The 113,794-nt window shown below is 74.5% G+C and carries 98 protein-coding genes and 1 tRNA gene (2 of these 99 cut by a window edge); 65 read left to right on the top strand and 34 right to left on the bottom strand.

The annotated features are described in order from the left end of the window. Positions 1-325, bottom strand: partial view of a sensor histidine kinase gene (locus tag HWY08_RS02245; protein ID WP_176062485.1) — the 5' portion only. 1,226 nt of this gene lie to the left of the window's left edge; 325 of the gene's 1,551 nt are visible here — the first part of the coding sequence; it begins with the start codon at positions 323-325; the stop codon falls past the left edge of the window. A 323-nt stretch (positions 326-648) separates the two neighbouring features. On the opposite strand from HWY08_RS02245, the gene HWY08_RS02240 reads away from it, so the two are divergent. Continuing rightward, positions 649-1,491 carry a coiled-coil domain-containing protein gene (locus tag HWY08_RS02240; protein WP_176062484.1) on the top strand — a complete coding sequence of 281 codons (843 nt, stop codon included), beginning with the start codon at positions 649-651 and terminating at the stop codon, positions 1,489-1,491. Between the two features lie 13 nt (positions 1,492-1,504). Here the strand turns inward: HWY08_RS02240 and HWY08_RS02235 are convergent, their stop codons facing one another. Beyond that, on the bottom strand, positions 1,505-2,200 hold the full coding sequence (locus HWY08_RS02235; protein WP_235969408.1) for a DUF1054 family protein: 696 nt from the start codon (positions 2,198-2,200) through the stop codon (positions 1,505-1,507). A 47-nt stretch (positions 2,201-2,247) separates the two neighbouring features. Here HWY08_RS02235 and HWY08_RS02230 point away from each other — a divergent pair, with 47 nt between their 5' ends. The 4 genes from HWY08_RS02230 (at position 2,248) to HWY08_RS02215 (ending at position 6,067) form a co-directional block, all read left to right on the top strand. Beyond that, positions 2,248-3,267: a helix-turn-helix transcriptional regulator gene (locus HWY08_RS02230; RefSeq protein WP_176062483.1), complete on the top strand. Its 1,020-nt coding sequence runs from the start codon at positions 2,248-2,250 to the stop codon at positions 3,265-3,267. Then, positions 3,264-4,250 carry a helix-turn-helix transcriptional regulator gene (locus tag HWY08_RS02225; protein WP_176062482.1) on the top strand — a complete coding sequence of 329 codons (987 nt, stop codon included), beginning with the start codon at positions 3,264-3,266 and terminating at the stop codon, positions 4,248-4,250. Before HWY08_RS02230 ends, HWY08_RS02225 begins: the two co-directional genes overlap by 4 nt. Before the next feature lie 158 nt (positions 4,251-4,408). After that, positions 4,409-4,780: a response regulator gene (locus tag HWY08_RS02220; RefSeq protein ID WP_176062481.1), complete on the top strand. Its 372-nt coding sequence runs from the start codon at positions 4,409-4,411 to the stop codon at positions 4,778-4,780. Positions 4,781-4,855: 75 nt separating this feature from the next. Continuing rightward, positions 4,856-6,067: a protoporphyrinogen/coproporphyrinogen oxidase gene (locus tag HWY08_RS02215; RefSeq protein ID WP_176062480.1), complete on the top strand. Its 1,212-nt coding sequence runs from the start codon at positions 4,856-4,858 to the stop codon at positions 6,065-6,067. Here HWY08_RS02215 and HWY08_RS02210 read toward each other — a convergent pair. From HWY08_RS02210 to HWY08_RS02175, 8 genes are all read right to left on the bottom strand, one after another. Then, positions 6,003-8,570 carry a methyl-accepting chemotaxis protein gene (locus HWY08_RS02210; RefSeq protein WP_176062479.1) on the bottom strand — a complete coding sequence of 856 codons (2,568 nt, stop codon included), beginning with the start codon at positions 8,568-8,570 and terminating at the stop codon, positions 6,003-6,005. The two genes, HWY08_RS02215 and HWY08_RS02210, sit on opposite strands and share 65 nt — an antisense overlap. A gap of 200 nt (positions 8,571-8,770) precedes the next feature. Then, positions 8,771-9,250 (bottom strand): arginine repressor, encoded by a 480-nt coding sequence (locus HWY08_RS02205; protein ID WP_176062478.1) that lies wholly within the window; start codon positions 9,248-9,250, stop codon positions 8,771-8,773. Positions 9,251-9,264: 14 nt separating this feature from the next. Continuing rightward, on the bottom strand, positions 9,265-11,382 hold the full coding sequence (gene argJ, locus HWY08_RS02200; RefSeq protein ID WP_176062477.1) for a bifunctional glutamate N-acetyltransferase/amino-acid acetyltransferase ArgJ: 2,118 nt from the start codon (positions 11,380-11,382) through the stop codon (positions 9,265-9,267). Position 11,383: 1 nt separating this feature from the next. Continuing rightward, positions 11,384-12,415 carry an N-acetyl-gamma-glutamyl-phosphate reductase gene (gene argC / locus HWY08_RS02195; protein WP_176062476.1) on the bottom strand — a complete coding sequence of 344 codons (1,032 nt, stop codon included), beginning with the start codon at positions 12,413-12,415 and terminating at the stop codon, positions 11,384-11,386. A 96-nt stretch (positions 12,416-12,511) separates the two neighbouring features. Further along, positions 12,512-12,598: transfer RNA gene (locus HWY08_RS02190), tRNA-Leu, on the bottom strand. Between the two features lie 56 nt (positions 12,599-12,654). After that, entirely contained in the window at positions 12,655-13,875 is a 1,221-nt protein-coding gene (locus HWY08_RS02185) for an HDOD domain-containing protein (protein ID WP_176062475.1), read from the bottom strand. Between the two features lie 92 nt (positions 13,876-13,967). Beyond that, positions 13,968-14,621, bottom strand: coding sequence for a hypothetical protein (locus tag HWY08_RS02180; protein ID WP_176062474.1), 654 nt, complete (start codon positions 14,619-14,621; stop codon positions 13,968-13,970). A 25-nt stretch (positions 14,622-14,646) separates the two neighbouring features. After that, positions 14,647-16,050: a protein-disulfide reductase DsbD family protein gene (locus HWY08_RS02175; RefSeq protein WP_176062473.1), complete on the bottom strand. Its 1,404-nt coding sequence runs from the start codon at positions 16,048-16,050 to the stop codon at positions 14,647-14,649. 128 nt (positions 16,051-16,178) lie between these two features. On the opposite strand from HWY08_RS02175, the gene HWY08_RS02170 reads away from it, so the two are divergent. Genes HWY08_RS02170 through HWY08_RS02155 form a run of 4 tightly spaced genes read left to right on the top strand, consistent with a single transcriptional unit; the run spans position 16,179 to position 20,603 of the window. After that, entirely contained in the window at positions 16,179-17,387 is a 1,209-nt protein-coding gene (locus HWY08_RS02170; protein ID WP_176062472.1) for an IscS subfamily cysteine desulfurase, read from the top strand. 58 nt (positions 17,388-17,445) lie between these two features. Continuing rightward, complete coding sequence (iscU, locus tag HWY08_RS02165) at positions 17,446-17,871, top strand: Fe-S cluster assembly scaffold IscU (protein WP_176062471.1); 426 nt, start codon at positions 17,446-17,448, stop codon at positions 17,869-17,871. An 8-nt stretch (positions 17,872-17,879) separates the two neighbouring features. Next, positions 17,880-18,476: an iron-sulfur cluster co-chaperone HscB C-terminal domain-containing protein gene (locus tag HWY08_RS02160; RefSeq protein ID WP_176062470.1), complete on the top strand. Its 597-nt coding sequence runs from the start codon at positions 17,880-17,882 to the stop codon at positions 18,474-18,476. Positions 18,477-18,536: 60 nt separating this feature from the next. Then, positions 18,537-20,603 carry a TonB-dependent receptor gene (locus tag HWY08_RS02155; RefSeq protein ID WP_176062469.1) on the top strand — a complete coding sequence of 689 codons (2,067 nt, stop codon included), beginning with the start codon at positions 18,537-18,539 and terminating at the stop codon, positions 20,601-20,603. Between the two features lie 12 nt (positions 20,604-20,615). Here the strand turns inward: HWY08_RS02155 and hpnR are convergent, their stop codons facing one another. The 4 genes from hpnR to HWY08_RS02135 form a co-directional block, all read right to left on the bottom strand. Beyond that, positions 20,616-22,121 carry a hopanoid C-3 methylase HpnR gene (gene hpnR, locus HWY08_RS02150; RefSeq protein ID WP_176062468.1) on the bottom strand — a complete coding sequence of 502 codons (1,506 nt, stop codon included), beginning with the start codon at positions 22,119-22,121 and terminating at the stop codon, positions 20,616-20,618. A 114-nt stretch (positions 22,122-22,235) separates the two neighbouring features. Continuing rightward, a complete protein-coding gene (locus HWY08_RS02145; protein ID WP_176062467.1) occupies positions 22,236-22,988 on the bottom strand; it encodes an energy-coupling factor ABC transporter ATP-binding protein in 753 nt (250 codons plus the stop codon). A gap of 6 nt (positions 22,989-22,994) precedes the next feature. After that, entirely contained in the window at positions 22,995-23,792 is a 798-nt protein-coding gene (gene cbiQ, locus HWY08_RS02140; RefSeq protein ID WP_176062466.1) for a cobalt ECF transporter T component CbiQ, read from the bottom strand. Next, positions 23,789-24,781: an energy-coupling factor ABC transporter permease gene (locus tag HWY08_RS02135; protein ID WP_209005102.1), complete on the bottom strand. Its 993-nt coding sequence runs from the start codon at positions 24,779-24,781 to the stop codon at positions 23,789-23,791. Before HWY08_RS02135 ends, cbiQ begins: the two co-directional genes overlap by 4 nt. 157 nt (positions 24,782-24,938) lie before the next feature. Here HWY08_RS02135 and hscA point away from each other — a divergent pair, with 157 nt between their 5' ends. From hscA to HWY08_RS02120, 3 genes are all read left to right on the top strand, one after another. After that, positions 24,939-26,744: a Fe-S protein assembly chaperone HscA gene (gene hscA, locus HWY08_RS02130; protein WP_176062465.1), complete on the top strand. Its 1,806-nt coding sequence runs from the start codon at positions 24,939-24,941 to the stop codon at positions 26,742-26,744. Between the two features lie 114 nt (positions 26,745-26,858). Further along, a complete protein-coding gene (locus HWY08_RS02125; RefSeq protein ID WP_176062464.1) occupies positions 26,859-27,479 on the top strand; it encodes a hypothetical protein in 621 nt (206 codons plus the stop codon). Continuing rightward, positions 27,476-29,083 (top strand): lamin tail domain-containing protein, encoded by a 1,608-nt coding sequence (locus tag HWY08_RS02120; protein WP_176062463.1) that lies wholly within the window; start codon positions 27,476-27,478, stop codon positions 29,081-29,083. The genes HWY08_RS02125 and HWY08_RS02120 overlap by 4 nt, the downstream gene beginning before the upstream one ends. Positions 29,084-29,128: 45 nt before the next feature. On the opposite strand, the gene HWY08_RS02115 is transcribed toward HWY08_RS02120, so the two are convergent. After that, a complete protein-coding gene (locus HWY08_RS02115) occupies positions 29,129-29,818 on the bottom strand; it encodes a response regulator (RefSeq protein WP_176062462.1) in 690 nt (229 codons plus the stop codon). A gap of 74 nt (positions 29,819-29,892) precedes the next feature. Between HWY08_RS02115 and HWY08_RS02110 the strand changes: the two genes are divergently transcribed. The 16 genes from HWY08_RS02110 to HWY08_RS02035 all read left to right on the top strand — a co-directional run bounded on the left by HWY08_RS02110 (position 29,893) and on the right by HWY08_RS02035 (position 48,087). Beyond that, positions 29,893-30,378, top strand: coding sequence for a chemotaxis protein CheW (locus HWY08_RS02110; protein WP_176062461.1), 486 nt, complete (start codon positions 29,893-29,895; stop codon positions 30,376-30,378). Continuing rightward, on the top strand, positions 30,375-30,779 hold the full coding sequence (locus HWY08_RS02105) for a chemotaxis protein CheW (protein WP_235969407.1): 405 nt from the start codon (positions 30,375-30,377) through the stop codon (positions 30,777-30,779). Before HWY08_RS02110 ends, HWY08_RS02105 begins: the two co-directional genes overlap by 4 nt. After that, positions 30,772-32,010 carry a methyl-accepting chemotaxis protein gene (locus HWY08_RS02100; RefSeq protein ID WP_176062460.1) on the top strand — a complete coding sequence of 413 codons (1,239 nt, stop codon included), beginning with the start codon at positions 30,772-30,774 and terminating at the stop codon, positions 32,008-32,010. Before HWY08_RS02105 ends, HWY08_RS02100 begins: the two co-directional genes overlap by 8 nt. A 15-nt stretch (positions 32,011-32,025) precedes the next feature. Next, positions 32,026-34,299 (top strand): hybrid sensor histidine kinase/response regulator, encoded by a 2,274-nt coding sequence (locus HWY08_RS02095; protein ID WP_176062459.1) that lies wholly within the window; start codon positions 32,026-32,028, stop codon positions 34,297-34,299. Beyond that, on the top strand, positions 34,296-35,321 hold the full coding sequence (gene cheB, locus HWY08_RS02090; RefSeq protein ID WP_176062458.1) for a chemotaxis-specific protein-glutamate methyltransferase CheB: 1,026 nt from the start codon (positions 34,296-34,298) through the stop codon (positions 35,319-35,321). Before HWY08_RS02095 ends, cheB begins: the two co-directional genes overlap by 4 nt. Continuing rightward, positions 35,318-36,796: a CheR family methyltransferase gene (locus HWY08_RS22075; RefSeq protein WP_176062457.1), complete on the top strand. Its 1,479-nt coding sequence runs from the start codon at positions 35,318-35,320 to the stop codon at positions 36,794-36,796. Before cheB ends, HWY08_RS22075 begins: the two co-directional genes overlap by 4 nt. 60 nt (positions 36,797-36,856) lie before the next feature. Then, the gene (locus tag HWY08_RS02080) at positions 36,857-38,176 is read left to right on the top strand and encodes a thymidine phosphorylase (RefSeq protein ID WP_176062814.1); all 1,320 of its coding nucleotides are present in this window, start codon (positions 36,857-36,859) and stop codon (positions 38,174-38,176) included. Then, the gene (locus HWY08_RS02075) at positions 38,173-39,018 is read left to right on the top strand and encodes a purine-nucleoside phosphorylase (protein ID WP_176062456.1); all 846 of its coding nucleotides are present in this window, start codon (positions 38,173-38,175) and stop codon (positions 39,016-39,018) included. The genes HWY08_RS02080 and HWY08_RS02075 overlap by 4 nt, the downstream gene beginning before the upstream one ends. A gap of 41 nt (positions 39,019-39,059) precedes the next feature. Then, positions 39,060-39,416, top strand: a complete 357-nt coding sequence (locus HWY08_RS02070) for a PilZ domain-containing protein (RefSeq protein WP_176062455.1) — start codon at positions 39,060-39,062, stop codon at positions 39,414-39,416. Further along, on the top strand, positions 39,413-39,808 hold the full coding sequence (gene cdd / locus HWY08_RS02065) for a cytidine deaminase (protein WP_176062454.1): 396 nt from the start codon (positions 39,413-39,415) through the stop codon (positions 39,806-39,808). Before HWY08_RS02070 ends, cdd begins: the two co-directional genes overlap by 4 nt. A gap of 59 nt (positions 39,809-39,867) precedes the next feature. Next, the gene (gene ribF, locus HWY08_RS02060; RefSeq protein WP_176062453.1) at positions 39,868-40,800 is read left to right on the top strand and encodes a riboflavin biosynthesis protein RibF; all 933 of its coding nucleotides are present in this window, start codon (positions 39,868-39,870) and stop codon (positions 40,798-40,800) included. A gap of 123 nt (positions 40,801-40,923) precedes the next feature. Further along, positions 40,924-42,633 (top strand): type IV-A pilus assembly ATPase PilB, encoded by a 1,710-nt coding sequence (gene pilB, locus HWY08_RS02055; protein WP_176062452.1) that lies wholly within the window; start codon positions 40,924-40,926, stop codon positions 42,631-42,633. 13 nt (positions 42,634-42,646) lie between these two features. Further along, positions 42,647-43,744, top strand: a complete 1,098-nt coding sequence (locus tag HWY08_RS02050) for a type IV pilus twitching motility protein PilT (protein WP_176062451.1) — start codon at positions 42,647-42,649, stop codon at positions 43,742-43,744. A gap of 82 nt (positions 43,745-43,826) precedes the next feature. After that, entirely contained in the window at positions 43,827-45,086 is a 1,260-nt protein-coding gene (pilC, locus tag HWY08_RS02045) for a type IV pilus assembly protein PilC (RefSeq protein ID WP_176062450.1), read from the top strand. A 2-nt stretch (positions 45,087-45,088) separates the two neighbouring features. Continuing rightward, complete coding sequence (locus HWY08_RS02040; RefSeq protein WP_235969406.1) at positions 45,089-46,696, top strand: ATP-binding protein; 1,608 nt, start codon at positions 45,089-45,091, stop codon at positions 46,694-46,696. Positions 46,697-46,704: 8 nt separating this feature from the next. Continuing rightward, positions 46,705-48,087 (top strand): sigma-54-dependent transcriptional regulator, encoded by a 1,383-nt coding sequence (locus HWY08_RS02035; protein ID WP_176062449.1) that lies wholly within the window; start codon positions 46,705-46,707, stop codon positions 48,085-48,087. A gap of 17 nt (positions 48,088-48,104) precedes the next feature. On the opposite strand, the gene HWY08_RS02030 is transcribed toward HWY08_RS02035, so the two are convergent. The 8 genes from HWY08_RS02030 to HWY08_RS22215 form a co-directional block, all read right to left on the bottom strand. After that, positions 48,105-53,441 carry a pilus assembly protein gene (locus HWY08_RS02030; RefSeq protein ID WP_176062448.1) on the bottom strand — a complete coding sequence of 1,779 codons (5,337 nt, stop codon included), beginning with the start codon at positions 53,439-53,441 and terminating at the stop codon, positions 48,105-48,107. Positions 53,442-53,454: 13 nt separating this feature from the next. Further along, positions 53,455-53,934, bottom strand: coding sequence for a hypothetical protein (locus HWY08_RS02025; RefSeq protein WP_176062447.1), 480 nt, complete (start codon positions 53,932-53,934; stop codon positions 53,455-53,457). 13 nt (positions 53,935-53,947) lie between these two features. Next, positions 53,948-55,186, bottom strand: a complete 1,239-nt coding sequence (locus HWY08_RS02020; protein WP_176062446.1) for a PilW family protein — start codon at positions 55,184-55,186, stop codon at positions 53,948-53,950. Further along, positions 55,183-55,716, bottom strand: coding sequence for a prepilin-type N-terminal cleavage/methylation domain-containing protein (locus HWY08_RS02015; RefSeq protein WP_176062445.1), 534 nt, complete (start codon positions 55,714-55,716; stop codon positions 55,183-55,185). The genes HWY08_RS02020 and HWY08_RS02015 overlap by 4 nt, the downstream gene beginning before the upstream one ends. Next, complete coding sequence (locus HWY08_RS02010; RefSeq protein ID WP_176062444.1) at positions 55,716-56,387, bottom strand: pilus assembly FimT family protein; 672 nt, start codon at positions 56,385-56,387, stop codon at positions 55,716-55,718. The genes HWY08_RS02015 and HWY08_RS02010 overlap by 1 nt, the downstream gene beginning before the upstream one ends. 172 nt (positions 56,388-56,559) lie before the next feature. Further along, positions 56,560-57,318: an ABC transporter permease gene (locus tag HWY08_RS02005; RefSeq protein ID WP_176062443.1), complete on the bottom strand. Its 759-nt coding sequence runs from the start codon at positions 57,316-57,318 to the stop codon at positions 56,560-56,562. After that, positions 57,315-58,223 (bottom strand): tetratricopeptide repeat protein, encoded by a 909-nt coding sequence (locus HWY08_RS02000; protein ID WP_176062442.1) that lies wholly within the window; start codon positions 58,221-58,223, stop codon positions 57,315-57,317. The genes HWY08_RS02005 and HWY08_RS02000 overlap by 4 nt, the downstream gene beginning before the upstream one ends. A gap of 73 nt (positions 58,224-58,296) precedes the next feature. Further along, positions 58,297-58,911, bottom strand: coding sequence for a type IV pilin protein (locus HWY08_RS22215; protein ID WP_176062441.1), 615 nt, complete (start codon positions 58,909-58,911; stop codon positions 58,297-58,299). A 247-nt stretch (positions 58,912-59,158) separates the two neighbouring features. Here HWY08_RS22215 and HWY08_RS01990 point away from each other — a divergent pair, with 247 nt between their 5' ends. The 3 genes from HWY08_RS01990 to HWY08_RS01980 are packed head-to-tail and all read left to right on the top strand — an operon-like array spanning position 59,159 to position 63,347. Continuing rightward, positions 59,159-60,115, top strand: coding sequence for an ABC transporter ATP-binding protein (locus tag HWY08_RS01990; RefSeq protein WP_176062440.1), 957 nt, complete (start codon positions 59,159-59,161; stop codon positions 60,113-60,115). Next, positions 60,112-61,095, top strand: coding sequence for a prepilin peptidase (locus HWY08_RS01985; protein ID WP_176062439.1), 984 nt, complete (start codon positions 60,112-60,114; stop codon positions 61,093-61,095). The genes HWY08_RS01990 and HWY08_RS01985 overlap by 4 nt, the downstream gene beginning before the upstream one ends. Before the next feature lie 56 nt (positions 61,096-61,151). Beyond that, complete coding sequence (locus HWY08_RS01980; protein WP_176062438.1) at positions 61,152-63,347, top strand: hypothetical protein; 2,196 nt, start codon at positions 61,152-61,154, stop codon at positions 63,345-63,347. A 12-nt stretch (positions 63,348-63,359) separates the two neighbouring features. Here the strand turns inward: HWY08_RS01980 and HWY08_RS01975 are convergent, their stop codons facing one another. Then, the gene (locus HWY08_RS01975; protein ID WP_176062437.1) at positions 63,360-65,144 is read right to left on the bottom strand and encodes a hypothetical protein; all 1,785 of its coding nucleotides are present in this window, start codon (positions 65,142-65,144) and stop codon (positions 63,360-63,362) included. Between the two features lie 132 nt (positions 65,145-65,276). Between HWY08_RS01975 and HWY08_RS01970 the strand changes: the two genes are divergently transcribed. Together HWY08_RS01970 and HWY08_RS01965 are read left to right on the top strand one after the other, a co-directional pair. Further along, the gene (locus HWY08_RS01970; protein WP_176062436.1) at positions 65,277-66,773 is read left to right on the top strand and encodes a glycosyltransferase 87 family protein; all 1,497 of its coding nucleotides are present in this window, start codon (positions 65,277-65,279) and stop codon (positions 66,771-66,773) included. Further along, on the top strand, positions 66,770-67,810 hold the full coding sequence (locus HWY08_RS01965) for a glycosyltransferase (protein ID WP_176062435.1): 1,041 nt from the start codon (positions 66,770-66,772) through the stop codon (positions 67,808-67,810). Before HWY08_RS01970 ends, HWY08_RS01965 begins: the two co-directional genes overlap by 4 nt. Before the next feature lie 33 nt (positions 67,811-67,843). Here the strand turns inward: HWY08_RS01965 and HWY08_RS01960 are convergent, their stop codons facing one another. Next, positions 67,844-68,488, bottom strand: coding sequence for a class I SAM-dependent methyltransferase (locus tag HWY08_RS01960; RefSeq protein ID WP_176062434.1), 645 nt, complete (start codon positions 68,486-68,488; stop codon positions 67,844-67,846). 64 nt (positions 68,489-68,552) lie between these two features. Here HWY08_RS01960 and HWY08_RS01955 point away from each other — a divergent pair, with 64 nt between their 5' ends. The 24 genes from HWY08_RS01955 (at position 68,553) to HWY08_RS01840 (ending at position 98,500) form a co-directional block, all read left to right on the top strand. Continuing rightward, positions 68,553-69,560, top strand: a complete 1,008-nt coding sequence (locus HWY08_RS01955) for a glycosyltransferase family protein (RefSeq protein WP_176062433.1) — start codon at positions 68,553-68,555, stop codon at positions 69,558-69,560. Beyond that, the gene (locus HWY08_RS01950; protein WP_176062432.1) at positions 69,557-70,279 is read left to right on the top strand and encodes an FkbM family methyltransferase; all 723 of its coding nucleotides are present in this window, start codon (positions 69,557-69,559) and stop codon (positions 70,277-70,279) included. The genes HWY08_RS01955 and HWY08_RS01950 overlap by 4 nt, the downstream gene beginning before the upstream one ends. A 2-nt stretch (positions 70,280-70,281) precedes the next feature. After that, positions 70,282-71,307 carry a lysylphosphatidylglycerol synthase transmembrane domain-containing protein gene (locus tag HWY08_RS01945; RefSeq protein ID WP_176062431.1) on the top strand — a complete coding sequence of 342 codons (1,026 nt, stop codon included), beginning with the start codon at positions 70,282-70,284 and terminating at the stop codon, positions 71,305-71,307. Positions 71,308-71,398: 91 nt separating this feature from the next. After that, the gene (locus HWY08_RS01940; RefSeq protein ID WP_176062430.1) at positions 71,399-72,898 is read left to right on the top strand and encodes a glycosyltransferase; all 1,500 of its coding nucleotides are present in this window, start codon (positions 71,399-71,401) and stop codon (positions 72,896-72,898) included. Positions 72,899-72,901: 3 nt separating this feature from the next. Beyond that, positions 72,902-74,017 (top strand): sensor histidine kinase, encoded by a 1,116-nt coding sequence (locus HWY08_RS01935; RefSeq protein WP_176062429.1) that lies wholly within the window; start codon positions 72,902-72,904, stop codon positions 74,015-74,017. Then, positions 74,014-74,952, top strand: a complete 939-nt coding sequence (locus tag HWY08_RS01930) for a UbiA family prenyltransferase (RefSeq protein ID WP_255499438.1) — start codon at positions 74,014-74,016, stop codon at positions 74,950-74,952. The genes HWY08_RS01935 and HWY08_RS01930 overlap by 4 nt, the downstream gene beginning before the upstream one ends. Before the next feature lie 12 nt (positions 74,953-74,964). Next, positions 74,965-76,269, top strand: a complete 1,305-nt coding sequence (locus tag HWY08_RS01925; protein ID WP_176062427.1) for an FAD-binding oxidoreductase — start codon at positions 74,965-74,967, stop codon at positions 76,267-76,269. Next, positions 76,266-77,000 (top strand): SDR family oxidoreductase, encoded by a 735-nt coding sequence (locus HWY08_RS01920; protein WP_176062426.1) that lies wholly within the window; start codon positions 76,266-76,268, stop codon positions 76,998-77,000. The genes HWY08_RS01925 and HWY08_RS01920 overlap by 4 nt, the downstream gene beginning before the upstream one ends. Before the next feature lie 18 nt (positions 77,001-77,018). Continuing rightward, positions 77,019-78,395, top strand: a complete 1,377-nt coding sequence (locus tag HWY08_RS01915; RefSeq protein ID WP_176062425.1) for a sigma-54-dependent transcriptional regulator — start codon at positions 77,019-77,021, stop codon at positions 78,393-78,395. Between the two features lie 240 nt (positions 78,396-78,635). After that, positions 78,636-78,851: a helix-turn-helix transcriptional regulator gene (locus tag HWY08_RS01910; protein ID WP_176062424.1), complete on the top strand. Its 216-nt coding sequence runs from the start codon at positions 78,636-78,638 to the stop codon at positions 78,849-78,851. A 6-nt stretch (positions 78,852-78,857) separates the two neighbouring features. Then, positions 78,858-79,916: a type IV pilus assembly protein PilM gene (gene pilM, locus HWY08_RS01905; protein ID WP_176062423.1), complete on the top strand. Its 1,059-nt coding sequence runs from the start codon at positions 78,858-78,860 to the stop codon at positions 79,914-79,916. Between the two features lie 2 nt (positions 79,917-79,918). After that, on the top strand, positions 79,919-80,500 hold the full coding sequence (locus HWY08_RS01900; RefSeq protein ID WP_176062422.1) for a PilN domain-containing protein: 582 nt from the start codon (positions 79,919-79,921) through the stop codon (positions 80,498-80,500). Positions 80,501-80,507: 7 nt separating this feature from the next. Beyond that, positions 80,508-81,137 (top strand): type IV pilus inner membrane component PilO, encoded by a 630-nt coding sequence (locus HWY08_RS01895; RefSeq protein WP_176062421.1) that lies wholly within the window; start codon positions 80,508-80,510, stop codon positions 81,135-81,137. After that, positions 81,134-81,679 (top strand): pilus assembly protein PilP, encoded by a 546-nt coding sequence (locus tag HWY08_RS01890; RefSeq protein ID WP_176062420.1) that lies wholly within the window; start codon positions 81,134-81,136, stop codon positions 81,677-81,679. The genes HWY08_RS01895 and HWY08_RS01890 overlap by 4 nt, the downstream gene beginning before the upstream one ends. A gap of 3 nt (positions 81,680-81,682) precedes the next feature. After that, entirely contained in the window at positions 81,683-83,995 is a 2,313-nt protein-coding gene (locus HWY08_RS01885; protein WP_176062419.1) for a type IV pilus secretin PilQ, read from the top strand. After that, a complete protein-coding gene (locus HWY08_RS01880) occupies positions 83,992-84,663 on the top strand; it encodes a hypothetical protein (protein ID WP_176062418.1) in 672 nt (223 codons plus the stop codon). Before HWY08_RS01885 ends, HWY08_RS01880 begins: the two co-directional genes overlap by 4 nt. Before the next feature lie 113 nt (positions 84,664-84,776). After that, complete coding sequence (locus HWY08_RS01875; RefSeq protein ID WP_176062417.1) at positions 84,777-85,136, top strand: roadblock/LC7 domain-containing protein; 360 nt, start codon at positions 84,777-84,779, stop codon at positions 85,134-85,136. Between the two features lie 91 nt (positions 85,137-85,227). Beyond that, positions 85,228-85,800 (top strand): elongation factor P, encoded by a 573-nt coding sequence (efp, locus tag HWY08_RS01870; protein WP_176062416.1) that lies wholly within the window; start codon positions 85,228-85,230, stop codon positions 85,798-85,800. Between the two features lie 24 nt (positions 85,801-85,824). Further along, complete coding sequence (gene accB / locus HWY08_RS01865; protein ID WP_176062415.1) at positions 85,825-86,376, top strand: acetyl-CoA carboxylase biotin carboxyl carrier protein; 552 nt, start codon at positions 85,825-85,827, stop codon at positions 86,374-86,376. A 34-nt stretch (positions 86,377-86,410) separates the two neighbouring features. Continuing rightward, the gene (accC, locus tag HWY08_RS01860; RefSeq protein ID WP_176062414.1) at positions 86,411-87,787 is read left to right on the top strand and encodes an acetyl-CoA carboxylase biotin carboxylase subunit; all 1,377 of its coding nucleotides are present in this window, start codon (positions 86,411-86,413) and stop codon (positions 87,785-87,787) included. Between the two features lie 189 nt (positions 87,788-87,976). After that, positions 87,977-90,475: a tetratricopeptide repeat protein gene (locus tag HWY08_RS01855; protein WP_176062413.1), complete on the top strand. Its 2,499-nt coding sequence runs from the start codon at positions 87,977-87,979 to the stop codon at positions 90,473-90,475. Positions 90,476-90,481: 6 nt separating this feature from the next. Then, positions 90,482-91,396 (top strand): ExeA family protein, encoded by a 915-nt coding sequence (locus tag HWY08_RS01850; RefSeq protein ID WP_176062412.1) that lies wholly within the window; start codon positions 90,482-90,484, stop codon positions 91,394-91,396. Between the two features lie 43 nt (positions 91,397-91,439). Next, the gene (locus HWY08_RS01845; protein WP_235969405.1) at positions 91,440-95,375 is read left to right on the top strand and encodes a translocation/assembly module TamB domain-containing protein; all 3,936 of its coding nucleotides are present in this window, start codon (positions 91,440-91,442) and stop codon (positions 95,373-95,375) included. Positions 95,376-95,527: 152 nt separating this feature from the next. Beyond that, positions 95,528-98,500, top strand: coding sequence for an outer membrane protein assembly factor (locus HWY08_RS01840; protein ID WP_235969404.1), 2,973 nt, complete (start codon positions 95,528-95,530; stop codon positions 98,498-98,500). Here HWY08_RS01840 and HWY08_RS01835 read toward each other — a convergent pair. The 6 genes from HWY08_RS01835 to tolQ are packed head-to-tail and all read right to left on the bottom strand — an operon-like array spanning position 98,497 to position 103,352. Continuing rightward, positions 98,497-99,147, bottom strand: a complete 651-nt coding sequence (locus tag HWY08_RS01835) for an MtnX-like HAD-IB family phosphatase (RefSeq protein ID WP_176062410.1) — start codon at positions 99,145-99,147, stop codon at positions 98,497-98,499. The two genes, HWY08_RS01840 and HWY08_RS01835, sit on opposite strands and share 4 nt — an antisense overlap. Continuing rightward, positions 99,140-100,066, bottom strand: a complete 927-nt coding sequence (locus HWY08_RS01830; RefSeq protein ID WP_176062409.1) for a Ppx/GppA phosphatase family protein — start codon at positions 100,064-100,066, stop codon at positions 99,140-99,142. Before HWY08_RS01830 ends, HWY08_RS01835 begins: the two co-directional genes overlap by 8 nt. A gap of 9 nt (positions 100,067-100,075) precedes the next feature. Beyond that, on the bottom strand, positions 100,076-101,377 hold the full coding sequence (locus HWY08_RS01825; RefSeq protein ID WP_176062408.1) for a beta-propeller domain-containing protein: 1,302 nt from the start codon (positions 101,375-101,377) through the stop codon (positions 100,076-100,078). Beyond that, positions 101,374-102,144: an energy transducer TonB gene (locus tag HWY08_RS01820; protein ID WP_235969403.1), complete on the bottom strand. Its 771-nt coding sequence runs from the start codon at positions 102,142-102,144 to the stop codon at positions 101,374-101,376. The genes HWY08_RS01825 and HWY08_RS01820 overlap by 4 nt, the downstream gene beginning before the upstream one ends. Further along, entirely contained in the window at positions 102,141-102,596 is a 456-nt protein-coding gene (tolR, locus tag HWY08_RS01815) for a protein TolR (RefSeq protein ID WP_176062407.1), read from the bottom strand. The genes HWY08_RS01820 and tolR overlap by 4 nt, the downstream gene beginning before the upstream one ends. A 12-nt stretch (positions 102,597-102,608) precedes the next feature. Continuing rightward, a complete protein-coding gene (gene tolQ / locus HWY08_RS01810; protein WP_176062406.1) occupies positions 102,609-103,352 on the bottom strand; it encodes a protein TolQ in 744 nt (247 codons plus the stop codon). A gap of 250 nt (positions 103,353-103,602) precedes the next feature. Between tolQ and HWY08_RS01805 the strand changes: the two genes are divergently transcribed. The 8 genes from HWY08_RS01805 to HWY08_RS01770 all read left to right on the top strand — a co-directional run bounded on the left by HWY08_RS01805 (position 103,603) and on the right by HWY08_RS01770 (position 111,667). After that, positions 103,603-104,340 (top strand): hypothetical protein, encoded by a 738-nt coding sequence (locus HWY08_RS01805; protein WP_176062405.1) that lies wholly within the window; start codon positions 103,603-103,605, stop codon positions 104,338-104,340. Between the two features lie 50 nt (positions 104,341-104,390). After that, positions 104,391-105,167: a glutamate racemase gene (murI, locus tag HWY08_RS01800; protein WP_176062404.1), complete on the top strand. Its 777-nt coding sequence runs from the start codon at positions 104,391-104,393 to the stop codon at positions 105,165-105,167. A 68-nt stretch (positions 105,168-105,235) separates the two neighbouring features. After that, positions 105,236-105,898, top strand: a complete 663-nt coding sequence (locus HWY08_RS01795; RefSeq protein WP_176062403.1) for a RomY N-terminal domain-containing regulatory protein — start codon at positions 105,236-105,238, stop codon at positions 105,896-105,898. 34 nt (positions 105,899-105,932) lie between these two features. Continuing rightward, the gene (gene ftsE / locus HWY08_RS01790; protein WP_176062402.1) at positions 105,933-106,619 is read left to right on the top strand and encodes a cell division ATP-binding protein FtsE; all 687 of its coding nucleotides are present in this window, start codon (positions 105,933-105,935) and stop codon (positions 106,617-106,619) included. Continuing rightward, a complete protein-coding gene (locus tag HWY08_RS01785; RefSeq protein WP_235969402.1) occupies positions 106,616-107,503 on the top strand; it encodes a cell division protein FtsX in 888 nt (295 codons plus the stop codon). The genes ftsE and HWY08_RS01785 overlap by 4 nt, the downstream gene beginning before the upstream one ends. A gap of 2 nt (positions 107,504-107,505) precedes the next feature. Further along, positions 107,506-108,615: a murein hydrolase activator EnvC family protein gene (locus HWY08_RS01780; RefSeq protein ID WP_235969401.1), complete on the top strand. Its 1,110-nt coding sequence runs from the start codon at positions 107,506-107,508 to the stop codon at positions 108,613-108,615. 21 nt (positions 108,616-108,636) lie between these two features. Further along, on the top strand, positions 108,637-109,947 hold the full coding sequence (locus HWY08_RS01775; RefSeq protein WP_235969400.1) for a S41 family peptidase: 1,311 nt from the start codon (positions 108,637-108,639) through the stop codon (positions 109,945-109,947). Between the two features lie 211 nt (positions 109,948-110,158). Then, entirely contained in the window at positions 110,159-111,667 is a 1,509-nt protein-coding gene (locus tag HWY08_RS01770; protein ID WP_176062399.1) for a glycosyltransferase, read from the top strand. 26 nt (positions 111,668-111,693) lie between these two features. Here HWY08_RS01770 and HWY08_RS01765 read toward each other — a convergent pair whose 3' ends face one another. The 3 genes from HWY08_RS01765 to HWY08_RS01755 all read right to left on the bottom strand — a co-directional run. Then, positions 111,694-112,215 (bottom strand): GNAT family N-acetyltransferase, encoded by a 522-nt coding sequence (locus HWY08_RS01765; protein WP_176062398.1) that lies wholly within the window; start codon positions 112,213-112,215, stop codon positions 111,694-111,696. A gap of 95 nt (positions 112,216-112,310) precedes the next feature. Then, entirely contained in the window at positions 112,311-113,018 is a 708-nt protein-coding gene (locus tag HWY08_RS01760; RefSeq protein WP_176062397.1) for an HAD family hydrolase, read from the bottom strand. A 66-nt stretch (positions 113,019-113,084) separates the two neighbouring features. Then, positions 113,085-113,794, bottom strand: the final stretch of a protein-coding gene (locus tag HWY08_RS01755) for a Na/Pi cotransporter family protein (RefSeq protein WP_176062396.1). 925 nt of this gene lie beyond the right edge of the window; 710 of the gene's 1,635 nt are visible here — the last part of the coding sequence; the start codon falls outside the window, past its right edge — the gene reads right to left on this strand; it ends in the stop codon at positions 113,085-113,087.

Raw genomic sequence — 113,794 nt, 5'->3', positions numbered from 1 at the left:
AGGCGAAGCCGCGGGCGCGGGCGAGCACGGCGCGCGCCTCGGAGAGCTTCTCCTTCACCACCGCCGGGAAGTGCGCCCGCGCCACCGGCAGGAACACCCGCCGCGCGGCCGGGTCCATCGCCTTCACCTCGAGCGCGCGGGCGGTCACCCAGTCCTTCACGTCGATCTGCGCCGCGATGCGGGTGAGGGGCAGGTACCCCTCGCTGAGGAGGCGCAGGTCCGTCCCGAGCGCGTGCATGCGGCCGACGGCGAAGAGCGCCGCCAGGCCGAACGCGGCGAGCGCGACGGCGAAGGCGAGGAACATCCTGGCGGCGAGGCTGCGCATGGGCGGGAAAGCTCGCGCCGCGCGGCGCGAGGGAGAGGCGGATCGTAGTACGGAACCGGCGGCGCGCCGCATCCGATCCCGGCCCGGAGCGGGTGGCGCGCGCCTCGGATGGGCGAAGGGAGCCCATGCCCCCTCGCTCACTCGGGTTTTCGCCGAACCGAGCGGTCGGGCGCCCGCCGGCCCCGCGCTCGTAGGGCGGGGGCTCGTCCCCCGCCGCAGGGGGGCACGGCGGCCGGGGCAGCCCTCGGGTTTCCCCGTTGACGCCCCGGGCCAAAGCGGTGGTAACTTCACGGGTTCCCACCTCTCCCGTGCCGGAGTCCGCCATGATCGGCCTCGCCCTCCTCGCCGCGCTCGTCGCAGCGCTCGCCGCCGTCGCCTTCTTCCTGCAGAACCGCTCCGTCCGGCAGGTCGCCGCCGCCCGCGCGACCGAGGCGGAGCAGCTGCGGCGCGACCTCGAGAAGGTGCAGAAGGAGGTCGGCGCGCTGCGCGCCGAGGCGAAGGAGCGGCGCGAGGAGGCGACCGGGCTCCGCGCCGACCTCGCCTCCACCAAGAAGAGGGCGTTCGAGCAGGCCGAGGCCGCCAAGAAGGCCGGCGGGGCGGCGCTGCTCCGGACCGAGATCGACAAGCTCACCACCCGCCTGGCGGAGGCGCGCGAGGAGGCGGCGCACCAGGGCGAGCGCGTCCGCGCCGCCGAGGCCGCCGCCGAGAAGCAGCGGCAGGAGCTGGAGCGCGTGCGCGCCGAGGTGCAGCGCCGCGCCGCCGAGCCGGCCGCGCCGCCGCCCGCGCCGGCCGCCGCCGCGCCGGTGGCCGCCGCCCCGGCCCCGGCCGGCGCCGACCCTGCCAAGCTCGCCGCCGAGGCGGAGCGGGCCGACAAGGCCGAGGCGAAGCTGCAGGAGGCGCGCAAGCGGGTCGCCGAGCTGGAGAAGGACGTGAAGGCCATCCGCGGCCGGCTCGAGACCGAGAAGCGCGTCTACATGGTCCAGAAGAGCGAGCTCGAGCTCGCGAACGACCGGCACGCCGAGCTGCGGCGCCGCCACGACGCGCTCCGCAAGGACCACGAGGAGCTGCTCGACGCCGTGCGCCAGGCCGCCCGCGAGGAGCGGCGCCTGGCCGAGGCGGCGCCCGCGGCCGCCGCCCCGGCGGAGCCCGGCGCGAAGAGCGCCTAGCGGCCCGGGCCGCTCACCGGGTCAGGTCGGGGGCCGGCACCGCCGCCCCGGCGGCGAGCAGCTTGTAGAGCGGCGCCAGGTCCCGGAAGACGCCCAGCACGTCGCCCACCGCGAGGCTGCGCGCCTCCTCGGCCGGCCACGCCACGCCGACGTCCACGCCGGCGCTCGCCGCGGACGCCAGCGCGTCGGCGAGCTCGCACCAGAAGGCGGCCGAGTGCGCGGGCGCGAGCTCCGGCAGCTCCTCGTGCTCCCAGCCCGCGTAGCTGCGGAGCTTGCGGAAGGGCTTGCCCTTGCGGGCGAGGCTCTGCGCCTCGCGCAGGAGGGCGCGGCGCATGCCGCCGCCGCGGTCGGCGGCGGCGCGCGCCGCCACCCGGGCGTGGAGGTGGGCGCGGCTCACGGCGAGCGCCAGGTGCGGCGCCGCGCGGTAGCCGCGATCGCCGGCGCAGAAGGCGACGAGCACCTCCTCGGGCGGCTCGTCGCGCCGCCGCGCCAGGCGCCCCGGCTCCGGCGCGAGCGGCGTGCCGACCACCCGCGAGAGGCCGGCGGCCAGCTCGGCGCCGAGGCGCGCCAGCGCGGGGACGAGGGTGTCCTCCAGCGCCCGGGCGCGCTGGTCCGGGTCCGCGATGCGGAAGAGCGCGAACTCCTCTGGCCCGATCCCGAGCCCCGCCATGGGCACCCCCAGGCCGCGCGAAAGCAGGCATCTTACCACGTCCGGCTTCTCCGGAGCCGCCGGCTGCTGTTAAGGTGCCACCCCCCATGCAGAAGGCGGAGCGTCTCCTCGATCTGGCCGCGTTCCTCTTGCGCGCGGCGGAACCGGTCTCCTGGCGCGAGATCCAGGAGCAGTTCCCGGGCGATTACGGCGGCTCGGAGGAGGCCGCCATCCGCAAGTTCGAGCGCGACAAGGCCGAGCTGCTCGAGCTCGGCATCCCGGTCCGGTGGGACGCGCAGGACGAGGACCGGCCGGCCGGCTACCTCATCGACCGCGACGAGTTCTACCTCCCCAACCTGGAGCTCCCGCCGGAGGACCTGGTCCTGCTCTACCTGGCGGGCTCGGCGGCGCTGGCGCAGGGTGCGTTCCCGTACGCGAAGGACCTGGCCCACGCGCTCAACAAGCTCTCCTTCGCCGCCCGTGCGCCGGGCGCCTCCGAGACGGCGGCGCTGGCGGCCCGCCACCTCTCCAGCGACGACGCCGCCCCGGCGCGGCCCGGCGGCGGCGGCCCGCTGGCGCAGCAGCTCGAGGAGCTGTCGGCGGCGGTGATGGCGAAGAAGCGGGTGCACCTCGCCTACCAGGGCGCCGAGCGGCGGGCGCGCACCGAGCGCGACGTGGACCCGTACGGCCTCTACCAGTCGGGCTCCGCCTGGTTCCTGGTCGGCTGGTGCCACCTGCGCCGCGACGTCCGCACCTTCCACCTGGCGCGCATCCTGGAGCTGTCGGTGAACGCGGCCGCGCCGCGCACCCCCGACTTCGCGGTGCCGGCCGGGTTCGACCTGCACGCGCTCGCCACCCGCGAGACCTGGGAGTACGCCATCCACGCGCCGGAGCGGTGCACGGTGCGGCTGGAGGGGCCGGTCTCGCCGGAGGCGCGCGCCTCGTTCGGCCCCCGGGCGCAGCTCCGGGAGGAGGACGGGGCGGTGGTGGTCGAGCTCGTGGCCACCAACGCCGAGGCGCTCCTGCGGCACGTGCTGGCGCTGGAGCGCGCGCAGGTGGTGGCGCCGGCCCGGCTCCGGCAGCAGGCGAGGGCCGTGCTCGACCGCCTCGCGGAGCGGCTCGCGTGAGCGCCCCCCGCAAGGCGGCGGCGAAGCGCGAGGCGCCCGCCGCCAAGGCCGACCCGCGCGAGCGGCTGCGCCGCGTGCTCTTCCTCGTCCCCTACGCCGTTCAGCACCGCGGCATCCCGGTGAAGGAGCTGGCGGCCAAGTGCGGCATCACCGAGAAGGAGCTGCTCGAGGACCTCGACTTCCTGCTCGGCGTCGGCTGCCCACCCTTCGCGCCCGACGACTTCCTCGACCTGTACGTCGAGGGCGACCGCGTGTACGTGGCGCTGCACCAGAGCTTCTCGCGCCCGCCGCGCTTCACCGAGAGCGAGGCGGCGGCGCTCGGGGCCGCGGCCCAGGCGCTGGGCGGCGAGGGCAAGGACCGCGCGCTGGCGGCGCTGCGGCAGTCGGTGCCGCGCGACCGGCGCAAGAGCTTCGACGAGCTCATGGGGCGGCTCTACGCCGGCTCGCCGCCCGCGCCGGGCTCGGTGCTGGGCCGGCTGCAGCGCGCCATCGGCGAGCGGCGCGAGGTGCGGCTGCGCTACTACACCGCCACGCGCGAGGCGGAGAGCGAGCGCACCGTCCGCCCCTGGACGCTCGCCCAGCGCTTCGGGCACTGGTACCTGTACGGCTTCGACCTCTCGCGTGACCGGCCGCTGCCGTTCCGGCTCGACCGGATCCGCGAGTGCGCGCTCACGGACGCGCGCTTCGAGGCCCCCGGCGCGGCGCAGCTGTCGAAGGCGCGGCTCTTCTCCGAGGCGCAGGGCGAGGCGGTCCGCGTCCGGCTGGCGCCGCGCGCCGCCGCCTGGGCGGTGTCGAGGCCCGGCGTGGTGCTCGTCGCGCGCGACGAGGACGGCGGCGCGGTGGTGGAGGTGCCGGGCGCCAACGAGGACTGGGCCACCCGCTTCGCGCTCTCCTTCGGAGGCGACGCCGAGGTGATCGCGCCCCCGGCCGCCCGCAGGCACTTCGCGGAGACGGTCAGGCGCTCGCTCGCCCGCTACCGCTGATCGGGGCGGGGTGGGAGATCCTCCGCACCCCGGGGTGTCCCACACCCTCGGCTCGGCAGGAACGGCCGGGCGCGAAATCGCGAGGTTGCGCGGGCTGGCTGCGGCACGCCGGACGCATTCGACGCCGCCGGGGCTCGAGACGAAAGGCAGCCGCACCCATGGCGCGCGTCCTCATCGTGGATGACACCGACATCGTGAGAAAGGCGCTCGAGCTCGCCGTCCGCAAGATGGGACACGAGGCGGAGAGCACCTCGGACGCCCTCTGCGCGCTCGAGCTGGCCCGGGTGCGTCCCCCCGACCTGGCGCTGGTGGACTACCGGATGCCGGGCATGGACGGCGTGACGCTCCTCGGCGAGCTGGTGCGGTCGCTCGGAGAGCGCTGCCCCAAGGTGCTGTTCGTCTCGGCCAGCCCCCCCGAAGAGGTGAAGGCGCGCCTGGTCGAGGGGGCGGGGCGGCCGGTCGGCTACGTGAAGAAGCCGTTCCACCTCGACGACCTGTCACGGGTGGTGGCGGAGGCGCTCGCGGCGTAGCGCGCAGTCGCCCCAGCGCTGCGACCGCGGCGCCCCTGGCGCGCCGCGGCGCGTCGTGCGAGGCTCCCCGCCCGCATGGGAACGCACGACGTCCTCGTCATCGGCGGCGGCATCAGCGGCCTCACCTTCGCGCACGAGGCGGCCCGCGCCGGCCGCTCGGTGCTGGTGCTCGAGCAGGCGCCGCGGGTCGGCGGCTGCCTCGCCACCCACCGCGGCGCGAGCGGCTTCTGGTACGAGCTCGGGGCGCACACCTGCTACAACTCCTACGTCGGGCTGACCGAGGTGCTCGACGCCTGCGGCCTGGCGAAGGCGGTGCTCCCCCGCGCCAGGACCCACATGCGGATGGTCGAGGGCGACCGGGTCCTGCCGGGCTCGAACCTCGCCATGCTGCTGCGCCAGTTCTCCTGGCCCGAGCTCGCCGTCCACGCGCCGCGCATGTTCACGGCCAAGAAGGACGGCCAGACCGTCTACTCGTACTACGCGAGCATCGTGGGCCGGCGGAACTACGGCAAGGTGCTCGGGCCGATGCTCTCGGCGGTGCCCTCGCAGCCGGCGGACGCCTTCCCGGCGGCGATGCTCTTCAAGACGCGCAGCACGCGCCGGCAGGAGTACCCGCGCAGCTTCACCCTGCAGGGCGGGCTCGCCAGCGCGGCCGAGGCGCTGGCGCGGCAGCCCCGGGTGGAGGTGCGGCTCGGCCAGCCGGCGACCTCGCTCGAGGCGACCGCCGGCGGGTACGCCGCCGTCACCGCCGACGGCGCGCGCCACGAGGCCCGGGTGGTGGCGCTGGCCGTCACGCCCGGCGCGGCCGCCCGCGTCCTGGCGGCCGCCGCGCCGGAGCTGGCGCAGGTGGTGGCGCGGGTCAAGGAGGCGCAGGTGGAGAGCCTCGGGTTCGCGGTGGCGGCGGCGAAGGTGGCGCACCTGCCCGTCTCGACCTTCCTCGTCCCGCAGGACGACGTCTTCCACTCGGTGGTGTCGCGCGACCCGGTGCCGGACGCCGCCTGGCGCGGCTTCGCCTTCCACTTCAAGCCTGGGCTCGACCGCGCCGCGAAGCTCGCCCGCGCCGCGCGCCTCCTGCGCGTCGCCCCGGCGGACCTCGAGGACGTGGCCGAGCAGCGCAGCGTGCTGCCGTCCCCGGTGCTCGGTCACGAGCAGGTGGTGGCCGAGGTCGACCGCCTGACCAGCGCCGGACGGCTCTGCGTCACCGGCAACTGGTTCGCCGGGCTCAGCATCGAGGACTGCGTCGATCGCTCGCGGCGGGAGTGGGCCCGGGTGGCAGCGCTCGGGTGAGCGGGATGGGCCGGGGGGCCGGCGCCTCCTCGGCCGCCTCGCCCTCCAGCCGGAACTGCCCGATCAGCGCCGCCAGCTCGGCCGCCTGCTGTGAGAGCGCCTGGGCGGCGGCGGAGGACTCGTCCGACCCGGCCGCGTTCTGCTGCGTGATGTCGCCCACGCCGGCGATGGCGCGGTGGACGCCCTCGATGCCGCTCGACTGCTCGCGCGCGGCGCCGGCGATCTCGGCCACGATGGCCGACACCTTGTCCACCGCCCCGGCGATCTCGGAGAGCCGCCCCGCCACCTGGCGCGCCTGCGCCTCGCCGGCCTCGGCCTGCGCCACCGACTGCTGGATGAGCTTCTCGGTCTTGGCCGCCGCCTCGCGGGCGCGCAGCGCCAGCGAGCGCACCTCGTCCGCCACCACCGCGAACCCGCGCCCGGCCTCGCCGGCGCGGGCCGCCTCGACCGCCGCGTTGAGCGCGAGCAGGTTCGTCTGCAGCGCGATCTCGCTCACGTCCTTGATGATCTGCGAGGTGCTCTCGGCCGAGCCCCGGATGCCGGCCACCGCCCCGTCCATCGCCTCGACCGCCCGCTGGCCCTGCTCGGCCGCCTGGCGGGCCTCGCCCGCCAGCGCGGTCGCCTGCTGCGCGCTGTCGGCGGTGCGGCGGGTGAGGTCCGAGACGCTCTCCAGCGCCGCGCTCGTCTCCTGGAGGACGCTCGCCTGGCTCTGCGCCCCGCTCGCCACCTGCTGGCTCGAGGTGGCGATCTGCTCGGAGGCGGACGCCACCTCGCGCGAGGCGGCCGACGCCTGCGCCAGCGCGGCCGAGAGCGCCCCGCTGGTCGCGTCGAGGGCCTCCTTGAGGCGGGCGTGGTCCCCGGGGTAGGTGGCCTTCACCCGCGCGGTGAGGTCGCGCGCGCCCAGCCGCGCCAGCACCGCCGTGGCGTCCGCCACCGGCGCGCAGAGCGCGTCCACGGTGCGGTTCAACCCGGCCAGCACCTCGGCGTAGGCGCCGCGGACCTTGCCCGGATCGGCGCGGACGGCGAGCTGGCCCTCCAGGGCGGCCCGGGTGAGGCGCTCGGTCTCGGAGATCAGGTCGGTGAGCGCGCGCTGCGCCTCGACGAAGCGCTGGGTGAGCCGATCCGCCTCGGACCGCGGCGTCAGCGTCACGCCCAGATCGCCGCCGGCGAGCGCGTGCGCGCCGCCCGCCACCTCCCGCAGGTAGGCCACCGTCTCCCGCAGCGCCTCGGCCAGCCGGCCCACCTCGTCGTCGCCCTGGTGCGTCACGGCCTGCTCGAGGTCGCCGCGCGCCAGGCGCTCCGCCGAGGCCGCCATCGCCTCGACCGGCGCCGCGACGCGCGCCGCCGCGCGGCGGGCGTACACGGCGGCCCCGGCCAGCGCCGCCGCGGACAGCAGGAGCAGCGCCGCCGCCATGCGCCAGAGCGAGCCGCGCACCGAGCGGGCGGCCGCGTCGGCCTCGTCGTCGTCCAGCCCGGCCGCGATGATCCAGTCCCAGGGGGCGAAGTAGGTGTACGCGGCGAGCCGCGCGGTGGCCGCGCGGCCCTGCGCCGCCGGCCGCACCCAGCGGTCCTGCGCGACCGCGCCGGCCGGGAGCCCGGGCGCGCGCTCCACCGCCTCGGCGAAGAAGCGCCGTCCGGCGCCGTCCTGGAGGGCGGTGAGGTCCTCGCCCTCCGGCCAGAGCCCGCCGCCGCCCAGGAGGAGCCGCCCGCGCTGGCTGCCCTTGGCGCCCAGCACCAGCAGCCGGCCGCTCTCGCCCACCCGCAGCCGCTCGGCGGCCGCGCGGAGGCCCTCGAGCGCGTCCTGGCGCACGCCGACGAAGAGCATGCCCTCGACGCGCCCGTCCGGCCCGCGCAGCGGCGCGTAGACCGTGACGTACCAGGCGTCGACCACGTAGGCGCGGCCCTGGTAGCGCTCGCCGCGGAGCACCGCCGCCACCACCGGGCTCGGGCCCTCGGGGCCCGCCGCCGGGATGAAGGTGCCCACCGCGCGCGCGCCGGCCTTGGTCTTCACGCTGGTCGCGATGCGGAGCATGTCGCCCGCCTCGTCCATGCGCTGGAAGAGGGTGGCGGCGGCGCCGGTGAGGCGGGTCACGTCGTCGACGAGGGGGGTCGGGCGGGCGAAGTCGGTGTTCCGCTCGAGCGGCGCCGCGCCGAGCAGGGCGCGCTTGAGCGTCACCTCGCGCGTCGCGCCGTCGACCTGGTTCACGGCGCGCCAGCTCACCGGGACGTCGGCCAGGCCGAACCCGCCCCCGCGCGCCAGCGCGTCCTCGGCCACCGCCAGGCTGGCGGCGAGCCGGCGGTCGAGGTCGGCCTGCGCCGTCTCGCAGGTGAGCCGGAAGTCCGAGACCGCCCGCTCCAGCCCGCCGCGGGCCAGCTCGCCCACCGTGCGGTTCACCTCCGACCCGACCCGCCACGCCTCCACGGCGAGGACCACCAGGAACGCGGCCGCCAGCACCGCCACCGGCGTCAGCCCGACCTTGCGGATCTCTTGGCGCAGCGACATGGAGCCTCCGGCGCGCGCGGCGCCGGGAGGGGCGGATCGCAAGCCACGTGCCGCGGTCGCGGGACGCCGGAACGCGGGGGTACGGGTTCGAGCGGCCAGTCGCCGCCGACCCGGGGGCTCGCGCCACCCTCGCCCGCCGGGGCTTGCGGCGCCGGGCGGGAGGCCTCGAGCTCGACGGCGGCGGGGGACGAGCCCCCGCCCTACGGACTGGCCGCGCCGGCGGCGGCGGGGCCGCCCTGGAACAGCCGCCGCACGCGCTCCGCCAGCGCGCGGGCGCGCGCCTCCTTCACCGGGGCGATGAAGACGGTGTCGTCCCCGGCGATGGTGCCGAGCAGCTCGGGGAGCCGCGCCAGGTCCACCGCGCGTGCCACCGCCGGCGCGCTGCCGGGGTGCGTCCTGATGACGACCATGGAGCCGTTGCTGGACACCGACGCGACGAGCAGCCCGAGCGCGTCCAGCCCGTCGCGGCGCTCCTCCGCCGGGAGCTCGTAGCGCGTGCCGCCGCCGGGCGCGGACACCCGGCGGGCGCCGAGCCGGGCCAGGTCGCGCGAGAGGGTGGCCTGGGTGGCCTCGAAGCCCTCGCGGCGCACGGCCGCGAGCAGGTCGTCCTGCGTGGCGATGCGCCGGGCGCCGAGGAGGCGCGCCACGGCCTGGCGGCGGAGATCGGCCTTGGTGGGCATGGCGTCCTCCCTGGCTACGCGGCCGGCGCGGCGGGCTGCGGCTGGACGAGCGTCCCCACCCCGCGATCGGTGAAGAGCTCGGCGATGACCGTGTGCGGCTGGCGCCCGTCGAGGATGTGCACGCGCTCGACCCCGCCCGAGAGCGCCTCCAGGATCGAGTAGGCCTTGATCTTCATCCCGCCGGTGATGGACCCGGCGGCGAGGCGCCGGCGGAGGTCCTCGTCGGTGACCTGCCGCACCAGCTCACCGTCCGGCGCCGACTCGAGCAGGCCGGGGACGTCGGTGAGGTAGATGAGCTTCTTCGCGCCGAGCGCCGCGGCGACGTGCGCCGCCACGTCGTCGGCGTTGATGCTGAGGCTCTCGCCGCCTGGCCCGAGCCCGATGGGCGAGATGACCGGGACGTAGTCCTTGTCGAGCAGCATGCGCAGGAACTCGGTGTTCACGGCGGTGACCTCGCCCACCTGCCCCAGGTCGCGTCCGCTCTCGTGCACGAGCCGCCGCGCCTCGAGCAGCCGGCCGTCCTTGCCGGACAGGCCGACCGCGCCCGAGTCGCGCGCGTTGAGGAGCGCCACCAGCTCCTGGTTCACCTTGCCGGTGAGCACCATCTCGATGATGGGCAGGGCGGCCGCGTCGGTGACGCGCAGGCCGTCCACGAACTCGCTCCGCTCGCCCAGGCGCTCCAGGGTGCGGTTGATCTCGAGCGCGCCGCCGTGGACCACCACCGGCTTCAGGCCGACGCGCTTGAGCAGCGCCACGTCCTCGGCGAACGCCTCCTTGAGGCTCTCCTTCACCATGGCGGCGCCGCCGTACTTCACCACCGCGATCTGGCCGGAGAAGGCGGAGATGTACTTGAGCGCCTCGACCAGCAGGGTGCGCTTGAAGGCGGGGCTGTAGTTCGCGACCCGCTCCTCCTTCGCCAGCATGCCGTCCGGCTTCTGGACGATCATCGAGCTGTAGTCGGCGTTGATGCGGACGTAGTCGTAGGAGAGGTCGCAGCCCCAGGCGGTGGCGCTCGCCTCGCCGTCGGCGAGCGCGACGGCGAGGTCGACGCGCGTCTCGCGCAGGCGCGCCTTGAGCGCCTCGCGCTCGAACTCGACTGGCGCGCCCTTGTCGAAGACGGTGACGCCCTGCAGCGCCACCCGGGCGCGGTACGGGTCGATGGGCCAGCCGCGCGATCCGGCGCGCGCGCCGACGGTGGCGAGCACCCGGCCCCAGTTCGGATCGGCGCCGAAGAGCGCCGCCTTGACGAGCGGCGAGCCGGCGATGGAGGTGGCGCAGTCGCGGGCCGCCTCCTCGGAGGGGGCGCCGGTGACCACCACCTCCACCATGCGGGTGGCGCCCTCGCCGTCGGCCGCCACCGCGCGCGCCAGCTCCCCGCACAGGTCGGTGACCGCCGCCTCCAGCACGTCGAGGTCGGGGCCGGGGTCGGCGATGCGCGGGTTGCCGGCGAGGCCGTTGGCGAGCGCCAGCACGGTGTCGTTGGTCGACATGTCGCCGTCGACGTTCACCATGTTGAAGGTCTTCGTCACCGCGCGGGCGAGCAGCTCCTGCAGCGCGCGCGGCGTCACCGCCGCGTCGGTGACGACGAGGCACATGACGGTGGCGAGCTGCGGCGCCACCATCCCGGAGCCCTTGCAGATGGCGCTCACGGTGGCGGCCTTCCCGCCCAGCACCACCTCGCGGGCGGTCATCTTGGCGCGGGTGTCGGTGGTGATGATGGCCTCGGCCGCCAGCTCGGCGTGGTCGCCCAGCCCGTCCACCAGCCCCGGCAGCGCGGCCAGGATCTTCATGGCCGGCAGCCGCTGCCCGATGACGCCGGTGGAGGCGGTGAGCACCGCGCGCTTCTGGATGCCGAGCGCGTCGGCGACCGCGCTGCGCAGCACGCTCACGTCGTCGAGGCCGCCCGGGCCGGTGAGGGCGTTGGCGTTGCCGGAGTTGGCGAGCACCGCCCGCATGCCCTCGGCCGGCACGCGCGGGCGGGCGTCCAGCACCGGCGCGGCCGCGGCGCGGTTCCGGGTGAAGACGCCGGCGGCCGCGGCCGGCACGTCGGAGACGACGAGCGCCACGTCGCGCCGCTGCGGCTTCAGCCCGGCGGCCGCGCCGGCGAAGCGGAAGCCCTTCGGGATCTTCACGCTAGCCTCCCAGGAGGTCGAGGCCGAGCGCCTCGTCCCAGCCCATGACCGCGTTGAGCGCCTGCACGGCCTGCCCGGCGGCGCCCTTCACCAGGTTGTCGATGGCGGAGACCGCCACCGCCACCCCGGCCCGGGCGTCCACCGCCACCCCGAGGTGCACCCGGTTCGTCCGCGCCACGTCCTTCACCGCCACCTTGTCGGCGGGCAGCACGCGCAGGAACGGCTCGCCGGCGTAGACGTCGTAGGCGCGGGCGAGCGCGGCCGGCTCGGCGCCGGGCGCGAGCCGGAGCGTGCAGCTCGCGAGGATGCCGCGCCGGATCGGCACGAGGTGGGGCGTGAAGGAGATGGGCCCGCAGCGGCCGGCGAAGCGGGCCACCGTCTGCTCGATCTCGGGCACGTGCTGGTGGCGCCCGAGGCGGTAGGCGCGCAGGTCCTCGTCCACCTCGCAGAAGCTGTAGTCCTCGCTCGCCTTGCGGCCGGCGCCGGTGACGCCGCTCATGGCGGCGACCGCGACGCCCTCCGCCAGGACGAGGCCGGAGCGCAGGAGCGGCGCCAGCGCGAGCGCGATGGCGGTGGCGTAGCAGCCGGGGTTCGCGACCAGGCGCGCGCCCGGGAGCGCCGCGCGGCCGAGCTCGGGGAGCCCGTAGCGCGCCTCGGCCAGCAGCTCCGGCGCCGCGTGGGTGAAGCCGTACCAGCCGGGGTAGAGCCCGGGGTCCGCGAGCCGGAAGGCGCCGGAGAGGTCCACCACGCGCAGCCCGCGGGCCAGCAGCTGGGGCGCGAGCGCCAGCGAGACCTCGGCCGGCGTGGCCAGGAAGGCGACCTCGGCCTCGGCCTGGGCCGCCTCGCCGAGCGGGAGGTAGCGGAGCGCCGCCGCCGCCCCGCCGAGCGGCAGGCGGGCGCCGGCGGTCTCGCCGGACCAGCGGTCGGAGTACAGCGCCACCGGCCGGAGCCGCGGGTGGCGCGCCAGGTAGCGGGTCAGCTCGAGGCCGGCGTAGCCGGAGGCGCCCACCACCGCGGTCGAGAGTTCATGCATGCATCTGCATGAATATGCGACCGGGCGCGGATGTCAACCGCCGGCGCCGGAAAGCGAAGAGGCCGGCCGCTCGCGCGCGCCGGCCTCCGGTGAAGATGGTGCCCAGGAGAGGACTCGAACCTCCACGGCCTTGCGACCGCCAGACCCTGAATCTGGTGCGTCTACCAATTCCGCCACCTGGGCGAGGGCGCCCTCTTTTATGAGGGTGGGCGGAGGGTGTCAAGGACGCCGGCCGGTCCTCAGGTCGTGGTGGAGCGGAGGAGCTCCTTCCAGATCGCCTGCGTGGGGCCGTTGAGCGCGAACGGCTGCAGGAGCACGGTGTGGCCCTCGCCCTCGGGCCAGGAGAGCTTGGCGGTGGCCCAGCAGGTGAACGGGGGCGTCGACCCGACCTTCAGCTCCATGAGCACGTTCTCCGGGAGGGCGCCCTTCCCGGTGACCATGAGGTTGCTGGTGGCGATGCCCATCGCCTGGTACTCGCGCACCTCGCGGTTCACCGTGACCGTGACCGGGAAGCTCACCGGGGTGGGGCCGCTCAGGAAGTGGTCGGCCGGCTCGGGCTCGATGGCGCTGGGGCCCGCGTCCGTACCGCTCCCCGTCTCGAAGGAGGCGATGAAGGCGGGGAGCTTCTCCAGCACGCGCGTGACCACCTCGCACTCCGGCGCGGTGAGCGCCGAGAGGGCGCCCAGCTCGTCGGCGCCGACGCTGGCGCGGTCGGCGAGGAGGTGCACCACCTCGTCGGTGGCCTGCACCAGCTCCACCATGCGCGGGTCGGCGGCGCCCGCCAGGTCCTCCTGGTGGTGCAGCGACACGACGTCCGAGACGAGCTGCGGCAGCTCCCACTGCGCGGCGAGGACGAGCCCGAGCTCGACGTGATAGCGGTCCACGACCGCCAGCCACTCCTCGAGCGGCTTGCGCTGCACCTCGTCGTGCGCGGCGAGGAGCTCCTCCACGCAGGCGACGGCGATCATCTTCCCGAAGTCGTGCAGGAGGGCGCACACGAACGCCTCCTCCGCGCCCAGCCGGCGCGCGCGCGCCAGCTCCTGCGCCAGCGCCGCCGAGGCGAGCGCCTCGAGCCACACGCGCCGCTTGAGCGCCGAGAGCGGGCCGGGCTTCCGCGCGTGGGCGCCGAGGCCGGAGGCGAGCGCGAGGCGGACCACCTCCTTGGCGCCGATGCGCGTGATGGCGCCGTTGAGGGACGCCACCGCGTTGCCGCGGTTGTAGAAGGCGGAGTTCGCGCAGCGGAGCGCGTCGGCCGCCAGCGCCTGGTCGGACGCGACCAGCTTCGTGAGCTCGTCGAGCCCGAAGTCCTCCTTGCGGACGAGCTCCTCGACCTTCAGCGCCACCGCCGGGTAGGGCGGCACCTTGACGGCGCCGCGCGAGACCAGGTCGACGATGGCGGCGTCGAGGTCGAAGGAGGTGGGGGTGGCGACGACATCCGGGCGCGGCTCGGCGGGCGACATGCCCCCCGGCGCTTCAAGCCGCGTGCCGCCCCCAGGTGCGCGAACCCGCAGCGGTCGACCCCGGGGGTGGCGGCACCCGGGTCCCGGCCGCGTCAGAACAGGCGGTAGGTGAGCAGCGCCGACAGGTCGAGCAGCGTGCGCGGCGAGTCGCCGGCGAACGGCGCGCCGGCGTAGGACCAGAGCCCGCCCACCCCCACCCGCGCCCCGGCCAGGAGGTCGCCCCAGAGCGGCGTCTCGCAGGCGACCGTGCCCTTCACCCCGACCGCGCGCCCGCCCTGGTTCGAGAGGGTGAGGTCGATGCGGCCGTCGAGCGCCGCGGAGAGCGTGACGCGGGCGAAGCGCCGCGACAGCGCCAGGCCCGGCACGGCCTGGATGCCGGTGGCCGAGTGGTTGCTGGAGACCGCCCAGGTGGCGCCCCCGTCCACGTAGAGGCCGGCCCGCGCCCGCCAGGAGACGAACGTCTCGCCGAAGCGCCAGGTGAGCTGCCGGTAGAGGCCGCCCGCGAAGAGCTCGCCGGTGAGCCAGTCGAGCTCGACCTGGGCGCCGAGGTCGTTCGCCTCGTTGAGCCCCTGGGCGTAGGTGCCGGACAGCGTCGAGAAGCCGGCCGTCAGCAAGAGCTCGGTGCCGCCGGCGCCGAGCGTCTCGCCGCCCTGCAGCGACGCGAAGCGCGGCCCCTCCGGGATGAGGCGCGCTTCGGGCACGACGGCCGCGGAGAGCGCCGCGGCGGCGAGGAGGGAGGCGAGCATGGTGCGCGGATGATAGGCGAAGACCTCACCAGCGCGCGAGGCACGCCACGGCGGGCTGCGCGCAGGCGCGGTCCACCGCCTTCATCCGCTTCAGCATGTCGTCCGCGCCGATCACCGCGGTGACGCGCGCCGGGGCGGGCAGCTCCTGGCCGCGGGCGTCGATGAAGAGCACCGTCGGCTGGCCGAGGATGCCGTACTTCTCGAAGACGCGATCCACGGCGGCGCTCACCTTCGGGTCGGCGAGCCGGTCGGCGGAGTTGTCGATCTTGATGGTCACGAACCGCGCCGCCTCCTCGCGGACGCGCGGGTCGCTCCAGGCGGTGCGGTCGAGCTCCTTGCAGGCCGCGCACCAGTCGCCCCAGAAGTCGATGAGGACCGGCTTGCCCTCGGCGCGGGCGCGCGCCAGCCCCGCCTCCTCCTGGTTCACGAGCCAGGCGATGCCCTCGCCGGCCGCCGAGGCCCGGGCGCGCGCGTCGGCCACGCCGCCGGCGTAGAACGCGCTCGCCACCACCAGCGCCACCCCGGCCACCTTGGCGAGGCGCGCGCCGGCGCCGGGGCCGGCCGCGGAGAGCCCGCCGAGCAGCACCCCGGCCGCCGCCGCGCCCGCCGCCACCGCCAGCGCCGCCGGGGCGGGCGAGGCGAGGCCGCGCAGCGCCGGGAAGAGGTCCCGGAGGTAGGCGAGCGCCATGGCGAGCAGCACCACGCCGAAGACGCTCTTCACCGTCTCCATCCACGGGCCGCTCTTCGGCAGCGCGAGCGAGAAGGCCCCGATGAGGAAGAAGAGGAGCCCGATGCCGAGCGCGTACGCGAACATGATGCCGACGCCGTACGCGACCGACCCCTGCGTCGCGACGAACGCGAGCGCCGCCGCCAGCACCGGCCCGGTGCAGGGGGCGGCGATGAGGCCGGCCACGAGGCCCATGGCGAAGGCGCCGGCGCGGCCCGCGCCGCCCACCGAGGAGAGCCGCGCCTGGAGGGAGGCGGGCAGCTGCAGCTCGAAGGCGCCGAACATGGAGGCCGCCATCGCGACGAAGACCGCCGCCACCAGCGCGAGCACCCACGGGCTCTGCATGGCGGACCCGAACGCCTTGCCGGTGAGCGCCGCGGTGGCGCCGAGCGCCGAGTAGGTGACCGCGATGCCGAGCACGTAGAGGCCGGACAGCCCCATGGCCTGCGCCCGCGAGCCGGAGCGGCGCGCGCCGAAGATGGAGACGGTGATGGGGATGAGCGGGTAGACGCAGGGCGTGAGGCTGGTCAGCACCCCGCCGGCGAAGGCGATCGCGAAGGCGAGGAGGGAGCCCTGGGCGAGCTGGTGGCCGAGCCCCAGGTCGGTGGCCGCGCCGGTGGCGCCCGAGGCGGACAGGCTGGGGAGCGCCAGCACGGCGGCGGCGGCGAGGGCGGCCAGGAGGAGTCGGGTCGAGGTGCGCATGCGAGGTCTGGGACGATGGATAGCGCGAAAACCGCCGTGGGGCCGCTCCCTTGTAGAGCAGGGGCGCTTGACCGCCCGGGACGGGGCCGGTAGGACCAGCGTCCTAGGATAGGAGCCGCCCAGGGGCCGTGAAGATTCCCATCTACATGGACTACCACGCCACCACGCCGCTGGACCCGCGGGTGCTGGACGCGATGCTGCCCTTCTTCCGCGAGGACTTCGGCAACGCCGCGTCCAAGAGCCACGCGTTCGGCTGGCGGGCCGAGGAGGCGGTGGAGGCGGCCCGCGCCGAGGTGGCCGGGCTCATCGGGGCCGAGCCGCGCGAGATCGTCTTCACGAGCGGGGCGACCGAGTCGGACAACCTGGCGGTGAAGGGCGCGGCGCACTTCTACCGCGAGAAGGGGCGCCACCTCGTCACCGTGGCCACCGAGCACAAGGCGGTGCTCGACCCCATGCACCGGCTCGAGCGCGAGGGCTTCGAGGTCACGTTCCTGCCGGTGGGCCCGGACGGGCGCGTCGATCCCGACCAGGTGGCGAGGGCGCTCCGGCCCGACACCATCCTCGTGTCGGTGATGGCGGCGAACAACGAGACCGGCACGATCCAGCCGGTGGCCGAGATCGGGCGCCTGACGCGCGCCCGGGGCGTGGTGTTCCACTGCGACGCCGTGCAGGCGGTGGGCAAGATCCCGTTCGACGTGCAGGCGCTCGACGTCGACCTCGCGTCCATCTCGGCGCACAAGGTGTACGGCCCGAAGGGCGTGGGCGCGCTCTACGTCCGGCGCAAGCCGCGGGTCCGGCTCATCGCGGAGATGGACGGCGGCGGCCACGAGCGGGGGCACCGCTCGGGCACGCTCAACGTGCCGGGCATCGTCGGCCTCGGCGCGGCCTGCCGGCTGGCCGCGGCCGAGCTCCAGACGGAGGGCGCGCGCGTGCTCGCCCTGCGCGAGCGGCTCCGCCGCGGGCTGGAGGCGGGCGTCGAGCTCATGACCGTGAACGGCGGCCTCGAGCACCGGCTGCCCGGCAACCTCAACGTCTCCTTCGCCTACGTCGAGGGCGAGGCGCTCATGATGGCGGTGAAGGACGTGGCGGTCTCGTCCGGCTCGGCCTGCACCTCCGCCTCGCTCGAGCCCTCCTACGTGCTGCGGGCCATGGGCGTGCCCGACGAGCTCGCGCACAGCTCGATCCGCTTCGGCCTGGGGCGCTTCACGACCGCGGAGGAGGTCGACTACGCCGTCGCCCTCTTCGCCGCCAAGGTGAAGAAGCTGCGCGAGATGTCGCCCCTGTACGAGATGGCGAAGGAGGGCGTCGATCTCTCGAAGGTGGAGTGGTCGCGCTAGCGCCGTGCACGGGTCGCAGGGCGGGGGCTCGTCCTCCGCCGCTGCGCCGGAGGAGCGGATGAGCGGGTATTCCGAGAAGCTCGTCGACCACTGCGAGAACCCGCGCAACGTGGGCTCGCTCGACAAGGACGACCCGTCGGTCGGGACCGGCCTCGTCGGCGCGCCCTCCTGCGGCGACGTGATGAAGCTGCAGATCCGGGTCGACGAGGCGGGAGTCATCGCCGAGGCGAAGTTCAAGACCTTCGGCTGCGGCTCCGCCATCGCCTCCTCCTCGCTCGTCACCGAGTGGGTGAAGGGGCGGACGCTCGACCAGGCGCTCGCCATCAAGAACACCGCGGTGGCCGAGGAGCTCGCGCTGCCGCCGGTGAAGCTCCACTGCTCGGTGCTGGCGGAGGACGCCATCAAGGCGGCCGTCGCCGACTACCAGCGCAAGCGCGCCGCGGGGGCCGAGGCGCCGCCCCCCGCCGTCGCCGCGAAGTCCTGAGCCGCGCGGTGGCGTGCTGGAGCTGCGGCGCGGAGCTCCCGGGCGGCGAGCGCTGCGCGTCGTGCCAGTCGCTCCAGCCCGCCCCTCCGGGCGAGGACCTGTTCGCGGCGCTGGGCCTGCCGCGTCGCTTCGCGCTCGCCCCGGCCGAGCTCGAGCGCCGCTTCCACGAGCGGGCGCGCGCCGTGCACCCCGATCGCTTCACCCGCGCCCCCGCGCGCGAGCGGCGCATCGCGCTCGAGCGGTCGGCGCGGCTCAACGAGGCGCACCGCCAGCTCGCCGCGCCGCGCCGCCGCGCCGCCTACCTGGTGGCGCTGCTCGGCGGCCCGGGGCCAGAGGCGGCGCCGCTCGAGCCGGCGTTCCTGGCGGAGCAGCTCGACCTGCGCGAGCGGCTCGCCGCCGCGGTGGCGGAGGGCGACGCGGCCGAGGCGGGGCAGGTGGCGCAGGGCCTCGCCGCCCGGCTCGACGCGATCGAGGCGCGGCTCTCCGAGCTGCTCGCGCCCGAGGCGCCGGCGCCCGCCGCGCTCGCCGCCGCCGCCCGCCTCCTCGGCGAGGCGCGGGTGGTCGAGCGGGCGCTGGCGGCGGCGCGCGGCGATGCGGCGCCTTGACGCGCCCGCGGCCGCTCCCGGCCGGTAGCACGTTCCTGGCGAACGTGCTACACGCCGCCGATGTCCCGGCGGGCGCTCCTCCTCGCGGCTCTCGCGCTCGGCGCGGCCCGCGCCGCCGCGCACGAGCCGGCGCGTCCGGAGTTCGGCGAAGAGCTCGTGGTTGAGGGCCATTACCAGGACCGCGTCGGGACGTCCGACGCGGCCAGCGCCGGGAGCTTCACCCGCCAGCTCGTCGAGGATCGCCCGCTGCTCCGGCCGGGCGAGGTGCTGGAGCTCGTCCCCGGGCTCGTCATCACCCAGCACAGCGGCGCGGGGAAGGCGAACCAGTACTACCTGCGCGGCTTCGACCTGGATCACGGCACCGACTTCCAGACGAACCTCGACGGCGTCCCGCTCAACCTCCGCACCCACGCCCACGGCCAGGGCTACACCGACCTCAACTTCCTCATCCCCGAGCTCGTCTCGCGGGTCGACTACTGGAAGGGGCCCTACGACGCCTCGCGCGGCGACTTCGCCTCCGCCGGTGGCGCCGACCTCCACTACGCCGAGGCGCTGCCCTCGAACGTCCTCGACCTCACCGGCGGCACCTACGGCTACGGCCGCGCGCTCCTCGCCGGGACGCAGCACCTGCTCGGCGGCCACCTCACCTACGCCGGGGAGCTCATGTACGAGGACGGCCCGTGGGTCCGGCCCGACGCCTACCGGCGGTGGAACGGCGTGCTGCGGTATGGCCACGACCTCGGGAGCGGGGAGCTCGCGGTCACGGCCATGGCCTACGACGGGCGCTGGAACGGCACCGACCAGATCCCGCAGGGCGCCGTCGCGCAGGGGCGCGTCGGCCGCTTCGGCAGCCTCGACCCCACCACCGGCGGCAGCTCGCACCGGTACAGCCTCTCGGTGAACCTGGAGCAGGAGGTGGGCCCGGGGCGCCTCCAGGCGGTGGCGTACGCCGTGAGGTACGACCTCGACCTGTTCTCGGACTTCACCTACTTCCTCGAGCATCCCGACACGGGAGACCAGTTCGAGCAGCACGACGACCGCTGGACCTGCGGCGCCTCGGCCTCGTGGCGGGTGGCGGGGGAGGTGGCCGGCCTGCCGGCGGAGGCGCGGCTCGGCGGCGAGGCGCGGCAGGACCGCCTCCGGCCGGTGGGCCTCTACCGCACGGACGCGCGGCGGCGCCTCGCCACGACGCGGCAGGACGACGTGGACGAGACGAGCGGCGGCGTCTACGCCGAGGCGGGGCTCCGGCCGCGGCCGTGGCTCCGCGCGGTCGCCGGCGTGCGCTGGGACGCGTACGGGTTCGACGTGCGCAGCAGCGACCCGCGCAACTCGGGCCAGGCGACGGCGGGCCGCGCGTCGCCCAAGGCGTCGCTGGTGTTCGGGCCGTGGGCGCGGACCGAGCTGTTCCTGAACGGCGGGTTCGGCTTCCACTCGAACGACGCGCGCGGGGTGACGACGCACGTCGACCCGGTCGGCGGCGGCGACGTGCGGCCGGTCACGCCGCTCGTGCGGACGCGCGGCGCCGAGCTGGGCGTGCGCAACGACCTCCTGCCTGGGGTGCAGACCTCGCTGGCGCTGTGGGTCCTCGCGCTCGACTCCGAGCTCGTCTTCACCGGGGACGCCGGCACCACCGAGCCGTCGCGGCCGTCGCGCCGGGAGGGCGTCGAGTGGAGCGCCCGCTGGCAGCCCGTGCGCTGGCTGCTCCTCGACCTCGACGTCGCGCTCTCCAGGGCGCGCTTCACCTCTCCGCCCGGCCCCACCGACGACCACCCCGGCGACCACGTCCCGGGCTCGATCGAGTCCGCGGTGTCGGCCGGCGCCTCGATCCACCAGCTCGGACCCTGGTCGGCGAGCGTCTTCCTGCGCTACTTCGGGCCGCGCCCGCTCGTCGAGGACGACGCGGTTCGCTCGCCGGCCTCGGCGCTCTTGAACGCGCAACTCGGCTACCGGGTGGCGGCGCCGCTCCTCCTCACCCTCGACGTGTTCAACGTCCTCGACGCGCGCGTGGACGACGTCGCCTACTTCTACTCCTCCCGCGTCAGCCCCGGCGCGGCGGCCAGCGGCGACGTCCACTTCCACCCCGCCGAGCCGAGGAGCGCCCGGCTCACCGCGTCGCTCACCTTCTGACGGGGCCCGCGATCAGCCCCCGCCGGCAGGCGGCGGGGCGCCGCTCGCGGGCTGGTGGACGTAGAGGCGGGCCGGATCGACCCGCTCCAGCGGCGGGTGCTCGGGCAGCCGGAGCTCGAAGCGGCACGGCGCGGCGTGGTCGGCGCGCAGCGCCGCCGGGTCGTAGACGCCGTTGAACCTCCACAGCATCCTCACGAAGTTGGTCTGCCCGCGCGCGAGCAGGCGCGCGGAGATCCCGGCGGTGGCGCGCAGCGCCGCCCAGCCGAGGTGCTTGCGGGCGAGCACCTGCTGCGTCCGCACCAGCTCCTCGTAGAACCGGGCGAGGGGCAGGCGCGTGGGGACCACCGCGTGCTGCACGTCGAAGAGCCGGTAGTCGCGGGTGGCGAGCTGCCGCGCCTCGGTGTGCCAGGTCTCGGTGCCGGGGTAGGGCGTCGCCACGGTGAGGTGCACGATCTCGGGCACCGCGAGCGCCCACTCGCGCACCGCCGCGAAGCGCCGCTCGTCCCAGGAGGCGTCGGCGATCACGTTGACCGCCACCGTGACCCCGAGCGACCGCGCCACCTCGAGCGCCTCGAAGCTCTTCCCCAGGGTGGTGCGCTTGCGGAGCGAGCGGAGGTCCGCGTCGTCGATCGCCTCGAGGCCGATGAACATGTACTCGAGCCCGAGCCGCTTCCAGTACCGGAACACCTCCTGGTTGCGGACGAGCACGTCGCCGCGCGTCTCGAGGTAGTACCGCTTGCGGATCCGCCGGCGGTCGATCTCCGCCGCGACGGCGTGGCCGTGGTCCGCGTCCACGAAGGCCACGTCGTCCACGATGAAGACGCCGGGTTCGCGGACGCTGGCCAGGTCCTCGGCCGCCCGCGCCGGGCTCACCTTCCGGTAGCTCCGGCCGTAGAAGGTCCAGCCGCTGCAGAAGACGCAGTCCCACGGGCACCCGCGGGTGAGCTCGATCGACGCGCAGGGGTCGAGCACGCCGATGAAGTAGGCGCGGCGCCGCGCCAGGAGCTCGCGCGCGGGCAGCACCTCGTCGAGGCTCGCCAGCAGCGCCGGGGCGGGGCCTTCGCCGGCCGGGGTGCTCACGCCCGGCAGCGCGTGCAGCGCGGAGCGGTCGCGCGCCGCGGCGGCGAGGAGCTGGGGGGCCGTCCGCTCGCCCTCGCCGCGGACGACGCAGTCGATCGCGCCGCCGGCGTGCGCGAGCAGCTCGCGCGCGATGAACGAGGCGCTGTGGCCCCCCGCGAAGACGAAGCACCCGGGCGCGCGCCGCTTCGTCGCCTCGGCGAGCTCGAGCACCTCCGGGACGTTGGCGAGGTAGTTGAGCGAGAATCCGACCGCGTCGGGGCACCAGCCGTCGAGGAGGCGCAGGTAGTCGTCCGGCCCTCGCGTCTGGAGATCCAGCAGCCGGACGTCGTGTCCGGCTTGCTGGAGCGCCCGGGCGACGAGCTCCAGCCCGAGCGGCTCGAGCCGGAGGAAGATCCGCGAGTACATGAGGCCGCTGGGGTGGACGAGGAGCACTCTCACGGGGACCCTCGAGTGAGCGCGTCGCCCCATCCTGCACGGCCGTCGCGGGGGTTGGAGCGGGACTGCGGGTCGCGCCGAAAGAGGCGATCCGGCTCCGGGGCCCGCGCGCGGGGGTCAACCCGGCCGGCAGCGCGGGCAGGCCTGCAGCCGGAGCGGCCGCTCCAGGCGCGCGCTCGCGAGGAGCGCGTCGTCGGCCAGGAGCTCGTCCGACGGTCCGTCGGCGATCACCCGGCCCCCGGAGAGCACCAGCACCCGCCGGCAGACGTCGAGCACGAGGTCGAGGTCGTGGCTGGCGACGATCTTGGTGTGCTCGAAGGCGCGGAGCTGGCCGATGAGCGCGCGCCGCGCCGCCGGATCCAGGTTCGACGACGGCTCGTCGAGCACGAGCACGCTCGGCCCCATGGCGAGCACGGCGGCGATGGCGGCCGCGCGCTTCTCGCCGCCGGAGAGACGGTGCGGCGGGCGGCGGCGCAGGTGGGCCGCGCCGACGCGCCCCAGCGCGTCCACCACCCGCGCCTCCACCTCCGGCTCGGGCAGCCCCAGCTGCCGCGGCCCGAACGCGACGTCGTCCTCCACCGTCGGCATGAAGAGCTGGTCGTCGGGGTCCTGGAAGACGAGCCCGAGCGAGCGGCGCACCTCGCGCAGCGTGCCGGGCGTGACCGGCCAGTCGCCGACCCGCACCGCGCCGGAGGTGGCGCGCAGGACGCCCGCCAGGTGCAGGAGCAGGGTGGACTTGCCGGCGCCGTTGCCGCCCACGAGGCCCACCGACTCCCCGTGGTGGAGCGTGAAGGTGACGCCGTCGAGCGCCGGCGTGCCGTCGGGGTAGGAGAAGCGGAGGTCGGTCACCGAGACGAGGTGGTGGCTCATGGCGTGCTAGAGGAGGCGCTGGAGGGCGGCCGGCAGGTGCCCGAAGCGGCAGCCGGCGAGGAGCGCCGCGGTGGCGGCGCCGAAGGCGAGGTCGGCGCGGGACAGGCGGGCGCGCCGGACGAGCTTCACGGTCCCGTCGAAGCCGCGGCAACGCATGGCGGCGTGGAGGCGCTCCCCGCGCGCCAGGGTTCGCAGGAGGAGCTGCCCGAGCAGGGTGGCCCCGAGCCGCGCCGTGGGGCGCGGGCGATCGGGCGAGCGCAGCGCGTGGGCCCGCCACAGCCGCGCCGCCTCCTCCGAGAGGACGAAGAGGTAGCGGTAGAGGAGCAGGAGCTGCGCCACCAGCAGCCGCGGGGCGCCGAGCCGCTCCAGGCCGGCGCACATCGCGTCGAAGCCGGTGGTGGCGACGAGCACCAGCGCCCCGGAGAGCGCCAGCGCGAACTTGAGGAGGATGGTCGCGAAGGCCACTGTGCCGGCCGAGACGGTGACGCCCGCCACCGCGAGCGCCGGCGCCCGGTCGAGGAGCGGCTCGAAGGCGGCCACGCCGAGCGCGAAGGGAGACGCCAGCGCCAGGCGCAGCAGCACCGGCCGCCAGGGGACGTCGCCCAGCGCGCCGAGCGCGACCGGCCAGGCGGCGAGCGGCACGAGCCGCAGCGCGTCGCCGCGCCCGAAGCTCGCCACCACCGCCACGTAGGCGATCGCGGCGAGCGTCTTCACGCGCGGGTCGAGCCGCGCGGCGGGCGTGTCGCGCGCGGCGAGGCCGTCGAGCGCGCCGAGGTGCGCCAGCGCCGGGCCGGCCGCGCTCATGGCCGGCGCGCGGCGCGGCGGCGCAGGGCGCGCGCGCCGAGGCCGGCCGCGACCACGAACGCGACGCTGAGCCCCACCCCGAGGAGCCCGGCCGCCGAGGTGCCGGCGCGCGGCGCCCCCCAGCGCGACCCGCCGTCCGGCGCGCCGGGCGGCGCGTAGTCGGGCATGACCGCGGTGGCGCGCTGCAGGCGCGCGGCGAGCGCGTGCGCCGCCCCCGCCGCCGGCTGCGGCGCGCCGCTCGCCGCGCGCGCGGCCGCCCACTCGAGGCCGTCCGGCCGGGTGGAGGCGAACCAGGAGAGCGCGCCCGCGGCGACCAGCGCGGCCGTGCCCAGCGCCACCACGCTGCGCGCGCCGCGCGTCCCGGCCGGCGCCAGCTCCGGCCGCGCCCGGCGCACGGCCAGCACGACCGCCGCGGTGACCGCGCCCTCGACGAGGCCGATGGCGAGGTGGATCGACTGCATGAGGAGGAGGAACGGGCCGAACGGCAGGGACGAGATCCCGGAGGCCCGCGTCTCCACCACCACCGCCAGCGCGCCGAGCTGCAGCCCGGCGACCGCCGCCGCCACCGACGCGAGCGCGACCCGCGCCGGCGAGCGCCCGTCGCCGGCGAGCGGGCGCCACACCAGCGGGTAGGCGAGGTAGCTCGCGAAGAAGCCGAGGTTGACGGCGTTGCAGCCGAGCGCGAGCAGCCCCCCGTCGGCGAAGAAGAGCGCCTGCACCGTCAGGACCGAGGCCATCACCACGAAGGCGGCGTGCGGCCCGAGCAGCACCGCCAGGAGCAACCCGCCCCCGAGGTGCCCGGAGGAGCCGGTGCCCGGGATGGCGAAGTTCACCATCTGCGCGGCGAAGACGAAGGCGCCCAGGACGCCCATGAGCGGCAGGCGCTGCTCCTCCTCGCGCTCGAGCCGGCGCGCGGCGTGGCGGGCCACGCCCGCGGCGGTGAGCCAGAGCGCGCCGCCGACCGCCGGCGAGACCAGTGCGTCCGACATGTGCATGCGCGTGCGCCGCACCGGCCCGTCCGGCGGCGGGTGGGGCGGCCCTTCCGTAACACGATCCTGGGCGGCGTGCTACGGCTCGGCGGCCGCCCGGCGGCGCCCGCGGCGGGATGACGCGCCCCGCGCCGGCGAGGTAAGAACGCGCTCCGCCATGGCCCGCGCGATCGGCATCGACCTCGGCACCACGAACTCGCTCGTCGCCAGCGTCGACGCGCGGAACCGGCCGCGGCTCGTCCCGGTGGACGGGGGGCAGCCGCTCCTCGCCAGCGCGGTGCACTACCTGCCGGGCGGGGCGGTCGAGGTGGGCGCGGCGGCCAGGGCGCGCGCCGCCGCGGCGCCGGCCGACGTGGTGCTCTCGGTGAAGCGGCTCATGGGGCGGGGCCCGGCCGACCTCCGGCCGGAGGACCGCGGCGTCTACCGCTTCGACGAGGACGGACACTCCGTCAAGCTGGTGGTGGAGGGCGGGCGCCGGGTCACGCCGGTCGAGGTCTCGGCCGAGATCCTGCGCGTGCTGCGGCGCCGCGCCGCCGAGGCGCTGGGCGGCCCGCCCGGCCCCTGCGTCGTCACCGTCCCGGCCTACTTCGACGAGCGGCAGCGCCAGGCCACCCGCGACGCCGGTCGGCTGGCGGGGCTGGAGGTGGCGCGGCTCCTCGCCGAGCCGACCGCCGCGGCCCTCGCCTACGGCCTCGACCAGCGCCGGCAGGGGCTGTTCGCGGTCTACGACCTGGGGGGCGGGACGTTCGACGTCTCGATCCTGAAGCTCGCCGACGGCGTGTTCGAGGTGCTCTCCACCGCGGGCGACAGCCGGCTCGGCGGCGACGACCTCGACGCGGCCGTGGCGGAGCGCCTGCTCGCGGGGGCGGACCTCCCGCGCACGCCGGAGGTGCTGCGGGGCGCCCGGGCGGCGGCGCAGCGGCTCCGGGAGGCGCTCTCGACGCGCGAGGAGGTGGAGGACGAGCTCCTGCTGGGCGGCGCGCGCGTGGCGGTCCGGCTGGGGAGGGCCGAGCTGGAGGCGCTCCTCGCGCCGGTGGTGGCGCGGACGCTCGCGCCCTGCCGGCAGGCGCTGCGCGACGCCGGGCTCGAGCCGGCGCGGCTCGACGGCGTGGTGCTGGTGGGCGGCGCGACCCGCACCCCGCTCGTGCGGCGGGAGGTGCGGGCGCTCTTCGGCCAGGAGCCGCTCACCGACCTCGACCCCGACGCGGTGGTGGCGCTCGGCGCCGCCCTCCAGGCGGACGCGCTCGACCGCGGCGGGCGCGACGACCTCTTGCTGCTCGACGTCGTGCCGCTCTCGCTCGGGGTCGAGATGCTGGGCGGGGCGGTGGAGCGCCTGGTGCTCCGCAACTCCGCCATCCCCGCCACCGCCACCCAGCAGTTCACGACCCACGCCGACCGGCAGACCGGGATGGTGGTGCACGTGGTGCAGGGCGAGCGCGAGCTGGCGCGCGACTGCCGGTCGCTGGCGCGGTTCACGCTGCGCGGCATCCCGCCGCTCCCGGCCGGGCAGGCGCGGGTGGAGATCACCTACGCGGTGGACGCCGACGGGCTCCTGCGGGTGACGGCGCGCGAGCTCCACACCGGCGTCGAGCAGCGGGTGGAGGTGAAGCCGACGAGCGGGGTCACCGAGCAGGAGGTGGAGGACATGCTCGTCGAGAGCCTGGAGCACGCCGAGGAGGACGTGGTGCAGCGCTTCCTCGCCGAGTGGCGGCTCGAGGGCGAGCGGCTGGCGGGCGCGCTGCGGCAGGGGCTGGCGGAGGACCCCGACCTGCTCGCGGACGGCGAGCGCGAGGCGATCGACGCGCGGCTGGCGGGGCTCGGCGAGGCGCTGCGGGGCGAGGACCCGCGCGCGCTGCGCGCGTGGATCGACGCGGCCGACGCCTCCGCGGCCCCCTTCATGGAGCGGCGCCTCGACCGGTACGTGGGGCGCACGCTGGCGGGGAAGCGGCTCGAGGAGCTCTGAGGCCCGGCGTCCTCCCCGCGGACCTCCCGGCCGCGCCGAGGACGCGCGGCCTCGCGTCCGGCGCTCGGGGCGCGGGTTTCGACGCTGGCAGGGCGCGTGCTTCTGCGCGCGCCCATGCACCTCCTCCTCCCGCTCCTCGCCCTGGCGCTCGGGGGTGGCCCGCCCGCGCACGGTCTCCCGGGGCCTCCTCCCGATCCCGCCGCCGCCGCGCGCGAGGACGCGGCCCGGCTGCTCGGCCTCGCCCTGGCGGGCGAGCCGCGGGTCGAGGCGGTGCAGCGCGCGGCCGAGGCGCGCGCCGCCCCGGGGCGCGCCGAGGCGGACGGCTGGGGCCGGCGCGCCCGGCTGGCCGGGCTCGTGCCCCGGCTGACGGCCGAGTACCGGCACGACGAGCGCAGCTACCGCGTGGTCGGGCTCAGCGCCGGCGCGGAGGTGGACTACCTGCGCTCCATGCCGGGCGACAGCCTCTCGGTCCGCCTGGGCTGGGAGCTCGAGAACCTGGTCTTCGCGCGCGGGGAGCTGGAGGCGGCCGCCGCCGCCGAGCGCGCCGAGGCGAAGCGGCGCGCCGCGTCCGACCGCGCCACGCGGCTCTACTACCAGCGCCTGCGGCTGCGCCTGGCCCTGCTCGCGGCGCCGCCGCGCGAGGGCCGGGCGCGCGCGGAGCAGGAGCTCGAGCTCGACGCGGTGACGGCGGAGCTCGACGGCCTCACCGGCCTCTACGGGGAGGGCGCGCCGTGAGCTGGCGCGCCGCCGCGCTCGCGCTGGTCGCCGCAGGCTGCGCGCCGTCGCTGCCGGCGCCGCTCGTCCGCGTCGAGTCCGCCTCGCCGTCGGGCGCGGTCCCGCCCGACGCGGTGGAGGTCGCGATCGCCTTCACCGGGGCGATCGACGCGGCGGGGCTCGTCGCGGGCCCGCTCCTCGTGCTGTGCCGCCGGGAGGACCTGCGCGCGGTCGCCGCCGCGGCGGAGGCGGCGGAGGGCGCCCCGCCGGACCTGCCCGTCGTGCCGGCGCGGCTGGAGGTGGAGGAGGGCGGGCGCCGCGCCGTGCTGCGGCCGCTCGCGCCGCTCCCGGCCGAGGCGCCCTTCGCGGCGGTGCTCTCGCCGCGGCTGCGCGACGCCGGCGGGCGGCCGGTGCTCGACCCGGAGGGAAAGAGCCGCGCCTTCGCGGTGCTGTTCGAGACCGGGCCCGCCGTGGACCGCACCCCGCCCGCCGCGCGCTGGCTGGAGCCGCCGCACGGGCCCGTCCCGCGCGACCTCGCCGCGCTGCGGATCGCCTTCGACGAGCCGGTCGCCGGCGCGCTGGCGCTCCCGGCCGGCGGCGGCGAGCCCGTCGCGCCGGCGCCCGACGTGCTCGGGCTCGACCTCGCCGCGCCCCTCGCCGCGGGGGCGCTGGCGGTCGACCTGGGGCAGGTGCGCGACGCGGCAGGCAACGCGCCCCTCCCGCTCGAGCCGCTCGAGGTGAGCCGCTGCGCCTCGGCGGGCGCGCCGGCGTGCGGCGGCGCCGAGCTCTCCGCGGCGGAGCTGGGCGTGGAGGTCTCGGCCACGCTCGCGGGGATGGGCCGGCTGGTGGCGGAGGTGTCGGCGCTGCCGGGCGAGCCCGCCTGCGGCAGCGCGCCGGCGGCGCCGGCGGTGGCGCGGGTGCTGGGAGGCGTGGCGGCGTGCCCGGGCTGGGACCCGTGCCAGCCGGCCGCCCGCGCCTGCCCGGCGGCGCTCGCGCTGCGCGGGCTCTGCCCCGGCCGCGCCCTGCGGGTCCGGCTGGCCGGCGAGGATCTGGCGGGGCACCGGGGCGCGTTCGGCGCCTGGCTGCCGGCCGCCGCCCGCCCGCCGCGCCCCGCGCCGGTGCTCTCGGAGGTGCTGGCGGACGCCGACGCGCCCGAGGCGGGCGGCGAGTACGTCGAGGTGGTCAACGTCGGGACCGGCGACGCCGACCTGTCGGGTCTCGTGCTCGCGAAGCGCACCGCCTCCGGGACGGTGGCGCGCTGCACGCTCGGCGCGGCCGAGGGCGGGCCGGTCCCCCCGGGGGGCTACGCCCTGGTGGTGGGAGGCGCCTACGACGGACGGTACGCGCTGCCGCCCGGCACCGCCGTCCACCGCTGCGGCGCGACGGCGCTGGCGGGGGGGCTCGCGAACGATCGGGCGCCGGCCCTGGCGCTCGAGGACGGCGCCGGCGCGGTGGTCTCCTCGGCGGGCTGGGTGGCGCCGGCGCTGCGCTGCCCTTCGGGCGCGCTGGAGCGGGTCCGGCCGGACGCGCCGGACGAGCCGGCGAGCTGGGCCTGCGGCGCGCGCACGCCGGGAGCGTGCAACGCGGCGACGCCGCCCGAGGCGTGCGCGAAGCGGCCGTGGTGAACGGCCGGGTCGCGCGACGCGAGCGAAGCGAGCGCGCAGCGCCCGTCAGCTATTCTCGACGATCCACTTCCCCAGGAACTCGTCCTTGAGGATGAAGCCGTCGGCGCCGCACTCGGCGGCGAGGGCCGCGACCTTCTCCCGGTCCTCGCCCGAGCACAGCACCACCTTGATGGACCTGAAGCGCTCGTTCCTCTTGAGGAAGCGGCAGAACTGTGGCCCGCTCACCTTCGGCATGTTGACGTCCAGGAGGACGAGGTCCGGGCGGGTGGCGCGCTTCAGTACCAGGCTGGTCGCGGTCTCGGCGTCGGGCGCGTAGTCGATGGCGAAGCCGGCCTGCGCCAGCTCCGCCTCGAGCAGCCGGGCGGCGATCTCGCTGTCGTCCACGATGAGGACGCGGCGCTTGCCGCCCACCGCCCGCGCGAAGCGGCGCGCCAGGTCCTCGGTGGGGGCGAGCGGCAGCGCGCCGTCGGCGCCGACCTCGTTCACGAGCGCCGCGAGCTCCTCCGCCGGCGCGTCGCCGACGAGCAGCGTGCGGCCGGCGAACCCGGCGTCGCGCAGCACGGCGATCGCCTGCCGCGCCCTCGCCTCGTCGGCCAGCAGCGCGCCCGCCTCGTCGATGGACGGTGCGAGCAGGTGCGCGTCCGACGCACCCTCGACCTCGTGGCCGGCGAACTCGAGCGCCAGGGTCAGCGCTCCGCGCAGGATGTCGCTCTCGCAGCAGACCAGGATCTTCAAGGGGGCGCTCCAGGCAAGCGACTCAACATACCACCGACTTGCCCGCCCTTCCCAGCCGTGGCGTAATCCCCACCATGTCCGAGGGTCGCGACGCGCCCGACATCCTGAGCGGCGCTGGCGAGGCCCGCCTCTTCTGCGTGCGCCTGCTCGGCGGCCGTTACGCCTTCGAGGCGTCGCTGGTCACCGAGGTGGTCCGGCTCGGACCGCTCACGCGGCTCCCCGCCGCGCCTCCCTTCCTGCCCGGCGTGTTCAGCCACCGGGGCGAGATCCTGCCCGTACTCGACGTGAACCAGCTGCTCGGCCTGCGCCCCCTGCCGCTCGGGGCGGCGACCCGCGCCGCGGTGGTGCGGGCCGGGGCCTGGAAGGTGGCGGTGCTGGCCGAGGCGGTGGAGGGCCTGGTCGAGCTCGACCGCGCGACGCTGCAGGCGCCTCCGGCCGAGGCGCCAGGCGGCGCGGCCGAGTTCCTCTCCGCCGTGGCGCGCGACGCCCGCGGCGAGCTGGCGGTGCTCGACCTCCCGCGCCTGGTCGAGGCGGCGCGCGCCCGGAGCGTCGGCGCGTGAGCTCCGCCCTCCCGCCGCCGGTGCTCGTGTTCCAGGTCGGCCCGCGGCTGTTCGCGGCGCAGGCGGCCGAGGTGGAGCGCATCGGCCCGGCGCTGGCGGGCGCGCCGGACGTCGTGGGCGCGAGCTGCCTCGGGGAGCCCTTCACCGCGCGTCGCGAGCTGGTGGTGCGGGGGGCGGGGGCGGCCCTGGCCGTCGACCTCGTGCTCGGGCTCCGCCAGCCGGGCGCCGCCGACCTGTGCCCGCTCCCGCCGTTCGCGGCAGCCTGTCTCGCCTCGCGCGCGGTGCGCGGGCTCGTCCTCCTCGACGGCGCGCCGACCCCGCTCGTCGACCTTCCCACCCTGCTGCAGGAGGCGCTCCTGCGCGCCGCCGCCCCGTCCCCTGGAGACATGCACCATGCGTGAACCGCGAGAGATCACCCGGCGGCGCCCGGCCAAGGCGCCGCGTGGCGCCGCCGCCCGGACGTCCGGCCCGGACGCCCTGCTCGGCGCGCTGCGGGCGATGGCGGAGGGGAACTACGCCGACGCGCGCGTGCCGGTGCCGCCGCGCGGCCCGGGCCGCGAGCTGGCGCTCGCGCTGCAGGCGGCGGTGGAGCGCGTGCAGGCGGACCTGACGGCGGAGGCGCGCCGCGCCGAGGCGGTCCGGGAAGGAGTGGCCGAGGCCATCGGCGCGCTGGTGAAGCTGGTGGTGAACGGCGATCTCACGGGCGAGCTGCGCCTCTCCGTGGGCGACGCCTCGCTGGCCCCGCTCGTCTCGGGCATCGGCCAGATCGTCCACACGCTCAAGCGGTTCGTGACCGAGATGCGGGAGGCGGCCCTGCGGCTCGCCACCAGCTCCGAGCAGGTGCTGGCGGCGGCGACCCATAGCGAGCGCTCGACCTCGCAGCAGGCGGCCGCCATCCACGAGACCACCGCGACCATGGAGGAGCTCAAGGGCGCCTCGCACCAGATCGCCGAGAACGCGCAGATGGTCGCGACCATCGCCCAGCAGGCGCTCTCGCAGACGCGCCAGGGCGAGGGCTCGATCAAGTCCTTCATGGAGTCGATGGAGAAGGTCCGCCACAACGCGACCGAGGTGGACGACGCCATCGGGAAGCTGTCGCGGCGGGTGGAGCGGATCGGGACCGTGGTGGAGGTGATCGACGAGATCGCCGATCGCTCCGACCTCCTCGCGCTCAACGCCGCGCTGGAGGGCGCCAAGGCGGGCGAGGCCGGGCGCGGGTTCTCCATCGTCGCGGCCGAGATGCGGCGGCTGGCCGAGAACGTCATGGAGAGCACGAAGGAGATCAAGAACCTCATCACCGAGATCCGCGAGGCCACCCACGCCGCCAAGGAGGCGTCGGACGGCAACAAGCGCATGGCCGGCGAGGGCGAGCAGCTCGGCGGCGCCGCCATGGCGCAGGTGGGCGGGATCCTCTCCGGCATCCAGGAGACGAGCGACGCCTCGCGCGTGATCCACCTCGCCACCCAGCAGCAGCGGACGGCCACCGAGCAGGTGGTGCAGTCCATGGGCGAGATCGAGGAGGTGACGCGGCAGGCGCAGAGCGGGTCGAAGCAGGCCACCACCGCCGCCGCCGAGCTCTCCAAGCTGGCCGAGCGGCTGGCGGAGCTGGTGAAGCGCTTCAAGGTCGAGTAGCGGGGGCGGGGGCGCGTGGGCTCGCAGGACGACATCCGGCAGAAGCTCCTGGGCAAGTTCCGGGAGGTCACCGCCGATCGGCTGGAGAAGATCGGCGCCGGCCTCCTGGCGCTCGAGCGCGGCGACGCCGGCGAGGCCGGGGCCGAGGTGGCGCGCGAGCTCCACACGCTGAAGGGCGAGGCCCGGATGCTGGGCTTCTCCGGGCTGGCGCAGGTGGTCCACGCCGCGGAGGACGTCCTGCGCGCCCTGCCGTCCGGGCCCTCCGCCGCGGCCGGGGCGAGGGTGCAGGCGCTGCTCGAGGCGTGCGACGCGGTCCCGCCGCTGCTCGACGGCCCGCCGGACGGGGGCGAGGCGGCGCAGGGGCTGGCGGCGCGGCTCAAAGCGGCGGCGGCCGGTGCCCCGAGCCCGACTCCGGCTCCGACCCCGACCCCGACCGCCACCGTCCCTCCGACCGCGACCGCGACGCCGGCTGTGACTCCGACCCCGAGCTCGGCCGCGACCGCGAACGCCATGGCGGCCGCGGCGGCGCGGCGGGCGCGCGCGGGCGAGGCGAAGTCCTCCCGGCGCCTCGAGCTGCGCGCGCCCACCGGCTCCATCCGCGTGGACGTCGATCGCCTCGACGAGATCGCGGCGCTGTCGGGCGACCTGCTCGTCGAAGGGGCGCGGGCGGAGGGGCGCAGCCGCGAGCTGGCGGCGCTGCTCGCCCGCTGGAGCCGGCTGGCCGATCGCTTCGCGGCGCTGACCGCGCCGGGGGTCCGCGACGTGCCGGCGCTGGCCGGGCGGATCGACGACGACGTCCACCTGCTCCGCTCGGACACCTTCCGCTTCCTGCGCCGGCACTCCGACGCGGTGAGCGCCGTGCACGGCCAGATGGCGCACCTCGCCGAGCGGGTGGGGTCGGCCCGGCTCCTGCCGCTGGCGGGCATCCTGGCGGGCTTCCCGCGCGCGGCCCGCGACCTCGCCCGCGAGCAGGGCAAGGAGGTCGAGTGCGAGGTGAAGGGCGGCGAGGCCGGGGTGGACAAGGCCATCCTGCTCTCGCTCAACGACCCGCTCGTCCACCTGGTCCGCAACGCCGTCGACCACGGCCTGGAGGCCCCCGCCGACCGCGAGCGCGCCGGCAAGCCGCGCGCCGGGCGCCTCGTCATCACCGCGCGCATCGAGGGGGATCAGCTCGCGCTCTCGGTGGAGGACGACGGCCGAGGCCTGGATCCGGAGCGGCTGCGGGCGGTCGCGCTGGCGCGCGCGCTCGCCCCCGCGGCGCAGCTGGCCGCCATGGCCCCCCAGGCGCTGCACGAGCTCATCTTCCTGCCCGGCTTCAGCACGCGGGAGGCCGCTGGCGAGATCTCGGGGCGCGGCGTCGGGCTCGACGTCGTGCGCCGCAAGACGGTGGAGCTGGGCGGATCGGCGGTGGTCGAGTCGGAGCCGGGCCGCTTCACGCGCTTCACGCTCCGGGTGCCCCAGTCGCTCGCGCTCATGAAGGTCCTGCTCCTCCGCCTGGGCGAGGACGTGTACGGCGTCCCGGCCTCGGACGTGGAGAGCGTCGGCCGGCTGGATCCCGCGGCCGTCACCGAGGTGGCCGGGGTGCGCGCCCTCCGGCTGCGCGACCGGCTCGTCCCCATCGTCGCGCTCGGGCCCCTGCTCGGGCTCGACGGGGGGCCGCGCCAGCGCCGCCCGGCGGTGGTCTTCCTGACGCACGGCGCCGACGCCGCCGCGCTGGCCGTGGACGGGCTGGCCGGCGAGCGCGAGGTGGCGGTGAAGGCGTGTGGCGCCTTCCTGGACGGGGCGCGGTTCGTCTCGGGCGCGGCCGCGCTGGAGGACGGCCGGGTGGCGCTCCTCCTCTCCACCCCCGAGCTCATCGCGGCGGCGCGCCGGACGCAGGCGCCGCTCCCCGACGCGCCCGCCGCCGGGCGGCGCAGGCTCCGCGTGCTGCTGGTGGACGACAGCGCCATCGCCCGCGAGGCGGAGGCGGCGCTCCTGCGCGCGCTGGGCCACGAGGTCGAGGAGGCGGTGGACGGCGAGGACGGCTGGCGGCGGCTCGCCGCCGGCCAGCACCAGCTGCTCGTCACCGACGTGCAGATGCCGGTGCTGGACGGCATCGGGCTGACGCGCCGGGTGAAGGGGTCGCCGCGGCTCGCCCGGCTGCCGGTGGTGGTGCTCTCCTCGCTCTCCGCGCCCGAGGACCGGCGGCGCGGCCTCGACGCCGGCGCCGACGCCTACCTGGTGAAGGGCGATCTCGACGCCGCCCTGCTCGCGCAGACCGTGGAGCGGCTGTGCGGGGCGGGGACGTGACGGCGCGCCCCGACCACCGCCTCCGGGTGGTGGTGGCGGACGACTCCGAGCTGGTGTGCGAGGTGCTCGCGCACCTCCTCGGCGGCGAGCACGGCTTCGAGGTGGTCGCCACCGCGCACGACGGCGCGGCCGCGGCCGCCGCGGTCGAGGCGCTCCGGCCGGACGCGGTGACGATGGACCTGCAGATGCCCGGCACCGACGGCTTCGGCGGGATCGCCCGCATCATGGCGGCGACGCCCACGCCCATCCTCGTCCTCACCGGGCGGCCCGAGGAGGCGGTCGGGTTCCGCGCGCTGGCGCTCGGCGCGCTCGACCTCCTGGAGAAGCCCGCCGCCGGCGGCGACCTCGCGGCCTACGGCGCGCGCCTGAGATCGCGGCTGCGGCTCATCGCCGGCGTCCGCGTCATCCGGCACCCGCGCGGCCTGCGCGGGGCGGCGGCGGTGCTCCCGCCGCGTCCGGCGGCGCGCTGCGAGCTGGTGGTGGTGGGCGCCTCGCTGGGCGGGCCGCGCGCGCTGGCGGCGCTCCTGCAGGGGCTGCCCCCCGCGTTCCCGCTGCCGGTGGCGGTGGTGCAGCACATCGCCGACGGCTTCGCCGAGGGGCTCGCCGCCTGGCTCGCCCATGAGGCCGGCCGCCCGGTGCGCGTCGCGCGCGACGGCGACGCGCTGGCGCCCGGGGTGGTGCTGCTCGCGCCCTCGGGGCACCACCTCGAGGTGGGGCCGGGCCGGGTCCACCTCTCCGGCGCGCCGCCCATCGACACCTTCCGGCCCTCGGTCGAGCCGCTGTTCCGCTCGGCCGCGCGCGCCTACGGCCGGAGCGCCTGCGGCGTGATCCTCACCGGCATGGGGCACGACGGCGCCGAGGCGCTGAAGGAGCTCCGGGCGGCGGGCGGCATCACGCTGGCGCAGGACGAGGCCACCAGCGTGGTCTTCGGCATGCCGCGCGCGGCCCTGGAGGCGGGCGCGGTCGACCGCGTCCTCCCGCTCGACGCCATCGCGCGGACGCTGGCCGGGCTGGCGCGATGATCGAGCTCGCCCCCGAGCACCTGCGCGAGCTGGCGGAGCTCCTGCGCGAGCGGGTGGGCCTCTGCGGCCGGGACGGCGGGGACGTCGCCCTGCGGCTGGCCGTGGCGGCGCGCTTCGAGGCGCCGGACCCGCCGGCGGTGGAGGCGGGCCGGTACGTCGAGCACCTCCGGACGGCGGCGGGCGAGGAGGAGCTGCGGCGCCTCCTGCCGCTCGTGACGGTCGGGAAGACCAGCTTCTTCCGCGACGAGCGGCAGTTCGAGGCGCTGCGCGCGCTCCTCCCCGGGCTCCTGGCGGGCGCGCGCGCCGAGCGCCGGCCGCTCGCGATCTGGTCCGCCGGCTGCGCCACCGGCGAGGAGCCTTGGTCGATCGCGATCGCGGCCGCCGAGGCGGGCGCCCGGCCGGGCGAGCTGGAGCTCCTCGCCACCGACCTCAACCCCGAGGCGGCGGCGCGCGCCCAGGCCGGCACCTTCCTCGAGGAGCGGCTGCGCGAGGTGCCGCCGGAGGCGCGGGCGCGCTGGTTCGAGGTGCGGGACGGGCGCGCCGAGGTCGGCCCGGCGCTACGCGCGCTCTTCACCGGGGCGGCCACGCACAACCTCGTCTCCGGCTCCTACCCCCGCCCGGCGCGGGGCGCCTGGGACGTCGTCTTCTGCCGGAACGTCCTCATCTACTTCAGCACCAGCACCACGGTCGGCGTGCTGGAGCGCTTCCGCGCCGCGCTGGCGCCGGGCGGCTGGCTCTTCCTCGGCTACTCGGAGTCGCTGTTCCACCTCTACGACGGGTTCGACCTGGAGCAGGTGGAGGGCGCGTTCCTGTACCGGCGGCCGGGGGGAGCCGAGAGCCCCGCCGCGCCGGTGGCCGCGACCTCGACCTCGACCGGGACCACGACCGCGACCCCGGCCGCGACCGGGACGGCGACCGGGACCGCTGCGGCGATCCCGACCGCGGGCGGCGCGGTCCATCGCCCGGCGGAGGACGTCCTGGCAGAGGCCGCTCAGCTCATGGACCGGGGCCGGTTCATGGCCGCGCGCGACCTCCTGCTCGCCCGGCTCTCGGCCGGCGAGGACGACCTGGGGCTCCGGCTCACGCTGGCGCACCTGCACGACCTCCTGCAGGCCCCGGAGCAGGCCGCCGCCTGCTACCGGGAGGCGGTCGCGCGCGAGCCGCTCCGCGCGGAGCCGCACCTGTTCCTGGGCGTGCACCTCTACGGACGGTCCGACCCGGAAGGCGCCTCGGCCGAGCTCTCCCGCGCGCTCTTCCTCGACCCCGATCTGGCGCTGGCGCACTACTTCCTCGGCCGCTGCCGGGAGGCGCAGCACGACCTGGAGCGGGCGCGGCTCTGCTACCGCAACGCGCTGGCGGCGCACGAGCGCTGCCCGGAGGGCCACCGCCAGCGCTTCCTCGGGCACTACCCCGATCTGCCCCAGGGGGGCGCGTCCTTCGCGCGGGCCGCCCGCTACGCGCTCGAGGCGCTGTGACCGGGGGGCGCGGCCCCGAAGAGCTTGTCGATTCCGGACGCCGCGTGCTACCTCCGGGAGGTGCTGCCGGTCGAGCTCATCAAGGCGAAGCGGGACGGGCGCGCGCTCCCGCCCGAGGCGCTGCAAGGGCTCGTCGAGGCGTACGTCGCGGGCCGGGTCCCCGACTACCAGATGGCCGCCTTCTGCATGGCGGTCTTCTTCCGCGGCATGACCGCCGCGGAGACCTCCGCGCTCACGCAGGCCATGCTCCGCTCGGGCGAGGTGCTCGACCTCTCCGATCTCCCCGGGGTCAAGGTCGACAAGCACTCGACCGGCGGGGTGGGCGACAAGGTCTCGCTGGCGCTCGCCCCCATCGCCGCCGCCTGCGGGGTGGTGGTGCCCATGATCTCGGGGCGCGGCCTCGGCCACACCGGCGGCACGCTCGACAAGCTCGAGGCGATCCCGGGCTTCCAGGTGCGGCTCCCGGTGGAGCGCTTCCGGGAGGTGCTGGCGTCGGTCGGCGCCTGCCTCATCGGGCAGACCGACCGGCTGGCGCCCGCCGACCGCCGCCTCTACGCGCTGCGCGACGTGACCGGCACCGTCGAGTCCATCCCGCTCATCGCCTCCTCCATCATGTCGAAGAAGCTGGCGGAGGGGATCGACGCGCTCGTGCTCGACGTGAAGGTGGGCTCGGGCGCCTTCATGAAGCGCCGGGAGGACGCCGAGGCGCTGGCGCGCGCGCTCATCGCCATCGGGCAGGGCATGGGCAAGCGCGTGGTCGCGCTGCTCACCGGCATGGACGAGCCGCTCGGGCGCGCGGTCGGCAACGCGCTCGAGGTGAAGGAGGCGGTGGAGCTCCTCCACGACGGCGGCCCGGCGGACCTGCGGGAGGTGACCTTCGCGCTCTGCGCCGAGATGGTGCTGCAGGCCGGGCGCGCGCCCGATCTCGCCGGGGCCCTGGCGCAGGTGAGGGCGGTCGTCCGGGACGGGCGCGCCTTCGAGAAGCTCCGCCAGCTCGTGGAGGCGCAGGGCGGCGACGCGGCCGCTCTCCTGGACCTCGGGCGCCTGCCCGCGGCGGAGGGGACGCTCGAGGTGACGGCGCCCGCCGCCGGCGCGGTGCAGGCCATCGACGCGGAGGCGATCGGGGTCGCCGCCGTGGCGCTCGGCGCCGGCCGCTCCCGGGTGGAGGACGCGGTGGACCCCGCGGTCGGGTTCACCCTCCGGAAGAAGGTGGGAGAGCGGGTCCAGGCCGGCGAGCCGCTCGCCACGGTCCACTTCGGCCGCCGCGGCGCCGAGCCCCCCGCGAGGGTGGCGGAGCGGGTGCGGCGCGCTTACCAGATCGGCGCCCAGCCGCCGCCGCCCGCGCCGCTCCTCCTCGCCCGGCTGGTCGACCCGACGTGAGCCGCGCCGAGCTCCACGACCGCCTCTCCTACGCGCTCGCCTACGTGCGCGGCCGCACCGACGCGCCGCCGCGCGCCGGGGTGGTGCTGGGCTCCGGCCTGGGCGGCTTCGCCGCGCGCCTCGGCGGCGCGGTGGCGCTGCCCTACGACCAGATCCCCGAGTTCCCGGTGTCGCGGGTGGCCGGCCACGCCGGGCGGCTCGTCCTCGGCGACCTGCCCGGCGCCGACGGCCCCGTCACCGTGGCGGTGCTGCAGGGGCGGGTGCACGGGTACGAGGGCTGGAGCGCCCTCGACGTCGCCTTCGGGGTGCGCGTGCTGTGCCTGCTCGGCGCCCGGGTGGTGGTGGTCACGAACGCCGCGGGCGCCGTGAACCCCGAGCTCGCGCCGGGCGACCTGGTCCGGATCTCCGACCACCTCAACCTCTCCGGGCACAACCCGCTCACCGGCGCCAACGACGAGCGGCTCGGGCCCCGCTTCCCGGACCTGTCGAACGCCTACGACCCGGCGCTGGGCGCGCGGCTCGAGGCGACCGCCGCGCGGCTCGGCGTCCCGCTGCGCCGCGGCGTCTACGCCTGCATGGCGGGGCCGAGCTACGAGACCCCGGCCGAGATCCGCATGCTGCGCGGGATGGGGGCGGACCTCGTCGGCATGTCCACCGTCCCGGAGGTGATCGCCGCGCGGCACATGGGGGTGCCGGTGGTCGGGGTGTCGCTCGTCACGAACCCGGCGGCCGGGCTGGGGACGGCGCCGCTCTCGCACGAGGAGGTGGCGGCGGTGGCCGCCCGCGAGGGCGAGCGGCTCGGGGCGCTCCTCGCCGCGTTCCTGGGCGAGCTGCGAATTTGAGCCGCGCGCCGGGGGGCGCTACGCTGTCGGTGGAGACGCCCATGAGCCGACGCGACCACGCCGCGCCCCCGCCCCCCGCCGAGGAGGACCGCCGCGACAGCCAGCGCGTGCCCATCCGCCTGCTGGTGCGGGACTCCGCGCTGGGCGGGTCCTTCGAGGAGCGCGCCGGGAACCTCTCCCTCGGCGGCGTCTACTTCGCCGAGGGTCACCCTCCGGCCGGCGCGCGCGTCGAGCTGCGCTTCCTCGTCCCGGGGCTGCGCGGCGAGGTGCGCTGCGAGGGCGAGATCCTGCGCGTCACCCGCGCCGCCGGCGCGTTCGGCGCGCACGTCCGCTTCCAGGACCTGCCGCTCGAGACGGAGCTGGCCATCGCGCGGTACCTCGAGACGGCGCGGACGTGACGGCGCGCGGCGCCCGCCTGGTGGCGAAGGCGCGCGCCGCCCGGCGCCGCGCCTACGCGCCGTACTCGCGCTTCCGCGTCGGCGCCGCGGTGGAGGCCGAGGGGCGGCGCTTCGAGGGCGCGAACCTCGAGAACGCCAGCTACGGCCTCACGATCTGCGCCGAGCGCGCGGCGGTGGCCGCGGCGGTGCTGGCGGGCGCGCGCCGGCTCACGGCCGTCGCGGTGGCGAGCGGCACCGTGCCGCCCACCCCGCCCTGCGGCATGTGCCTGCAGACGCTGGCCGAGTTCGCCGGCCCGGAGCTGGTGGTGCTCCTCGCCGGCGCCCGGGGGGCGGTGGTGGAGACGACCCTCGGCGAGCTGCTCCCGCGCGGCTTCTCGAAGCGGTTCCTCTGATCGCGCCCGCGGGGCGGATCTGCTTCGCCGCCGGGGCGGAATCGGGTTATCTCCCACGCATGGAGGTCTACCGTTCCCTCGCCGAGGCGGGCGCGCTCCGCGGCTGCGCGGTCGCCGTGGGCAACTTCGACGGGGTCCACCTGGGGCACCGGCGCCTCTTCGAGGTGGCGCGCGAGCTCTCCGCCGCGCGCGGGGCGCCGGCCGCGGCGCTCACCTTCGAGCCGCACCCGGTCCGCGTGCTGCGGCCGCAGCTCGCCCCGCCGCTCCTCACGCCGCTGGCGCGGAAGCTGGAGCTCCTCGCCGGCTGCGCGCTCGACGCCGCGGTGGTGCAGCCGTTCGACCTCGCCTACGCCGCCACCGACGCCGAGGCGTTCGTGGCGCGCGACCTCGTCGGCCACCTGGGCGCGCGCGACGTGGTGGTCGGGCAGGACTTCACGGCCGGGCGAGGGCGCACCCGCGTGGACCGCCTGCGGGAGCTGCTCGCCGCGCACGGGGCGCGCCTGACCGTGGTCGAGCCGGTGGCGTGGGAGGGGCTGGTGGTGTCCTCCACCAAGATCCGCGAGCTGCTCCTCGAAGGGCAGGTCGAGGCGGCCGCGCCGCTCCTCGGCCGGCCGCACGACGTGGAGGGCCCGGTCGAGCGCGGCGCCGGCCGCGGGCGCGGCCTCGGGTTCGCGACCGCCAACCTGCGCCCCCAGGCCATGCTGCCCGCGAACGGCGTCTACGCCGTGCGCGCGTGGTCGGGTGGCGCGGAGCTCGCGGGCGTCGCCAATGTCGGCGTCAAGCCCACCGTCCAGCGCTCCGGGACGGTCTCGCTCGAGGCGCACCTCCTCGACGCGGACGCGCGCGACCGCTACGGCGAGCCGCTGCGGGTCGCCTTCGTGGCCCGCCTGCGCGAGGAGCGCCGGTTCGCCTCGCTCGAGGCCCTCCGGGAGCAGATCGCCGAGGACGCCGAGCGCGCCCGGGCCGTACTCTCCGGCGCGGGGACGATGTGAGCCTAGGTCGGATTTTCCGGCGCGTTTTCGCGGTGTTGCGCCTGGCGCTTCCTTGATCCCGCCGCGGAGCGGCTGTTACAGTCCGGCGGTCGGTCGGCTGCCACTCCTACGCGGGATACCACGATGTCGGGACGTCTCGGTGAACTCCTCGTCCGGGAGAATCTCATCTCCCTGCAGCAGCTGCAGAAGGCCCAGGACGAGCAGCGCAAGACGGGCGGCCGCATCGGCTCGCTGCTCGTCAAGACGGGCGCCATCGGCGAGGGCGACCTCACCAACTTCCTCTCCAAGCAGTACGGCGTCCCCGCCATCAGCCTGAAGGACTTCGACGTCGACGACGAGGTCATCAAGCTCGTCCCGAAGAACATCGCCGAGAAGCACCAGGTGGTGCCGGTGAACCGGGCGGGCAGCTCGCTCATCGTCGCCATGAGCGACCCGTCGAACATCTTCGCCATCGACGAGATCAAGTTTCACACCGGGTACAACGTGGAGCCGGTGGTGGCCTCGGAGGCGGCCATCAAGGAGGCCATCGAGCGCTACTACGCCGAGAAGGGCCCCAGCTACGACGAGCTGATGCAGGGCTTCGACGACAGCGAGGTCTCGCTGGTCGAGGGGGCCGAGGGCGGCGAGGAGGTCGTCGACCTCGAGAAGAGCGCCGGCGAGGCCCCGGTCGTGAAGCTGGTGAACCTCATCCTGCTCGACGCCATCAAGAAGGGGGCCTCCGACATCCACGTCGAGCCCTACGAGAAGGACTTCCGCGTCCGCTTCCGCATCGACGGCGTGCTGTACGAGGTGATGAAGCCGCCGATGAAGCTCAAGAACGCGATCATCTCCCGCCTCAAGATCATGAGCGAGCTCGACATCAGCGAGCGCCGGCTGCCGCAGGACGGCCGCATCAAGCTCAAGCTCGGGCGCGGCAAGGAGATGGACTTCCGCGTCTCGGTCTGCCCGACGCTGTTCGGCGAGAAGGTGGTGATGCGCCTCCTCGACAAGTCGAACCTCCAGCTGGACATGACCAAGCTCGGGTTCGAGGAGGCCCAGCTCAAGGACTTCCTGGAGGCGATCGACCGTCCGTACGGCATGGTCCTCGTCACCGGCCCCACCGGCTCGGGCAAGACCACCACGCTCTACTCGGCGCTCTCCAAGCTCAACGAGGTGGCCTGGAACATCAGCACCGCCGAGGACCCGGTCGAGTTCAACTTCTTCGGCATCAACCAGGTGCAGATGCACGAGGACATCGGCCTCAACTTCGCGGCCGCCCTGCGCAGCTTCCTGCGGCAGGACCCCGACATCATCATGGTCGGCGAGATCCGCGACTTCGAGACGGCCGAGATCGGCGTCAAGGCGGCCCTCACCGGCCACCTCGTGCTCTCGACGCTGCACACCAACGACGCGCCGGGCACCATCTCGCGCCTCCTCAACATGGGCATCGAGCCGTTCCTCGTCACCGCCTCGCTCAACGCCATCGTGGCGCAGCGGCTCTGCCGGCGGCTCTGCCCGGAGTGCAAGAAGCCGGCGCAGGTGGACGAGCAGGCGCTCCTCGACGCCGGCATCCCGGCGGAGGAGATCGGCACCTTCACCCCCATGGACAAGGGGGACGGCTGCAAGAACTGCAACGACCGCGGGTTCAAGGGCCGCGTGGCGGTCTACGAGGTGATGCCGCTCTGGGACGGCCTCAAGGAGCTCGTCATCCAGGGCTCCTCGACCGCCGAGCTGAAGCAGGAGGCGATCCGCCTCGGCTTCAAGACGCTGCGCATGAGCGCCCTCGGCAAGGTGAAGCAGGGCGTGACCACCCTCTCCGAGGCGGTGGGCAACACCGCGCCCGATCGGTTCTAGGCGGGACCTCTCCATGGCGAACCTGCACCAGCTGCTCAAGGCGATGGTCGAGAAGGGCGCCTCCGACCTCCACATCACCACCGGCTCGGCGCCCCAGCTCCGCATCGACGGCAAGCTGGTGCCGCTCAAGACGGCCGCGCTCTCGCCGGTGGAGACGAAGCAGCTCTGCTACTCCATCCTCACCGACGCGCAGAAGCACAAGTTCGAGGAGGAGAGCGAGCTCGACCTCTCGTTCGGCGTGAAGGGGCTCTCGCGCTTCCGCGCCAACATCTTCATGCAGCGCGGGGCGGTGGCGGGTGCCTTCCGCACCATCCCGTTCAAGATCCTCTCCTTCCAGGAGCTCGGGCTGCCCGCGATCGTGAGCGAGCTGGCGAAGAAGCCGCGCGGGCTGGTCCTCGTCACCGGGCCCACCGGCTCGGGCAAGTCCACCACGCTCGCCTCGATCATCGACAAGATCAACACCGAGCGGCACGAGCACATCATCACGATCGAGGATCCGATCGAGTACCTGCACCCGCACAAGAACTGCGTCGTCAACCAGCGCGAGGTCGGCGCGGACACGCAGGGCTTCAAGAAGGCGCTGAAGCACATCCTGCGGCAGGACCCGGACGTCGTGCTCATCGGCGAGATGCGCGACCTCGAGACGATCGAGGCGGCGCTCGTCATCTCCGAGACCGGCCACCTCGCCTTCGGCACGCTCCACACCAACAGCTGCGTGCAGACCATCAACCGCATCCTGGACGTCTTCCCGCCCCACCAGCAGCCGCAGGTGCGGGCCCAGCTCTCGTTCGTGCTGGAGGGCGTCCTGACGCAGAACCTGATCCCCCGCGCCGGCGCGCCGGGCCGGGTGCTGGCGCTGGAGGTCATGATCCCCAACGCGGCCATCCGGAACCTCATCCGCGAGGACAAGGTGCACCAGATCTACTCGCAGATGCAGATGGGGCAGCAGAAGTTCGGGATGCAGACCTTCAACCAGAGCCTGGCCGCGCTGGCCGCCAAGAAGCTCATCGCGGTGGAGGAGGCGATGGGGCGCTCGTCGGATCCGGACGAGCTGCGCTCGATGCTCCTCAGCGGCCAGGGCGTCGCGCGCCCGCAGCCGGCGGCGAGGTAGGCGGCGCGCCCACAGCGCGCGATTCGACCAGGACCGGTCGTTGCAATAGACTTCCGCGGGGCAGCGACGCAGCGAGGGGAACATGGCTCAGGCCGCCGTCAACATCTCGAGCAAGGCCGCACCCGCCGCGAAGCTGCCGGTGTGGAAGTGGACCGGCAAGACGCGCCAGGGCGAGGAGCGCCAGGGCGAGATGGAGGCCGCCGACGAGCAGTCGGTGCGCGCCCGCCTGGGGCAGATGGGCCTCGAGCCGACGCGCGTCCGGCGCAAGCTCGGCGAGATCAACCTCTCCCTCCCCGGCCTGCAGGGCGGCGTCACCACCAAGGACATCCTCATCTTCACCCGGCAGTTCTCGGTGATGATCGACGCCGGTCTGCCGCTGGTGCAGGCGCTCGAGATCATCGGGACGCAGGCCGACAACCCCGCCTTCCGCAAGGTGCTCCTCGCCATCAAGTCGAAGGTGGAGGCGGGCTCCACCTTCGCCGACGCGCTGTCGGAGCACCCCAAGGCGTTCGACGACCTGTTCGTACAGCTGGTGCGCGCCGGCGAGATCGGCGGCATCCTCGACACCATCCTGCAGCGGCTCGGCGCGTACATCGAGAAGAACGAGAAGCTCAAGCGGCGCGTCAAGGGCGCCATGACCTACCCCGCCGTGGTGCTCGTGGTGGCGGTGGGCGTGGTGGGCGCGCTGCTCGGCTTCGTCACCCCCACCTTCGAGAAGATGTTCAAGGACTTCGGCGGCACGCTCCCGGCGCCGACCCAGTTCCTCGTGAACCTATCCCACGGCCTGGTCGACAACTGGTACTGGTTCGTCGGGGTCCCGGTCGCCTTCGTCGTCGCCTTCAAGGTGACGCTGCGGCAGCCGAAGGGGCGCGAGGGCTGGGACAAGTTCATCCTCAAGGTCCCGCTCTTCGGGCCCCTGGTGCGCAAGGTGGCGGTGGCGCGCTTCACCCGCACGCTCGGCACCATGCTCTCCTCCGGCGTGCCCATCCTCGACGCGCTCCAGATCGTCGGCCGCGCCGCCGGCAACAAGACCGTCGAGGCGGCCATCATGTACGTCCGCGCCAAGATCTCGGAGGGGAAGAGCATCGCCCAGCCGCTGGCCGAGACCGACGTCTTCCCGCCCATGGTGGTGCAGATGATCGGCGTGGGCGAGGCGACCGGCGCCATGGACGCCATGCTCAACAAGATCGCCGACTTCTACGACGACGAGGTGGACGTGGCGGTCGGGGCGCTGACGAGCATGCTCGAGCCCATCATGATGGTCTTCCTGGGCGGCATCGTCGGCTTCTTCATGATCGCGATGTACCTCCCCATCTTCAGCATCGCCGGCAACATCAAGTAGCGGTGGCCGCGCCCGTCGAGCTGCCCGGCGCGGCGCCGGCCGCCGGCCGGGACCCGCTGTTCCGGAAGCTCGTCTGGCTCACCCTCTTCCGGCTGGTGACGGTGACGGTGCTGCTGGGCGGCACCGTGGCGGCCGCCTGGACCACGCCCGGGTTCATCGGCGAGGTGGCGGGGTCGCTGTTCCGGCTGGTCCTCTTCACCTACGTCGCCTCGCTCGGCCTCGCCCTCGGGCTCCGCTGGCGCGCGGCGCTGCACGCGCTCGCCTACGGGCAGGTGGCGCTCGACGTCGTCATCGCGGCGGCGGTGGTCCGGCTGACCGGCTTCTCGGAGAGCGTGTTCGTCTTCATGTTCCTGTTCGGCATCGTGAACGGGAGCATCCTGCTCTTCCGCCGCGGCGCGGTGGTGGCGGCCGCGCTCTCCATCTCCATCTACCTCCCGCTCGTCACGGTCGGGCCCGCGGTCCGCCCGAGCGCGCCGACGGTGTTCGTCCACCTGTTCGCCTTCGCGGCGACGGCGGCCCTGGCGAGCTACCTCGCCGAGCAGCTCCGCCGGACCGGCGAGCGGCTGGAGGCGCGCGAGGTGGACCTGGCGGCCATCACCGCGCTGCACGAGTCGATCGTGCAGTCGGTGGCGAGCGGGCTCGTCACCATCGACGTGGAGGGCCGCATCACCTTCCTCAACCGGGCCGGGGAGCAGATCACCGGCGTCGAGGCCGCCGCCGTGCGCGGCACGCCCGCCGCCCGCTGGTTCGGCGGCTTCCAGCCGGGGGTGGAGCGAGGCGAGAGCGAGCTCGTGAACGCCCGCGGTGAGCGGCTCTGGCTGGGGTACACGGCCTTCCCCCTGCTGGCGCGCGGGGGGGAGCAGATCGGGCGCGCCGTCATCTTCCAGGACCTCACCGCGCTCCGCCAGCTGCAGGACGAGATGCAGCGCAGCGAGCGGCTGGCCGACCTGGGCCGCGTCGCCGCGGGGCTGGCGCACGAGCTTCGCAACCCGCTCGCCTCGATGGCGGGCTCGGTCGAGCTCCTCCGGGCCTCGTCCGGCCTCACCTCGGGCGACGCGCGGCTGATGGACATCGTGCTGCGCGAGGCGGCGCGGCTGGAGCAGCTGGTGGCCGCGTTCCTCGCCTTCTCGCGGCCCTCCCCGCCGCGCCGCGAGCCGGTCGATCTCGCGCACGCGGTGGCCGAGACGCTGGAGGTCTTCGCGCACGACCCCGCCGCCGGGCGGGTACGGCTCGAGCGGGAGCTCGAGCCCGCCACCGCCTCCTGCGACGCCGGCCAGCTCCGGCAGGTGCTGTGGAACCTGCTCGCGAACGCCGCCCACGCGGCGGGGCAGCGCGAGGGCGGCGGGACGGTCCGCGTGCGCTGCGCTGCCGAGGGGGAGCGCGCCCGGCTGGAGGTGGAGGACGACGGGCCCGGCATCTCCGCCGCCGATCTGCCGCACCTCTTCACCCCGTTCTTCACGACGCGCGAGGGCGGCACCGGCCTCGGGCTCGCGACCGTGCAGCGCATCGTGGACGCCCACGGCGGCGCGGTCGGGGTGGACTCGGTCCCGGGGCAGGGGACCCGCTTCACGGTGCGCCTGCCGGCGGCGGCCCGGCCCGCGGCGGGGTAGGATCGCGCATGGCCTCCATCCTGGTCGTGGACGACGAGCAGTCGATGCGGGAGCTGCTCGAGATCCTCCTCGGCACGGGGGGGCACGAGGTGACCGCGGCGGGCGACGCCGCCGGCGCGCTGGCGCGGCTGGCGGGCGCGGCGTTCGACCTCGTCATCACCGACCTGCGCCTCGGCCGCGGCTCGGGCCTCGACGTCCTCAAGGCGGTGAAGGCCTCCTCCCCCACCACCGAGGTGGTGGTGGTGACCGCCTTCGCCACCACCGAGACCGCCATCCAGGCCATGAAGGCGGGCGCGTACGACTACGTCCTGAAGCCGTTCAAGGTCGAGGAGCTGAAGCTGGTGGTGGAGAAGGCGCTCGAGCACCGGGCGCTCGTGGCGGAGAACCGCGCCCTGCGCCACCGGGTCGGGGAGCACCGGCCGGGCGGCGAGGCGATCCTGGGCGCCTCGCCCCTCATCCAGGAGGTGCGGGAGCTGGTCGAGAAGGTGGCGCCCACCCGCACCACCGTCCTCGTCACCGGCGAGAGCGGCACCGGCAAGGAGGTGGTGGCGCGCGCCATCCACGACAAGGGCCCGCGCCGCGACCAGCCGTTCGTCGCCATCAACTGCGGCGCCATCCCCGAGGGCCTCATCGAGAGCGAGCTGTTCGGCCACGAGAAGGGGAGCTTCACCGGCGCGTCCGAGCAGAAGCAGGGGCTCTTCGAGGTGGCGGGCTCGGGGACGCTCTTCCTCGACGAGGTGGGCGAGCTGCCGCCCGTCCTCCAGGTGCGGCTCCTGCGGGCGCTGCAGGAGCGGAAGATCCGGCGGGTGGGCGGCAGCGCCGACCTGGCGGTGGCGGCCCGCATCATCGCCGCCACCAACCGCGAGCTGGCCGAGGAGGTGAAGGCGGGCCGGTTCCGGGAGGACCTCTTCTACCGGCTGAACGTCATCCAGCTGAAGATGCCGCCCTTGCGCGAGCGGCGCGAGGACCTGCCGCTCTTCCTCGACCACTTCCTCGACCGCTTCGCCGGCGAGCTGGGGCGGCCGCGGCCGTCGGTCTCCCCGGAGGCGCAGCGGCTGCTCCTCGCCTACGCCTATCCCGGCAACGTGCGCGAGCTCGCCAACGTGCTGGAGCGCGCGGTCACGCTGTGCGACGGCGGGGTGATCGAGCCCGCGGTGCTGCCGCCGGCCGTCCGCGGCGCGGCGCCGCTGCCGGCGGCGGCGGGCGCGGCGGCGCTGCCCGACGAGGGGCTCGATCTCCAGGCGCACCTCGACGCCATCGAGCGCGCCATCCTGGAGGAGGCGCTCGGGCGCACCGGGGGCGTGAAGACCGAGGCGGCCCGGCTCCTCAGCCTGACCTTCCGGTCGCTGCGCTACCGCCTGGCCAAGTTCGGCATCGGCGGGGGCCCGTAGGGCCCCCCGCCGGCGCTTCACTCGCAGGTGGTGGCAGCCGCCGCCGCGTTATGGCGGCAGTCGTGGAGATCCCGCGGGACCTCCAGCCAGTACATCATCTCGGCGGTGTCGGTCCGCGTGCCGTAGTTCGTCGGCGTGACCATGCCGCCCGATCCGCCAGGAGGGAATTCGAGCCCCTGGTACCGCACCCCCGAGGCGCCCACCACCACGCGGATGGTCGGGGGGTTCGGCGCAGCGATGGTGTCTCGCTGGACGGCGCGGACGTAGGCGTGGGTGGTGTCCGTCGAATACTGGTATCCGCACGCCGCCGTGGGCGCGCCGGTCATGTAGTCGGCCATGTAGCCGTAGGTCTGCGGCGTCCCCGCCGTGCTGGTGCACGGATCGGTGCCGCTCGTCGACGCGCCGATCGGCCGGAAGCTGCCCCAGGACGTGCAGCCGAGGATGGTCGACGCCGGGGCGCCGGTCTTCTCGTCGTACCACGGCGGCGCGGGGTCGCAGCTCGCCAGCGGACAGCGGTCGCCGTACTCGTAATACCAGCCGGCGTCCCCGCTGGTGGCCTGGCAGGTCGTCCCCGAGGCGCAGCTCACGGAGCTGAGGAGCGGGCTGGCGGGGTTGTAGGTCGCGACCGCCTGCGTCACGTCCACGAGCTTGCACGTGCCGCCCGTCGGCCCGGTGCAGCCGGCGTACGCGACGTCCGTGAAGCGGTTCTTCTCGAAGGCCTTCACCTCGTTCTTGACGTTCGACGACGTCGCGACGTCGAACATCTTCCCCGCCGTTCCGCCGAACGACCAGACGCCGTAGAAGCGCGACTTCGTGGACGCGGCCGGCATCGTGCCAACGCTGTTGGTGCCCAGGTTGGTGGAGGGCTGGCACACGCCGTTCTGGTCGCAGGTGAGCTGAGCGGTGAGGGTCGGAGGGGACGCGCCGGGGCAGATGAGCTGGAGCGTGGCGGTGGTGGTGAAGCTGCCGCACGCGAGCGGCGCGCCGCAGCTGCTGCTGGTGGGATCGAGCTGGAGCATCCCGGAGGCGCAGCGGAACTCCCCGCTCCGCGTGCAGGTCCCGAAGGCGTCGCTGAAGGTCGCCTGGACGGTCGTGCATCCCGCGGCGCAGCAGCCGAGGAGGTTGTCCGGCGTGCACTCGTTCCCGATGGTCATGCTGCGGGCGCGGTTGCCGGAGCCGAGCGCGGTTCGAAGGGTGTGGGTGGTCTCGTCGAAGACGTTGTCCGCCATGAAGAAGAACGGAGAGCGCCCGGCGACGTTCTGGAGGTCGCTGGAGAGACGCTGCTGCTCGAACGTGCGTGCGGCGTACCAGTTCCCGACGCGCTTCGTCGTGTCATCGAGGACCCCGGGGCTCCAGAAGCGGGCGACGAAGAGGCTGCCCCCGAGGTCACCCCAGGTGGCGGTGTCGAAGAACCCGTCGTGATCGGAGGTGGCACGGCTGGGGTCGCCGATGTCGACGGCGCCGACCGTGGCGGTGACCGGGAACATGCTGGTGCCGCTCCCGTAGCTCATGACCGACTTGAAGTCGTCATCCGTGAACCGCCAGACGACCTTCCCTGTCCAGACGTCGACCATCCACACTGCGCGGCCCCGGGTCAGCGTCGGATCGTACCCTCCGTTGATGAAGACGATCCACCGCTCCTCGAAGTTCCGGGTGGTGGGATCGGGGACGCCGCTCCCCAGCGCCATGCGCACGGGGCCGATGGGGGGCGGACCGGGCGCGAAGTCGGTCCAGCTCTGGCCCATGTAGCGCGTGTCATCCGAGCCGGGCGGCGGGAACGCCCACAGGAACTTGGGACTGGAGACATCCGTGATGTCGAGCGCCGTGTACTGCGTGCCGCCCGAACGCTCGGTGATCACCGCGACCGTGTGGAACTCCTCCGAGCCGGGGGCGTACTGCTTGACGTTGTCGTGTGCGGAGGTCACCGCGGGATCGGCCGCGCTCCCGTCCACCCACACGTCCTTCACCATGACGTTGCCATCCACCATGTACTGGTGCGCCTGCGTCAGGTCCTTGAGGCGCGGGAGCAGGTCGGGCGGGATGAACGCCCAGACCTCCTCCCCCGTGCCGCGGGTGTAAGGCCGCACGCCGAGCGCGTTGCGCGTGGGCTGGGCGGGATCGGGGCTGCCTGCGTCGAAGGCGTGGAGCATGCCGTCGTTGGAGCCTACGAGCACCAGCTGCTGTCGGTCGACCTTCGCCAGGCGGTAGGCCTCGTAGGCGTCCACCTGCTGGCTCCCGAGGCCCTGGTAGGTGTTCACGATCTTCGTCTGGCTGGAGAGGGAGCTCGGGCTGAAGATGGTGGCCGTGCACTGGTTCTCGAAGCCGGTGGCGCACGAGTACTCGTCCCGGGGCGGCCGGACCACCACCGGCGCGGAGTGGAAGATGTCGCCCAGCTTCCAGAACACGGGCGTGCCGGTGCGGGCGTCGTTGGCGCGATCGCGCTGCTCGCCGTCCGCGCCGCTCGGGCAGGAGGTTGCGTTGGACTGCCGGCCGGGGGCGCCACAGCCGTCGCCGTCGATGTCCGTCAGATCCCAGCCGTGGACGAAGTTGACGATCGCCGTCGCGCACTGGTTCACGACCGAGGTGCAGGCCGGGAGCGGCGAGGTCCCGCAGATCCCCCACAGCTGGAGCTGCTGCGAGCACCACGCCGGGGTGAGGCTCATGTACGGCGCGAAGACGGAGGCGTTGGCGGTGTTGAACGGCTTGATGGCCCCGTCCAGCACCGAGTAGATGGTGCGGTTGTCGGCGCTCTTGTACCCGGGGACCGCCTGCCCGGCCTTGGGATCGCCGGCGGGGTAGGTGGGGTTCGAGAGGACGAAGCCGGCGTCCCAGAACATGTTGGCCGGCGTCGTCCCTTGCCCTTTCTTGAGGAACGCGCCGGTCTTGGGATCCTCGGTCACCTCGTCGCAATCGGCGTCGACCAGGAAGACCCCGGTACAATCCGCGGTGCCGGCGGCGGTGGCGTTGCCGTCGAAGTTGGCCGAGATGGTCTTGTTCCCGCAGGTCACCTGGGGCTGGTCGGCGGCCGCCGGACCCTTGGTCGGATCGCAGCCGTTCAGGAACTCGTCGAAGAGCATGCCCTGGTAGACGTGGCCCTCCCAGGTGGCCGTGTCGTTGGGCTTGAAGCGGGTGAGCACGGCCTCGACCGCCACCGACCGAAGGGTGGAGAGCGACGCCGCGGCGGGGGCGCTGAAGGAGTTGGCGCGCTCCACGATGTTGTTCACCGCCGAGGTGACCGCGTCCAGCAGGCCCTTCGCGTCGGGGGCGTTGCTGAACTTGCCATTGCCCATGTTGGCCGTGGCCTTGAGGAGCTGCACCGCCTTGTTCACCGTGGGCGGAGGCGGGACCTCCAGCCCGAAGCTGATGGTGAAGGTCGTCACCGTCTGGGGGTTGGCCACCGACAGGTCGGTGCGGAGGTCGTTCGAGTGCAGCCACGAGGCGATGCGCGGGAGGGAGGTAGGTGGGTTGGAGGCAGAATCGCTCGGGCTGCAGCACATGCTGGTCGGGCAGATCTGGCCGGCCGTGTAGGTGCCGGAATCGCCGGAGCAGGTGCAAGGGCAGGTGTAGCCAGCCGGGTGGTGAGTCGTGTCTCCGGCGCAGGTCGTGTAGCAGGCGCCGTGGTTGGGCGGGTACTGGGTGGTGTCGCCAGGACAGGTCGAGTAGCAGGCGCCGTAGTTCGCCGGGTGCTTGGAGCCGTCGGGACACGTGGAGTAGCAGATGTAGCCGCTCGCGTAATGCGTCGTGTCACCGGGGCAGGTGGCGTAGCAGGCCGGGGTCGCGCCTGACTGAGCGGTCGTGCTGCCCGCGCAGAAGTATCCGGAGCATTGGGTGTCGCTCGCGCTCATCGAGCCGTTGGGGCACTGGTAGCAGGGGTCACCGGCCTTCGAGCAAGACGTGCTGGTGCTCCCGCAGCGGAGCTTGTTTTGCGCGTTCTTGGCGCAGATGGCGGCGACGCCGAAGTCGCTCGCGTTCTTCCTCGTGGCGTTCGGGCCATTCGTGGCGATCACATTGGTCGCGTTCGGGCCGTTGGTCGCGTTCACCGTCGTCAGCCTGGGGCAGGTCGCCGGCACGCCGGTCTGGCAAGAGTCCCCCGGGCCGCAGTTGTTGCTGCTCTTGTAGGTGCCGTCGTCATAAGCCTTGATGACGGCCGGCAGCGCGTTCTCGGAGTTGGGCGAGCCGTCGGTGACGATGATGATGTTGTTCTGCTGGCACCCCCAGCAGATCGAGCACTGGTTGGAGTTGCTCGTCGCCCATGGGGCGTTCACGGCTCCCGCGGAGCTCTGCGAGAGGGTACTCGACTCGAAGGTGGAGCCGAACGCCTGGGTGTAGAGGCCCGACGAGGAGAAGTACTGACCGACGCCGAAGAGCGTCGAGGCCATCGGTGTCGAGCCGCTCATGAAGCTCGGCACGCCGGTGAGCTTGCGGTTGAGAGAATCGAGCATGTACTGCCGCGCCTGCGTGAACGCCGTCGCCGACCGCGGATAGGTGTTCGGCTTGTCTGGGCCGAGCGGAACGATGATCTCAGGGCCAAGGATGGAGAGGCCAAATCGGATCGTGTCGGTCGCGTTTGGGTGAGCCGGGTCGATCCACACCGTGTCCTTGATCGCCTTGCGGGCCGCCATGAACTTCGGTGGGTTGGCGTTCAGCCAGGCGCCGCTGAACACGAGGTAACGACCAGTGCTGCCGCCCGAGGTCCTGTAGGAGTAGAAGTAGAATCCCTTCGCCGGCGTGGTGGAGTTGCCGAAGAGGCACAGGCGGCAGGCGGCGTCGTCCGGGGTCACCGTGGTGCCGCCTGCGCTCGTGTTGCAGCTCGTCTTCGGCGTCGCGGAGGTCTCGGTCCACGAGTTGAACGAGTAGATCTGGTCTCCCTGGAACAGGCAGGCGTTGCCGGTGCACGTGCTGCCCCAGGTCGGCCGGTCATCGAGGCCGCTCGAGGCGAGGCCGTGGCCAGGGTCGTAGACCGCCGCCTGCGGCACGTAGCTCTGCATCCAGGCGAGCTCCGACTCGGCGCTCACGTCACAGGTGCCAGTCACGCCGGCCGAACTCGGGATGCTCAGCGAGGTCGGCCACTGGCAGGTGGCCGGACCGGAGCTGTCCCCCCAGGCGCTGGTGATGTTGTCCCCGCACTGCGGGAGCGTCTTCATCGACCCCGAGGAGTCGAGGATGAACATGACGTTGGACGGCCCCACCGGCAGCGTGAAGAACTGCTCGTCCCCGGCGGTCGGGCCGCGAACCGTGCTGGCGAGGGACGTCGTGGGGTTGAAGCAGTCGGGCTGGACGCTGTCGGCCTGGAGCGGGAGGAGTGCCAGCGCCAGCAGGGCGAGCGGGACGAGTCCGATGGTGTTCTTGCGCATGATCTTCCCTCGCCTAGAGCCCGAACCGGATGCCGAACTCCACCTCGAGCTGGCGCCCGCTGGTGGGCGTGCCATCCCCTCCCACCTGACAGTGGACGACGACCTTGTACGGCGTTCCGCCCAGGCTCTGCGCCTGGATGCGCCAGTTCGCCGTGCTGGGCTTCGTCGGACCGGCCGCCCAGGCCGGGAGTGGACTCACCTGGACGACGCTGGCCCCGTCATAGTGGCCAGCCGCGAGCTGGGTCCTGCTGTCCAGCGCCACGTTGAGCGGCAGGACCTCGGTGACGGGTGCCCCCAGCAGCTTGAACTTGCTCAGCAGGAGCGTGCGTCCCGCCTCGGCGCACGCGACGAGCTCCTGCTGCTTGCGGCCAGCCGTCGAGGCCGAGAGCTCCAGGGCGGAGTAGCGGATCATCGCGACCGCGACCGCAAGGATGGCGGTCATCACGAGAAGCGTGAAGAGCAGGGCGCTGCCGTGCTGGGATCGACTTGTCATGGAAGCCTCGGGCCTACCCGCCGCCCACGTTCAGGTTGTCGGTGCCCGCCGCCGTGGAAAGGACCGGGATGTACGGCGTGCGCGCGTCGAGGTTGCGCGTCAGGGTGGTGGCCTCGAACAGCAGGTGCCGGTAGCCGGTCTCGGGCGCGGTCAGCGCGCTGCGGTTCCCTGCGGCGGGGAGCTGGTTGTCCTGCAACGAGCCCAGGGTGGTGCGCTTCTCGGCCGAGCGGATCACGACCGCGACGCGCACGCCTCTGATGTTGGCGGGGTGATTGGTGAACCGCGAGGGGTCGGTGCGGGCGGTCCCATAGCTGGGGATGCCAGCCGCGGGCGCGAGTTCGATCCCGCCGGCCGCATTGGCGAGCGGGGTGCCCGCCACGGCGGGGACGCTGCCCAGCGCCGGCGCCGTCGCGGCGGGGAAGAGGTACGAGACCTGCAGATCCTCCACGTCCGGCGCTGCGACGGTCAGGATCGGTGTCCCGCTCGCGTCGACCAGCCCCTGATCCAGCATCAGGAAAGGCCGCGCCCCCGCCGCGCCCCAGGTCTGGACCGCTCCCGCCGCGTCGTAGGTGCCGACGAAGTACCGGAACCTGTCGACCTTGAGCGCCGCGACGGCGCCGTCCTGGAAACAGGGGCGCAGCAGCCAGTCGTTCTGGAAGGGGAAGTCGGTTCCGGTGTGGCTGCCCACCGCGACGGAGATCGCGCCGGTCGAGGTCTTCACCGGGACCTCGGCGTCCACCGTGACGTACGCCCAGTCGAGCGTGCCCGTGTAGCAGGCGAGCTGCAGGATCTGACCCTTGTGAAGCGGCACGTTGAGCGGGCCCTGGATCTTCACCTCGGTGGTGGTTGGGGCCGCGGCGACCGCGTGGTTGAAGAAGGCGTCCCGGGCCAGGAAGACGAGCTCGTCCGGACGGGTGGCGCTGTCACGGCACGTGACGGGCGTCGCGCAGGACTGGCCCGTGATGGTCACCAGCGTGCCACCGGGAGCGCGATCCATCGGGGCGTTGTCCATCTTCCCGAAATCGAAGGCCATGGCGGGATCGATGCCGTAGCCGGCCATGCGCAGGTTGTTCGAGATGTCCTCCAGGGCGAGCCGTCCCGCCTCCTGCAACGCGCGGTCGTCCGCGCCTGCGGCGAAGGCCCGCTGCTGGTTGATCATCAGGACGACCGCCCCCCCGACCACGATGACGCCGACCAGCGACGCCACCATCAGCTCGACGAGGGTGAAGCCGCGTGCGCTCGGGATCTTCATTGCGCGTCCGCCGGGTTGACCTTGGTGGTGAAGAGGACGAGCCGGCGGAAGCCACCGCCCTGCGGCCAGCGGACGATGACCGCGATCCGCTTCGCGTCGGGGACGGTGTTGCCGTTCCAGTCGTCGCTCTCCGACACGTTCCAGTAGCGCTCGTAGCCGGCTGCCGCGAACTCGGCCTGCGGGACTCCCAGCCACACGGCGCCGCCGGCGGTGAGATCCACCTCGCCGTGGTCGGCCGGTGGTGCGCCGGCGGCCTCGAAGGCCAGCGTACCGTCGCCGAGGTCGGTGTCGTTGGCGGGGAGGGCGTTCGTCAGCCGGGGGTCGTCGTACGCCCAGAGGTTGATGTTGGCCACCAGATCCTGGGCGAGGGCGGCCGCTCGGGTGATGCGCCGTCCATCCTCGTTCATCTTGACGCTCTGGCTGGCGATGCCGAGCGCGCCCACCGCGCCGATGACGAGCAAGGCCATCGCGATGGTGACCTCGACGAGGCTGAAGCCGTGGGGGTGGTGCGAGCGCATGGGGGCCACCATCACTCCACGCTGAAGGTTCGAATGGCGCCCGACGGCAGTACCGTCAGGACGCGGGAGCCGCCCAGCTCGGAGTTCGTGAGCGCGACGCTCCCACCGTTGGGGAGGGCGCTCGCCACTCCGCAGTCGGCGAAGAAGGCGGCACGGCCGCGGGCATCGAAGCGGAGCGCGCCTCGCGCGCCGCCGCCACTGGGGACCGTCCCGGTGCAGAAGCTGCAGCCGTTGGCCGGTGCTGGCGCCAGGTTGTACGGAAACGGGAACGCCTGGGCGCGAGCCGGCGCGGACAGCGTCACCCCCCGCGGGAGGTCGATGGCGTCCAGCGTGTCGCCGTGCAGGTTGGGCAGCGTGGTGCAGTAGTCCAGGTTCCCCGCGGGAGCAGCTCCGCCCATGAAGCCGCCGGCCTCGTCGGCGATGACCAGGATGCGCCCTGTCCCCGAGGACGTCGTCGCCGCCGGGTAGAAGATCACCGCCACGTCCTTCCCACGCGCGAGCGCCTCCTGCCGCGCGCGGTGGACCAACGCGTGGAGCTGGGTGCCCAGCCCGGCGAGCTCGACGCGCGGCCGGGTGCGGTGTACGAGCGGGTATCCCATCGTGACCATCGCCGCGGCGATGGCGAGCACGACGGCGACCTCGATCAGCGTGAAGCCGCGCTGTCTTCTCGGAGTTGCCGGCACGGAGACCTCCGGGCCGGGTCACCTGCAAGAGCGATGCGACGCGAGGGCAGGCGCGGGTGTTCGAAAGCCCACGAAATCACGCTGCAAACGCCGCAGCGCAGGTCTCCGGTGCCGCCGTCGCACATGAAAACGTTGCAGGATCTGCAGCGCCTGCACAGGCGGCTGCCGAGTCTCAGCGGAGATCGCGGCTGGCGAAGATGGCCGACGAGAGCGCGAGTGCGACGGTCGCGTACAGCAGCGCATAGAGCAGCGCGTACCCGAGCTGCGCCCCGCTGATCGCCTCCTGGTAGACGACCTGCACCTTGAAGTCGAGGGCCGACAGGTGGGGCAGCGCGAAGCCGACGGCCCGGAGGACGGGGTTGCCGCGCCAGTAGGCGAGCACGTCGCGGGAGAAGTGGCCGGAGAAGGCGAGGCAGAGGCTGAAGATGGCGGCCAGCGTGGCGTTGGTGAACGTGGAGAAGAAGACGGCGATCGCCCCCACCACCGCGAGCTGGGCCGCCAGCGCGGCCAGCGCGGGCAGGAGCGGGCCCGCGAGGAAGCCGAAGCCGCGCAGGTAGACGGCCAGCACGGCCACGGTGGTCCCGGCCATCACCGCCAGGTTGAGCGTGAGGACGAGGACGAGCCCCAGGTAGCGGCCCACGACGTACTGCGTCCGCGAGATGGGCTTCGCGATGACGGGGTAGAGCGTGCGCCGGGCCACGTCGCCCGCGACCAAGCCCGCCCCCACGAAGACGGCGATGAGCGTGCCGAAGAGCTGGGCCGCGGTCAGCGCCAGGTCGGCGATGATGCGGTACTGCTCGCCGAACGTGACCTGCGAGATGACGACCGACGCGCCGATGAGGAGCAGCGCGAAGATGAGCAGGTTCACCGCCAGCTTCTGCCGCATCGACTCGCGGAAGGTCAGCCCGGCGAGGCACCGGATGGCGTTCACGGTTGATTCTCCTGTCGCTGCGGCGCGGCGGGGGGGAGCTGGAGGCGGCCGGGGTCCGGCGGCTTGAAGCGGAAGTCGCGGCCGGTGGCGTGGACCTTCCCGTCCTTCGGGTCGAGGTAGTAACGGCCGCCGAACGGATCGGTGGTGGGGGCCGGGAGCCCCGCCGCGCGGACCTCGTCGAGCGAGCGCGCGGGATGGCCTTGCTCCGCCGCGAAGCGGGCGACGGACGCGTCGAGCCGGGCGAAGTCGCGCTGCAGCAGCGCCAGCTTGTACTGCTCCTCCAGCGCGGCGGCGGTCGCGTCGTCCCGCGCCGTGTCGCGCAGCTCCTCGAGGAAGCGGATCGCGCCGTCGACGGAGCCGCTCTTCACGTCGAGCGAGAGGGCCAGCTGGGAGATGTGGGGGGATGCGCCCGGCGTGCGCGCCGCGAGCTCGGCCCAGCGCGCCGCCGAGGCGTAGTCGCCGCGGTAGAAGTAGTCGTTGAAGGCCAGGTAGAAGGGGAACGTCCACCACGCCGGGCGCCCGGGCTGCAGGCCCTTCTTCAGGAGGGCGTCGGACTCGGCGAGGCGCCCCTGCGACGACAGGACGATGCCGCCCGTCTGGTAGGCGTAGCCGTGCCCTGGGTCGAGGTCGGTGATGAGGTCGATGAGGGGGTACAGCTTCCCCCAGCCGCGCTCGCCGGCGCGCGGCTCGCCGATGTACTGGACCGCCTCGAGCCAGTAGGCGTCGGCGACGGTGAGCCGCACCGGCGCGGAGAGGATCCGCAGCGCGCCCGGCTCCGGCACGTACGGCACGTCGTAGGGCCGATCGAGCCCCATGCGCGACAGCGCGCCCAGCGCGGCCCAGCGCAGCGGGAAGGCGAGCGCGAGGGCGACGGCGAGCGGGAGGGCGGCGGCGCGGAGCTTCATGGGTCGGGCGAAACGAACAGCGGCGCCGCCCTCGCGAGCGGCGCCGCCGATGTTACGACAGAACCCGAGAGGCCTAGAAGACGCTGTCGGCCGAGAGCGGGATGACCTGGCCCATCGGGTCGGCCGGAGCCGCGCCCGCGGCGTCCGAGGTCGCCAGCGCGTGGAGGGTGACGTCGGGGGCCGCCGTGCAGGGCGCCGCCGGGGGCACGCCGTTGGTCGTGATCTTGCCGTCCGGCCCGATCTGGGGGTTGTAGACCGCGTCGGCCGCGATCTTGGTGTCGCCGTCGATGTCGCTCCAGGCGCAGATCGAGAGCGCGACGCCGTTGGTGTTGGCCTTGGCGTTGTAGCGGGCGTAGGTCGAGCCCTGCACGATCCAGTCGATCTTCTGCGCCTCGGCGAGGTCCGTGTCGGCCCACGCGAGCTTCGCCGTGCCGAGCGTGCCGCCCGTGGGCAGGTCCTGGGCGAAGCCGTAGTAGACGCCGGAGACGCCGGACGTCGCCTGGCGCTCGCTCTGGCGGAGGGCCTCCTCCGACTTGAAGATGGCCTCCAGGTTCGTCTTGCGCTCGCTCGCCTTCGAGCGGAGCTGGTAGCGGAGGAAGTTCGGGATCGCGATGGCGGCCAGGATGCCGATGATGGCCACGACGATCATGAGCTCGATGAGGGTGAAGCCCTTGGACGTCTTCTTCATGTTGCCTCCATGTGCGTCGTGGCGGTCCTTCCGCCAGGACATGCGCAGCTGTGCGACACCTGCTGTGTACCGTCCTGACTGAAGCACGAGCGGTGCCAGCGGCGCTTGCTCGCAAGCTCGCGGATCCCCCCGTGTCGGACATCCGCATGCCCCTGACGAAATCCGTCGGCGGGTGGCGAGCACTGACGATTTTCGTCAGCGCGGCCCGTCTTTGACAAGGCGCCGCAGCCCGCTGAAGATGCGCCCGATGATCCTGAGGACGGAGGGCCTCGCCAAGACCTTCGAGGTGGGCTTCCGGCGGCGGCGGGTACAGGCCGTGCGCGATCTGACGCTCTCGGTGCAGGAGGGCGAGATCTTCGGCTTCGTCGGCCCGAACGGCGCCGGCAAGACGACCACCATCAAGATGCTCATGGGGCTCATCTTCCCCAGCGGCGGCCGCGCGTTCATCTTCGACGCGCCCATCCCGTCGACGGCCTCCAAGGCGCGCATCGGCTACCTCCCCGAGAACCCTGCCTACTACGAGTTCCTGACCGGCCGCGAGGCCCTCCGGTTCTTCGCCCGGCTGGCGCGGGTGCCCGGGGCGGACGCGAAGCGGCGGTGCGACGAGCTGCTCGAGCTGGTCGGCCTCACCCCGGCCGCCGACCGGCAGATCCGCAAGTACTCGAAGGGCATGCAGCAGCGCCTCGGCATCGCGCAGGCCCTGGTGGCCGACCCTGCCTTCGTCATCCTGGACGAGCCGATGAGCGGGCTCGACCCGATCGGCCGCAAGGAGGTCCGGGACCTCATCCTGGAGCTCAAGCGGCGCGGCAAGACCGTCTTCTTCTCGACCCACATCCTGCCCGACGTGGAGAGCCTCTGCGATCGCGTGGGCATCATCATGCGCGGCCAGCTCCGGGACGTGGGCCGGCTGGGCGAGCTGCTCTCGCCGCGCGTCAAGACGGTCGAGCTCTCGGCGATGGTGCCGGAGGGCGCGCGGGGCGCCCTCGCCCGCGGGCGCGTGCTGGCGGAGGAGGGTGAACGCGTCAGCGTCGCCTTCGACGACGAGGCGAGCGCGGACGGGGCCGTCCGCGCGGTGCTCGCCGCCGGCGGGCGGCTCGTCGCGCTCACGCCCCACCGCGAGACGCTCGAGGACTTCTTCATGCGGCGCCTGCAGGAGGGCGAAGCGCGCCCCGAAGCGACGCCGCGGCGGCTCGCGGCGCCGTGACCCCGGAGCTCGGCCCAGCGCTCGGCGCGCTCGTGGCGGTCTGGGTGGCGCTCCTGGGCGCCGTCGTGGGCAGCTTCCTCAACGTCGTCATCGCGCGCGTGCCGGCGGGGGAGTCGATCGTCTACCCGGGCTCGCGCTGCCCGCGCTGCCGCACGCCGATCCGCTGGTACGACAACCTGCCCATCGTCTCCTGGCTCGCCCTGCGGGCGCGCTGCCGCGCCTGCGGCGCGCGGATCTCCGCGCGCTACCCGGCGGTCGAGGCGCTGGGGGCGGCGGCGGCGCTGGTGATCTACGCGCGGCACGGGCTGTCCGGCGCGGCGGCGGTCGAGCTCGCGTTCGTCGCGGCGCTCCTCGCCCTCGCGTTCATCGACGTCGACACCTGGCTCCTCCCGAACGTCCTCACCTGGGCGGTCCTCGCCTTCGGGATCCTGGTGGCGCCGCTCGGGATCACGCCGGCCACCACCCTGCGCCACGCGCTCTACGGGGCGGGGCTCGGGTTCGCGGCCTTCGCGCTCCTCGGCTGGCTCGGCGAGCGGCTCCTGAAGAAGGAGGCGCTGGGGTTCGGCGACGTGTGGCTGCTCGCGGGGCTGGGCGCCTGGTTCGGCCCGCTGCCGCTCCTGCCGGTGGTGCTCCTGGCGTCGGTCCAGGGGTCCGTGGTGGGGCTCGCGCTCCTCGCGATGGGCAAGGGAGAGCCGGGGCCCGCCGCGCCGCTCCCAGGCCCGCTCCCGCCGCCGCCACCGCTCCTGCCCGGCGACGGCGGCGAAGCGCCCGGCGAGCCCACGGCCGACGCCGCGCCCGCTGCGCAGGAGCAGGAGCAGGAGCAGGCCGGCGCGGGCGCCGCGCCCGCGAGCGAGCAGGACTGGGTGCCGCCGAAGCACGCGGTCCCGTTCGGCCCCTTCCTCGTCGCCGGCGCGCTGGAGTGGCTCTGGCTGGCGGGCCTCCTGGCGCGGGCCTTCCCCGTGCTCCGGCTGTTCGGCTGATCTGCGTGGGGTCTCGCGTGCGGCGCTCCCGGCGGTCCCTCCTCGCTTCGCTCGCCGTGCTGGCGGTGCTCGCGCTCGCCGGCTGGGTGAGGATCTCGAACTACCCGGCCGTGCTCGGGTCCGGAGAGCTGCTCCCGCAGCTCGACGGCGACTCCTATTACCACCTGCACCGCGCCCTCGAGACGCTGCGCCACTTTCCCCGCGTGCCGCACCTCGACCCCGGGATGAACTGGCCGCGCGGCGCGGCCTGCCCATGGGCCGACGGCTTCGATCTGGGCGCCGCCGCCTTCGCCGCCGCGCTGGGCGGGGGGAGCCCGGCTCGCGAGCGCCTCGCGATCGCGCTGTGGCCGGTGCTCCTCGGGCTCCTCGCCGTGGCGGCCACGCTCCGCCTCGCGCGCACCGTCGCTCCCGGCGCCCGCTGGCGCGGCGCGGTGCTGGCGGCGGGCGTCGCGGCCGCCCTGGTCCCCGAGGGCGTGCTGCACGCGCGGCTGGGCCGGGTGGATCACCACGTGTTCGAGGCGCTGGTGATGACGCTCCTCGCGACGTGGAGCCTGCGCCGGCTACCGGGCGCGGGAGCTGGCGCGGCGCGGCCTCCGCCGAGCCCCCTCCGCATCGAGCTGGAGGGGGCGCTCGTCTCGGCGGTCGCGGTCTACGGCTTCACCGGGTCGCCGCTGTACGTCGCGATCGCGGCGGGGCCGCTGGCGTGGGCCGCGCTCCGCGACGGGCGGAGCCTCGGCTCGGGCGGCCCCGCGCTGCTCGCCGGCGGCGCGCTGTCGGCCGCGCTCACGGTACCCGCCCTGCTCGATCACGGGCAGCTGCTCTCGTTCAAGCTCCCGACGCTGCTCCAGCCGGCGCTGGTGGCGCTTGCGGGCGCCGCGATCCTGGCGCTGGCGTGGTGCGCGCGCGCCGGCGCCGGGCGGCGCCGGGCGAGGTGCTGGGGCGTCGCTGCCGGCGCGGGGGCCCTCGCGGCCGTCGCCGGTGCGCTCGCCTGGCCCGCCGTGCGCGAGGTGCAAGGCGCGCTGACCGGCTGGCTCCTGCACCGGGATCCCTGGCTCGACGCCGTCGGCGAGTTCCAGCCCATGTTCCGAGGGCTGGACGGCGCCGCCGGGTGGCTCCGCGCCTACTGGTTCCTCGGGTGGTCCGGCTTCTTCCTTCCCGCGGCGGCGGCCCTCGTGGCGTGGCGGCTGGCGCGCGGCTCGCGGCGCGCCCTCGGGCTGCTGTTCGTCACCGGGTGCGTGACCGCGCTGTCGCTCCTCCAGAACCGGTTCGACCGGGTGCTCGTCCCGTTCCTGGCGGTGTGCGTCGGCCTGGCGGTCGCGACGCTGCTGCGGCTCGCCGCCGCGCGCCTGCCCTGGGCCCGGGCGCCGGTCTGGGCCCCGCTCGCGCTCCTCGCGCTCTACGCGGCCGATCCGCCGAGCCGCGCGCTGCTCCTCCGCGCGCCGCGCGCGCCGCTCGCGGCGGAGCCCTTCGTCGAGGCGGCGCTGGATCTCCGCGACCGGCCCCCGCCGGCGGCGCTCGCGCCCGGCGTGTTCACGAGCTGGGACTCCGGTCACCAGGTCCAGGCGATGTCGGGGCGGCCGGTGATCGTGAACGGCTTCGGCTCGTACCTCGACGCGGCGGAGTTCTCGCGCGCCGAGGAGCTCTTGCGGAAGGGTGAGCCCGAGCTCGAGGCGTACCTGGCCGAGCACCAGGTCGGGCTCGTGCTGGCCGGCGCGGCCACCCTGGGCGCCGACGTGACCACGGCCGGCGGGGTGCGCAGCTTCGCGGCCGGGAGGCTCGACGAGCGCTACATGGTCGAGCTGCCGCTGTCGCCGCTGCTGGTCGCCGGCTCGGGCATCCCGGGGTGGAGCGTCCACCACCTGGCGCACCTGCTGCCGCGGTTCGCCTCGACCGGCGCGGTCGCGGGGATGACGTTCCGCCTGCCCTTCCTCTGGAGCTACGAGCGCGTCCGCGGCGCGGTGGTCCGAGGCACGGCTCCGCCGCGCGCGCGCGTCGTGGCCGAGCTGCCCTTCACCGAGCACCGGCGGCCGCACGTGTACAAGGCGTGGACCGACGCCGCCTCCGACGGCACCTTCGAGCTCGTGCTGCCGTTCCCCAGCCGCTACGTCAGCGGCAACGTGAGGTCCGGGGACGCCTGGACGGCCTCGCTTGAAGGCGGGCGTCCGGTCCGCTTCGAGGTCCCCGAGGCGGCGGTCCGCGGCGGGGCCACGGTGGTGGTGGGGCCGGTGCCGCCGCCCGTGCCGTCGCGGTGACGAACCCTGCGCTCAAGGCGCCGGCGGGGCGGCGCGCTGCGCCGCCCCGGGCCGCCGCCGGAGCAGGACGATCGGCGCGTAGGGATCCGTGACCGGCTCGTAGTGCGCCCGGATCCAGCGGCCGGCCTCGACGGCGTAGGTCACGCCGAAGAGCTGATCGCCCATGTCCCGCATGATCCACTTGTACCAGAGCACCAGATCGGGCGGGTCGCGCTCCCACCGCGCGATGACGGCGGCCTCGCGGTACCCACCGTAGAACTCCATCGGCAGGTGGGAGGCCATGCCGTCCGCGCAGCCGCGGCGCTCGAGGAGGAAGTTGATCGCCGCGGCGTGGGGGAGGACGAGCAAGCTGCTGGCAGGCGGCGCGCGCGCGATCTGCTCGAAGGGAGCCGCGGGCTCGAGCAGCTCCGGCGCCAGCCAGACGGTCCCGCGGGGCAGCGACAGGTGGACGGTCCGCTCTGCCAGGAACCTGCTCGAGGAGAACGTCGCAGCAGCCGAGTTCCCGACGAAGAGGGCGGCCCCGCAGGCCGCCACGGCGCGGCGCGTCCAGGGTGAGTCCGGCGCCAGCCGCCGCAGGTCTCCGAAGAGGAACACCCCGAGCCACACCAGGGCGGGCGCCAGCATGAAGAAGCCGTAGTGCGCGGGGGTCGCCGCGAAGGTGATGCGCAGCGACGCCGCCACCGTGAAGACGGCCAGGAGCAGGTGCGGCAACGACTCCGTGCGACTCCCGAGGTCGCGCCACCAGCGGAGCGCCCAGAACCCCGCCGCGCCGAGGGCGAGGAAGGGGAGCGCGCGGAAGGGACGATCGGGGCTCAGGGACGCCGCGAAGGCCAGCACCGCGAGCCCGCTCGCGGCGACCACCGCCGCGCGCGCCGGCGGCCGGAGGCGCGCCGAGCGAGCGAGCGCGGCGGCCCCCAGCGCCACGCCCGAGGCGCAGCCCAGCACCGCGACCGAGAGCGCGGCCGCCACCAGGTTCTCCCGCAGGTCCGTGAGGCCCATGACCTGGCGGATGAAGTGATCCGACCCCGGGTTGAGGACTCCGCCCAGGTTGTCGCGGAAGAGCGCCGGACCGGTGCGCGCGTACAAAAAGCCGTAGACCGCGCCGACCACGGTCGCGGCCGCCGCGTAGCCGGCGACGTGGAGCCAGCGGAGGCGACGCGACAGGAGGGCCGCGCACGCGAAGACACCGTGGGCCGCCAGCGCCGGGGTGAGCGGCTCCACCTTGCACAGCCCCGCCAGCGCGAGCCACGCCGCCGAGGCCGCGAACGGCGCCGCGCCGCCGGAGTCGTGGTGGCGGAGCAGGAAGGCGAGGGACAGCAGCGCCGAGAGCATCCCGTAGGTCGCGGCGAACGAGTACGGGAGGACGAAGTTGAAGATGCCCTCCGGGCCCAGGTGCGCGAAGGCGAGCACGCAGACGAAGCCGATGGCGGGGGCCACGGCCGCCCATCGGCCGACGAAGCGTGCGGCGATGGCGTGGAGCGTCAGCGCGGTCGCGACGCCCGTCGCCGCGCCCGCAGTCGCGAGCACCTCCAGCCGCACGCCGAACAGCCGGTACAGGAGCGCGTTCAGGTAGGGCGCGAGGGGGCCGTAGTAGTAGCGGAGGTCGGAGTAGAGTCGCTCGCCCCGCAGGATTCGCCTCGGCCACTCCAGCTCGCGGCCCGTGTCGAGGACGAAGCTGCCCCAGCGTCCCCAGCCCGCCGCGAGCGCCGCCGCCGCCACCGCGAGGATGAGCGCGACCGGCGCGAGCCTGGCCATCCCCAGCCGCCCACCGCTCGTCTGATCCTCCGCGCGCCGCAAGGCTTCGCTTATAGCAGAGGTGCAGCGGCGCTCCGAGCGGGCGCGCCGCGCCGAGGTCGTCGCGGGTGCGACGATGTCCGCCCGCGCCGTCGGGTGGCGCGGCGCGCCGGGATTTCACGGTACGATGCGCTCATGTCCATGCCCGGCCCCACCACCAGCCGCTCCGATCGATCGCGCTGGCTGCTCGTCGGCGCCGTGGCGTGCCTCGTCGTCGTCGGCTCGGCGTGGTTCAGCCTTCCGCCGGGCGTTCGCAACTGGGACAACGTCGTGAAGCTGCAGGTCGCCTACAACTTCGTCAGGGGCAAGGGGTTCGTCGTCACGGCGCACACGCCGGCCGACGACCACTACCTCATGCGGGGGCGCGACGGCCACGCGTACACCGGGTACCCGCCCGTCGCCTTCGTGCTGCAGCTTCCCGTCCTCGCCTTGAGGCTGTCCGGTCACGAGGCCGTCGAGGGCCTGGCGCCGCTGCTCGTCCTGGGGCTTGCGGCCTGGGCGCTGGTGGCGTGGGGGCGCCGGAGCGGCGCGTCGCCGCCGGCGGCGATGGCAGGCGCGATGCTCGTCTGCTTCGGCACGGCGCTCTGGCCTTCGGTGGCCCATGGCTACGACAACCTGATCGAGGTCCTCGCGATCGCGATCCTGCTCTGGGCGGGCTCGGGCGAGGAGCGCCCGCGAGCATGGACGTGGGCCGGCGCAGCGCTCGGCGCGGCCTTCGCCACGCGGCTCGGCGCGGGCGTCCTGGCGGTCCCGGCGGCGGTGCTCGTGGTGGGCCAGGGCCCGGGGGGACTGCGCGCCGTGGCCCGGCGCGGGCTGGCGTGCGCGATCGGCTGCTTGCCGGGCGTCGCCGTCGTCGCCTGGTACAACTGGCTGCGGTTCGGCTCGCCGCTGGTCGCCTACACCGTCACGTCGGTCGGGACCGCGGACCAGCTCCTGGTCGGGTGGTTCTCGCGGGAGCACCTGCAGGCGATGGCCGGGCTCACGATCAGCCCGGGGAAGGGCGTGCTGTGGTACGGGCCGCCGCTCATCGGCGTGGTGCTCTGCGCGCGACCGCTGTACCGGCGCCATCCCCAGGCGTTCCGGGCGCTCGGCGCGTACCTCCTCGCGTGCCTCCTGTCGTTCGGCCGGTTCAAGTACTGGCACGGGGAGTGGGCCTGGGGGCCGCGCTACATGGCTCCGCTGTACGTCGCGGCGGCGCCGCTCGCCTGGTGGCTCTGGGAGGAGCTGCGGACGCGACGGGCCGCCGTGAGGGCGGCCGCGCTCGCGGCGGGGGCGCTGCTCGTCGTCGCGCAGGCGGTGCCGGTGACCGGCTATCCGGTCGAGGCCCACTTCGCGACGACCCTGCCTCGCCTGGCCTCGGAGCGACGCCTCGCCACCACCTCGGCGACCTCGGCGCCCCTGCCCGCCGACAACGACGTGCTCTACTTCACGATGGAGAACTCGATGTTCGTGTCCCTGGCCCAGCAGTTCGCGCAGGTGACCGAGCCCTACGGAGCAGGGGAGGTGATCCGGCGCGGCTTCGCGCTGGCGATGCTGGTGCCGCTCCTCGCCCTCGCGTCCGTCCTCGCCGTCGCCCGCGGGTGGCGGCGAACCGAGCCCTCGCCCGCGGGAGAGGCGGCGCTCTCGCCATGATCGTCCGGGCCCTCGAGGAGACGGCGGCGCGTGAGGACGGGGCGCAAGAGCGCTCGGGTCGCACCCGCGCGCCGGGGCGGCGGAGCGCGAGCATCGCGGTCATCATCCCCTGCCTGCAGGAGGCGCTGACCATCGCGGCCGTGGTCGCCGACTTCCGCCGTGAGCTGCCGGAGGCGACCATCGTGGTCGTCGACAACGGGTCCACCGACGAGACGGGCGCGATCGCCGAGGCGGCGGGTGCGGTCGTCCTGCGCGAGAGCAGGCGCGGGAAGGGGTACGCCGTCCGGAAGGGCTTCCGCGAGGTCGACGCCGACGTCTATCTGCTCGTGGACGGCGACGGCACCTACCCTGCGTCCGCCGCGCGCCTCTTGCTCCGACCGGTGCTCGACGACCAGGCGGACGTCGTCATCGGGGGGCGGCTCGACGGTGCCTCGGCGAGCGAGTTTCGCTGGATGAACCGGCTCGGGAACCGCCTCTTCCTCGCCACCGTGAACGCCATCTTTCGCGCGCGCATCAGCGACCTCTTGACGGGCTACCGCGCAATGTCGCGCGAGTTCGTCCGGCGCTCGCCCATCCTCTCGGGCGGCTTCGAGCTCGAGACGGAGCTCACCATCGTCGCCCTGGACCGCGGCTTCCGCACCGTCGAGATCCCCGTCCGCCTGACCTGTCGGCCCCCCGGCAGCACCTCCAAGATCCGCGTCATCGGCGACGGCCTGCGCATCCTGGCCGCCATCTTCGCGCTGCTCAGGGACTACCGACCGTTGACCTTCTTCGGAGGCATGGGGCTGGGCATCATGATGGCGGGCCTCTGCCCCGGCGCGTACGTCACCTGGGAGTTCCTGCACACGCACGAGGTGCGCATCCCGACGGCCGTGCTGGCCACGGGGCTCGAGCTGCTGGGGATGACGTTGATCACCTCGGGCGTCATCTTGACGACGCTCTCTCGGCGCTTCCGCGAGATCGACTACCGGCTGGACGGGCTGGAGCGGGATCTCGCGCGCCCGCGCCTGCCGCCGTCGGAGACGCTGCCGGGGTGAGCCCAGCGCTGGCCGAGGAGAAACCTCTGCGCTTCAGCGATCGTCGCGGCGCGCGGCCTTGAGCACGTCGCACTCGACGGTCACGTCCCAGTCGCCGCGCCGCGCGCGCACCAGGGCCCGCACGTCATCGAGGGTGGGGTACGCCGGGTCCGTCCCGAGCAGCCGCGCGTCGTCCGCCAGGAGGACGTCCTCCGGCGTGCCGTAGCGGAGGGCGGAGTCGATCTCCCGCAGCAGCGGCGTGTCGGTCGCCCCGCGCGCCGTGAGGGGGCCGGAGTAGTGACCGTCCAGCCACAGCACGGCGGGCCGGGCGAGCTCGCGCAGCAGGGGGCCGAGGAGCTCGCCGCTGTCACCCTGGTGGACGTGGATCCTGGGCTCGGAGGCGAACCGCCGCGCCGCCCGGCGGGCCAGACCCGGTGAGAGCTCGATGGAGTGCAGGACCTCGAAGCGGTCGCGCACCAGCTGGAGCAGGTCGCCGTAGAAGGTGCCGGTCTCGACGAAGGCCTGGCGCCGGGGCGACGCGAAGCGGAGGACCAGGTCCGCCTTCACCGCGCGGGGCGGCGTAGGCTCGAGGTGGAGGTTCCACCGCCGGAGCTGCAGGGCGTCGAGGACGGGCTGCACGAGTCCGAAGCCCGGCACCGGGCGGAGGTAGTACTCCAGGAACGGAATCACGCTGCGCATCGACGAGACTATACTTGGGGCGAGTTCGGCTCGTCACCACCGCCCGCCCACCTCAGCTCCCCGGATGCCCAGGCTACACATCCTCACCCAGTATCTCTGGCCCGACGACGCGCCCACCGGCGTGTACGCCGAGCAGGTCGCGGACGCGATCGGCGCGCGCGGGGTGGACGTGAGGCTCGTCGCGGGCTCCGGACAGTATCGCGCCGGCGCTCGCCGCCCACCGCGCACGCCCATCCTGCGCCTCGATCACCGGCTCGGCCGACGCGGGAAGCTCATCTCCACCGCGCTCGAGTACCGCGCCGTCCACGGCGCCTTCGCGCGTTACGTGGCGCGCGAGGTCACGCAGGGTGACGTGGTGATCGTGACCAGCGCGCCGCCGACCTCCCTGTTCCTCCACGAGCACGTGCGGAGGCGCGGCGCGGTGGGCGTGTACTGGCTGCAGGACTACTACCCGGAGCTCATCCGCGGCGTGTGGGACGCGCCGCGCATGCTCCTCGGGCGACTCCGGAGCACGTGGGACCGCGCCCTCGGCCGGTGGGACCACGTCGTCAAGTCGGCCGCCAACCTGGCCTACGCGGGCGCCAACGCCAGCGTCATCCGCAACTGGAACACGATCGAGCCGGGCGAGCCCCGGCCCGCCGAGGCCCGCACCGCGCTCTACTCCGGCAACCTCGGATACGGGCACGACGTGGACGCCTTCCTGGCGATGTGCCGGCGGCTCCACGGCGAAGGATACGCCGTCACCGTGCGAGGGGATGGGCCTGGGATGCGCCGGCTGCCCTCCTGGATCCGCGCCGAGGCGCCGCTGGCCTCGCCCGGCGAGCTCCTCGCCAGCTACTGGCGCGCCGAGGTCCACCTGGTCGCCGCGGACCCGCGCCTGCCGGCGGCGATCTTCCCCTCCAAGCTCTGGAACGCCCGGGCGGTGGGCCGACCGATCGCGGCCTCCGGCTTCGCGGGGCCGATGGCCGCGGAGCTCGAGCTCGCCCGCGAGGTGGACTTCCGGGGGCATCTGCCACAGTGGGTCGAGTTCGTGCTCGGGGTCATGGCACGAGGAGGTCGAGCGGACGCATGACGCTGGCCGGGCGCGTTCACGACGTGGTTTACCGCCTCGGCTCGGCGGTCGTGGTGGGCTTCCTGCGCGTCCCCGCCCTGGGCGCGTTCATGACCGCGTTCGCGAAGGTGTGGCTCCGGCACGCTCGCATCGCCACGCACCTGCGCGCGGCCGACTACGACCAGGTCCTGGACGGCGGAGCCAACGTGGGAGAGTTCGCCGCCCTGGTGCGCGCCACGCGGCCGGGCGTGCCGCTCCTCTGCGTCGAGCCCCACCCCGGCGCGGCGGGCACGCTCCGGCGCCGCGGGTTCGACGTGGTCGAGGCGGCGCTCTGGAAGGAGGCCGGGTCGGCGGAGCTCACTCAGCCGACGGACGCCTCGACCTCGTCGACGCTGCTGGGCGGTGCGCCAGGCAGCGCGCCTCGCTGGACGGTGCGCACGATCCGCATCGACCAGCTCCCGCTTCCGGGCCGGCGGCTGCTCGTCAAGCTCGACCTGCAGGGCGCGGAGCCCGAGGCCCTCGAAGGCGTCGGAGCAGCGTGGGAGCGCGTGGCCGGGGTCCTCCTCGAGGTGAGCTACGGTCCCCAGGGTACCTACGAGGCCCTTCGCGAGATGCTGGCACGGCGGGGCTTCTACGAGGCGGCGACCTTCAACGAGCTGGAGGTGGAGGGTCGGATCGTCGAGGCGGACAAGCTGTGGCTCCGGGCCGCCCCGGCAGCCCCGTCCGGCCCAGTCCGGTGAGCGTGGCCTCGAAGCGGTCGGCGCAGGCGCTGGCCGGCCTCTCGGTCTCGGCGCTCGCCTGGTGGGCGGCGGCGCGAGGGATCTCCTGGCGCGCGGCGTGGGACGCCGCGCGTGACGGCGACTACCGGTTCCTCGTCCCGTATGCCGCGCTCTTCGTCGCGATCCACCTCGTGCGCGTGCTGCGCTGGAGACTCCTCCTCGGGCCGGTGAACCGCGTGCGCTTCCGGCGACTCAACGCGGCCACGGCCGTGGGCATGATGGCAGTCCAGATCCTGCCCTTTCGCATGGGCGAGCTGGCGCGGCCCACCCTCGTCGCGGACGGGGTGCGCTTGCCCTTTGCGGCGGCGCTCTCCTCCGTGGTGGTCGAGCGCCTCGTCGACGGCCTCTCCGCGACCTTGCTCCTCGTGCTGGCCGCGCTCGCGCTGCCCCCGGAGTTGCCTGGTCTTCCGGTGGTCCGCGCCGCCGGGCTCGCGGCGTTCGCGGCCTTCGCCGCGCTCACCGGCGCGCTCGCCCTCGCCTGGTGGAAACGTTCGTTCACCGTTCGCCTCACCGAGCGTCTCCTGCGCCCGATCTCGGTCCGGCTCGCGGAGAGGTCGTCGCGGGTCGTGGACGCCTTCATCGAGGCGCTCCGCTTCGCGCCGGGCGGGGCCAGGGTGCCACTCCTGCTGGTGCTCACCGTCGCCTACTGGGCCCTCGCCGCCGCGAGCATCCGCGTGCTGGCGATGGCCCTGGGCCTTCACCTCTCCGTCGCCGCGAGCGCGCTCGTGCTCGGCACGGTCGTGCTGGGGGTGATGATCCCGGCCGGTCCCGCGATGGTCGGGACATTCCAGGCGGGTGTCGTGGCCGGGCTCTCGCTGGCGCTGCCAGCGTTCGAGCTCGGCGCGCGCGGGGTCGCGTTCGCCAACGTGCTGTGGGGCGCCCAGGTAGGCCTTCAGGTGGCGATGGGGCTCTTGTTCCTGGCATCGCCCCACATCCGCACCGGCCTGCTCCTCAGGGGATGCGTGGCCGGCCCCGGGCCGCGGTCGTGATGAACGGCTGACCACCGGTGCACGACCGGAGCGTCCGGCTGCCCCGGGCCCGCTGGGACCGGAGGGCGCTCCCGGGTATGCTCCTCCGGCGATGACCTCCCTCTCCGTCCTCGTCCCCGTCTACAACGAGGAGCACCTCGTCGCGACCTCGCTGGCGCGGCTCCGCGCGCTGGAGCAGAGCGAGCTGCTCTCGCGCGTCCAGGTCATCGTCGTCGACGACTGCTCCACCGACGGCACGCCGGAGAGCCTGAAGGCGTTCGCCCGGGCGCAGGAGGAGGCGGCGGCGAGCCGCGAGTCCGGCCGGCCGGGCTGCGCGATCGACTGGGTCTTCCTCCGGCACGAGCGCAACGGCGGCAAGGGGAGAGCGATCCAGACCGCGCTCGCGCACGCCGACTGCGAGCTCAGCGTCATCCACGACGCCGACCTCGAGTACCACCCCAAGGACCTGCTCCGGTTCGTGAAGGTCTTCGAGGAGGAGCGCGCGGACGCCGTCTTCGGCTCGCGCTTCGCCGGCGGCGAGGCCCGGCGCGTGCTCCTGTTCCGCCACGAGCTCGGCAATCGCCTGCTCACCTTCCTGACCAACCTCGCCACGAACCTCAACCTGACGGACATGGAGACCTGCTACAAGGCGGTCCGCACCGAGCTCCTCAAGTCGATCCCGCTCGTCTCCAACGACTTTCGCCTGGAGCCCGAGCTCACCATCAAGCTCGCCAAGCGCGAGGCGCGGATCTTCGAGGTGCCCATCAGCTACTCGGGGCGGACCTACCAGGAGGGCAAGAAGATCAACTGGCGGGACGGCGTCTCGGCGCTGTGGGCCATCGTGCGCTTCAGCCTCTCGGACGGCATCTACGCCCGCGACGCCCACGGCAGCCAGATCCTCGGCCGGCTGGCGCGCGCCCCCCGCTTCAACGCCTGGATGGCCGACACCATCCGCCCCTTCCTCGGCTCGCGGGTGCTGGAGATCGGCAGCGGCACCGGGAACCTGACGCGCCAGCTCATCCCCCGCAGGCGCTACGTGGCGAGCGACATCAACCCGCTCTACCTCCAGACGCTGCGCGGCCTGACGCCCGACCGGCCCTACCTGGACGCGCAGCTCACCGACGTGACGGCGCTCGAGTCCTTCCCGCGCGTCCGCGACTTCGACACCGTCATCTGCCTCAACGTCATCGAGCACGTCGACGACGACCGCGGCGCGCTCGCGAACATCCGCTCGGCGCTGGCCCAGGGCGGCCACGCCATCGTGCTCGTGCCGCAGGGGGAGGGGCTCTTCGGCACGCTCGACGAGGTGCTGGGGCACAAGCGGCGCTACAGCGAGGCGTCCCTGCGAAAGCTCGCCGCCGACGCCGGCTTCGAGGTGAAGCAGGTGCTGCGCTTCAACCGGGTCGGCTCCTTCGCCTGGTGGCTCAACGGGAGGGTCCTGCGCCGCCGCACCTTCGGCCTCATGCAGATCAAGCTGCTCAACCTCCTCACCCCGCTCTTCCGCAAGATCGATCGCGCGCTGCCCCTGCCGGCGCTGTCGCTCATCGCGGTGCTCGAGCCCAGGGCGGTCGAGGCCCAGGCGCAGCGCGCGCCGGCCGAGCTCGCCGGCTGAGCCGTGCGCCCGCGCGTCCACGCCCTGCTCCTGCTGTACGCGCTGGCGCTCGCGTCCGCGGCGGGGGTGGCGGTGCTCGCGCTCGGGCTGCCGCTGGCCGCGCGCCGCCCGCTCACGCCCGCGGCGCTCGCGCCGCTCGCCGGCGCGGTGGCGGCGGTCGTGCTCGCCCTCGGCTTCGTGCTCCTCTCGAGCGGGCTCGGCCGCCCCATCGAGCGGCTCCTGGACGCGGCGGCGCGGCTCGGGCGCTCGGGGCGCGGGGAGGGGCTCCCGCTGCTCGGCGAGCCGGGCGGCCTCGCGTTCTCCCGGGCGGCGGTCGCGTTCGAGCGGCTCGCCGGCGCGCTGGGGGACGAGCGGGAGCGGCTGGCCGCGAAGGTCGAGGAGCTGACCGCCGCCAACCGCGCGCTGGCGCAGACGCGCGAGTCGCTGCTGCGCAGCGAGAAGCTCGCCACGGTCGGCCGGCTCGCCTCCGGGCTGGCGCACGAGGTGGGCAATCCGCTCGGCGCCGTGGCCGGCTACGTCGAGCTGGCGCGGGCGCGGCTGCCGCCGGACCCGCACCCCGATCTCGTGGACGCGCTCGGCCGCATCGCGGCGGCCGCCGACCGGATCGACCGCACGGTCCGCGATCTGCTCGACTTCGCGCGGCCGGCGCCGCCGCTGCTCGGGCCGATCGACCTGGCGGCCGCGGTCGACGCGGCGCTCCGGCTGGCCCGGGTCCAGGCGCGGTTCAAGCGGGTCGAGGTGTCGGTGGAGCTGCCGGAGCTGCCGCGCGTCAAGGCTGACGAGCACCACCTCGCGCAGGTGCTCTTGAACCTCTTCCTCAACGCCGGGGACGCGATGGGGGGTGCGGGCTGGGTGCGCATCACCGGGCGGTCCGAGGGCGGACGGGTGCTCCTCTCCGTCGCGGACGGAGGGCCCGGGATCCCCGAGGCCGACCTGCCCCGCATCTTCGACCCGTTCTTCACGACCAAGGAGCCCGGACAGGGCACGGGCCTCGGCCTCGCGCTCAGCCACCGCATCATGGAGACGTTCGGCGGCGAGATCGCCGCCCGCAACGCCCCCGGGACGGGGGCGGTCTTCGAGCTCGCGCTCCGGGCGGCTGGCCCGACCGCCGGCGCTTGACCGCGCGCCGCGCTCGCGCTACGGGCTCGCCCGTGCCCGACGCCTCGCCGGCCCGCTCGCCCCTTCGCCCCGCGGTGCGGCTCCTGCGCGTCCACCAGTGGTCGAAGAACCTGCTGCTCCTCGTCCCGCCGCTCGGGGCGCACCGGCTCTCGGCGGACGTGCTCGCGCCGGCCCTCGTCGGCGCGGCCGCCTTCTCCCTTGCCGCCTCGAGCGCCTACGTCGTGAACGATCTCCTCGATCGCGAGGCGGACCGGGTCCACCCCGTCAAGGCGCGCCGCCCGCTGGCGGCGGGCGAGCTCTCGCCCCGCGCCGCCCTCGCGCTGGCCGCGGCGGCGCTCGCGGCCGCCCTGGCGCTGGCGCTGACCGCCCTGCCGGGCTTCCTCGGCGCCCTGGGCGTCTACTGGCTCGTCACCGTCGCCTACTCCGTGCGGCTGAAGCGCGTGCCGGTGCTGGACGTGCTCGTGCTGGCCGGGCTCTACGCGCTGCGCATCCTCGCCGGCACGCTCGCCACGGGCGTCCCCACCTCGGCGTGGCTCTTCACGCTCGCCATGTTCCTCTTCCTCTCGCTGGCGCTCGTGAAGCGCACGTCGGAGCTGCGCCGGATGACCGCCGGCGCGGCGGCCGGCCTCGCCGCCCGCGGCCGCGGCTACTCCACCGCGGACCTCGAGATCCTCTCCATGATCGGCGTCGCGAGCGGCCTGGTGGCGGTGCTGGTGCTCGCGCTCTACGTGGCGAGCGCGGACGTGACGCGCCTCTACGCGCACCCCGAGCGGCTCTGGCTGCTCTGCCCGCTCGGGCTCTACTGGGTGAGCCGCCTGTGGCTCCTCGCCCGCCGGGGCGCCGTCGACGAGGACCCGGTGCTCTTCGCGCTGCGCGACCCGCCGAGCTGGCTGGTGGGGGCGCTGGCGGCGGCGGTCGTGGTGGCGGGGACCTGAGGAAGGATCGCGATGGCACCTGTCGAGTCGTGGGGCCGCATCCGCGCCGAGGGCGCCGCGCGGCCGCTGTGGTGGCGCGACGACCCGCTCCCGGAGGTCGAGGGGACCATGCTGCCGTTCGGGCGCGGCCGGAGCTACGGCGACGCGTGCCTCGACCAGGGCGGCACGCTCCTGCTCACGCGCGGCCTCTCGCGCTTCATCTCCTTCGACGAGGCGACCGGCCTCCTCGCCTGCGAGGGGGGCGTGACGCTGGGCGAGATCCTGGCCCGCTTCGCGCCGCTGGGCTTCTTCCCGACGGTCGTCCCCGGCACGAAGCACGTCACGGTGGGCGGCGCCATCGCCAACGACATCCACGGCAAGAACCACCACCGCGCCGGCACCTTCGGGGCGCACGTGACGCGCCTCGAGCTCCTGCGCTCGGACGGCTCGCGCCGGGTGTGCTCGCCGGCGGAGCACCCCGAGCTGTTCGCGGCCACCGTCGGCGGGCTGGGGCTCACCGGCCTCGTCACCTGGGCCGAGCTCCGGCTGAAGCGGATCCCGAGCGCGTTCATCCGGTGGGAGACGGTGCCGTTCGAGAACGTGGACGCGTTCTTCGAGCTCTCGGCCCGGTCCGACACCACCCACGAGTACACGGTCGCCTGGATCGACTGCCTGGCGCGGGGCGACCGGCTCGGGCGCGGGCTCTTCTACCGCGGCAACCACGCCGAGGCGCCGTTCCGCGCCGGCCGGCGGCGGCGGCCGGTGACGGTGCCGTTCGACCTCCCGGACGCGGTGCTCAATCGCCTCACCGTGAAGGCCTTCAACGCGCTCTACCGCTGGAGGAACCGCGGGGCGGGCGAGCGGCTCGTCCACTACGAGCCCTTCTTCTTCCCGCTCGACGGGGTGGAGCGCTGGAACCGCATCTACGGGCGGAGCGGCCTGATGCAGTTCCAGTGCGTGCTCCCGTTCGACCGCGGCCTGGGCGGGGTCCGCGGCGTGCTCGACGCCATCGCGCGCTCGGGCCAGGGCTCGTTCCTGGCCGTGCTGAAGACCTTCGGCGGCCTGCCCTCGCCGGGCCTCCTCTCGTTCCCGCGCCCGGGCGTCACCGTCGCGCTCGACTTCCCGCGGCGCGGGGAGCGCACCCTCGCGCTCTTCCGGGAGCTGGAGGGCCTGGTCCTGGAGCAGGGCGGGGCGCTCTACCCGGCCAAGGACCTCGTCATGTCCCCCCGCATGTTCCGCGCCGCGTACCCGCGCGCGCCCGAGCTGGAACGCCTGCGGGATCCGAGGTTCGAGTCCACCTTCTGGCGGCGCGTGACCGCCGCGGAGGAGCGGCCGTGAACGTCGTCGTGCTGGGCGCCACCTCCGCCATCGCCGAGCAGGTGGCGCGGCTGCACGCGGCGCGCGGGGCGGCGCTGCTCCTCGTCGGGCGCAAGCCGGGGCGGCTCGCCGCGGTGGCGGCCGACCTGCGGCTGCGCGGCGCCGCCCGGGTCGAGGTGCGGGCGCTGGAGCTCGACGAGCTCGCCGCGCACGCCGCGCTCGCCGCCGAGGCGGAGGCGCTGCTCGGTCCGGTGGATCTGGTGGTGGTCGCGCAGGGCGCGCTCGGCGATCCGGCCGCCTACGCCGCCGATCCCGCGGCGGCGGCGGCGGTGCTCCACACGAACCTCGTCGCCCCCGCCTCGCTCCTCACCGCCTTCGCCGCGCGCCTGGCGAGGCGCGGGGCCGGCTCGCTGGTCGTGCTGGGCTCGGTGGCCGGCGACCGCGGGCGCGGCAGCAACTTCGCCTACGGCGCGGCCAAGGGCGGGCTGGCGCTCTTCGCGCAGGGGCTGCGGAACCGCTGGCACCGCACCGGCCTGCACGTGCTCACCGTGAAGCCAGGCTTCGTCGACACCCCCATGACGGCGCACGTCCCGAAGAACCCGCTCTTCGCCTCGCCGGAGCGGGTGGCCGCCGCCATCGTCCGCGCCGCCGACGCCCGGCGCGACGTGCTCTACGTGCCGTGGTTCTGGCGCTTCATCCTGCTCGCGGTGCGGGCCATCCCGGAGCGCGTGTTCAAGAAGCTGGACCTGTAGTGCTACATTGCCCCTCCCTTGGCCTTCCGCAGCGTCCTCATCGCCGACGACGAGGAGTCGATGCGTCACCTCCTCACCGTGTTCCTCCGGGATCACGGCTACGAGGTGCGCGCGGTCGCGAACGGCGAGGAGGCGCTGAAGGAGCTCCAGGCGCGCGACTACGACCTGGTCCTCTCCGACGTGCGCATGCCGCGGCTGGACGGCCTCGCGCTGCTCCGCGAGGCCCAGCGCGCGCAGCCCGAGCTCACCTTCATCGTGATGAGCGCCTACGGCTCGCACGACGCGGCGCTGGAGGCGATGAAGGCGGGCGCCTACGACTACGTCTCGAAGCCGTTCAAGCCTGACGAGGTCCTGCTGGTCCTCAAGAAGGCGGAGGAGCGGCAGCGCCTGTGGCGCGAGAACCGCCGGCTGCGTACCGAGCTGGCCGGGGAGTACCGGGTGGAGAGCCTGGTCGGCGACTCTGCGCCGATGGCGGACCTCCTGAAGCAGGTGCGGAAGCTCGCGCCGGTGAAGACCACCGTGCTCCTCACCGGCGAGTCGGGGACCGGCAAGGAGCTCATCGCCCGCGCGCTGCACGACCTCTCGCCGCGGGCCGCCCTGCCGTTCGTGGCCGTGAACTGCGGCGCCATCCCGGCCGAGCTGATGGAGTCGGAGCTGTTCGGGCACGTGAAGGGCGCCTTCACCGACGCCGCCCGCGACAAGAAGGGCCTGGCGGTGGAGGCCGACGGCGGCACGCTCTTCCTGGACGAGATCGGCGAGCTGCCGCTCCAGCTCCAGGTCAAGCTGCTCCGCTTCCTGCAGGAGGAGGAGGTCCGGCCGGTGGGCGGCACCCGCTCCGAGCGCGTGGACGTGCGGGTGGTGGCCGCCACCGCGCGCGACCTGCCGGCGGCGGTGCAGGCGGGACGCTTCCGCGAGGACCTCTACTACCGGCTCGACGTGGTGGGGCTGCGGCTGCCGCCGCTGCGGGAGCGGGCCGGCGACATCCCGGCGCTGGCGCGGCACTTCCTGGCGCGCTTCGCGAGCCTCCGGCCCGCCGGGCCGCTCGAGGGCTTCGCCCCCGAGGCGCTGGCGGCGCTCGAGGCCTACCGCTGGCCCGGCAACGTGCGCGAGCTGGAGCACGCCATGGAGCGGGCGGCGGTGCTCTCCGAGGGGCCGCTGGTGCGGGAGGACGATCTGCCCGAGGTGGTGCGAGGTGCGCCTGATCGGACCCCCCCCGCCTTCGAGCTGCCCGAGGCGACGCTCTCCGTCAAGCGGGCGACGCGGGCGGTGGAGGAGCAGCTCATCCGCAAGGCGCTGGCGCAGACGGGGGGGAACCGCACCCGCGCCGCCGAGCTGCTCGAGCTCTCGTACCGGGCGCTCCTCTACAAGATCAAGGAATACGGGATCTCCGGGTGATGGGTCGCGCCCGACTCCTTGGCGCCCGGTGAAAAAGCCGAGTCGCTCAATGAGCTATCACTTTGATTCTGCGAGCGTCCAATCGCCTACACTCGCAGATATGTGCGGGCGCCCGGTTTCTTGATCCCTCCTCCGGCGATCGCGTAGCGTGCCCGTCGCATGGGCTCTTCACGAGCAGCAGCGCGCTCGCTCCCCAGGAAGACTGCCGCCGGCGCCGCGAAGCGCGCCACGAGCCGTGTCATGAACAACGTGCGCGTGATGCGCGAAGAGCAGCTCCTCACCAAGGCCGAGCTGGCCCGCAAGGCCGGCATCTCCGCGCTCACCCTGGCCCGCATCGAGGGCGGCAGCGACTGCCGCGTCGACACCAAGCGCAAGATCATCCTCGCCCTGGGCCTCCGCCCCGAGGACAAGGAGCGGGTCTTCGGGGCCCGCTTCACCGTCAGGAAGGGAAGGTAGCGCGCCATGGCGAAGAGCAGGCTCGCCGTCGGCCTCGACATCGGCTCCTCGAGCGTGAAGCTCGTCCAGCTCAAGGAGCGGAAGGGCGGCTACGCCCTCCAGGCCTTCGGCGTGGCGAAGCTGCCCGCGGAGACCATCGTCGACGGCGCCCTCATGAACTCGGGCGCCGTGGTGCAGGCCATCCAGGAGCTGCTGGCCGAGCACAAGGTCAAGGCCCGCGACGCCGCCATCGGCGTCCGCGGCCACTCCGTCATCATCAAGAAGATCTCGCTCCCCCGCATGTCCCAGGACGAGCTCGACGAGTCGATCCAGTGGGAGGCGGAGCAGTACATCCCGTTCGACGTCAAGGACGTGAACATCGACACGCAGATCCTGACGCCGGGCGGCGACGCCGCCGGGCAGATGGACGTGCTGCTCGTCGCCGCCAAGAAGGACATGATCAACGACTACACCTCCGTCTGCGCCGAGGCCGGCCTGCAGACGGCGGTGGTGGACGTGGACGCCTTCGCGGTCCAGAACGCGTTCGAGGCCAGCTACGACCTCGCGCCCGGCGAGACGGTGGTCCTCATCAACGTCGGGGCCTCGGTCACCAACATCAACATCCTGGCGGGCGGCACCACCACCTTCACGCGCGACGTGACGATGGGCGGCAACGCCTTCACCGAGGAGATCCAGAAGCAGCTCAACATCTCGGCCGAGGAGGCCGAGGCGCTCAAGGTGGGCGGGCAGGGCGAGACCGACGCGGTGGTGCCGCAGGAGGTCGAGCGGGTCATCCAGCAGGTGGCCGAGCAGCTCGCCGGCGAGATCCAGCGCTCGCTCGACTTCTACGCCGCCACCGCCGCCGACAACCGCATCGCGCGCGTCTACCTCTCGGGCGGCACCGCCCGCATCCCGGCGCTCTTCAAGCTCATCGAGCAGCGCGCCGGGGTGCCGGTCGAGGTGCTGAACCCGTTCAAGGCCATCGACGTCGACGACCGCAAGTTCGACCCGATGCTCATCACCCAGGCGGCCGCCAGCGCGGCGGTGGCGGTCGGGCTGGCCCTGCGCCGGGCGGGGGACAAGTAGCCATGATCCGCATCAACCTGCTCCCGGTCCGGGTCTCGAAGAAGAAGGAGGCGGGCAAGAACCAGCTCGTCTTCTTCGCGCTCGCCATCGTCTTCGCGCTCATCTGCAACTTCTGGTGGAGCCGCAGCCGCGGCGACGAGATGACCGCGCGCGAGGAGAAGGTGAAGCGCACCAAGGCCGAGATCGCGCAGCTGGAGAAGATCATCGGCGAGGTCACGAACATCAAGGCGCAGCAGCAGGCGGTGAAGGACAAGCTGGCGGTCCTCGAGAAGCTCAAGGCCGGCCGGCAGGGCCCGGTGCGGATGCTGGACGAGCTGGCCGCGATCACGCCCAAGCGGCTCTGGCTGCGGAAGCTCGACGAGAAGGGCGGCGCCATCACCTTCGACGGCTCCGCCGGCACCATCGACGACGTCTCCGCCTTCCTGGCCGCGCTCAAGAAGTCGCCCTTCTTCAGCGCGGTGGAGCTGAAGAAGACCGCGGCGAAGCGGGACGGCAAGTTCAAGCTGGTCGACTTCACCATCAACGCCGCCGTCAACTACACCCCGGCCGTGCAGCTCGCGGCGGCCGCCCCCGAGAAGCGCTAGGCCCGCCATGGAAAAGCTCATCGAGCGGATCGCCAAGGCCCCGACGGGCGCGAAGGTCGCGGTGGTGGCCGCGGTCGCCTTCGCCGTGACCGCCCTCAACTTCTTCGTCATCGGCGTGCCGACCTTCTCGGCCTCCATCTCCGACATGGAGGCGCGGATCCAGAAGGCGGAGGCCCAGCAGAAGAAGCTGGATCAGGACTACATCGAGAAGCAGGCCATCGCGAACAACCTGAACCAGTTCCGGCGCGAGAAGGAGCTCCTCGAGCGCCGGCTGCAGGACGCGCTGGCCGAGCTCCCCAACGACAAGAAGCTGGACGAGCTCCTGCAGCTCTTCCAGGACCGCGCCACCAAGGCCGGGCTCGACATCCTCACCATCGAGCCGCAGCCGCAGGTCAGCGAGGGCTTCTACGCCCGCATCCCGATCCCGATGACGGTGCAGGGGAACTACCACGAGGTGGCGACCTTCCTCGACGCCGTCGGCCGCCTGCGGCGCATCGTCAACGTGAACGGCCTCTCCTTCGACTCGCCCAAGGACCAGAACGGCAAGGTGGTCCTCGCGGCGAAGTTCCTCGCCACCACCTTCATGTTCCTCGACCCGAAGGACGCGAAGCCCGCGGCCGGAGCCGCGAAGCCATGAACCGCTCGCACGCGTTCACCCCGCCGCCGGCCGTCGCGGGCGCGCTCGCCGCGCTCTTGCTCCTCGCCGGCTGCGCCGACAAGCCGGCCGCCGCGCCCCGGCCGCCGCCCAAGGTCGCCGTGGCCGCGCCGGCCGCCGCGCCCGCCGAGGAGAAGGCGGAACCGGCCGCGCGCGAGTGGTCGTACACCTCGGTCGGCAAGCGCGACCCCTTCCACAGCTTCCTGGCCGAGGTGGAGTCCACCCGGAACGCCATGGCCACCCGCTGCGCCACCCCGCTCGGCCGCTTCGAGCTCGACCAGCTGAAGCTCGTCGCCGTCGTGACCGGTCTCGACGATCCAGTCGCGATGGTCGAGGCGCCGAACGGCATCGGCTACAGCCTGCGCCGCGGCGCCTGCGTCGGCCGCAACGGCGGCACCATCTCCGCCGTGCGGAGCGGCGAGGTGGTGGTGGCGGAGTGGGCCACCCGGGCCGACGGGACGCGCGACAGGACCCAGACCGTGCTGCGGCTTCCCAAGGAAGCGTCGCTCAACATCGAGGAATAGCCGATGAACTCCAACCTGAAGGTCCTGGCCGGTCTCGCGCTGTGCGCGCTGCTGGCGCCTGCGTCGCCCCTGGCCGACGCGCCGCGCGCCGCGGCGCCGAACGTGATCCAGGGCATCGGCGTGAGCGACGCGGCGGGCGGCGTGGAGCTCGAGATCCGCGGCACCCGGGCGCCGAGCTACACCGTCTTCAAGCTGCAGGACCCGCCCCGGCTGGTGGTGGACCTGGCCGGCGCCGACGTCTCGGCGGTCTCCGCGCCGGTGGCGGTCGGCAAGGGCGGGGTGCGCGAGGTCAGCACCGCGCAGTACCAGGACGACCGCAGCGCGGTCGGCCGCGTCATCGTCGCCCTCGACGCCGGCGCCCGCTACGAGGTCGCGCCGCGCGATCGCGCGGTGGTGGTGAAGGTGGCGGCCGCCGACGGGCCGGCGCCCGCCGCCGAGCGGAAGGTCGCCGTCGCCGCGCCGAGCCCCGCCACGCCGTCCAGCGCCGCCGAGGAGAAGCTCCCGGCGAGCGACCACGTCCTCTCGCGCCGCGCCGACGAGGCGGCGGTGAGCCGTCCCGCGACCGCCGTCCTGGGCGCGCGCGCCCGCCAGGGCGCGGTGGCGCTCGCCCTCGACGGCGAGGTGGGTCGCTTCGAGGTCCTGGAGCTCGAGGATCCCCCGCGGCTGGCCGTCGACCTGTACGGCGTCAGCAAGGCGCCCCGGTCCGCGGTCGCCCTGGAGGGCCCCTTCCGCCAGGCGCGCTTCGGCCGCGACCTCGGCAAGGTGCGGGTGGTGCTCGACGCCGCCGGCGCCCTGCCGCGGTGCGAGGTGAAGCGCGCCGCCGGCGGGCTCGTCATCGCGCTGGCCGGGAGCTCCGCGCCCGGCCGCGCCCTCGCCCAGGCGAAGGCGGCCGCGCCCTCCCCGGAGGCGAAGGCCGAGCCGGTCAAGGTGATCACCGCCCAGTCGCAGGCGGCCGGCTTCACCGCCACCGCCCCGGCCTACGCGCTCTCCGGCGCGCCGCAGAAGCGCGAGTACACCGGCCGGCGCATCACCCTCGACTTCCACGACATCGAGATCCGCAACCTCCTCCGGCTCATCGCCGACGTCTCCAAGAAGAACATCGTCGTCGCCGACGACGTCACCGGCAAGGTGACGGTCGCTCTCCGCAACGTGCCCTGGGACCAGGCGCTCGACCTGGTCCTCAAGACGAAGGGGCTCGACAAGGAGGAGATGGGCAACGTCATCCGCATCGCCAAGATCGAGGAGATCGCGAAGGAGCAGACCGCCCGCGCCGAGGCGCAGAAGGCGCGCGCGCCGCTGGTCCCGCTCAAGGTGCGCATCATCCCGGTGAACTTCGCCCGCTCGGGCGACGTGGCCGCCCGCGTGAAGGACGTGCTCACCGACCGCGGCACGGTCACCACCGACGACCGCACCAACGTCCTCATCGTGAAGGACATCCCGGAGGCGCTCGCCCGCGCCGAGGGGCTGGTGCGCAACCTCGACACCGAGATCCCGCAGGTCCGGATCGAGAGCCGCATCGTCGAGGCCTCGTCCAACTTCAACCAGGCCATCGGCGTGCAGTGGGGCGGCAACGCCACCGCCAGCGCGGCCACCGGCAACCCGACCGGCCTCTTCTTCCCGAACATCGCCAGCGCCTCGGGGGCGGCCGGCGGCGGTCCGAGCATCGGTACGGCGGGCACCCCCAACTACGCCGTCAACCTGCCCGCCGCCATCGGCCAGGGCTCCGGCGGCGGCCTCGGCTTCCAGTTCGGCTCGGCGGGCGGCGCGTTCAACCTGAACCTGCGGCTCTCGGCGCTCGAGAACCGGGGCGTGGTGAAGACCATCTCCGCCCCCAGCGTCTCCACCGTCGACAACAAGGAGGCCACCATCGGGCAGGGCATCTCCATCCCCTTCTCGCAGGTGTCCGCCTCCGGCGTGAACACGGTCTTCATCGAGGCCAAGCTCGAGCTCAAGGTCACGCCGCACATCTCGGCCGACGGCTCGGTGCTCATGAAGATCAAGGTCACCAACAACTCGCCCAACCCGCAGCTCACCGGCGCCAACGGCCAGCCCTCCATCTCGAAGCGCGAGGCCGAGACCGAGGCGCTGGTGAAGGACGGCGAGACGACCGTCATCGGCGGCATCTACACCCGCCAGACCGCGAGCAGCGTGGCCGAGGTGCCCTTCTTCGGGAAGATCCCCATCCTCGGGTTCTTCTTCCGGACGAAGAGCGAGTCGGACCAGAACACCGAGCTGCTCGTCTTCATCACCCCCCGCATCCTCAACCGCCAGGCGACGACCGCGATCGCGACGGGCGCCGCCGGAGGCCAGCCATGATCCGCAGAACGCTCCCCTTGCTCGCCGCGCTCGGCCTCGCAGCCGGCGTCGCCGGCTGCGGCCGGGACAACCGGGGGTCCGTCGCCATGACCGCGATGTGCTTCCCATCCACCCCCGACTCGACCACCGGCGCCTGCTCGTTGCAGGCGACCTGCACCGCGGTGCTCGCGAACGGAGCGCTGTGGGTCAACCTCGGGACCACGGGCGGCACGCTCGAGTACCCGATCCAGATCGACAACGAGCGCCCCAACAACGCCGATGTGCCGAGCGGTCGCACCAACACGGCCTACGCCATCATCGAGCGGTTCGACATGAAGTACCAGGCGACGGGCTTCACGCTGCCCTCCGCCTTCGCGAGCCAGACGGTCACGGTGCCGGCGTCCGGCACGACCGTGGCCGAGGTGCAGCTCATCCCGGCGGCTACAGGCGTCGCCTTGGCCGCCGTGCTGCCGGCCGGTCCGACGGACGTCCTCGTCGAGGTCTCTGCGCACGGCCGGTACGGCGACGACAGCCCGTTCGACACGGCGCCGTATCAGGTCCCCGTGAGCGTCACGGTGGGCCCCCCCGGTCCACTCATCACGTGCACGAATTCGAGCGGCATTGTCTCTATTCGCCCTGCGTGCCCACAGCAGGGCCAGACGTCGGTCCTAGGTGCTTGCTTGCCCTAGCCCTCGACGCGGCGCGGCGTCGCCGCCGGGCTTGACCACCCGTGGGAGGCCGGGCTAAGAGCCTGGCCTCCCGCCTGCTTCCGGCCACCAGCGCCCCAGGGCGGGGAGCGTCCATGAGCTTCCGCGAGCACCTCCAGACCGTGTGTGACGGCGTCGACGGCGCCCTCGCCTGCTCGCTCATGGGCGTGGACGGGATCGAGGTCGACACGCACCTGGCCGGCCCGGCCAAGCTCGACCTCAAGTCGCTGCTGGTCGAGTACTCGAGCGTGTTCCGCAACGCGCGCGAGGCGGCCGAGGCGCAGCGGGCCGGGCTGGTGGACGAGATCTCGCTGCACACCGGGCAGGTGGTGACCGTGGCCCGGCTGGTCTCACCCGACTACTTCATGGTCGTGGCCCTCACCCCCGAGGGGAACTACGGCAAGGCGCGGTATCTGTTGAGGGTCACCGCCCCGAAGGTGAGGTCGGAACTGTAGCGCCCGCGAGGGCGCCCCTCGACGGCGCGACCGCGACGCCTCCGCGTCGCCGCCGCGCCTCGCGCTATTCGAAAGGACGGAGCACAGCGACATGGCCGACACCCTCGACACCTCCGCGTTCCGCCGCGGGCTCAAGATCGAGATCGACAAGGAGCCGTGGGAGATCGTGGAGTTCCAGCACGTGAAGCCGGGCAAGGGCTCGGCGTTCGTGCGGACCCGCATCAAGAATCTCCTGAGCGGCCGGACCATCGACCGGACGTTCAAGTCCGGCGACGTGGTGGGCAAGCCCGACGTGGAGGAGAAGGAGATGCAGTACCTCTACAAGGAAGGCGACCACTACAACTTCATGGACAACAAGACGTTCGACCAGACGTTCCTCACCGAGGAGCAGATGGGCGACGCGAAGAACTTCATCAAGGACAACACCACCACCCACATCATGTTCTTCAACGGGAAGGCCATCGGCGTCACGTTGCCGAACTCGATGGACCTCAAGGTGGTGAAGTGCGATCCGGGCGTGCGGGGTGACACCGTCTCCGGTGCCACCAAGCCGGCCACCCTCGAGACCGGCTACCAGGTGAACGTGCCGCTCTTCATCAACGAGGGCGAGACGCTCCGCATCGACACCCGCACCGGCGAGTACCTGACCCGCGTCGCGGGCTAGCCCGTCACGCGAAGGAGCCACCTCATGGCGACGAGACGTCTGGAGCAGGCGGAGCGCACGAAGGAGCCGCAGGCCCGCGGCGCTGCGGCGAGCGGCCCCTTCACCCTCGACGAGGTGAAGGCGCTGGTGAAGGTGCTCGAGGGCACCGACGTGAGCTCGCTGCGGTGGGACCGCAACGGGCAGCAGCTCGTGATCCGGCGCGGCCAGGCCGCGCCCGCCACCGTGATGATGCACGCCGCGCCCGTGGCCGCGCCGGTGCCGGCCATGCCGGCGCCGATCGCCGCTGCCCCCGCGGCGGCGGCCGCCGCGCCCGCCCCCAAGGCGGACGCGAAGCCGGGCACGATCGTCACCTCGCCCTTCGTCGGCACCTTCTACCGCGCCCCCTCGCCCGACTCGCCGCCGTTCGTCGACGTGGGGACCGTGGTCAAGAAGGGCCAGGTCCTCTGCATCGTCGAGGCGATGAAGCTCATGAACGAGATCGAGGCCGAGACGCCGGGCAAGGTGGCCGAGATCCTGGTGGCGAACGCCACCCCGGTCGAGTTCGGCCAGCCGCTCTTCCGCCTGGAACCGGCCTAGACCTCTCGCGCGGCCTGGCCGCCCCTGGAGCGACATGTTCAAGAAGGTCCTCATCGCCAACCGCGGCGAGATCGCGCTGCGCGTGATCCGCGCCTGCCGCGAGCTGGGTGTGAAGACGGTGGCGGTGCACTCGACCGCCGACGCCGAGTCGCTCCACGTCCAGTTCGCGGACGAGGCGGTCTGCGTCGGCCCGCCGCCCTCGAAGGACAGCTACCTCAACATCCGCGCCCTCATGGCGGCCGCCGACGTCACCGGCTGCGACGCCGTCCACCCCGGGTACGGGTTCCTCTCCGAGAACCCCGGCTTCGCGGAGATCGTGGAGAAGCTGGGCCTCAAGTTCATCGGCCCGCGCTCCGAGATGCTGCGGCTCATGGGCAACAAGGTGGCCGCGCGCAACTTCGCCGAGCAGGCGGGGCTGCCGCTGCTGCCGGGCGCGCGGGGCGTGCTCAAGAACGGCGAGGAGGCCGAGGGCATCGCCCGCGACATCGGCTACCCCATCATCCTCAAGGCGGCCGCCGGCGGCGGCGGGCGCGGCATGAAGATCGTGCGCGAGGGCGGCGACGTGCGCCGCACCTTCGAGCAGGCCTCCACCGAGGCCCTCGCCGCCTTCGGCGACGGCTCGATGTACCTCGAGCGCTACGTCGAGGAGCCCCGGCACATCGAGCTGCAGATCGCCGCCGACGAGCACGGGAACATCGTCCACCTCGGCGAGCGCGAGTGCTCGGTGCAGCGGCGGCACCAGAAGATCGTCGAGGAGTCGCCCAGCCCCGCCGTCACGCCGGAGCTGCGGCGCGAGATGGGCGAGGTGGCGCTCAAGGCCATGAACTCGATCGGCTACAACAACGTCGGCACGATCGAGTTCCTCATGGACGAGAAGGGCCGCTACTACTTCATGGAGATGAACACCCGCATCCAGGTGGAGCACCCGGTGACCGAGCAGGTCTACGGGCTCGACCTGGTGCGCCTCCAGATCCGGCTCGCGGCGGGCGAGAAGATGCCGCTCGTCCAGGAGAAGATCGTCCCCAAGTTCCACGCCATCGAGTGCCGGGTCAACGCCGAGGACCCGCTCACCTTCGCCCCCTCGCCGGGCAACATCACCGGCTACCACCAGCCGGGCGGCTACGGCGTGCGGGTCGACACCATGGCGTTCGAGCACTACCGCGTGCAGCCGTACTACGACTCGCTGGTGGCGAAGCTCATCTGCTGGGGCGACTCCCGCGACGTGGCGCTCTCCCGCGCCCGGCGGGCGCTCGACGAGTACGTGGTCGAGGGCATCAAGACGAACATCCCGTTCCTGCGGCGGGTCCTGGCGGACCGGCGGTTCGCCGCCGGCAAGTACGACACCCGGCTGGTCGAGCAGATCCTGACCGAGGGGAAGGCGGCCGCCGCCGAGCCGGTGCCGAGCACCTGACCGTACGCCCCCCGGCAGGGGTTGGCGACGATGTAAGTGCGCGAAACTACCCGCGGGATTGGGCCGGGGGCGCCTTGACCGCCCCGGCAGGTTCCACTACGCTTTGGTACGCCCCGCGCCTCGGGCGCGCGCCCCTGCGGCCGCCGCCGGGGCGCGGTGCACCCACACCGAGACCGCCCCCCGCCCGCGATGGCTGTCGACAAGAACAAAGTCACCGCCGAGGCGACGAAGCTCGTCCAGAAGGGACAGTTCGACAAGGCCATCAAGGCTTACGAGAAGGTCCTGGCGGAGGACCCCAAGGACGTCCGCGTCCTGCTCAAGGTCGGGGAGCTCCAGCAGAAGAAGGGCGACAACCCGGCCGCCGCCGAGACCTTCGGCAAGGTGGCCGACGCCTACGGGGAGCAGGGGTTCTTCCTCAAGGCGGTCGCCGTCTACAAGCAGATGCTGAAGCTGGCGCCCGACGACGTGCGGGTCAACGAGCGCCTGGCGGGGCTGTACCAGCAGCTCGGAATCCTCTCGGACGCGATGGCCCAGCTGCAGGTGGTGGCCGCCACCGCCGAGAAGGCCGGCGATCAGGCGAAGCTGCTCGACGTGCTGCGCCGGATGGTCGAGCTCGAGCCCGACAACCTCGCCTCGGCGGTGAAGCTCGGCGAGCTGTACGCGAAGCAGAACCAGCCCAAGCTGGCGCTCGAGCACCTCCGCCGCGCGGCCGACCAGCTCCGGCGGCTCAACCGCGCCGACGAGTACGTGAAGGTCGCGGAGCGCATCGCGTTCCTCGCGCCGGACGACCTGGCGCTGACCCGCGAGCTGGCGCACCTCCACCTCGCGCGCGGCGACACGAAGCGGGCGCTCGCCAAGCTCCAGCTCTGCTTCAAGGCCGATCCGAAGGACCTCGAGACGCTCGGCCTGCTGGCCCAGGCGTTCAAGGACCTGGGCCAGATCCAGAAGACCGTGTCGGTCTACAAGGAGCTGGCGCACCTCCAGGTCGAGAAGGGGCGGCCGGACGACGCGCGCGCCACCTGGCGCCGCGTGCTGGAGGTCGCCCCGCAGGACCCCGAGGCGCTCCAGTCCGCCGGCGCGGGCGCGGGCCGCCCCGCGGCCGCTCCCTCCCGCCCGTCCCCCCAGGCCGCGCCGCCCGCCCCGGGCCGCGCGGCCGGCGGCGGCGGCCGCGCCGCGCCCGCCGCGGACCCGCCTCCGCCGCGGGCGATCCCGAAGCTCCTCACGGAGACCGACGTCTACCTGAAGTACGGCCTGCACGAGAAGGCGCTCGAGCACCTGCAGAAGGTGTTCGCCATCGACCCCGATCACCTGGACGCCCGCGAGAAGGCGCTGCAGGTGCGCGCCGCCCGGGGCGACTCCGCCGGGGCCGCGGACGAGGCGGCGCGGGTGGCGAAGCTGGCGCTGGCGCGCGGGCTGGCCGACCGCGCCCAGGCGGCCGTGGCGCGCCTGCGGGCGCTCGCGCCCTCCCACCCGGCGCTGGCGCAGCTCACGGCGGCGCGCGCCGGGGCCGCCGAGGAGGCGGCCTCGCTCGAGGAGGGCGACGACCTCGTGCTCGAGGTCGAGCCGCCCAGCGCGTCCGGCGAGACCGACGCGCTCGCCCTCACCGCGGCCGGCGAGGCGATCGAGGAGGTGGTCGACGACGAGGAGCCGATCTCGATCGACGACGAGGCGGTGATGCTGGACGACGAGCCGGCGCCCGCCGCCGCGCCGCCGCCGCGCCGCGCCGCCGCGCCGGCCGCGAAGCCCGCCCCGCCCGCCGCCCGCCCCGCCACCGCCCCCGCCGCTCCGGCGCGGATCATCGCCCCGCCGCCGCCCGCCGCGCGGGCGGCCCCGGCGAGCGCCGTCCGCGCCGCACCGCCCCCCGCGCCTCCCGCGCCGGCGCCGGTCGCGGTGCCCGCCGCCTGGACCGAGCCGGCCGCCGGTGGCCAGGAGGATCTCGACGAGGAGCTGCAGGAGATCGACTTCTTCCTCGAGCAGGAGCTGCTCGACGAGGCGCGCGAGGCGCTGCAGCGGCTGCTCGCGGCCCACCCGCGCGATCGCCGCCTCCTCGAGCGCAGCGCGGCGCTCGAGCGGAAGTCCGCGCCCGCCAAGGCGCCGCCGCCCGCGGCGCGCCCGGCGGCGGCGCCCCCGCCGGCGCCCGCCGCCGACGAGAGCTTCGACATCGCGCGCGAGCTGGCCGATGAGCTGGGGACGCAGCCGTCCGCCCCGGTGGAGGACTTCCAGGTCTCGGTCGAGGACGTCTTCGATCAGTTCAAGAAGGGCGTCGCGCAGACGGTGAAGCAGGAGGACGCCGACACCCACTACGATCTCGGCATCGCCTACAAGGAGATGGGCCTCCTCGACGACGCGCTGCACGAGTTCCAGGTGGCGCTCTCGGGCAAGGGCCGGAAGAACGAGATCGACTGCCTCACCATGATGGGCGTCTGCCTGCTGGAGAAGGGCGAGCCGGCCGCGGCCGTCGACGCGTACCAGCGCGCGCTCCGCTCCGACCATGCGACGCCGGAGGTGGCGCGCGCCATCCACTACGAGCTGGCGGGCGCATACGAGGCGAGCGGCGACGTCCCCGCCGCGCTCCAGTTCATCCAGAAGGTCCTCAAGGCGGATCCGGCCTACCGCGACGCGCAGGCGATCGCCAGCCGGCTCTCCGCCGCGTCTCCCGGCCCCAAGAAGAACATCGGCTACGTGTAGGTGACCGTGACGTACCTCGAGTACTACGAGCTGGCCCAGGAACCCTTCTCGAACGCGCCCGTCTCGCGCTTCTACTACTCGTCCGCCCAGCACGCGCAGGCGCTCATGCGCCTCACCCACGCCGTGTCGCAGATGAAGGGGCTGGCGCTGCTGGTGGGGGACATCGGGGCGGGGAAGACCACGCTGGCCCGGCGGCTCCTCGACAGCCTGCCGGAGGACGAGTACGAGGCCGCGCTCCTCGTCATCGTGCACTCGGGGATCACCGCCCAGTGGCTGCTGCGGCGCATCGCGCTGCAGCTCGGCGTCGAGAACCCGGCCGAGGAGAAGCTGCCGCTCCTGTCGCAGCTCTACCAGCGCCTCATCCGCATCCACGAGGCGGGCAAGAAGGCGGTCGTCCTCATCGACGAGGCCCAGATGCTCGCCACGCGCGAGATCATGGAGGAGTTCCGCGGGCTCCTGAACCTCGAGATCCCGGAGCGGAAGCTGCTCTCCTTCGTCTTCTTCGGGCTGCCGGAGATCGAGGAGAACCTCAAGCTCGACCCGCCGCTCGCGCAGCGGGTGGCGCTCCGGTACCACCTCGATCCGCTGAGCGCCGAGGCCACCGAGGCCTACGTGCGCCACCGGCTGCGCCTGGCCGGCGCCCCCCGCGTGCCCTTCACGCCCGAGGCGATCGCGGCGGTGCACCGGTTCAGCCACGGCACGCCGCGCGTCATCAACACGCTCTGCGACAACGCGCTCTTCGAGGGCTTCCTGGCCAAGGCGCGCGACGTGGACGCGCCGCTCGTGGAGCGCCTCGCGCGCGACCTGGCGCTCGTGCCGCCGGCGCCCGGCCCCGGCGCCCCGGACGCCCCCGCCGCGCCGGGTGGCGAGCGGATCGACCTCGACGAGATCGACCGCTTCCTCGAGTCGCTCTCCAAGTAGCGCGCGGTTTGCGCGCCGACCCATTCCGGGCATGATCGCGGGCGTGAAGAGGAAGGTCGCGCTCGCCTTCGTCTCGGCGGTGCTCGCGCTGGTGGGCGCGGGGCTGCTGCTGGTGCGCACGCGCTGGGCCGGCGACGAGCTGTGCCGGCTCGCGGTGGCGCGCGCTGGCCAGGTGACCGGGCTGAGGGTGCGGGCCGCCGGGTGCCGGGTCGACCCGTTCTCGCTCTCGGTGAGCGCGCGCGACCTCGCGCTCGGGCCGGAGTCCGCGCCGCTCTTCACGGCCGAGGCGGTGCGGGTGCGCCTCTCGCCGGTGCAGGCCCTGGGCGGCAAGCTCTCGCTGGCCGAGGTCCGGGTGACGCGGCCCCGGCTGGTGGCGGTCGTGCCGCCCACGCCGGCGGGGCGCGCGCCGGTCTGCCCGCCGCCCGCGCTGCGCCAGGTCGAGGTGAAGCGGCTCGAGGTCGAGGAGGGCGCGCTCGACCTGACCTGGCCCGGCGGCGCGCGGGTGGTGGCGGGGCGGTTCGACGTCCGGAGCGGGCCGGTCACCCGCCGCAGCCGCCTGGCCGCCCTGGCGCGGCCAGGCGTCCCGCGCGCCGAGCTGGAGGTGAGCGCGTCGGGCGTGCGGGTGGAGGCGGGCGGGCGCCGGGTCGAGGTGACCGAGGCGCGCGCGGCGGCGCAGCTCGCGCTCGATCTCTCCCACCTCGAGCTGCACGTCGCCACCGCCGAGCTGCCCGGCGCCAGCGTGGCGCTGGCCGGGGCGGTGGACGACCTGTGCCGGCCCCGCTTCGACCTCGCCGCCGCCGGCGAGGGCGAGCTCGGCGCGCTGCTCGCGCTGGCCGGCCACCCGCTGCCGGTGCAGGGGCGGCTGGCCGTGGACGCCGCGCTCACCGGGCGGGCCGACCAGCCGCGGGTCGCGGGCGAGGTGCGGCTGCGCGGGGCGGTGCTCGACGGGTGGGGCGCCGGCGACGCGACCGCCGCGGTCCGCTACGACGGGCGCGAGCTGCACGTGGACCGCCTCGAGCTCCCCACCCGCGGCGGCCGCCTGGTGGCGCACGGCGTGCTGCGGCCCGGCGCGAAGCTGGGGCTCGTCGCCGAGGCGCAGGTGGAGGGGGTCGAGCTGGGCGAGCTGCTCGGGCGGCTGCAGCTCCCGGGCGCCTGGGTCATGGGCCGGCTGCAGGGCAAGGTGCGCGTGTCGGGCACCGCCGCGCCGCTGCAGCTCGCCGGGGAGGTCGGGCTGGAGGTGGCGGACTTCCGCGTCCTCGACCACTCCTGGGAACGCTGGCGGCCCGGCGAGGCCACCTTCCTCGACGTCCCGCGGGCGCGGCTCGACGGCGAGGTGCGGGTCGACCGCGACGGGGTGCACCTCGCCGCCGGCCAGCTGCGCGCCGCGCGCGGGCAGGCGGCGGTCCACGCCGACTTCCACTTCGACGACGCGCGCGGGTTCTCGGTCGCGACCCAGGGCGGCGTGGACCTCTCCGCGCTGCGCCACCTCGGGCCGGTCCCGGTGGGCGGGCTGGCGCGGCTCGAGCGCGCGGTGGTCCGCGCCGCGCCCTACGGGAACCCGCACGCCGAGGCGCACGCCGCCGTGCAGAGCCTGCGCTTCCTCGACCTCGACCTGGGCGACGCCGCGGCGGACCTCTCCTACGACGGCTTCGTGCTGAGCGTGGCGGGGGTGGAGGGCCGGCGCGGCGCGACGCGCTACCACGCCGCCACCACCGTCGACCTCGGCGCCGATCCGGTGCGCGTGCGCGACGGGCGGCTGGCGGCGACCGGCCGGTGGCGCGACCTGTTCGAGGCGGTCATGCCCTGGCTGCCGGCGGCGGTGCACGCCCGCGACGCGCTCGACGGCGAGGTGTCCGTGCGGGCGACGGCGCACGGCCCCGCCGCGGCGCTCGACGCCGAGTTCCAGGCGGAGCTGGGCCCCGGCGAGCTCGGCGGCCGCGCCTACGACCGCGGGCAGCTCTCCGGCCGCGTGGAGGCGGGCGCGGCGGCGGTCCTCGAGCGCGCCGCGCTGGGGCGAGGCGACGGGGTCGTGCGCGGGTCGGGCCGGGTCGCCTTCGCGCCGCCGTTCGCGTGGGACCTGCGCGCCCGCGCCGAGGGGCTGCCGCTGGCCGCGCTGAAGTTGCCCGGGGAGGGGTGGCAGGGACGGCTCGACGCGACCGGCACGGTCCAGGGCTCGTGGGAGTCCCCGCGCGTCGAGGCCTCCGGCCGCGCCCGCGACGCCGCGGTGGCGCAGGTCCCCGTCGGCGCGGTGGACCTCGGCGCCCACCTCGACGGCGCGGCGCTGGCGCTCTCGGCGCGCGGAGAGGGGGTGCGGGTGGAGGTGACCGGCCGCACCGACGGCGCGCAGGCGTTCCACGCCCGGGCCGAGGTGGATCTGGCCGACGCGCTCCGCTTCGCGCCGGGCGGCCCGCCGGCCGGCCTGCACGCGCGCGTCCGCGGCGCCGGCGCGGCCGACGGCGTGCTGGGCGAGCCCGCCGCGGCGCGCGGCGAGCTGCGGCTCGACGAGGTGCGCGCGGGCTACGGCGACTTCCAGGTGGCCGGCACCGGCCCGGCCGTCGTCGCGTTCGACCGCGGCCGGGTCTCGCTCCGGCCGCTCACCCTGCGCGGCGCCAACACCGAGCTCACCGTCGAGGGCACCCGGGCGGCGGACGGCGCGCTGGCGGCGGGCGCGCGCGGCGAGGTGGACCTGCGGCTGCTGGCCGGGCTCCTGCCCGGGGTCACCGAGCCGCGCGGCCGGCTGGAGCTCGCGGCCCGCGCCTCCGGGACGCTGGCCGACCCGCTCCTCGTCGGCACCGGCCAGCTGCGCGACGCGGGCTTCCGCTTCAAGGAGCTGCCCATCGCCCTGAGCGGGCTCGCCGGGGACCTGGCCTTCTCCCAGAACCGGATGCTCTTCGACGGGCTCACCGCGGCCGTGAACGGCGGCCGGGCCGAGCTGTCGGGCGAGGTGGAGCTGGTGCGGCTCTTCCCCGCCCGCGTCCGCGTCACCGCCGACGTGGACGAGGCCTCGGTGCGCGTCCCGGAGTGGCTGCCGGCCGTCGTCTCGGGCCGGCTGGAGGCCGCCGGCACCTGGGAGGACATGCTGCTCTCCGGCAAGCTGCACGTGCTCCGCGCGCGGTACACCGAGCCGGTCGAGCTGGAGCGGCGGCTGGTCGAGGTCCAGCGGCGGCGCCCGCCACCGCGCCCGGTGGACCGCGCCGGCGCGTGGCTGCGGCTCGACCTCGCCATGGCGGTGGACGGCGACGCGCGCGTGGAGAACGACCTGGTGCGCGGCCTGGTCCGAGGCGAGCTCACCGTGACCGGCACGGCGGCCGCCCCCGGCGTGGTGGGGACGCTCACGATGGAGGAGGGGAGCCGCGCCACCTTCCGGGGCAACGAGTTCATCCTCACCCACGCCGTGGTGGACTTCACCGACCGCAGCCGGCTGCGCATGAGCTTCGACGCGCACGGCGAGGCGCAGGTGCGCGACTACCAGGTGTTCATGCACCTCACCGGCCCCTACGAGGACCCGACGGTGCAGCTCACCAGCCAGCCGGCGCTGTCGCAGCAGGACCTCGTCACGCTGCTCTCGCTCGGCTACACCGCCCGCGACACCGCGGCCGCCGGGGGCGTGAGCGGCGTCGCCACCGCCGCGGCGGCCCAGGCGCTCATGAGCGCCTCCGGGCTCGACGACCAGGTGAAGCGGTTCATGCCGCGCGGCGGACCGCTGCGCGACTTCGCCGTCCGCATCACGAGCGCCTACTCCGAGGGCTCGGGGCAGGTGGAGCCGCGCGCCGAGTTCGAGTCGAAGGTGGTGGACGACCGCTTCCGGCTCCGGTACCAGGCGCCGCTCGGCGGGGCCCGCGGGCAGCGGGCCCAGGCGGAGATGCGCCTCTCGAGCCACACCTCCATCCAGTACCAGTGGGACAACGACACGCCCGGCGTGAGCGCGGCCGGCGACCACGGCCTCGACCTGAAGCTTCGCTGGGAGTGGAACGATTGACGGTGCGTCGTCGTGCACGCGCGCGGGCCGAGCGCCTACCACCCCCCTCTCCCCCACCGGAGGAGAGGGCCAGGGAGAGGGGGCGGTCCCTCCGTCTCGCCCTGGCCGCGCTCGCCGCGTGCGCCGCGCTCCTCCTTCACGCGGCCCCTGCCGTGGCCGCGCCCCGCGCGCCGCGCGAGCCGGCCGCCACCGCCGAGCGCCCCATCGTCGCCTCGGTCGAGCTGAAGCTCCCGCCGGGCGAGGACGCCGCGGCGCTGCGGCGCTTCGTGACCGTCGCGCCCGGCGCGCCCCTCGACCGGCGCGAGCTGAGGCGCACGGTCCAGCTCCTGTACGGCTCGGGCCGCTTCGCCAACGTGGTGGCGCGCACCGCCCCCGCCGCGGGCGGCGTGGCGCTGGTCCTCGAGTGCCTGGCGCGCCAGACGGTCGCGAGCGTCGCCGTGGAGGCGGGCCCGCGGCCGGCGCTCGACGAGGAGCGGGTCCGGCGGGCGGCGGGCCTCGCCCCGGGCGACGAGCTGTGGGCCGGCCGCCTCGAAGACGCCGCGGCCCGCGCCCGGGCCTTCTACGCGCGGCACGGCTACCGCTCCGCCACCGTCGTGGCGCGCGCCGAGGGGGAGGGCGCCGCCCGGGTGGTGCTGGCCGTGGCCGAGGGCCCGCCCACGCGGGTGGCCTCGCTCGCCTTCTCCGGCGCGCCCGGGCTCGCCCCCGAGCGCCTGGCCGACGGGCTCGCCTCGCAGCCGGGGGCGGTGCTCGACCTCGACCTGCTCGAGGCCGACGCGCGCGAGGTGCGGGCGCGGCTGAAGCGGGCGGGCTGGCTCCGCGCGCGCGTGGGCGCGGCGGTGGTCTCGGGCGAGCCGGCCGCGGCGGTGACGATCCCGGTCGAGGCCGGAGGGCGCGTGGCGGTGCGCTTCGCGGGCGCGACCGCGTTCCCGCCGGCCGACCTGCGCGCGGTGCTCGCCCTGGAGGACGAGCAGGCGCTCGACGGCACCGCGCTGGCGCTGACCGCCGACCGGCTGCGCGGCTACTACGTCGCGCGCGGCTTCGCGGCGGCGCGGGTCACCGTGCGCGAGGAGGCGGCCGGGGGCGGCAGCGCCCTCGTGTTCCAGGTGGAGGAGGGCCGGCGCTACCGGGTCACCGAGGTGACCTTCCCGGGCGCCGCCGGGAAGAGCGCCGACTGGCTGCGCGAGCGCCTCGACGAGGCGCTCGACCAGCTCGCGCCGCAGGATCCGGGGGGCGCGCAGGCGGACGCCGCGCGGCTGGCGCGCGCGGCCGGCTCTCCGGCCGTCGTGCGCGCGCCGCCGCTCGTCGAGCCGCGCCAGGCCTGGAACCCGCCGCTGTGGGACGAGGCGGCCCTCCGCCTGGTGGAGCTCTACCGCGCCGACGGCTACCTCGACGCGGCGTACGAGGGGGCGCGGGCCACCCTCGACGCCCGGGCCGGCACCGTCGCCGTCGAGCTCCGCCTGCGCGAGGGCGTGCGCACGGTGGTCGAGGCGGTGGTCTTCACCGGCCAGCGGGCGCTCCCGGCGGACGCGCTCGCCGCGGCGGCGCGCATCGCGCCGGGCGACCCGCTCGCCTACGAGGCGCTGGAGGCGACCCGCGCCGCGCTGCTCGCGCGCTACGCGCGCTCCGGGTACCTCTACGCCCGCGTGCGCGAGGAGGAGGAGCTCTCGCAGGATCGCCGCCGGGGCACCGTCCGGTTCACCATCGAGGAGGGGCCGTGCGTGCGGGTGGGGGCGGTGGTCGTCGCCGGCGCGCGGCGCACGCGCGACGACGTCGTCCGCGAGACCCTCGCGCTGCGCCCGGGCGACGTGTACGACCCCGACGCGGCCAGCCGCAGCCAGACCGCCCTGCTGCGCCTGGGCGTCTTCCGCTCGGTGGGGCTGCGCCTCGCGGATCCCGAGCTGCCCGCGCCGGTGAAGGACGTGACCGTCGAGGTCTCGGAGCGGCCCTGGCGCACGCTCTCCCCCGGCGCCGGCTTCTCGCTCGCCAACGGCCCGCGCGCCTTCGTCGAGCTCACCGAGCCGAACCTGCTCGGCCGCGCGCTGGAGCTCTCCGCCCGCGCCAAGGTGAACTACCCGCTCACCGTCTTCCGCCGCGACCTGGAGCAGACCCCGCCCGCGGATCGGTTCGAGGGCCGGCTCGACGTCGGGCTGCACGACCCGCGCGTCCACCTGCTCGGCCTCCCCGCCGGCGGCCGCGTGGACGGGATCCTCGAGCGCCTGCACCGGCCCGCCTACGACCTGGCGCGCGGCTCGACCATCCTCGGCCTCGACCTGCCCGCCACGAGCCGCGTCACCCTCTCGCTCCAGTACGAGCTGGAGGTGGACCACATCATCCGCAAGGCGGACACCACCCTCCCCATCACCCGCGCCGACCTCGAGCGGCTCCGGCTGCCGGAGGGCGTGACGACCTTGCAGTCGCTCCGGCCGGTGCTCGCCATCGACTACCGCGACGACTCGGTCCACCCGCGCCGCGGCTGGCTCGCCACCGGGACCGCCGACTACTCGCACTCGATCGGCGGGCTGCTCGGGGTCCTGCCCAGGAGCGACAGCTACACCCACATGCTCCGCCTCTCCGGCTCGGTCTCGGGGTACCTGCCGCTCGGGGCGAGCGTGCTCGCGGTGTCGGTGCGCGGCGGGCGCGTCCTGCCGCTCGACCGCGACTCGCAGACCATCGGCCCGAAGCGCTTCTTCCTCGGCGGCGCCTCCAGCATGCGCGGCTACGGCGAGGACGAGATGATCCCGGAGGACGTGCGCGGGAACTACCTCGACCAGGTGCGCGCCTGCCAGAGCTCGCTCTCGGGCTTCGCCTGCTCGCCCACCGCCCGCGCCATCGCCGCCGGCCAGTTCCTCGCCAGCGAGGGCGGCGAGTCGTTCGCGAACGCCAAGGCGGAGCTGCGCTTCCCCCTGCGGGAGAGCGTCGAGATGGGCCTCTTCGCCGACCTGGGGAACCTCTGGCTCGACCCGCGGGTGGGCAGCGTCACCGACCTGCGAGTGAACGTCGGCGCCGGCCTGCGCTTCCTCACCCCCATCGGCCCGGCCGTCCTCGACCTGGGCGTGAACCCCGCCCCGGATCAGCGGCTCGGCGAGGTGTGGGTCGCCCCGCACTTCTCCATCGGGATGTTCTAGGACAGCACGACCTCGTCGAAGCTCTCGAACCGCCGGTACGGGACGCCCATCTCCTCGCAGTAGCGGGGCAGGCGCCCCCGCGCGAAGACGAGGTCCGCGCGCTCCGCGGCGCAGCGGTCGGCGGTGCCGTCGCCCAGGACCACCACCCGGTGACCGCGCGCGCGCAGCTCCTCCACCACCGTCCCCTTGCAGAACCCGCAGCGGCCGCAGCCGCCGTCGGCGGGGTGAAAGTCCACCGCCAGCCCCGCCGCCGAGCAGCTGGCGCGGTTGGAGCGCACCTCCACGTGGGCGTGCAGCTCGGGCGGCAGCCGCTCCAGCACGGCGTGGATGTAGACGTCGAGCCCGGCCGAGACGAGGAGGAACGGCACGCCCGCCTCGCGCGACCGGCGCACGAACGCCTCGAAGCCGGGCCGGAGCACGGCGCGATCGCGCGCCCACGCGGCGATCTCCTGCGCCGGGGCGGTAATGGGGGCGAAGATGGCGCGGATGAGCTCCGCGAAGGTGAGCTCGCCCGCCTTGTAGCGGTCCTCCGCCGCGCGCCAGACGTCGTGCCCGGCGAAGTGGATCGAGACCTGATCGCCCAGGTCCTCCGTCACCGCGGTCCCGTCGAAGTCGCAGACGACGGCCCAGCGCGCGCGCTCAACCATCGCGCCCGAACCGGTCGTAGAGCAGGCCCCAGCGCACCCCGCGGTCGGAGACGGTGAGCCGGTCGAAGCCGAGCGCCCGCATCGCCTCGGCGACGACGGCGCTCCCGGCCACGATCACGTCGGCGCGCTTCGGCTCCATGCCGGGCAGGCGCGCCCGCGCGGCGGTGGTGAGCCCGGCGAGCCGCAGCTGGAGCGCGTCCACCTCCGCCAGCGTGAGCTCGCTGCCGTGGACGCGCTCCGCGTCGTAGCGCGCCAGCTCCCGCGAGACCGCGGCGAGGGTGGTCACCGTCCCGGCCACCCCCACCATCCGCGCCGGCCGGGGGTGGCCGGCGAGGAGCGCCGCCGCGGGCGCCAGCGCCTCGGCGGCGCGCTGGCGGAAGAGCGCGAGCGCGGCCGGGCCGGGCGGGTCGGGGGGCGCCACGCGCTCGGTGAGGCGCACCGCGCCGAGCTGCAGGCTGCGGCGCGCGCGCGGCGCCGGCCCGTCGCCCACGCACACCTCGGTGGAGCCGCCGCCGACGTCGAGCACGCACAGGCCGCCGGCCGCGCCGAAGTCGCGCCAGGCGCTCGCCCACACCAGGCGCGCCTCCTCGTCGCCGCTCACCACCTCGGGGGCGAGCCCGGCCTCGCGCCGGGCCGCCTCGAAGAACTCCGCGCCGTTGGCGGCGTCGCGCGCGGCGCTGGTGGCGACGCAGACCGGGTCCCCGGCGCCGAGCGCCCGCGCCTCGCCGGCGTAGCGGGCGAGCACCGCCACCGTGTCGCGGATCGCCTGAGGATCGAGCCGGCCGGTGCGGTCCACCCCGCGGCCGAGCCGGGTGATCTCGGCCCGCTCCACCACCGCGACCCAGCCGCGCTCGCGCTCCTCGGCCACGAGGAGCAGCACCGTGTTGGTCCCGACGTCGATCGCCGCGCGGCGCGCCATGCGGAGAGCTTACTGCGGGAAGGGCCCCCACGCCGGCGTCCCGAGCGCCGCGCCCGGCGCGGTGACGAGCGTCTGGCGATCGCCCGAGACGTTCGAGACCACGAGCTGTGGCCGGCCCTGGCGGTCGCTCGTGAACGCCAGCAGCCGGCCGTTGGGCGCCCAGGTGGGCTCCTCGTTGGTGCGGCCCTGGTCCTGCGTCACGCGCTGGATGTGCCCCGTCTCCGGCGCGACGAGGAACACGTCGAACACCTTGCGCTCGTCGCGGCCGGTGAAGGCGATGAAGTCGCCGCGCGGGCTCCAGTGCGGCGTCTGGTTGTAGGTGCCCTGGAAGGTGAGCCGCCGCTGGCCGGAGCCGTCGGCGTTCATGAGGTAGAGGTGCGGGTTGCCGGCGCGGTTCGAGACGAAGCAGAGGCGCTTGCCGTCGGGCGACCAGGTCGGGGAGCCGTCGATGGCGGGATCGCTGGTGAGGCGGCGCGGGTCGGAGCCGTCCGCGTTCACCACCCACACGTCGGAGTTGCCGTTGACCGAGGCGGTGAAGGCGACGTGCCGCCCGTCGGGCGAGTAGACGCCGCCCGTGGTGAGGTCGCCCAGCGCCACCAGCCGCTGCGTGCGCCGCGTGGCGAGGTCCAGCGTCCACAGCTCGGGGCGGCCGCCGCGGTAGCTCGTGAAGAGCACCGCCTTGCCGTCGGGGCGCCAGGAGGGCAGGAGGATGAGGCCGGGGTCGCGGTACAGGACCTCCGGCCGCTGCCCGTCCACGTCGAAGGCGACGAGCTCGCGCCCGCCCGCGCCGGCGTGGCGCATGGCCAGGATGCGCGTGCGGAACACGCCGGGCTCGCGCGTGTAGTACTGCACCACCGCGTCCGCCAGCTGGTGCGCGAGCGAGCGCCCCGCCTCGACCGCGCCGCGCGGCGCCTGGGCCAGCACCTCGCGCCCGGCCCGCACCTCGAACAGGTGGAAGTCGACGCTGAGCTCGCCCCCGGCGCGCCGCACCACCGCCTTCGCCAGCCCGTCGGCGCCCACGTCGGCCCAGCGGGCGAAGCGGATGGTGGGGGCGGTGAGCCCCTCGCCGGGGTCGGCCAGGAAGCCCTTGGGGTCGAGCACGTCGAAGAGGCCGGAGAGGCGCAGGTCCCCGCGCAGCACCTCGGTCAGCTCCGCGGCCGCGGCCTCGGCGCCGGGCTCGGCCCGGAACGCGGCGACGGCGATGGGGAGCGGGCGGAAGTTGGCCGACCCGACCTCGATGTAGGGGCGGGGCTGGGCGGCGGCGAGGGTGGGGAGGGCGGCGGCGAGCAGCAGCAGGGGGCGAAGGGTCATGGCTTGTACAGGACTCCGAGCCCCTGGTCGCGGTACTGCCGGCGGCGGTCCGCGGGCGGGGGTGGGATGCGGGCGGCGCGGATGGCGCGCTCCAGCGCGGCGTCGAACGCCTCGTTGCCGCTGCGACGCTCGAAGACGTACCGCAGCACGCGGCCGTCCGAGTCGAGGTAGAGCACCACCGTGGCCTGGAGCTGGACGCGGTCGCGCTCGGAGAGGGTGGAGGGGAGCACGTACGACTCGCGCAGCGCGCGCTCGACGAGGCCCAGGAAGGCGTCGCCCTCGTTCGACTCCGCGTCGCCGCGCGGGTCGCCGTTGGGATCGCCGTACACCTTGTCCTGGTAGGCCTGGTCGCGCCGGACGCGGTTCATCACCGAGGCGAGCACGTCGCTGCGGCCGGCGGCGGACGGGCCGGGGGCGCGGGCGCCGGACGGCGGCGCGGGGCGGGTCGGGCGCGCCACCGGGACCGACGGAGTCGCGTGCGACGGCTGCGCCGGGGCGGTCGGGGGCGCCGGCTGCGGCGCGGCCGCCGCGGGCGGCGGGGGGGCCTCGTTGCGCGGCAGGTAGCTGGCCGGGCGGCGCTCGCCCAGCCGCGCCACCCGCACCATGATCGGCTTCTGCGCCAGGTCCACCTGCGGCGCGGGCCGGTGCAGCACCGCCGCGACGAGGAGCGCCGCGTGCAGCGCCGCCGAGACCAGCACGAGCGGCAGGATCCGCTCGCGGCGCGCGAGCAGCGGGCTGTGCGCCAGCGCGTCGGGGACCGCCGTCACGGGGCCTCGTCCTCCCGCCCGGCGCGGCGCGCCTGCATCGGGTCCGTGATCATGCCGATGTTGGTCACGCCGGCGCGCTGCATGGCCGCCATGACCTCCACCACGTAGCCGTAGGGCAGCTTCCGGTCGGCCATGAGGTAGAGCTCGTGGTCCTTCGAGATCCGCGCGTTCGAGCGCAGCTTGTCCTCGAGCTCGTCGAGCCCGACCCGGGCCGGCTGGTCGCTGGTCCCGAGCCAGAGCGAGCGGTCGGCCTTCACGGAGAGCACGAGCTTCTGCTCCTCCGCCTTGACCGGGGCCGCCTTCGCCTCGGGGAGCTTCACCTCGACGCCCTGCTGGATGAGGGGCGCCGTCACCATGAAGATGATGAGCAGGACGAGCATCACGTCGACGAGCGGCGTGACGTTGATCTCGGTGAGGGTCTGGCGGCCGGTGCCGCTCGTTCCGATGGCCATGGGCCGCGTCCCCTAGCTGAAGAAGTGCCGGCGGACGATGTTGAGGAAGTCGTTGCTGAAGTTCGCCATCTCGGTGTCGAGCACGCGGATCCGCGAGACGAAGTAGTTGTACGCCACCACGGCGGGGATGGCGGCCGCGAGCCCGAAGGCGGTCGCGATGAGCGCCTCGCTGATGGGCTTCGCCACCGTGGCGAGGTTGGCGTTGCCCATCTGGTAGATGTCGTTGAACGCCCGCATGATGCCCCACACCGTGCCGAACAGGCCGACGAACGGGGCGGCGCTGGCGGTGGTGCCGAGGAACGGCACCGTCGACTCGAGGTGCGTCACCTCGGCCACCGCGGCGCGCTTGAGCGCCCGCTCCACGTTCTCGATCCCGCCCAGCTGCTCGCTCATGGCGTCCTCGCCGGGCCGCTTCTGGCTGGCCGTCACCTTCGACAGCTCGACGTAGCCGGCCCGGAACACCTGGCTGATGGGCGAGGCCGAGAGCGCCTCGGCCGCCTGGTAGATCGCGTCGAGCCGCTTCGACTGCCAGAAGGTCTCGAGGAACTTCACCGACTCGCCCTGGGCGCGGCGCAGGTGGAGCCACTTCTTGAGGATGATGCCCCAGGAGACCACCGACGCCAGGATGAGCAGCGCGAGCACGCCCAGCACGACCGGCCCGGCGTGGGAGATGATCTCCATGTAGTCGAGGCCCCCACCGGCGGCGGCGGCGGCGAGGGGCGGGGCGAACGTGTTCGAGGTGGGCAGGAGGACCATGTGAGCTCGCGCAAGTGTTGGAAAACGGGGGAGGATTAGCACGCGGTCGGCGGCACGTCCAAGAAGCGAGGCCCCGTCCGAAGGCGCCGGTGTCGCCGGCCGGACACGCAGCGTGCCGCGCCGGCGACAGGCCTGCTGAATAAAACGCATGGCCAGCGCGACGTAGTCCATGGCATGGGGGTTGCTCGTCTGGCGGGTGCCGCGCCGGAGGGGCTTCCAGGACCGGCACCGCACGAACGGGGTCACGACCATGAAACGCGCCATCCTGCTCTTCGCCGCCCTCTCCGCTGGTGTGGGCGGGTGCTACTCCCGGCCGCTGCCGGAGACGTGCGGCGTCCCGGGCACGCTCACCCTCTACTGGCAGAACCCGCAGGGCGGCTTCCAGGCCAACGGACAGCTCTTCGGCTGCGACAGCGGCGGGGTCGCGTCGGTCCAGGTGAGCGTGAACGGCGCCGTCCAGGGCGTGTTCCCCTGCCACGGCCCCGCCGCCGACGGCATCCAGCTCACCGGCTACGGCGACGAGAGGGTCAGCGTGCAGCTCGACGCGTACGACGCCTCGAGCCACCACCTCTACCAGCAGGTGCAGACCGTGAACACGACCGCGTGCGCGGACACGCTGGTGGACGCGCGGCTGCCCGCGCTGGCGGGCGATCTCACCGTCGGCTACCAGTTCACCGACAGCCCGACCTGCGCCGCGAACACGTACATCTGGTACACCCTCCTCGACGCCACCCGGAACGAGGTGATCGACGAGGTCGGGCCGGCGAGCCTGAACCCGAAGGCGATCCCGTGCTCCTCGGTCATCGCGCTGCAGGCGGTGCCGTTCGGCCATTACACGGTGACGCGGATCCAGGAGATCCAGTACACCTCGGCGACGACCTACGTCTCGCTGCACGACACCTGCTCGCCGCAGAGCTTCGACCACCTGCTGCCGGGCGAGACGCAGACGGTCCTCGTGCCGCCGACCGCCGGCGGGACCTGCTTCTGAGGCCAGGGGTGGTTGTGCCGGCGCGCCAGGGCGGGCTATAGCGCTCGCGCATGGCGCGCATCGGCATCTTCGACTCCGGCGTGGGCGGGCTCACCGTCCAGAAGGCCATCTTCGCGCGGCTGCCGGGGCTCGACACCGTCTACCTGGGCGACACCGCCCGCGTCCCCTACGGCTCCAAGTCGGCCGAGGTGGTGACGCAGTACTCGCTCCGCAACGCGCGCTTCCTCGTCGCGCGCGAGATCGAGCTGCTCGTGGTCGCGTGCAACACCGCCTCGGCGGTGGCGCTGCCCGCGCTGCGCGAGGCGCTCGCCATCCCGGTGCTGGGCGTGGTGGAGCCGGGCGCCCGCGTCGCCGCGCGCGCCTCGCGCACGGGCCGCGTCGGCGTGATCGGCACCGCAGGCACCATCGCCTCCGGCGCCTACCAGCGCGCCATCGCCGCCGCCCGCCCCGGCGCCGAGGTGGTGGCGGCCGCCTGCCCGCTCTTCGTCCCGCTCGCCGAGGAGGGCTGGACGGACCCCGAGGACGAGGTGGTGCGCCTCGTCGCCCGCCGCTACCTGGCGCCGTTCCGCGAGGCGGCGGTGGACACGCTCGTCCTCGGCTGCACCCACTACCCCCTGCTCCGGGGCGCCATCGCGCGCGAGCTCCCGGAGGTGACGCTCGTCGACAGCGGCGACGCCATCGCCGCCGAGGTGGCGGAGCGGCTCGGCGCCGCCGGCGGCCCCGCGCAGCACCGCTTCTTCGTGACCGACACCCCGGCGCGCTTCCTCACCGTCGCGGAGCGGTTCCTCGGCCGCGCGGTCGAGCGCGCGGAGCAGGTGGACATCTAGGAGAATCCGCCGCAGTTACGCGGGTGTGTGGGCTTGATGGCCCCACCGGGATCGGCTACCGTCCGCGCATGGCGGATGTGAAGCAAATGGTCACGGGCTTCAACCACAACGTGAAGCACCGTGGGAAGGCCTACCACATCCAGACGGAGGACTCGGGCGTCGCCAACCCGCAGATCACGACCCACCTCTTCGTCGGCGGCAACATCCTCGCCACCAAGAAGACGAGCTACGCCGACATCGCCTCGGCGGAGAACCTGGGGCAGGTCGTCCGCGAGCTGATGGAGGAGCAGCACAAGGAGATGCTGCGCAACCTCGTGAACGGCGTCTACGACGACCGGGACGAGGCGCTCTCCTCTCAGGCGCGCGCCTACCAGCCGGGGCAGCTCGCCGGCGAGCCCGCGGCGCCGCCGCGGCCGGCCGCTCCGGCCGCCCCCGCGAAGCCCCCGCCGCCCCCCGCCGCCGCGCCTCCGGTCGCCGGGCGCCCGGCGCAGCCGGCGCCGCAGGTGGTGTTCCGGCCGGCGGTGACGCCGCCCCCGGTGCTGAGCCGGCCGGCGGCGCCGCCCCCGCTGCCCGGGCATCCTCCCGCCGCGGGCGCGCCTCGCCCCTCCGCCGCGCGCCCGGCCGCGCCCGCCCCCGCGGACGCGCTCTTCGGCGACGACCTCGCGAGCGAGAAGAGCCTCGACGAGGTGATCCTGTCCTACCTCTCCGAGGAGCCGGGGCGGCGCAAGTGACGCCGCCGCCGGGGCGGCGTCTCCGGCCCTGCGCATGATCCAGCTCTTCCACGTCCACAAGCAGTACGCGGGCGAGGCCCCGGCGCTGCTCGACGTCACCCTGGGCGTGGAGAAGGGCGAGTTCGTCTTCCTCACCGGCCCCTCCGGCGCCGGAAAGTCCACGCTGATGCGGCTCGTCTTCTGCGCCGAGGCGGCCACGAGCGGCCAGATCCTGGTCTTCGGCCGGAACGTCGCCAAGGTGAAGCCTTCGCAGATCCCCTACCTGCGCCGCTCCATCGGCGTCGTCTTCCAGGACTTCAAGCTGCTGCCGGACCGCACCGTGGCCGAGAACGTGGCCTTCCCGCTCGAGGTCCGCGGCCTGCCGGCGCGCGAGGTGAGGCGCAAGGTGGACGCCATCCTCCGCTCGGTGGGGCTCGAGCTCAAGGGCGGCAAGTTCCCGCTCGCGCTCTCCGGCGGCGAGCAGCAGCGGGTGGCGGTGGCGCGCGCGCTGGTGGGCGACCCGGCGCTGCTCCTCGCCGACGAGCCCACCGGCAACCTCGACCCGGAGCGCACGCTCGAGGTGATGGACCTGCTCCACGCCGCCAACGCCCGCGGGACCACCGTGCTCGTGGCCACCCACGACCGCAGCCTGCTCGAGCGGTACAAGAAGCGGGTGGTGGCGCTGGAGCGCGGCCGCGTGGCGGCCGACGGCGCCGAGATCCGCCGGACGGGGCGCGCGTGACCAGGCTCCTGCGCCGGCCGGGCTACTTCCTCGCGCGCGCCCTGGAGGCGATGGCGCGGGGCCCGCGCGTGGCGCTGGTCGCCACGCTCACGCTCTTCGTGGCCCTCTTCGTCACCGGCCTCTTCGCCGCGGCGCTCCGCGGGGGGGAGCGGCTGCTCGCGGCCTGGGCCGGCGAGGTGCGCATCTCGGTCTACCTCGAGCCCACCGCCGACCTCGAGCGCGCGCGCGAGCGGGTCGCCGCCGCCGCGGCCGGGCGCCAGGTGGAGGCGGTGAGCTCGCCCGAGGCGCTGCGCCGCTTCCGCGCGGCGCTGGGGCCCCAGGGCGGCCTGCTCGACGGCGTGAAGCCGGACCTCCTGCCGCCCTCGATCGAGGTGAGCGCCCCCGGCATCCGCCTGGCCGAGGCGCGCGCGCTGGCGGCGCGGCTGGCGGCGGTCCCGGGCGCGCGCGAGGTGGACTACGGCAACGCCTGGCTGGAGCAGCTGGAGCGGCTCCTCTCGCGGCTGCGCTGGGCGGGCGCCGCGCTGTTCGCCGCGCTCGCCGCCGGCGCGGCGGTGCTGGTGTCGAACACGCTCCGCCTGGGCGTGTTCGCCCGCCGCGACGAGATCGAGATCATGAAGCTCGTCGGTGCCACCGACGTGTTCGTGGAGGCGCCGTTCCTGATCGAGGGGCTGCTGCAGGGCGCGCTGGGCGGCCTGCTCGCGGCCGGGGGGCTGCTGGCGGTGGCGGCGGCGGCCGTCCCGGCGCTGGCCGGCGCCACCGGCCTGCCGCTCGCGCGCGCCGACCTCGTGCCCAGCGCGCTCCTCGCCGCGCAGATCGGCGGCGGCGCGGCGCTGGGCCTCCTGTCGAGCGCCCTCGCGGTGGGGCGCGAGCTCCGGCGGAGGTGACGGTGACCGGGGCCGCGCTGGCGCTCCTCGCGCTCGCCCTCGGCGCCGACCCGCGGGCGCGCCTCGAGGAGCTGCGCGCGCACAAGGCGGCGGAGGAGTCGGCGGCGCGCGCGCTGGCCGCGCAGGAGGGCTCCCTGCTGTCCGCGCTCGACGCGGCCGAGCAGGGCTGGCTGGCGGCGGCCGCCGCCGCGGCCGAGGCCGAGGCCGAGCGCGCCGCCGCCGAGCTGCGGCTCGCCCGCGCCCGCGCCGAGGAGGCCGCGGCCCAGACCCGCCTGGCGGGGCTGCAGGAGGAGCTCGGGCCGCGGCTCCGCGCGCGCGCGCGCCAGGGCCAGCTCGGCGAGCTCCGCCTGCTCGCCAGCGCCCCTTCGCTGGCGGACCTCGTGAAGCGCCGGTACCTGTGGGCGGAGGTGACGCGCCACGACCTCGCGCTCCTGGGCGAGGCGCAGCGCGCGCTCGAGGCGCGCGAGCGGGCGCGGCGCGGCCGCGAGGAGGAGGCGGCGCGGGTGGCCTCGCTGGCGCGGCGGTCCGCCGCGCGGCGCGACGAGGCGGCGGCGCGGCGCGAGGAGCACCGCACCCTGCTCGGCGCCGTCCGCAGCGCGCGCACCCTCCACGAGCGCGCCGCCGGCGAGGCGGCCGGCCAGGAGGTGAAGCTGGCCGAGTTCGTGGCCGCCCTCCCGCCGCTCGGCGCCGGCGCGCCCCTCCACACCGGGTTCCCGCAGCTGCGCGGCCGGCTGCCGCGCCCGGCCGCCGGGCCGGTCGAGGCCGGCTTCGGGCGGGTGGTCGATCCACGCTGGGGCACGGTGACGGTCCAGAACGGGGTGGACATCCGCGCCGCCCCGGGCGCCGAGGTGCGCGCGGTGGCGCCGGGGCGGGTCGCGCACGCCGGCTGGTTCAAGGGCTACGGCAACCTCGTCATCGTGGACCACGGCGAGGGGTACCACACGCTCGTCGCGCACCTCGCCTCGATGAGCACCGCCATGGGCGAGACGGTCGAGGCGGGGACGCTGCTCGGGACCGTGGGCGACACCGGGTCGATGAAGGGGCCCTACCTCTACTTCGAGATCCGCGAGCGCGGCCGGCCGGTCGATCCGGCCGCCTGGCTGCGGCCGTGAGACGGTCGTAGGATGCCGCGCATGAGCCGCTCCCGCCTCCTCGCCGCCCTGGCCGTGGCCGTCGCCTTCTTCGCCGGCCTGTCGGTCGACCACGCCGCGCGCGCCGCCCGCCGCGACGGCGGGCAGCCGTACCGCCCCCTCGACGTGTTCGCCGACGTGCTCGCCTACGTGGAGAACGGCTACGTCGAGGAGGTGAAGGAGAAGGAGCTGGTGTACGGCGCCATCGAGGGGATGGTGGCGCGGCTCGACCCGCACAGCCAGTTCATGCGGCCGGAGGTGTACCGCGCGCTCAAGGAGGAGACCACCGGTGAGTTCGAGGGGGTGGGGATCGAGCTGGCCGTGAAGGGCGACCAGCTCCTGGTGGTCGCCCCCATCGCCGACTCCCCGGCCGAGCGTGCCGGCATCGCCGCCGGCGACCGGCTGCTCGCGATCGACGGGGCGAGCACGCGGGAGATGGGGCTCTCCGACGCGGTCCAGCGGCTCAAGGGGCCGGCCGGGAGCAAGGTGGTGCTGCAGGTCATGCGCGACGCCTTCAAGGCGCCGCAGGCGCTGACGGTGCTGCGCGAGCGGGTGCGCACCCAGAGCGTCACCTGGCGGGTGCTCGACCCGGCCAGGGGCTTCGCGCTGGTGCAGGTGAAGACGTTCCAGGAGCGGACCGACGCCGCGCTCAAGAAGGCGCTCGACGGGGCGCGGCAGGAGCTCAAGGGCGAGCTGCGCGGGCTGGTGCTCGACCTGCGCAACGATCCGGGCGGGCTGCTCGACCAGGCCGTGAAGGTCGCCGATCGCTTCCTGCGCGACGGGATCATCGTCAGCACCGAGGGGCGCACCAAGAAGGGCGCCGAGGTGGAGCGCGCGCACGAGAAGGACACCGAGCCGGGCTACCCCATCATCGTCCTCGTGAACCGCGGCACGGCCTCCGCGAGCGAGATCGTGGCCGGCGCCCTCCAGGACCACGGGCGGGCCCTGATCCTCGGCACCCAGACCTTCGGCAAGGGCTCGGTCCAGAGCCTCATCGACCTCGAGGACGGCTCCGGCCTCAAGCTGACCGTGGCGCGCTATTACACGCCCAAGCACCGCTCCATCCAGGAGCTCGGCATCACCCCGGACGTGGTGGTCGCCGACGCCGCCCCGCCGCTGCGCGACGACGAGGGGCCGGGCGAGAAGGACCTGGAGCGGCACTTCAAGAACGACGCGGCGAGCCCGGCGGCCGCCGCGGGAGCGGTCGCGCCGCCGCAGGACTACCAGCTCAGGACCGCGCTCGACTACCTGCGGGCGGCGACCATCTTCAAGGGCGCCCCGACCGCGCTGCCCCCTTCGGCGGTGAAGCGCTAGGGGGCTTCCGGTTTGACCCTCGGTCGAGCCGTCCGGCGCGCGTCGACTTCCGTTTTCCCGTGGAGCGTCGGGGGGTTTCCATTTGACTTCCGAGGCTGAGCGGCTATAGTCCGCGCGGCTTCGTCAGGGGGGAGGGCTACGCTCCCTCGCGTCGAGGAATGACCGTGAGCGCCTCCGGGTGCGCTCCCCCGCCAGGTGGACAGCTCCGAAGATGAGCCCCCTCGAGATCTCCGTCGTCATCGCTTACGTCGCGGTGCTGCTCGTGCTCTCCGTGTACGGGTCGCACCGCTACTACATGGCGTACCTGTACTACCGGCACAAGTTCCGCCTGCCGACGCCGCGCGCTCGCTTCGGCGAGCTGCCGCGGGTGACCGTGCAGCTGCCGGTGTTCAACGAGATGTACGTCGTGAACCGGCTCATCGGCGCCGTGTGCGCGCTCGACTACCCGCGCCACCTGCTCGAGGTGCAGGTCCTCGACGACTCCACCGACGAGACCTGCGACATCGCGCGCGCCTGCGTCGACCGGTGGCGCGAGCAGGGCGTCGACATCAGCTACGTCCACCGCACGGATCGCGCCGGCTTCAAGGCGGGCGCGCTGGAGCACGGCCTCAGGCTCGCCAAGGGCGAGTTCGTGGCGGTCTTCGACGCCGACTTCGTGCCGGAGCCCGACTTCCTGCGCCGCACCGTCCACTTCTTCACCGACCCGAAGGTCGGGATGGTGCAGGTGCGCTGGGAGCACCTCAACCGGGAGTACAGCGCGCTCACGCAGTGCCAGGGCATCCTGCTCGACGGCCACTTCGTCATCGAGCACACCGCCCGCAACCGGTCCGGCGCCTTCTTCAACTTCAACGGCACCGCCGGCATCTGGCGGCGGGAGACCATCCGCGGCGCCGGCGGCTGGCAGCACGACACCCTGACCGAGGACCTCGACCTCTCCTACCGGGCGCAGCTCGCCGGGTGGAAGTTCGTCTTCCTGCCCCAGGTCACCGCCCCGGCCGAGATCCCGGTCGAGATGAACGCCTTCAAGAGCCAGCAGCACCGCTGGGCGAAGGGCTCCATCCAGACCGCGCTCAAGCTCCTGCCGCGCATCTTCGCGGCGCCGCTCCCGTATCACGTGAAGCGGGAGGCGTTCTTCCACCTCACCGCGAACTTCGCCTACCTGCTCATGATCCCGCTGGCGCTGCTCATGCCCATCACCATCATGGTGCGGGTGGGGCACGGCTGGTACGAGGTGCTGCTCCTCGACATCCCCTTCTTCGCCGCGGCGACCGCGTCGGTGTGCTCGTTCTACTTCGCGAGCCAGCGCGAGATCGGCATGACGGTGTGGCAGCGCCTGCGCTACATGCCGTTCCTGATGGCGCTCGGCATCGGCCTGTCGGTGAACAACTCCCGCGCCGTGGTCGAGGCGCTCCTGCACCACCAGTCCGGCTTCACCCGGACCCCCAAGCACGGGGTGAAGGGGGCCGGCGAGCGGGTGACGCGCAAGCGCTACCGCGCCACGGCGACGCTGCAGCCGCTCGTCGAGCTCGCCCTCGCCGCCTACATGACCTACGGCATCCTCTTCGTGCTCGACCGCCAGGTCTGGTACGCGCTGCCGTTCCTGCTGCTCTTCCAGGCGGGCTTCGGCTACGTCGGGCTCATGAGCGTGTGGGAGGGCCTGCGCGACGGGTGGAGCCGGCTCCGCTTCACCGCCGCGGCGCAGGCGGACGTCGACGCGTAGGGCGGGGGCTCGTCCCCCGCCGCGCTTCACCCCAGCGGCTTCTCGTAGACCGTGACGCCGCGGTCGAGCCGCCCGACGATCGCGAAGCTCAGCCGCTCCCAGAACTGCTTCGCCTCGACGTTCTCGTCGACGACCGAGAGGCGGAGCGCCCGGTACCCGGCGCGCGCCAGCGCGGCCTCGGTGGCGGCGGTGGTCTCCTTGCCGAACCCGAGCCCCTGGCAGGCCTCGCGGAAGAGCAGGAGCCCGATCTGCGCCGTGCCCGGCTCGGGGTAGTCGAGGTGCAGGTCGAGCACGCCGACGGCGGGGCCGCCCGCGCGCGGCACCAGGACGAAGACCTTGCGGTGGTCGTCCACCTCGGCGTCGGCCAGGAGCTGGATGGCGGCGTCGGGGCCCGGCGGGCGCCCCTCGGTGCGCGCGAAGTAGTCCGGCGCGCCCTCGAAGCAGGCCTGGATCTGCGCCGCGTGCCGGCCGCTCGCGGGCACGGCGCGGAGCCGCGGCCCGTCGATGTCGAGCCCTACCTCGTCGATCTCCGCCTGTTGCGAGGTCATGCGACCCTTCGAGCGCTCGCCCGCGTGAGGCGAGGTGGGACGTCTCCTCCTTGGATAAACCTCCACCTCGGTGGAGGTCAAGGCTGGGAGGGGTGCTACACGCCCAGCAGCGCGCCGACGTGGGCCCGCTCCAGGGTGGGGACCACGTGGTCGGGGCCCTCGGCGCGCAGCGCCTCCACGCTGAAGCGGCCGGTGGCGACCGCCAGCACCGGGCAGCCGGCGGCGCGGGCCGCCGTGACGTCGCGCGGCGTGTCGCCGATGACGAGCGCCTCCTCCGGTGCGAGCGCCCGGCCCAGCCGCGCCGAGGCGCGGCGCACCGCGGCCGCCACGATGTGCTCGCGCGCCTCGCCGTCCCCCGCGAACCCGTACACGCCGCCGTCGTCGAAGCCGAAGAAGCGGTCGAGCCCGCCGCGGCCGAGCTTGATGCGCGCGCCGCGCCGGATGTTGCCGGTGCACAGGCCGACCGTCCGCCCCGCCGCCGCCAGGTCCGCGAGCAGGGCCGGGACCCCCGGCAGCACCTCGTAGCCGGGGCCGTGGATCTCCTGCTCCAGGTGGTCGGCGTAGGTGTCGAGGATGCGGTCGCAGAGCGCCTCCTCGAACGGGTGGCCCACCGCCAGCATCGCCTCGCGCACGATGAGCCGGTCGGTCATGCCGTCGAGCTTCATGCCGGAGAGCCAGGTCTCCTCGGGGCGCACCGCGCCGCCCAGGTGCTCCTCCATGGCGCGCTCGAGCGCGCGGCGGCCCGCGCCCCCGCAGTGGAGGAGGGTGCCGTCGATGTCGAACAGGAGGACGGAGGGGCGCAAGCGCCGCCACTCCTACCGGACCGCGCCGAAGGTTTCAACCCGCCCGGCGAGCGGGCCGGGGCGCGGCTACTCCCGGCGGTCCTGGTCGCGCTCGCGCCGGCGCACCACCGCCTCGGCCAGGTTGCCCATGTGCAGGTTCACGGTGCGCAGGTAGGCGAGCAGGTCGAGGTGCACGCTGGAGGTCTCGAGCGACTCGCGCAGCCCCTGGTTGAGCCGGGCGATGTGCTTCTCCTTGAGCTCGGCCTCGATGTCCATGAGCTTCTGCCGGTGGCGCAGCACCTTGCGCGCGATCTCCTCGTCCGCGCTGGAGAAGGCCACCAGCGCCAGGTCGAGGTTCTCCGAGACCTTACCGTGGAACTCCCGGATGTCGGCCCAGCCCTCCCTGGAGAAGGCGAGCCCGTGCGCGGCCTTCTTGCGGGCCAGCGCCAGGATGTTGCGGTTCACCAGGTCGCCGGCGTTCTCCACGTCGGAGGCGAGGCTGATGAGCTCCATCTGCCGGTCGGCCTGCTCGCGGGTCATCGCCTCCTGGCCCAGCCGCGCCAGGTAGAAGCGGATCTCCCGGTTCAGGATGTCGACCTGGTCGTCGCGCGCCTCGATCTCGGCCGCCAGGTCGACGCCGCCCTCCTCGAAGCAGCGGAGGCAGTCCTTCACCATGTCCGCCACGATGTCGGCCATGCGCAGGAACTCGCGCTGGGCGTTGCCGAAGGCGAGCGCCGGACTCTCGATGGCGCGCGGGTCGAGGTAGCGGGGCCCGAAGCGCTCGCGGCCGCCGCCGT

The sequence above is a fragment of the Anaeromyxobacter diazotrophicus genome (assembly GCF_013340205.1).
GTDB classification, from domain to species: domain Bacteria; phylum Myxococcota; class Myxococcia; order Myxococcales; family Anaeromyxobacteraceae; genus Anaeromyxobacter_A; species Anaeromyxobacter_A diazotrophicus.
The sequence above is the reverse complement of the archived record's forward strand: the minus strand, read 5'-3'. Positions and strand labels throughout refer to the sequence as shown.

Bases quoted from the DNA above. Each gene is read 5' to 3' on its own strand.
- HWY08_RS02240 (WP_176062484.1), top strand. From the start codon at position 649: ATGATCGGCCTCGCCCTCCTCGCCGCGCTCGTCGCAGCGCTCGCCGCC.
- HWY08_RS02230 (WP_176062483.1), top strand. From the start codon at position 2,248: ATGCAGAAGGCGGAGCGTCTCCTCGATCTGGCCGCGTTCCTCTTGCGC.
- HWY08_RS02220 (WP_176062481.1), top strand. From the start codon at position 4,409: ATGGCGCGCGTCCTCATCGTGGATGACACCGACATCGTGAGAAAGGCG.
- HWY08_RS02215 (WP_176062480.1), top strand. From the start codon at position 4,856: ATGGGAACGCACGACGTCCTCGTCATCGGCGGCGGCATCAGCGGCCTC.
- HWY08_RS02210 (WP_176062479.1), bottom strand. From the start codon at position 8,570: ATGTCGCTGCGCCAAGAGATCCGCAAGGTCGGGCTGACGCCGGTGGCG.
- HWY08_RS02205 (WP_176062478.1), bottom strand. From the start codon at position 9,250: ATGCCCACCAAGGCCGATCTCCGCCGCCAGGCCGTGGCGCGCCTCCTC.
- argC (WP_176062476.1), bottom strand. From the start codon at position 12,415: ATGCATGAACTCTCGACCGCGGTGGTGGGCGCCTCCGGCTACGCCGGC.
- HWY08_RS02185 (WP_176062475.1), bottom strand. From the start codon at position 13,875: ATGTCGCCCGCCGAGCCGCGCCCGGATGTCGTCGCCACCCCCACCTCC.
- HWY08_RS02180 (WP_176062474.1), bottom strand. From the start codon at position 14,621: ATGCTCGCCTCCCTCCTCGCCGCCGCGGCGCTCTCCGCGGCCGTCGTG.
- HWY08_RS02175 (WP_176062473.1), bottom strand. From the start codon at position 16,050: ATGCGCACCTCGACCCGACTCCTCCTGGCCGCCCTCGCCGCCGCCGCC.
- iscU (WP_176062471.1), top strand. From the start codon at position 17,446: ATGAGCGGGTATTCCGAGAAGCTCGTCGACCACTGCGAGAACCCGCGC.
- HWY08_RS02155 (WP_176062469.1), top strand. From the start codon at position 18,537: ATGTCCCGGCGGGCGCTCCTCCTCGCGGCTCTCGCGCTCGGCGCGGCC.
- HWY08_RS02145 (WP_176062467.1), bottom strand. From the start codon at position 22,988: ATGAGCCACCACCTCGTCTCGGTGACCGACCTCCGCTTCTCCTACCCC.
- cbiQ (WP_176062466.1), bottom strand. From the start codon at position 23,792: ATGAGCGCGGCCGGCCCGGCGCTGGCGCACCTCGGCGCGCTCGACGGC.
- HWY08_RS02135 (WP_209005102.1), bottom strand. From the start codon at position 24,781: ATGTCGGACGCACTGGTCTCGCCGGCGGTCGGCGGCGCGCTCTGGCTC.
- hscA (WP_176062465.1), top strand. From the start codon at position 24,939: ATGGCCCGCGCGATCGGCATCGACCTCGGCACCACGAACTCGCTCGTC.
- HWY08_RS02125 (WP_176062464.1), top strand. From the start codon at position 26,859: ATGCACCTCCTCCTCCCGCTCCTCGCCCTGGCGCTCGGGGGTGGCCCG.
- HWY08_RS02110 (WP_176062461.1), top strand. From the start codon at position 29,893: ATGTCCGAGGGTCGCGACGCGCCCGACATCCTGAGCGGCGCTGGCGAG.
- HWY08_RS02100 (WP_176062460.1), top strand. From the start codon at position 30,772: ATGCGTGAACCGCGAGAGATCACCCGGCGGCGCCCGGCCAAGGCGCCG.
- HWY08_RS22075 (WP_176062457.1), top strand. From the start codon at position 35,318: ATGATCGAGCTCGCCCCCGAGCACCTGCGCGAGCTGGCGGAGCTCCTG.
- HWY08_RS02070 (WP_176062455.1), top strand. From the start codon at position 39,060: ATGAGCCGACGCGACCACGCCGCGCCCCCGCCCCCCGCCGAGGAGGAC.
- ribF (WP_176062453.1), top strand. From the start codon at position 39,868: ATGGAGGTCTACCGTTCCCTCGCCGAGGCGGGCGCGCTCCGCGGCTGC.
- pilB (WP_176062452.1), top strand. From the start codon at position 40,924: ATGTCGGGACGTCTCGGTGAACTCCTCGTCCGGGAGAATCTCATCTCC.
- HWY08_RS02050 (WP_176062451.1), top strand. From the start codon at position 42,647: ATGGCGAACCTGCACCAGCTGCTCAAGGCGATGGTCGAGAAGGGCGCC.
- pilC (WP_176062450.1), top strand. From the start codon at position 43,827: ATGGCTCAGGCCGCCGTCAACATCTCGAGCAAGGCCGCACCCGCCGCG.
- HWY08_RS02035 (WP_176062449.1), top strand. From the start codon at position 46,705: ATGGCCTCCATCCTGGTCGTGGACGACGAGCAGTCGATGCGGGAGCTG.
- HWY08_RS02030 (WP_176062448.1), bottom strand. From the start codon at position 53,441: ATGCGCAAGAACACCATCGGACTCGTCCCGCTCGCCCTGCTGGCGCTG.
- HWY08_RS02025 (WP_176062447.1), bottom strand. From the start codon at position 53,934: ATGACAAGTCGATCCCAGCACGGCAGCGCCCTGCTCTTCACGCTTCTC.
- HWY08_RS02020 (WP_176062446.1), bottom strand. From the start codon at position 55,186: ATGAAGATCCCGAGCGCACGCGGCTTCACCCTCGTCGAGCTGATGGTG.
- HWY08_RS02015 (WP_176062445.1), bottom strand. From the start codon at position 55,716: ATGGTGGCCCCCATGCGCTCGCACCACCCCCACGGCTTCAGCCTCGTC.
- HWY08_RS02000 (WP_176062442.1), bottom strand. From the start codon at position 58,223: ATGAAGCTCCGCGCCGCCGCCCTCCCGCTCGCCGTCGCCCTCGCGCTC.
- HWY08_RS22215 (WP_176062441.1), bottom strand. From the start codon at position 58,911: ATGAAGAAGACGTCCAAGGGCTTCACCCTCATCGAGCTCATGATCGTC.
- HWY08_RS01990 (WP_176062440.1), top strand. From the start codon at position 59,159: ATGATCCTGAGGACGGAGGGCCTCGCCAAGACCTTCGAGGTGGGCTTC.
- HWY08_RS01970 (WP_176062436.1), top strand. From the start codon at position 65,277: ATGTCCATGCCCGGCCCCACCACCAGCCGCTCCGATCGATCGCGCTGG.
- HWY08_RS01965 (WP_176062435.1), top strand. From the start codon at position 66,770: ATGATCGTCCGGGCCCTCGAGGAGACGGCGGCGCGTGAGGACGGGGCG.
- HWY08_RS01960 (WP_176062434.1), bottom strand. From the start codon at position 68,488: ATGCGCAGCGTGATTCCGTTCCTGGAGTACTACCTCCGCCCGGTGCCG.
- HWY08_RS01955 (WP_176062433.1), top strand. From the start codon at position 68,553: ATGCCCAGGCTACACATCCTCACCCAGTATCTCTGGCCCGACGACGCG.
- HWY08_RS01950 (WP_176062432.1), top strand. From the start codon at position 69,557: ATGACGCTGGCCGGGCGCGTTCACGACGTGGTTTACCGCCTCGGCTCG.
- HWY08_RS01940 (WP_176062430.1), top strand. From the start codon at position 71,399: ATGACCTCCCTCTCCGTCCTCGTCCCCGTCTACAACGAGGAGCACCTC.
- HWY08_RS01925 (WP_176062427.1), top strand. From the start codon at position 74,965: ATGGCACCTGTCGAGTCGTGGGGCCGCATCCGCGCCGAGGGCGCCGCG.
- HWY08_RS01910 (WP_176062424.1), top strand. From the start codon at position 78,636: ATGAACAACGTGCGCGTGATGCGCGAAGAGCAGCTCCTCACCAAGGCC.
- pilM (WP_176062423.1), top strand. From the start codon at position 78,858: ATGGCGAAGAGCAGGCTCGCCGTCGGCCTCGACATCGGCTCCTCGAGC.
- HWY08_RS01900 (WP_176062422.1), top strand. From the start codon at position 79,919: ATGATCCGCATCAACCTGCTCCCGGTCCGGGTCTCGAAGAAGAAGGAG.
- HWY08_RS01895 (WP_176062421.1), top strand. From the start codon at position 80,508: ATGGAAAAGCTCATCGAGCGGATCGCCAAGGCCCCGACGGGCGCGAAG.
- HWY08_RS01890 (WP_176062420.1), top strand. From the start codon at position 81,134: ATGAACCGCTCGCACGCGTTCACCCCGCCGCCGGCCGTCGCGGGCGCG.
- HWY08_RS01885 (WP_176062419.1), top strand. From the start codon at position 81,683: ATGAACTCCAACCTGAAGGTCCTGGCCGGTCTCGCGCTGTGCGCGCTG.
- HWY08_RS01880 (WP_176062418.1), top strand. From the start codon at position 83,992: ATGATCCGCAGAACGCTCCCCTTGCTCGCCGCGCTCGGCCTCGCAGCC.
- HWY08_RS01875 (WP_176062417.1), top strand. From the start codon at position 84,777: ATGAGCTTCCGCGAGCACCTCCAGACCGTGTGTGACGGCGTCGACGGC.
- efp (WP_176062416.1), top strand. From the start codon at position 85,228: ATGGCCGACACCCTCGACACCTCCGCGTTCCGCCGCGGGCTCAAGATC.
- accB (WP_176062415.1), top strand. From the start codon at position 85,825: ATGGCGACGAGACGTCTGGAGCAGGCGGAGCGCACGAAGGAGCCGCAG.
- accC (WP_176062414.1), top strand. From the start codon at position 86,411: ATGTTCAAGAAGGTCCTCATCGCCAACCGCGGCGAGATCGCGCTGCGC.
- HWY08_RS01855 (WP_176062413.1), top strand. From the start codon at position 87,977: ATGGCTGTCGACAAGAACAAAGTCACCGCCGAGGCGACGAAGCTCGTC.
- HWY08_RS01835 (WP_176062410.1), bottom strand. From the start codon at position 99,147: ATGGTTGAGCGCGCGCGCTGGGCCGTCGTCTGCGACTTCGACGGGACC.
- HWY08_RS01830 (WP_176062409.1), bottom strand. From the start codon at position 100,066: ATGGCGCGCCGCGCGGCGATCGACGTCGGGACCAACACGGTGCTGCTC.
- HWY08_RS01825 (WP_176062408.1), bottom strand. From the start codon at position 101,377: ATGACCCTTCGCCCCCTGCTGCTGCTCGCCGCCGCCCTCCCCACCCTC.
- tolR (WP_176062407.1), bottom strand. From the start codon at position 102,596: ATGGCCATCGGAACGAGCGGCACCGGCCGCCAGACCCTCACCGAGATC.
- tolQ (WP_176062406.1), bottom strand. From the start codon at position 103,352: ATGGTCCTCCTGCCCACCTCGAACACGTTCGCCCCGCCCCTCGCCGCC.
- HWY08_RS01805 (WP_176062405.1), top strand. From the start codon at position 103,603: ATGAAACGCGCCATCCTGCTCTTCGCCGCCCTCTCCGCTGGTGTGGGC.
- murI (WP_176062404.1), top strand. From the start codon at position 104,391: ATGGCGCGCATCGGCATCTTCGACTCCGGCGTGGGCGGGCTCACCGTC.
- HWY08_RS01795 (WP_176062403.1), top strand. From the start codon at position 105,236: ATGGCGGATGTGAAGCAAATGGTCACGGGCTTCAACCACAACGTGAAG.
- ftsE (WP_176062402.1), top strand. From the start codon at position 105,933: ATGATCCAGCTCTTCCACGTCCACAAGCAGTACGCGGGCGAGGCCCCG.
- HWY08_RS01775 (WP_235969400.1), top strand. From the start codon at position 108,637: ATGAGCCGCTCCCGCCTCCTCGCCGCCCTGGCCGTGGCCGTCGCCTTC.
- HWY08_RS01770 (WP_176062399.1), top strand. From the start codon at position 110,159: ATGAGCCCCCTCGAGATCTCCGTCGTCATCGCTTACGTCGCGGTGCTG.
- HWY08_RS01765 (WP_176062398.1), bottom strand. From the start codon at position 112,215: ATGACCTCGCAACAGGCGGAGATCGACGAGGTAGGGCTCGACATCGAC.